This window comes from Streptomyces sp. NBC_00019, from assembly GCF_045041015.1.
Taxonomy (GTDB): domain Bacteria; phylum Actinomycetota; class Actinomycetes; order Streptomycetales; family Streptomycetaceae; genus Streptomyces.
In genome coordinates this window covers 625043-735942 of record NZ_CP108302.1, presented here as the reverse complement: position 1 = coordinate 735942, position 110900 = coordinate 625043, and the positions used below count along the sequence as shown (strand labels likewise).

Genomic DNA, 110900 nt, shown 5'->3' with positions numbered 1-110900 from the left:
CGACCGCATGCCGCAGACATACGTCTTGCCCTCCGCTCGGCAGAACTGGCCGCGCTTGACGACGGACGTTCCGGCGGGAGGTGTGATGATGACCTGGACGGACTGATCCCCTTCCCTGGGCTGAACCCAGGCGGGCCCGGCGTTGGTGAAGGTCGCCTTCATCGTCACCGTCTCACCGACGCTCCCCTTCAACGCGGCACCCGTCACCTGGTAGTCGGCCGTGTTGACCGCGGTGACGGGGACAGTGACAACTCCAGCGGACCCCTCGCCCCCGGCCTGTCCCTCGACCAGTTTCACCGCCGGTGCGGTTCCCGCCACCGGATCAGTGCCGTTGTCGTCGACCCCGGGCTCGACGTCCCCGACACGCACGCGCAGCTCCTCGTTGAGCGCGCGGTCCAGTGTCGTCACACGCAGAAGCTTCTCGGGTGTATAGACGACGCCCGGCTCAACCGCCTGGTCGAACGCGCACGCCGCTGTCCATCTCTCGGGCATCTCGTCGTAGGGCCGGACGTGTTGTACCAGGCAGTTGGACGGAACCTCCGCGAAGTCGAGTCCTCGGGTGACGTAGTAGGTGACCCAGACCTTCTCAGCGGCTGTGGTGCTCTTGTTCGCCACGGTGACCGGCAGATCGAAGCTGTTCCCCGGCTTCACGCCATCGATCGCCTTGATGCCTCCAACGACCAATTCGGGTGCGGGTTCATCGCCGTAGGCAGCGGGAGCCGCGCCCAGCGCGATCAGGCCGGCAGCGCCGAAGGCGGCGACAGCGGCACGGCAGGCGCGACGGTTGTGCGGGGCTATTGGCATGGGGAGATCCTCTGTTGGGGCACAGCTGGACGGACGGTGTCTTCCGGGGGAACAGTCCTTCGGTCGCTAGACTCTTGCCGATCTCGGAGGGTTGCACGTCCGGGGCCTCCTCCGTCAGGCGATCACATCTATCGCACGCCGCGAGCCCTGTCGCATTGTCGACACCGATTGCCGGTGCGAGGCCATCGCAGACGAATCGGCTGCTCACCAGCTGAGGCACAGCGCGGGACGTAACCGGACAACTCCTCTCCCTGTCACGCCCCGGCGTCGCTGCCGTTGTCCTCTGACTGGCGGCGTGGACGCCGACGCGGATTCAGGGGGAGCGATGGCGGTCCTTCTCTACCATCCGACGGTCAACCCGCCCAAGGAGATCCTGCACCAGGCCCTTCTGTACTGGGACGGGATCGCGTCCGTCGTGCCCCGCGCACCGGAGCGCGACGTACGCGGACGACACCGAACAGCAGCGACTCCAGGACCTCTTGAACCCTTTACCGGAAGGCGCCGTGACCCCGCCCGCGCCGCGTGGCCGCCGCCGGTGGGGCAAGACCGGCAGCTGTGTGGGCACCGTGACCACGGTGTGGAGCGGCGGGCGGGTCTGTTGCCCGCCGCACGCACCGCCCTGCGCCCCGGCCCGCCACTGCCCCCGTGGGCGGGCCGCTCCGCCGCGGCAGTGGCCTGGCTCCGGCTGATCCCGTGCATGTGGTTCCTCCCATGAACGACGAGATCATGGGCACGGTCGGCTGCGATATCTACTCGTTCGACGGGCGGATACTGGAGATCTTCGGCATTCTCCCTGCCCGCTTCCGCATACGGCACCTGGACCTCCGCGTCACCGGTCCCGACCGGAAGGGGGAGCGCACTGTGGAGATCGGGCATGGCCAAGTCAAGGGCGGGGGCACGATCCGGGAGTACTCGGCCGCGGAATGGGAGCAGGCCGATGGCCTTGCCGCGCTGCTGGAAGCGGTGCAGGCGGCCATTGACTCCACCTCGGGGCGCAGGCCCGTGTGACCTGAGCTGCCTACCGGAACGCCCCCGAGACCTGGGGACCCGGATGTCGCCGATGAGCTGGAGACGGATCAGTGCGGTGCCTTCGGGAGTGATGAGGGTGTATGGGGTGCGGCCGTGCTTGTCGGTTCGACGTCGGCGGCGCGGACGGTGGCCTGTGTGCGAGGACCGGGCTGTGTGTCATCCCGGCCCGCGCGTCCCGATGCCGGATCGCCCGGGCACGTTCGGTACGCGGGCGATCCTCTGCCGTGGTCCGTCACATCTGGCCCGCCGTGTGCGTACCCGGACCCGGACAGCGTGGCCGGACTGCGGGAGTCGGCCGTCGGACGGACGGCCTGTCACTTGATGGCGGTGTCACCGAGGGCCTCCAGCATCTGCCGGAGGCCCTCGGCGGTCTTGTCGACCAGGTCGCGGTCCACGCCGGCGAGCAGTTGTGCGTAGTTCGCCAGATGGTCGGCGAAGGCGGCCCGGGTGACCTCGTGTCCGTGCGTGGTGAGGCGGATCTTGACGGTGCGTCGGTCGTCGCCTTCGCGTACTCGCTCGACCAGGCCCTTGGCCTCCATCTTGTCGATGCGGTTGGTGATTGCGCCGGAGGTCACCATGGACGCCTTGAGGAAGGCCCCGGCGGTGAGGGCGTAGGGAGGCCCGGAGCGCTGCAGTGTGGTGAGCACGTCGAACTCGCCATGTTCCACTCCGTGTGCGGCGGCTGACGCCTTGGCGGTCTTGTCGATCACTCGGGCCAGCCGCTGGATCCGCGCGAAGAGTTCTACCGGCCAGAGGTCCTCCACCACATCGGGGCGCTCCTTGGCCCACTGGCCGATGATCGCGTCCACGGCATCGCTCATCTCCGCTGCTCCTCCCCATGAAAACTCTTTCAACGTTAAGAGGCTTGACGTTGAAGGAGTCGGGCTGCTTTTATCTCAACGTTGAGATTATCAAGGTTGAACGACAGGAGCACCCCCGATGTCAGAGCTCGTTCTTCGCCCCGCCGCGCAGACCCCGCCCCCCGCTGCCCCGCAGGCGCCGCGCCAAGTCCCTGCCGGATGGCTGGCGTTGCTGGCCACCCCGCTCGCCGCGAGCGCCAATGCCCCGGTGTTGATCCTTCCCGACATGGCCGACTCGCTCGGCATCCACACGGCTTCGGCGACGTGGCTCGTCACGGTGTTCGCCTGGGCCCTGGCCGTCGGCACCCCGTTGATGGCCGGCTTACTGCGCCGCCGCGGGTTGCACAGCGTGCTCCGGCTGAGCGCGGCCCTGATCGTGGCCGGCACCGCGATCGTCGCCGTGGCGCCCTGGCTGCCGCTGGCGATGGCGGGCCGGGCGGCCCAGGCGGTGGGCGGCGCGGGTCTGGTCACCGCGGCGATGAGCCTGGCGGGCTCGGTCCGCCGGATGGGCGTGATCACAGCGGGCTTCGGGGTGCTGGGCGCGGCCGGGCCGCTGCTCGGCTCGACGATCGCGGGCATGGCCTCCTGGCGGGTGTCCCTGGCCGTCGGGGCGGTCGCGCTCCTCGCCCTGCCGGCGATCATGCGCCAAGCCGCACCGCGCCCACCGCGACCGAGCACCCCCTTCGACGGCCGGGGTGCCGCCCTGCTGGTGCTGATGGCGACGGCCCTGGTGCTCGTACCGCGCTACCCGTTCCCGGCGGTGGCCGCCTCCTTGGTGATGGCCGCGCTGCTGGCCCTGCACATCCGGTCCAACCCCGCGGGCTTCGTCCCGGCAGCACTGCTGCGCAGCCGGACGTTCGTCCTCTCCGCGCTGCTCGCCTGCACCCTCGCGACCTCGTACTTCACACTGCTCTTCACCATCCCGCAGCTGCTCGGCGACCGTACCGGCTGGTCGACCTCCACGATCGGCACCGGCCAGATGGCCGCCCTCCTCGCGGGCTCGGCGCTCTCCATCGTGCTGGCCGCGGCCTCCGCCCGGATGAGCCGCCCGCGGGTGCTGACGATCCTGCTCACGATCGGAGCGCTGGCCCCGCTCACCGCGGTACTGACCCCCTGGGCGCCGCTGCTCCTGATCGTCGCGACGCTGGCAGTCTTCGCGACGAGCGCGGGCCAGGCGACGCTCGCGGTGTACGCCATCCAGGCCGCGCCGGCCGCCCAGCGCCCCATGGCGATCGGGCTGTTCAACCTCTGCTACCAGCTGGGCGGCGCCTTCGGCCCGGCGATCGCGACCCTGATCACGCTGGGCGCCTGAAACACCCGGCCCGACCTCTCCCACCCGCATGAAAACCACATCGAGATCCCAGGAGCATGATCATGAACGAGAAGACGCCTGCCATGTCCGCGACCGACACCACGTCTGCGGCAGTGCTGACCCGTCACGCAGATGCTGAGACCTGCTCCGACCCGAGCAGTGTGATGACCCTTCTGGCCGACTCGGACGGCACCGCAGGCGGGTTCACGAGCTACCGGTCCACCTTCGCGAAGGGCGCGGCAGGGGCGCCGGCCCACTTCCACACCCGGGCAACGGAACTGTTCTTCGTGATCAGCGGGTCTCTGCAGGTGCTGGTGGGCGAGGAGATCACCCTCCTGAACGCGGGCGACTTCCTCGCGGTGCCGCCCCACACCCCGCACGCCTTCGCGGCCGCCCCGGGCTGTGAAGCAGACGTCCTGTTCGTCTTCACCCCCGGTATGGGCAGGTTCGACTACCTGCGCCTGCTCAGCCGGGTGATGCGCGGCGAGGCTGACCCGAAGGAGATCGCCGAGTCATCGGAGCGCTTCGACAACCACTACGTCGACAGCCCTGTCTGGCGTGCCGCCCTGGAGGGTTCCGCATGACCGACTCCATGCCCCGGGTCCGGGTGGCCCGGCCCAGGGATGGAGCGGACCACTGAACGGGCGCCCGGCGAACACGACTTGCTCATGGGGTCGGATCGCCGGGCGCCGTCGTGCACTGACGAGGCCCCTGGCGCGGCGTCGTGGGCCCGGACTTTCCCGAACCTGCGTGCGGCAAGCGGAGGAAGGGGCCGCGGAGAGTGGGGTCTCCGCGGCCCTCGTGTGTCTACGTCGGTCAGTGGCTGGCGAGTTCGCCGCTGAGTCTGCGGTGGATCCGGGCGCTGGGTTCGTTGAGGCCGATGATCTCGACGGACTTGCCGCGCTGGGCGTACTTGGTCTCGATGGCGTCGAGGGCGGAGACGGAGGAGGCGTCCCAGATGTGGGCGGCGGAGAGGTCGATGACGACCTTGTCGGGGTCGGTGGCGTAGCCGAACTGGCCGACGAGGTCGTTGGAGGAGGCGAAGAACAGCTCGCCGGTGACCCGGTAGACGACCGTGCCGCCGTCGGGGTCGGTGACGGCGGTGACCTCGGCGAGGTGGGCGACGCGCTTGGCGAAGATGATCATCGCGGTGATCGAGCCGACGACGACGCCGATGGCGAGGTTGTGCGTGGCGACGACGCAGGCGACGGTCACGGCCATGACGGTGATCTCCCCGGCGGGCATCCGCTTGAGGGTCTTCGGGGCGATGGAGTGCCAGTCGAAGGTGGCGACCGACACCATGACCATCACCGCGACGAGCGCGGCCATGGGGATGTCGGAGACGACCGGTCCGAAGACGACGCACAGCACCATCAGGAGCGCGCCCGCCAGGAACGTCGACAACCGGGTGCGGGCTCCGGACACCCGTACGTTGATCATCGTCTGGCCGATCATCGCGCAGCCGCCCATGCCGCCGAAGAAGCCGGTGACGATGTTGGCGATGCCCTGGCCGATGGACTCGCGGGTCTTGGAGGAGTGGGTGTCGGTGATGTCGTCGACCAGCTTGGCGGTCATCAGCGACTCCATGAGTCCGACCAGGGCCATGGCGAGCGCGTAGGGGGCGATGGTGGTGAGGGTGTCGAGGGTGAAGGGCACGTCCGGTAGGCCGGGCACGGGCAGGGAGGACGGCAGGTCGCCCTTGTCGCCCACGGCCGGCACCGCGATGCCGGCGGCGACCGTGACAACCGTGAGGATCACGATCGACACCAGCGGCGCGGGGATCACCTTGGTGACCTTCGGGAAGAACACCATCAGCGCCAGGCCCGCCGCGATCAGCGGATAGACCGGCCAGGGCACGTTCGTCATCTCCGGCACCTGCGCCATGAAGATGAGGATGGCGAGGGAGTTGACGAAGCCGACCATCACGCTGCGCGGCACGAACCGCATCAGCTTGGCCACCCCGAGCGCACCCAGGACGATCTGGAGGACGCCGGCCAGGATGACGGCCGCGACGAGATAGCCGAAGCCGTGCTCGCGGTTCAGCGGGGCGATGACCAGGGCGACGGCGCCGGTGGCCGCGGAGATCATGGCCGGCCGGCCGCCGACGACGGCGATGGTCACGGCCATCGTGAACGAGGCGAACAGGCCGATGGCCGGGTCGACGCCGGCGATGATCGAGAAGGAGATCGCCTCCGGGATCAGCGCCAGGGCGACCACGAGACCGGCCAGCACCTCGGTGCGCAGCACCTTCGGGTCGGACAGCCAGGTCGGGCGCCGGGAGCCGCGCAACCACGCGGCCGCGGACAGTACGGAGGAAGACAAGACGAGAGGAACCTGTCGTGCTCAGGCACACCCGGCATCACAGCGGGCACGCAGAAGGGCGTGGAGCACCGGGGCGGTCCTCCATGAAGTCCGCGAGCGCGCGGACCGAAGTCAGGGGGCAGCAGCCGAGCGACCCACGAGGGCACCGGGTGCCGGCTGGGAGCGAAGAGTCACGGCGGGCAGGCAGCGGCCACGCCGGGCATCACGGACATGCGCACGCTCTCTCCTGCGGACCACGGTCTTCGCCGGGGGCTTCGTCGGCCCCGACACGGCTGACGGTCACGGAGCGGCATCCCGCACCATGGGAACGGACACGGCAGGCAGCCGATCCAACGTCACGGGAACTCTACCCTAACGTTAGGGTAGAGATCGGTGCGGGTCGCCCGCGGCCGCAGTTGAGAGACGAGGAAGGTCCCCGCGTGAGCAGCGAGCACATGCAGATCGGTGAGGTCGCCGCGCGGACCGAGCTGTCGCTGCGCACCATTCGGCATTACGAGGACGCCGGCCTCGTCATCCCCTCCGCGCGCTCGCAGGGCGGTTTCCGCCTGTACACCGAGTCCGACGTCGCCCGCTTGATGGTCATCCGCCGTATGAAGCCGCTCGGCTTCACGCTTGACGAGATGGGCGCCCTCCTCGACGCCACCGACCGCCTCGACTCCGGCGAGGAACTGCCGCCCGGGGAGCGCGAGGAGCTGCTGGAGCGGATCCGCGGCTTCGAGCAGGCTGCCCAGCAGCGCGTCGCCGATCTGCGCACCCAGCTGGCCCGCGCCGAGGATTTCGCGGCCACGCTGGCCGTGCGCCTCCCACGACGGACTCCCACCCCCTGACCCGCAGGTCGTCACGCGCCGCTACCGTTGGCGCGTGACGACCCGGGTGCTGATCTGCGACGAACTGCCCGTGGTGCGCGACGGACTGGCCGGCGCGCTGAGCCGCGAGCCGGACATCGACGTCGTCGCGACCACCGGAGACGGCACGGAGGCACTCGCCCTGACCCGGCAGCACACGCCCGACGTACTGATCACCGACATCCGCCTGGCCAGGCGCTCCGGCCTGGAGGTCGCCGCCGAGGTCACGGGCCCGGCGTGGCCGGCACCGCGCCCCGAGGTCCTCGTGTTCACCACGCAGGTCGACGACGCGACCGTCATGAAAGCGCTGGAGGCGGGCGCGTACGGATATCTGCTCAAGGACACCCCGTCCGAGGAGGTGATCCGCGCGGTGCGCGCCCTCGTCGCGGGCGAGGCCGCGACCAGCGGCCGGGTCACCCGGCGCCTGATCGACTGGCTCTACTGGCGCAACGCCCAGCCCGTCGCCGCGGCCCAGCAGGGCCTGCAGTCACTGACCCCGCGCGAGCGCGAGATTCTGCTGCTGGTGGCGGCCGGTCTGTCGGACGCGGACATCGCCGCCAAACTGACGCTGCAGGAGGCGACCGTACGCTCGCACGTCTACCACCTGCGCGAGAAGCTCGCCCTGCGCGACCGCGCCCAACTCGTCGTCTTCGCCTACCAGTCCGGGTTCACCGTGCCGACGGTCCCGGACGCCTGGTCGCCACCAGGAAGAGAGCCAGACCGCCCAAGGCGACCGCGGTGACCAGCACGGTCGCCGACGCCCAGCCGGACCACGTGACGGCGAAGCCGAAGGCGGGCGGGCCCAGCAGCGTGCCCGCACTGCCCGCCTGATTCAACAGGCCATAACCACGCCCCAGTTCGTGCGGCGAGCGGGCGACGGACGGCACGCTCGCGTGCAGCACGGCGAGGACCAGACCACCCGCGAACTGCATCACGGCCGCACCGACGGCGATGACGGCCCAGGCCGCGACCTGGTACATCACCACCGCGGTGCACGGCATGGCGAGTACGGCCATGGCCAGTGCACGCGGCCCGACACCCCGGCCCAGCAACAGCCCCGCCAGCAGCCCACCGGGCACCGCGGCCAGCGACACCACGGCGGCGGTCACACCGCCGACCGCCGAGGGCACACCCCTGTACGCGGCGAGGTTCGGCAGCAGGGCCACCGCCGTCACCCCGAGCAGCGCGAGGAGAGCGAAGGACAACGAGAGCTGGAGCACGGGCCCGAACCCCGTGCTGTGACCGACGTATTGCTCGTCCGCCCGGCCCCGGACACCGGTCAGCCACCCCAGGGCACCGGCGAGGGCGGCCACAGCGGGTAACAGCGTCAGTGCCCCGGCCACCCGCCATTCCACCGCGCCGCCGAGCGCCCCGATGGCTGAGGCGAATGCCATGCCCACAGGGACGAACGTGCTCCACAGAGCCAGCGCCCCGCGCTGCGTCGCGGGCCCGCACCGTGACGACAGGATCAGCGGCCCCGTGACGACCACCGCCAGATACCCCGCCCCCTCCAGCACCCGGGCGCCGTACAGCACGAACGCCACTGGAGCCGCGACCTCCAGCAGCCCGCCCAGCAGCATGACTCCCAGCCCGGCGGACAGGACCCCACCCAGATCATGCCGCGAGACCCACAACCCGGTCGGGACGGCCAGACACGCCGCGACCACGGTGACACCGGAAACGAGCCAGCCGAACGCTGTCAGCGAGAGCCCGAAGGCGTCCCTGACCTGCGCCTCCAGCGGAATGAACCGCCCCAGCGCGACGGCCGCCGACACGCCCGCCAGGTAGACGAGAGCGATGACACGCCGCTCACCAGCCTCCGCCTGCCCGGGCGGTGCGCTCAGCCGGTTCGTCTCGATCGGGTCGACGCTCATGAGCTCTCTTCCCGACGGCAGCGGATGGACCGGCGGTGACTCTAGCCAGGGGTGTCATGGGTGGGCATGGGCCTGAGCGCGGTACTTCGCCTAAGCGCTGTGTTGAGACACGGCGACCTGTAACGGGTGATCGCGTACCCGAAGTTCGGGTTCGCCGTCGGGCGGGACAAACCAGGGGATGCCTCACCAGTCCGATAACCCGTTGACGGGCGCGCCGCCCAGCTCCGACGATCAGGCGCATGTCTGCCGCCTTGGCGCCTCTCCGCCACCGCCCGTTCCGTCACCTGTTCATCGGGACGACGGCCAACCTGCTGGGCAACGGGGTGGCGCCGATCGCCCTGGCGTTCGCCGTGCTCGACGCCACTGGCTCGGTCGGCTCGCTCGGGTTGGTGGTCGGCGCCCACTCTCTCACCGGCATTCTTTTCCTGCTGTACGGCGGGGTGCTGGCGGACCGGCTGCCGCGCGGCCCCCTGCTGGTCGGCAGCAGCGCGGTCAGCGCCGTGAGTCAGGCGGTGATCGCGACCCTGGTCCTCACCCACAGCGCCGCCGTCCCCCTGCTCATGGTGCTCGCCGCGGTCAACGGGGCGTCAGGTTCCTGCTACCAGCCCGCCGCCCAGGCCCTGCTGCCCCAGACCGTGCCGGCCGAGTCCCGGCGCGCCGCCCTCGCGCTCTCCCGGATCGCGGGCAGCAGCGCGGTGATCGTGGGCGCCTCGCTGGGAGGCCTACTGGTCGCCGCGGTCGGCCCAGGCTGGGGCCTGGCCGTCGACGCGCTCAGCTTCGCGCTCGCCGCCGCGTCCTTCGCGCTGGTCCGCGTCCAGGTCGCGCCGCCCGCGCCCAGCCCCGGCCTGGTGCATGAACTGCGCGTCGGCTGGCAGGAGTTCACTTCCCGCAGCTGGGTGTGGGTGATCGTGGTGGCCTTCTGCTTCCTCAACGCCGGCCTCACCGCCTCGTTCACCGTCCTCGGCCCGGCCGTCGCCGACACCACCGGGATCGGCCGCACCGGCTGGGGTCTGGCCGTCGCCGCGGGCTCGCTCGGCGCCGTCGCCGGCGGCGTACTGTCGCTGAGATGGCAGCCCCGGCGCGCGATCCTGGTCGGCTGCGCGCTCATGGGCCTGACGGCGACGATTCCGCTGCTGCTCGCCCTCGCCCCGTACACCTGGCTGCTGGTCGCGGCCAACTTCGTGGCGGGCGTGGGCGTCGAGCAGGCCGGCGTCGCCTGGTACTCGACCCTCAACGAGCAGATCCCCGAGGACCGCCTTGCCCGTGTCTACGCCTACGACGACCTCGGCTCCTACCTCGCGATCCCGCTCGCCCAGTTCACCGCCGGGCCCGCCGTAGTCCTCCTCGGCCTCCATGCCACCCTCTACGCGGCCGCCGCGCTCATCCTCCTCGCCACCCTTGCCATGGTCGCCACCCCCTCCATCCGCGCGCTGGCCCCGCCGACCGCCAAACCACTGCCCGCCTCTGAAGAACCGGTGCCTCACTGAGATTGGGCTGGGCGATGATCGTGTGGAAGCGTGGCCGCAGGAGACTGGCCTGCTCACGGTTGGTGAGCTGCGAGGGATTCCACGCTTGCACGTCCCGCACGGACAGGCGCCGGTGGGGTCAGGGATACGTGGGGGACATCCCGGATGACCCGGGTGTGGGGCCGTCGGCAGCATGAGCTCCATGGACTCTCAGTCGATCTCCCGACGTTCCCTGGCCCGTGGTGCCGTGGCCGGTGCAGTGCTGGTCGCGGCCGGAAGTGCGGCTTCCCGGGCGGAGGCGGACTCCGCCAGGCCCGGGGAGTTGGACACAGGCGCCTTACAGGCGGCGATCTCCGACCTCTCCCACCCGCCGGCCACCTCTGCGCAACTGCGTGCCGCCCACGGCACGGACCACTGGTACGGCACCGCGGGCCTTGCCGACCTCACCGCCGGGCGTGCCGCACGCCCCGACGACAAGTTCCGCGCAGGCAGCGTCACCAAGGCCTTCGTGGCCACGGTTGTGCTCCAGTTGTGGACAGAGGGCCGCGTGGAGCTGAACGCACCGATCGGGCGTTACCTGCCGGGGCTGCTCCCGTCCGACTTCGCTCGCATCACCGTCACCCAGCTCCTCAACCACACCAGCGGAATCCCCGACCATCAGGGCATCCCCGACACGAGCACGCCGGAGGCCGTCCTTCGGCACCGGTTCGACCGCTGGACACCGCACGAGTGGGTGCGGACCGTGACACACGGCCCGCTGAAGTTCCGTCCGGGCACCAAGCAGGAGTACCGGGGCATCAACTACGTACTCCTCGCCCTTCTCATCGAGAAGCTGACGGGACAGCGCTACGGCGAGGCGATCGGCTCTCGCGTCCTGCGACCCCTCGGCCTCACGCGCACGCTGACACCGGGCGACGACCCCCGGCTGCACGGTCCGCAGGTGCACGGCTACCTGCGGATGACCGACGGCTCCCTGCGCGACGTCACCGTCTACAACCCGTCAAGCACCTGGGGGGAGGGCGAACTGGTCTCCACCGTCGACGATCTCTTCGCTTTCCAACAGGCCTTGTTCTCCGGCGTCTTGCTGCCGCCCCGGGCGCTGGACAAGCTCGTCACCCTGCCTCCGGCCGACGTTCGCATGTGGAAGGACGGCAGCCCCGCTCGCTACAGCATGGGCCTGCAGACGGCCACGGTGAACGGCATGACGTTCTGGGGAAAGACCGGCGAGATGTACGGCTACCGCACCCGCGTGTTCTCCACCCTCGACCTCCGTCTCCGCTTCGTCCTGTCCTACACCCCGACCCCGTTGACCACGAACGAGGACATGGTCAACCGGGTGGTCACCACGCTCACCTCCTGAGCGCTCATGAGTATTTGGGTTGTGATCCCTGCCCGAGAACTGGAGCCGTACAGGATCGATACGTCACCCTGTCGCCCGGGGAGACCCCGCCCGGGTCCGCGAGCGGGCCGCCGGCATCCTGCCCGAGTGCATGCTCCCCGCCACCGTCACCGCGCTGGACGCGCTTCCGTTGACGGCCAACGGCAAACTCGACCCGTCGCGGCTCCCCGCGCCCGCCGCCCTACGCCCATCCGAGCGGGCCGCGGCCCCGGCCGCTGTCACCGACGACGACCTCGTCGCAAGCCTGAAGGAGATCTGGAGCGACGTGCTGGGCTTGCCCGTCGGCCCGGACGACGACTTCTTCGAGCGCGGCGGCAACTCCCTGTCCGCTGTCCGCATCGGTGCCGCTCTGCGGGCCTGCGGCCTGCCGTCCATACGGCTCCGGGAGCTGTACCGCCACCCGACCGTCCGGGGAACGGCGGCGAATCCCAGTGTCCAGGACGAGGCCTCCCGGATGTGACCGGAACGGATCAGAGGCATGGCTGTCTCCGGCTCACGGAAGCGATCTCTCGGGTGTCACCTCACCGCTTCGCCGCGGGGTCCCCAGCGGCGGCAACGAGAGCTTGCGCCTGCTCGCGGGCATGGCTGATGGGGTCGGCGAGGATGTTCAGGCCGTGGGCGACGAGCGCTCCTTCGTGAAGCAGCATGAGCGTCCGGCCCAGATGGTCGGCCCCGTCCGGGGTGATGCCCTCGGCGAGGTCGGTGAACAGGGCGAGCATCCACTGCTTCTGCCCGGTGATGATCGCGTAGGCCGGGTGGGACGGATCGCTGATCTCGGCGTGGGCGTTGACCATGCTGCACCCCTTGGGGCTGTTCTGCTCCGACCACGCGCGTGAGGCATCGAAGACGGCCAGGACGCGCGCTGCCGACACCGGCTGTACGGCGTCGAGGTGCTGGGCGAGGAAGGCCCGCCAGCGTTCATCACGATCCGCGAGGTACTCCACGACGATCTGCTCCTTGGAACCGAACCGGTCGTAGAGGGTCTTCTTCGTCACGCCAGCCTCGTCGGCGATCAGGTCCACCCCGACGGCATGGATGCCGCGCTCGTAGAACAGCCTCGCGGCGGCCTCCAGGACGCGCCGTGCGGCAGGCGTCATCGTGACCCGTCGCGGCCCCTCAATAGTGCCCATGCCTCAATACTATACCGATCTGTATAGTGGGTAGCTGAGTATACCGATCTGTTTAGTGGAGGGTGAGACGTGAACTTCCTGCTCTCGATCGCCTTCGTGATCTGCTGGAGTTCCGGGTTCATCGGAGCCAAGCTCGGCGCGGGCAGTGCGTCTGCGATCACGATCCTGATGTGGCGGTTCCTGCCCTTGGCCGTCATCCTGATCGTCGTTGCCACCGTCTCCAGAACGTCGTGGCGGGACCTCGCGGTGCGGGATGTGGCCCGGCAGGCCATGATCGGCATGCTGTCGCAGAGCGGCTATCTGCTCACCGTCTACTACGCGATCCAACTCGGGGTCTCCAGCGGCACCACAGCGCTGATCGACGGCGTCCAGCCCCTCGTCGCCGGAGCCCTCGCCGGACCGTTGTTGCGTCGATACGTCTCACACAAGCAGTGGCTCGGCCTGTGCCTGGGGGTGAGCGGCGTCGCCATCGTCACCCTGGCCGATGCCGCGGTCGGCACCGGTGTGGCCTGGTGGGCCTATCTCATCCCCTTCCTCGGCATGTTCTCGCTGGTGGCGGCCACGTTCCTCGAAAGCCGCTCCCGTACGCGAGTCGCGCCCGCCGTGTCCCTGACCGTCCACTGCGCTACCAGTGCCGTCATCTTCACGGCACTGGCCGTGAGCATCGGAGCCGCGAAGCCGCCCGCTGAACTCTCCTTCTGGGCCGCGATCATCTGGCTCGTAGCCTTGTCGACCTTCGGCGGATACGGGCTGTACTGGCTCATCCTGAGGCGCTCTGGAGTCACCAAGGTCAACACGCTCATGTTCCTCATGGCCCCGGTCACGGCAGTCTGGGGAGCCCTCATGTTCGGCGAGATGTTCGGTCCGCAGACCGCCCTCGGCCTGGCCGTCGGCCTCGCAGCAGTCGTCATCGTCCATCGCGGTGACACCCCATCCGCCAGGGTGCGCGCGCGGGATGCGGACACGGGCGAGGCCGCGAGGTCGGCCAAGTGCGGTGCCTGATGTCGCAGTTGCGCCTGGCGTAGGCGACCCAGTGGAGTGCTGTGTGGCGTGGGGCGGCTGCGGCTCGCTTTTTTCGCGGGGCTTTCTACTGCTGCGAAGGGATATCCAGGGTCCGGATGAGCTGGGCCAGTTCTTCGGTGAAGAGTTTGTCCGGGTTGAGGGTCTGGGTCTGGAGGTGGCCGTAAGGCCGCGGGGGACTTTGTCGAGGAGGCCAGCGTCGACGTCGGACCAGGTGAAGTCGCTGTCCGTGTAGTGGTGTTCGGCGTGTGGCCAGGCTGCCGGCGCCAGTGCGGTGATGCCGGTGCAGACGCGGTGGGCGGCGTCCGGGGCGGCGCCGCCTTCCGGCGGTCGGTAGCCGGGAACGGGGTCGCCGCCGTAGATGAGAAGGAAGCCCTCGGGGCGGGCCAGGGCCCAGCCGCGGAACGTGCGGGCCCAGGCCTGGATGCGGGCGGCCGGGTGCTGGGGCGGTGCGGCTTCCCAGGCGGATTCCACGGTGTCGGCCAGCGCGGTGTACACGTCGTTGATCAGCGTGGTGACCAGGTTGTCGCGCGTGGCGAAGTATCCGTAGACGGCGTTGGCGGTCATGCCCATCTCGCGGGCGATGGCGCGCAGTGTGATCGCGTCAGGACCGCCCGAAGTCATCAACTCGAGCCCCCACCACGCAAGGAGAGCCGTCCGCTGGAGTGGCCTGACATCACGGGCCGATCCATCGGAACTGCTCGTCCGGTTCCTCCCGGCGTTCCAGCACTCCTGCTGCGACCAACTGCTGGAGCACCTCATGCAGTGCGTTCCCGACCGGATTGTCCGTCCAGAACACCCACTTGACCTGGGTGAACGTTTCGGACCTGCCGAAGATCCCCAGCGAACGGCCCACCATGAAGGCAGCGCCGTCCCAGTCGGTCCAGCCGGCCATGCTCTCGGAAACATCCACGAAGCGATCCTGCCAGCACACGGCCCCTGACATGTGTCAGGGACCGTTGGGGTGGGTGGCCCTCTAGGTTGTGCTGCGCACCGCCTGTCCACACTTCCGCCTCGATACCCGCAGGAGCAACGGAACTGATGCGTCCCCAGCGATCGACGGGTGCGTCCTGCTGTCGCTGGGCTGTTCGTTCACAGATCAGAGCGAGCGTTTCCGCTCGCCTCATTTTCAAGGGGGTACCTGCGATTCTCAGCAAACTCATGAGGTTGGCGGTTTCGGCCGTCGCGGTGGCGGGGTCGGTCGTGGCCGTTGCTGCCGGGCCCGCGTCCGCGAGTTCCAGCGCCAGCTACTACGGATGCCCGTACGGAGCCGTGTGCCTCTACAACGACGCCGACCCGAACTCGGGTATCCAAAGCGGCGGAGTCTACTGGGCCTATGGTCCGCATAACCTCAGCAACCAGTACGGCGACCACTACGTGGTGAACAACCAGTACGGTGGCGCCTGGGTGGAGCTGTGCACCGGCTACAACGGCACCGGCAGAGGCGAAACGATCATCTTCGCCGCGCCGTACGGAAACGTCGAGAATCTGAGCCCGATCAACTCCATCGTGCTGGGCACCGGCAACAACTACCCCTGTAGCCCTCCGTGATTGACTGCGCGTGAGGGTCCGTCAGATAGCTGGCGGACCCTTCCTCCGCTGGCGACCGTGACGGCCCGACCAGCGACACGATGCGATGACTCCGCCAACACTCCGTCCGCGTACCCACCGCGCCGTAACTAGCGTGCGGCCTGAGCGTAGGCGGTCGGTGTGACGCCCACGGTGGCCGTGAAGTCCCGTACGAGGTGGGCCTGGTCGGCGTAGCCGAGGTCGGCGGCGAGGGCGGCCCAGTCGATGTCGTTGCGGGTGCCGGCCACTTCCAGGGCCTCGTGGATGCGGTAGCGCAGAATGACCCATTTGGGGCTGACGCCGACGTGGGCGGAGAAGAGCCGTTGCAGCGCCCGCACGGAGAGGCCCTGGGTGCGGGCGAAATCGCTGACGCGGCGCACCGTGCGGTCCGCGTGGATGCGCTGGACGAGGTCCCGGGCGAGGTCGGCCTGGGGATCGGGGGCCGGGTCGAGGGAGAGCAGGAAGGTGTCGAGGGCGGCGACGCGGGCGTGGTCGTCGGCGGGAGTGACGACCGACCGGGCGGTGTCCTCGGTGATCTGCGGGAACACGTCCTCGGCGGCCAGCACGCGGCCGGTCCAGTGCGAGACCGGTACCTGCGGTGCATAGGGGCGGAAGGCACCGGGCCGGAACTTCACGCCGCACACCCGGCCCCGCCCGGTCAGTTTGCGGGTGTACAGGCCGAGCGCGACGCCCGTGACCTCGCCGCAGGGCGGGCCTTGGTCCTCTTCCCACTGGAAGGTGAGGTGGATGGAGGGGTGTGGAACGACATGGGAGGCGTACGGCGAGGGCAGGTCCCAGTCGATGAGCCAGTACCACTCGACGTAGCGGCGCAGCGGCTCGGCGGGCTCGTGGCGGCGGAACCGCACGCGGGTCAGCAGCCCGGACGGGTCGACGATCCCGCGGGTATCGCGGCGGGGTTCGGCCATGACCGGATCGTATGTCGCGTTTCTTCAAGAGGGCAGCGGTGGATGTACCTAGGGTCGATGCATGGACACGAACCCTGTGGAGACGTACGGCATCGGTGAGCTGCTGGGCATGGCGTGCAAGAGGGCGGTTCCGGTGCTCCGGGGCATCCCGGACGCGGCTCTGTCCGCCCCCACGCCCTGTGCCGAGTACGACGTGAAGGCGCTGGTCAATCACCTCTTTCAGGTCATCGTGCAGTTCCAGCAGCTGGCCGTGAAGGAGGCGTCGGACTTCGGTCAGACGCCCGACCGGATCACCGGGAACCCCGAGTGGCGTGAGCGGCTCACGGACGAGGCGGACCGGCTGGTGGCGGCCTGGTCCACGCCAGGCGCCGAGGAAGGGACGACCGGCGCGATGAACATGCCCGCGCGGCTGGTCGGCTCGATGGCGCTGCTCGATCTGACCGTGCATGTGTGGGACCTGGCGCGGGCGACAGGCCAGGACTACCCGGGTGCCAACGAGGCGGTAGTGACGGAACTGTCCGGCGCGGTGGACGAGCTGGCGCCGACGGCCAGGACGATGGGTGTGTTCGGGGAGCCCGTGCCGGAGGCCGAAGGGGCGTCGGCATTCGAGCGGCTGCTGGCCCGGACCGGCAGGGATCCGCACTGGAAATAGGCTCCAACCGGCCGCCGATCTTTGGGCAGGGCACTGTTCCTCAAGATGCGAGGAAGTCGAGCGCATTTGCCACGAATTGATCGTGGTACTGGAAGATTCCCCCGTGCCCGGCATCCGGGAAAGGAGGGACGAGTTCGCTCCCGGGGGAGGCGTGCGGCCAGGTCGAGTGTGTTCCGGCTGGGCACCACCCGGTCGTCCTCACCGTTTGCCACGAGGACCGGTTGGTGAATCTTCGACAGGTCCGACGGCGCCTGGCGTCCCCGCTGCTTGATGGCCTTCAACTGGGCGCGGATCGACGTCACCGAGATGGCTTTGCCGCGGTTGTGCGTGCGCTCCTTCAGCCGTTCCAGGAAAGCTCGTCCGGCCTGCCTGCCGCCTGCGGTTGCGGTGAAGAAGAGGGAGAGCTTGGGGTCCTGGCGGGTCAGGGCACCCTTGAGCGTGGCCTGGATGGTGAGTGCCGGGACCTTGTCGATGCCGGGGCCTCCGGCGGGCCCCGTGCCGGCGAGGATGACCTTGCGGACGAGGCGCGGTTCCTTCTCCGCGATGACCTGTGCGATGAAGCCGCCCATCGACAGGCCGAACACATCGACCTGGTCGAATCCGAGGGCTCGGATGAACAGCACAGCGTCGCGCGCCATCGCCTCGATGGTGGCCGGCGTGGAGCCACTCGAGCCGCCCACGCCGCGGTTGTCGAAGGTGATGACCCGACGTTGCGCGGCGAGTCCGTCAACGACGCGCGGGTCCCAGTTGTCCAGGACCCCGGCCAGGTGAATCAGGAGGATGAGCGGCACGCCCTCCTGGGGCCCGAGCTCCCGGTAGACGAAGTCCTCGCCGCGAACGGACACGGCACGCGTCGGCGCGTTCTTGTAGGACGACGTCGAGGGGGACGGGGAATTCCGTGGTGTGGTCATGTCCAGGGCCTTCTGTAGCGGGTTCGACGGCGCTTCTCGTCGCGGCGGACGCTGTCGTCCGCGCTCGTGGAAGACCTGATTGATGAGCGGGGGAGTGGTCCGTCACGTCATCCTGACGACGACCTTGCCGGCCTTCGCGCGCCCCGCTTCGGCGTACGCGAGTGCTTCGCGGGTCGACTCGAACGGGAACACGGTGTCGACGACGGGCCGGATCCTGCCGGCCTCGATGAGAGGGGTGAGCTTGCGCAGTTGGTCTCCGCTGGCCCTCATGAAAAGGAATGAGTACGTCACGTTGCGCCGCCGGGCGCGTCGCCGCGTCCGGTAACTCAGCGCGGACATCGCCAGCCGGATGATCGGGTTCGCCCCCAGTTCCCTGGCGAGGGCGGGGTCGGGAGGGCCCGCGACACTGATGACCTTGCCGCCGGGCTTGAGGACGTCAAGGGACTTCTCGAGCGTCTCGCCGCCGAGCGAGTCCAGGACCAGGTCATAGTCGTGCAGCACCGTCTCGAACGACTGCTTCTTGTAGTCGACGACGACGTCCGCGCCCAGACGCTTCACCAGGTCGACGTTGGCCGTGCTCGTGGTGGTCGCCACGTGTGCACCGAGCTGCTTCGCCAGCTGGATGGCGATGGTGCCCAGGCCGCCGGAACCCGCGTGGATGAGAACCCTCTGCCCCGGCTGAATGCGCGCCCGCTCCACCAGCGCCTGCCACGAGGTCAGTGCGACCAGGGGGAGGGACGCCGCCTCTTCCATGGTGAGCGTGGCCGGCAAGGGCGCCACGTCGTCCTGGTGCACGGCGATGAGTTCGGCGAACGTGCCGATCCGGTTCTTGTCGGGGCGTGCAAAGACCTCGTCCCCCACTGCGTACCGGGTAACGGCCGCGCCCACTTCGACCACGACCCCGGCAAGGTCGTTGCCGAGGACGAACGGAACCCGGTACGGCAGAATCGTCTTCATCTCGCCGTCCCGGATCATGCGGTCGAGCGGGTTGATGCTCGCGGCCCGGATCAGGACCAGCACGTCGTCCGCGCCCACCTCCGGACCGGCACCTCGGCGGCACGCACGCCGGCCTTGTCGCCGTAGCGCTCTACCGTGAAGGCCCTCATTGTCGTCTCCACATCTCGTCCCCCAGCGGACAGGGGTGTTGGCTATGCCGAGCTTTCGGGTGGTGTGCGGTGACTCGCGACTGCTTGATGATGCCGATTCGTGGGGCGAGTGCAGGTGATGCGTGCCGGGTGTTGGGCCGACGTTCGCCGTTGGCCGACGGATCTTCTGGGCGACCTTGTCCCGTGCAGCGGGTGTTGACGTCGGTCCGCGTGCGGGTCGAGGGCGAGAGTCATTAGATTACGCTCGTAATGCTAAGTCGTCGGTCGGCGGACCGCAAGGGTGGACGTGGTGCTGATCGGCGGGTTCGGGGCCGCCGCTGCGGCTGTGACTCCCGAGGTCTCACTCGGGGTGCGGTCAGGCGTGTCAGTTCGTGGTCCTGGAGTGCTCTTGTTCGACGCCCAGCAGCGCGAGGGCGTTGTGGATGCCCTGCTCGAGGAGCGCATCGGAGAGTTGCCGGTAGGCGAGGGCTCGGGAGAGCTGCAGCGTCCCGGCCATCATGGCGTAGGCGCTGAGCGTCCTGGTGCGAACCGCGAGCGGTTCGCCAGGTGCCATGCGGGCGGCTATGCCGTCGATGACAAGTAGTACGCCGCCGGTGTAAGCCTGCTTGGTCGGGTCTGTGCAGCGTGCGATTTCGTCGAGCAGGGCGGCGGAGGGGCAGCCGTCGCCGGGGCTGTCGCGGTGCCAGGTGGACAGGTACCACCGCACTATCTGTTCGAGCCCGGCGCGGCCGGGTGCTGCCTGCGTGACAATGCTCGCGTTCTGCGCCTGTAGCTGGTCGGTGACCGTGGTGGCCACCAGGTCGTCCTTCGATGTGAAGTGCGTGTAGAAGGCGCCGTTGGTCAGTCCCGCGTCCTTCATGAGTGTCGAGACGCCCGAGGCGTCGATGCCGTCCTGCTTGAACCGGCGGCCGGCCGTTTCGATGATCCGCTGCCTGGTCGCCTGCTTGTGCTCGTTCCCGTATCGCACGACACGCTCCTTTGCTTACCTGTGGGGCTGTCCACCTCGACATCTGCTCGGGTCCACCTCGAAGCGCGGTGGCTGGCAGTAGCTGGATGCGAGGGCCTCATTGCGCCCGGTGCACCTACTGCATAGTATTATGAGCGTAAGTTAAAAGTTGGAAGACGTGAATGCCGTCAGTTGGGCGGCTGATCTTCCGCCGTTCCGGGCGGATCTCCGACCCGGTCGACAGCGTCGGCTCAGCACGCCGGGCGTCGGCGTGGAGAACCCCGTCCCGCAGTCCCAACACGTCTTCGGGGCGCTGCTCGGGCAGACCCGTGAGATGCCGCACAGACAGACCCGCCAACAAGAGAAGGCCATCATGAGTACGTATCTGGCAGACAAGGTCGAGGACCTCACCGTCGAGGGTCCCTCCGCACGGTTCACCTACCGGCGGATGGGTCCGCAGGGCGGCGTCCCTCTGGTCCTGCTGAACCGCTTCCGCGGCACCATCGACTGGTGGGACCCGGAGTTCCTGGACCTCCTGGCCGCCGACCGCGACGTGATCCTGTTCGACAATGTCGGCGTCGGCTACACCGACGGCGAGCCGCGCGACTCCCTCGAAGGATTCGCCGAGGGTGCCATCGAGTTCATCGACGCACTCGGCCTCGCGCAGGCCGACCTGCTCGGCTGGTCCCTGGGCGGCATCGTCGCCCAGCGCGTGGCCGTACGGCGCCCCGAGCTGGTGCGCAAGCTCGTTGTGGCGGGCAGTGGCCCGGCCGGCTGGGTGCCTGACGCTCCGGCCTTCAGTGAGAAGGTGCTCGGCATCATGGCCAAGCCCGATGCCGACCTGGAGGACATGCTGTACCTGTTCTACCCCGAGACGGAAACGGCCCGTGCTGCTGGGCACGAACACTTCGCTCATGTCTCGACCCGGCTCGCAGGCGGCGGCCCCGCCGTCTCCGAGACGGCGGCCCTGGGCATGCTCACCGCGGCGGCCACCCTCCTGGCGGCCCCCTTCGACCAGATGGTCGCGGAACTGGAGGCCATCAAGCAGCCGGTCCTCTACGCCAACGGCCTCGACGACGTGATGATCCCCGCCCATAACTCCTATGTCGCGGTCCAGCACCTCGCTGACGCAACGCTCGTGCTCTACACCGGCGCCGGCCACGCGTTCCTGTTCCAGTACGCCAAGGCCTTCACCAAGCAGGTGGCCGACTTCCTCGCCGCCTAGGGGACGTGCCGGGTCGGCGAGACTCAGTGCCGTAGCCGCCGACAGGTGAGGACTTCCGCCGCCGGAACCACTCGACGTCTGTGGTCAGCCAGTGCCCCTGTTGGTCGGCCGGGAGGCCGGACCGCTGATGGGGCCGGTGACGGGTCCGCCCGTGGTGTGAGCGCTGGATCCGTTCGGGCGTGCTGCGGAAGTGCCGATCGTGCAGCACGACGATGTCTGACCGCCGCCAGCAAGGTCCTGCTGTGGCGCTCATGCTGGCGTCATGACGATGTCATCCACTACGGAGTCAGCAGCAGTTCTCACCGGCATGTATGCGGCTGAGGCGGAGTACCTGGCGGCGGGAGGCCCTGGCGAGGCTTCGTTCGATCTGCTCGCCCCCTTCTTTGCGCCGGATGTCGAGCTGCATCAAGCAGATGCCCTGCCCTACGGCGGCACTTGGCGTGGGCACAACGGCATGACGCAGTTCTTCCTCATGATGGGAGAGGTGTGGGAGTCGTTCGACATGGTGGAGCAGGAGTTTCTTGCCACCGGTGAGACTGCGGTTGTGCTCACACGGGTCCGCGCTCGCGCTCGCGCGACCGGCCGTGAACTCACCTTCCCCATTTTGCAGGCGATCACGGTCAAGGACGGGCGGATCACCGAGGTCCGTCCGTTCTACTGGGACGCGAAAGCTATCGCCGACGCCTGCGCCGTGCCGGCACCGACAGACTGAGGCCGACGGCGAAACCTACCGTCACAGCCACTTGTTGAGGACCGCCAACAGCACGGTCACCTCGTAGCGAGCGGCAAGCTTGCCGCATCTCGTGGCCACGCCCGGTGACCCTTGAGGCGGTTGATCCAGGTCGATCCAGCAATCGACGGCGTGGGGCTCGCGTGCTGGACGTGATTCGGCGGGCCTGTGTCGGCGTACAAGCTGATCTACAAACGCAGGTACAGGCTCAAGAACAAGCTCTTCGCCGCGGTCAGCCCCCGTCCCGCAACAGCAGCTCGACCCGGTGCCTGTCCAGGTTGATATCGGCGACCTCGACCACCAGCACGTCACCGATGGCCGGAGACTGATCGCCTCCGTCCTGCTCAGGCAGCTCCGAGGCCGGCAGCAACCCTTCGACGCAATCGTGGACACGAACGAAGACTCCGATCGAAGCCACTTTGGTCACCTTGCCCGGAACCACGTGTCCAAGATGCGTCCGAGCGAACTCACGGAACGGATCATCCTGAAGAGACTTCAAGGAGACGGTGAGCCAGTCCCGATCGGCGTCCACGTCCAGGACCGTGACAGTCACGTCCTGTCCCACTCGCAGCACCTGGTCCAATGGCACCTCGCGACGTTGCCATGACACCTCGGGGGCCCGCAGCAGCCCGTCGAACCCGCCAAGATCAACGTGGGCATCGACATCACTGACCGATGAGACGGTTCCTTTGCGGACCTGCCCCTTCTCGAGCGTCCTCAAAAAAGCCTGGCGAGCCGCATTCGCAGGAACGTCCGCCACACCACCACCCCTTCACCGCGGACCAGATTCGCATGTCCGCTCAACACCTGCCTACCTCTGCACATGAGCCGGCACTCCGCTCTGCACATGAGCTGGTACGCCGACAGCCTGGGCCCGTCACTCGTCGGCAATCGCGCGCACGACGGGTTGGCCGGCCGCCGCGGCCTCCTCTTTCACCGTTCTGGATGCCGGTATCCGTCGGGCTCCGGATTCCCCGGAACAGCGATACTCGGGCTGTTCACCGGCGCACTTCGCCCGCCGTCGGCTCCCGCGCCAGGGAGCTGCAGTGGTCGATCGGTCTTGATGAGGGTAGTGAGGGCGCCAAGACCATTGGCGCAGCGGGTTGTTGGCTCATCGGGGGCGGGTGTCCGGCCCGTCTCCCGTGGCATGGGCGTGCGGCTGTGCCTCCGAGCCGTCGGAGATCATCGACGCCGTCCATGCCCGCTCCGCGACCGTCCAGGTGGCGAGTCGAGACGTGCTGGCAGAGCCGATGCGCGGCCCGTATCGACACAGTCCCGAGCAGCGGGCCACCTTGCAGGTTCTTAGAATTACGGTCATACTCTAATCGTTGGCGCAACGCTGAGGGACTCGACCTCCAGCTCCCACGGCCTTCGATCGTCGACCCTGCCGACTGCAGTCGCAATCGGCAGACCCAGGTACCTGCGCCGAGCCTTCCCCTTCCATGGAGGAGGGGCCGGTGCGCTCGCAGGGACCCCACGCCGAAGGGCACGACCGTGAATGACGCACAAGAAGTACGAGGGGACATCGTGACCTCGTACAAGAACGCGCCGACCCGCACCCTCACCGCCGGGGGAGTGACCTTCGCCTATCGCGAGCTCGGTCCCCGGTCCGACGTCCCGGTGGTCTTCCTCACCCACCTCTCCGCGGTTCTCGACAACTGGGATCCCCGGGTCGTCGACGGCATCGCCGCCAAGCGCCGGGTCATCACGTTCGACAACCGGGGTGTGGGCGCTTCTTCTGGTACGACGCCGCGCACCATCGCGGCGATGGCGAAGGACGCCGTCACCTTCATCCGGGCGCTCGGGTTCGAGCAGGTCGATATCCATGGCTTCTCGATGGGCGGCATGATCGCCCAGGTGATCGCGCAGACCGACCCCGACCTCGTCCGCAGGCTGATCCTCACAGGCACCGGGCCCGCGGGAGGCGAGGGCATCAAGAACGTGACCTGGTTGTCCCATCTCGACACCGTGCGAGCGCTGTCCACCCTTCAGGACCCGAAGCAGTTCCTCTTCTTCACCCGCACCGCGGGCGGGCGCCGGGCCGGGAAGGAGTTCCTGGCCCGGCTCAAGGAACGCACCCAGGACCGGGACAAGGCGATCTCCCCCATCTCGTACAGCAACCAGCTCAAGGCCATCCACCGCTGGGGGCTGGAGCGGCTCCAAGATCTCTCCGTCATCCGGCAGCCTGTGCTGGTCGCGAACGGCGAGAGCGACCGAATGGTTCCGTCGCAGAACTCGCACGACCTGGCGCGGCGACTGCCGAACGCCGAGTTGGAGATTTACCCCGACGCCGGGCACGGCGGCATCTTCCAGTTCCATCGGCAGTTCGTGGAGACGGCTCTCGAGTTCCTAGAGCGGCAGTAAGTGCGGTGAGTGGTGCTCGCTTGAGCCGCGGGCGTTGCCTCGGAGCCGTGACACCCTTGGGGGACCGGCTCGAGGCACCTGCTCCGATTGGGCGACCTACTTGCTTTCCGGTCACCCGGCGATGTCGAGACCGGCGTGGTGCACGCCCTCGTCATCGAGGCGGACGAGCCTCGGAGGATCTTCCAGCCCGCAAGCCCGCAAGCCCGCAAGCCCGCAAGCCCGCAAGCCCGCAAGCCCGCAAGCCCGCAAGCCCGCAAGCCCGCCAGCCCGTCCAAGTTCAAGTCGCCCAGGTCGTGCTTGGGGCGCCAACGGGCCTTGCGGTGTCGGCGGTTGTGCTGTCCGCAGGCGCCAGTTCGGCCCGGCTGCGCTCGCGGCCCGGCTAGCTGATCAGGTCGGTATCCGCGATGTTCGAGGGCGGGGCGGAAAAGCCCGTCCAGCCACTCCGCGGGCGGCCGGGCGTCGTCGGACTCGGGGGCGCGCAGGGGCATCGCCGCGCCCGGACTCGACGTCCTCGCAGGGCGCGGCGGAGCCGGTAGACCTCTGGCCGCAGTTTGACCGCCCGCTCAGCGCATGAGCGCCTGGGCGGTGACAATTCCCTGCTCAAGGACCTCGTCGGCGAACTTGCGGTCGGAGAGGGCGCGGGCCAGTTGCAAGGTCCCCACCATCATGGTGTAGAGCCCGATGGCCGTGCCGCGGGCGGACTGCGGGTCCTCGGGTGTCAGGCGGGCGGCGATCTCTTCCACGATGGCCTTCGCGCCGTCGGTGTAGGCCTGCTTGGTCCCGTCCCCACAGCGGCCGATCTCGTCGAGCAAGGCGGCGGAGGGGCATCCGAGGCCGGGGTGGTCCCGGTGCTCGGGCGACAGGTACTGGTGAACGAGGTCCTCAAGTCCCGCGCGGCCGGGCCGCAACGTGCCGAACGCTTCGACCTGTGTGCGCAGTTCGCCTGCGACGACGTTGGCCACGAGGTCGTCCTTGGACTCGAAGTGGGCGTAGAACGCTCCGTTGGTGAGCCCGGCATCCGACATCAGCGTGGAGATGCCCGAGCCGTCGATGCCGTCCTGCTTGAACCGGTGGCCGGCCGTCTCGATGATCCGTTGCCGAGTCACCTGCTTGTGCTCCTTGGCGTAGCGCGCCACAGGGTTCCTCCATTCGCTCCGCGGGGCCATTGCCTCGCACTCCATCCTAATCTATGGTCTGACGTGCGTAATATTATGGTCGACATTCAATTTCGTCGGCCACCGTCAGAGATGAGGCGTGCCGTGAGCGACGTTCCCTTCCAGTCCGCCGTGGAGCAGTCACGCGCGCTGGCCGCGGGTGAGATCTCGAGCCGGGAGCTGGTCGAGCTCTACCTCGAGCGGATCGCCACCCACAACCCCGTGCTGAACGCGGTGGTGACCCTCGATCCCGAGCGCGCCCGTCGCGAGGCCCGGGAAGCGGACGCCGCGCGGGCGGCGGGGCAGGACCTCGGTCCGCTGCACGGCGTGCCGATCACGGTCAAGGACAGCTTCGAGACAGCCGGGATGCGCACCGTCTGCGGGCGCACGGACCTCAAGGACTACGTCCCCGACCAGGACGCCGAGGCGGTCAAGCGGCTCCGCGCGGCCGGTGCCGTGATCATGGGGAAGAGCAACATGCCGCCGGGCAACCAGGACGTCCAGGCCGACAATCCGGTGTTCGGTCCCTCGTCCAACCCGTGGGACACCACCCGCACCTCGGGCGGGTCCGCCGGAGGCGGCGCCGTCGCCACCGCCGCGGGTCTCACGGCCTTCGACTTCGGCTCGGAGATCGGCGGATCGACCAGGATCCCGTCCCACTTCAACGGTCTGTACGGGCACAAGTCGACCTGGCGGTCGACTTCCCTGATCGGACACGTTCCCGGCGGCCCGGGCACAGGACGATGGACGAACCCCGACATGGCCTGCGGCGGCGCACAGGTCCGCGACGCCCGTGACCTCGTCCCGATCCTGCGGGCAACGACCGGAACGTCCGACTACGACGGTGGCTTCAGCTACACGCTCGCGCCGCCACGAGCGACCAAGCTCGCCGACTTCCGGGTCGCCGTCTGGAGCGAGGATCCCGCCTGTCCGGTCGACAGCGACGTCGCGGCCGCCATGGACGACGCGGTCACCGTGCTGCGAGCGGCCGGCGCGAAGGTCACCGTCCAGCCCCCGAGCCTCCCGGTCGACATAGCGGCCAATCACCGCAAGGCATTCCTGCCCCTGCTCTACGGCGCGTTGTCCTACGACCGCACCGGCCTCACACCTGCCCCCAACGCCGCGCTGCTGGCCCGGCTCGTCCAGCACCCGCGCGGCGACGCCGGTCCCGCCCTGCTCGGAACCTTCCAGTCGCACTATCGCTGGCAGCTGGCCCACGCGGTGCGCAACGAGCTCCGGCAGCGATGGTTCGAGTTCTTCCAGGACTTCGACGTCGTCCTCATGCCGGTCACCCCGACGGCCGCCCCCGTCCACCACAACAAGCTGATCGACCGGTTCGGGCGGCCCTTCGAGGTCGACGGCGTGCGCCGCCCCTACTGGGACCAGGTCAAGTGGAACGCCGTCGCCAACGTTTCCGGCGGTCCGGCGACGACCATCCCGGTGTGCAGGAGCAGGAGTGGACTGCCCGTCGGCGTGCAGGCCATGGGGCCGAGCGGCGGCGATCTCACCACCATCGAGTTCGCCGCGCTGCTGGGCCGCGAAGTGGACGGCTTCCTGCCGCCTCCGGCCTTCGTCTAGACCCCCGACCGGCCGCCCCGAGAGTCAAGGAAAACGACGATGCCAAACCCGAGCCGCAACGTGTCACGACTGCTGACGGATTCCGCGTCCCGCTACCCGCAGCGCACCGCGATCGTCTTCGGCGACGACCGCGTCACCTACGCCGCCCTCGACGCCGCGGCCAACCGGGTCGCCAACCTGCTCGTCTCGCGCGGCATCCGGCCAGGTGACAAGGTCGCGCTGTCCTGCCCCAACCTGCCGCACTTCTCCAGCATCTACTTCGGGATCCTCAAGGCCGGAGCCGCGGTCGTGCCGCTGAACGTGCTGCTGAAGGCCCGCGAGGTCGCCTACCACCTCACCGACTCCGACGCGAAGGCGTACTTCGCCTTCGAGGGCACGCTGGAGCTGCCGATCGGACAGGCCGCATGGGAGGGGTTCCAGGCGAGCACGGAGTGCACCGAGTTCTTCCTGATCGAGAACGGCGGTGCGCCAGGGTCCGGGGACGGCACGCCGGAGTCGTACGCCTCGGTCGTAGCCGAGCAGCCGGTGACGTTCCGGACGGTGGACCGCGACGAGGACGACACCGCGGTGGTCCTCTACACCTCCGGCACGACCGGCCACCCCAAGGGCGCGGAGCTGCGGCACCGCAACGTGTACGACAACGCACTCGCCGGCACCGACCTGTTCGCCTCCGACCCGGAGCACCCCGACACCTACCTGTGCGCGTTGCCGCTGATCCACGCCTTCGGCCAGACCGTCATCCAGAACGGCGCCCTCGCCTTCGGCGGCACCATCGTGATGCAGCCGAGGTTCGAGGCACCGGCGACCCTGCGTCTCATGCTCGACCATGACGTGACGTTCTTCGCCGGCGTTCCGACGATGTACTGGGGCCTTCTCGCCGCGCTCGACGACACGGTCGACGTCGCCCGCCTGGCCGCGAACCTTCGCGTGGCGGCGGCCGGTGGCTCAGCCCTGCCCGCCGAGATCCACAAGCAGTTCGAGGACCGCTTCGGCGTGACGATCCTCGAGGGATACGGACTGTCCGAGACCTCCCCGATCGCCTCCTTCTCCCCCTTCGGCGAGGCACCCCGCGTCGGATCGATCGGCGTGCCCATTCCGGGCGTGGAGATGAAGCTCATCCGCGACGACTGGACCGAGGTCACAGGCGGCCCCGACGAGATCGGGGAGATCGCGATCAAGGGGCACAACGTCATGAAGGGCTACTACAAACGCCCCGAGGCGACGGCCGAGGCGATCTCGGAGGGCTGGTTCCGCTCCGGCGACCTTGCCCGCAAGGACGAGGACGGCTTCTACTACATCGTCGACCGGTCCAAGGACATGATCATCCGGGGTGGCTTCAACGTCTATCCGCGCGAGATCGAGGAAGTGCTCATGGAGCATCCCGCGGTCTCGCTCGTCGCCGTCATCGGCGTACCACACGACTCCCACGGCGAGGAGGTCAAGGCCGTCGTGGTGAAGAACGCCGCCAGTGGCACGAGTGAGGAGGAGCTCGGCGCCTGGGCGAAGGAGCGCCTCGCCGCGTACAAGTACCCGCGCATCGTCCAGTTCGTCGACGCGCTGCCCCTGACGTCCACCGGCAAGATCCTCAAGCGTGAACTCGCCTGACCGCGACGCCCCCGCGAACCCCGGGGGCGCGATCGGCATCCCCCGTCACCTCACGCCCGCGCGCCTGCACCGACCGAAGGAAATCCACCCATGACCCACCTGCACGGCCACCTGACCCTGCCCAACGGCCAGGTGCTACCCAACCGGATCATGAAGTCCGCACTCAGCGAAGCGCTCGCCGACAAGCGCAACGCCCCCGACCATCGCCTCGAACAGCTCTACCGGACCTGGAGCCGGGGCGGGTACGGGCTGATCATCACCGGCAACGTCATGGTCGACCGCACCCAACTCGGCGAGCCGGGCAACGTCGCCATCGAGGACGACCGCGACCTCCCCGCGCTCACCCGATGGGCCGCGGCGACCAAGGACGCCGGCATCCCGACCTGGGTACAGCTCAACCATCCCGGCCGCCAGGCCAACATGCTCGCGCTCGGACACACACCGGTCGCGCCCAGCCCGATCACGCTCAACCTGCCCGGCGCCACCAAGCCCCGCGAGCTGACGCCCGCGGAGATCGAGGACATCATCGAGCGGTTCGCGACCGCGGCGCAGGTGTGCGAGACGGCCGGCTTCGCCGGGGTACAGGTCCACGGAGCCCACGGCTACCTGGTCAACCAGTTCCTCTCCCCGCTGTCGAACCGTCGCGACGACGAATGGGGCGGCGACCCCGAGCGCCGGATGCGCTTCGTCCTCGAGATCGTGCGCCGCATACGGTCCCGGGTGTCGCCCGGCTTCGCCGTAGCCGTCAAGCTCAACTCGGCCGACTTCCAGCGCGGTGGATTCACCGAGGAGGAGTCCCGCTCCGTCGTCGCGGCTCTGGCGAAGGAAGGACTCGACCTGATCGAGGTCAGCGGCGGCAATTACGAGTCGCCGGCGATGTCGGGCTCCGCGGCGGCGTCGACACGCGCCCGCGAGGCCTATTTCCTGGAGTACGCGCGCACAGTGCGCGCCCTGGTCGGCGATGTCCCGTTGGCGGTCACGGGCGGCTTCCGCTCCCGCACCGCGATGGAGGACGCCGTCGCCACGGGTGAGTGCGACGTGGTCGGCATGGGCCGGCCCACCGCCACGACGCCCGACGCCGCGGACGTGATCCTGACGGGACGGGCCGACGCGGTCGTCGCGCATCAGCTGCGCTTCGGGATGCGCCGTGTCCTCGGCAAGGTCGCCGACCTCAAGGCGCTTGACGGTGTGCTCGATCTGAGCTGGCACGCCGACCAACTGCATCGACTGGGCGCGGGCCTCGAACCCGACCTGCGCCGCGGGCGTCTCGCCACCACCGTCTCGATGATCCGGCGAAACGGCAGCACGTCCTTCCGCCGCAAGCGCGGAGCCTGAGGCCCCACCCGGCCCCCTGGCCAGGCGGAGCAACAGATCAGGTCGCCAAGGGGGCCGGCTGAACCGCGATATGCCGTCGAGCCGCGTCCGCGAAGACCTCGAAGAGACGACTGACCGCCGCGCTGTCGCCACCTGTCGCGAGGCGGCCGGAGCTGACGGCGGCGGACGGCGTCTCGCTCCCGAGGGACAGCTCGATGAAGGTTCCCGCGTCGCAGACGATTGTCGAGGGAGACGACGCGCGGGACGGTCCGGACCGGACCTGGAGGACTCCGTCGCTGACGGACATGGAGAACCTCTCGCCGGCATCGACGTCGCACTCAAGCGCGAGGTCGGCCAGGCGACCGGGATCCGCCGCCTCGGTCATGCACAGCGCCACCATGTCCGGACGGGCCGTCGAGGAGTCGACACCGCTGCTCATCAGGCCCAGGCCCCACAGTCCGAGCCCGATGATCGGGGTTCGCAGCCCTTCGCCGAACTCGGTCAGGGCGTACTCCGGTGTCGGCTCGGCTTTGGAGACGACGCCGATCGAATGCAGCGTGCGAAGCCGGTCGGTGAGGCGATTCGGACCGATCGACGGCATGCGACCGAGGATCTCGGTGAACCGCTTCGGGCCCAGCAACAGCTCGCGGAGGATGAGTACGGTCCACCGCTCGCCCAGCACATCCATCGCCGTGGCGACTGGGCAGGCCTGCCCGTATCTGCGTACCGCTCCCATGCGTTCCACTCTACTGACGTGTACTGACCGGCCAACGCGAGGGCCAAGGCGTTACCTTCGCCCTGGCCCTCCTACGACGGCTGCTAGCGCACTCCACGTCCTTCGAGCTCGCCGAGCAGTGCGCGTACTTTGCGATCGCCGGCCAGACGCGCGTCGATCGCCGGGTTGATCATCCCTCGCAGGACGGACAGCGGTGTCCAGCGGGCCGGCCGGAGCACGCGGGGTGAACGGTGCTCGATGGCATGCGCGATGGCGTGAGCGGCCTGGTCCGGTGCGAGGCGCTTGAGCAGCGGTCGCGGAGTTGTCCTGGCCAGGAGCTTGCCGATCGTCGGGTCCTCGTCGACGCCGTTTCTGATCATGTCCGTCTGGATCAGCGAGAAGTAGACGGTGGTGGCGGAAGCGCCGTGCGGTGCGAGTTCCACGCGGAGTCCGCGTCCGAGCTGCTCCACCGCAGCCTTGCTCATGGCGTAGGGAATGGCCCCATGCCGTTGACGAAGGCGAACATCGAACTGATCAGCACGACCTGACCCTGGTTGGCGACGATCTGCTTCATCGCCGCGTTCACGGTGTTGATGGCACCGTTGACGTTGACGGCCAGCACCTTGTCGATCGCGGGAGCGGGCATGGTGCGCAGCGTGGAGCCACGCCCCATGATCCCGGCGTTCGCGATCACGACGTCGACCCGCCCGAACCGCTCGCAGATGTGGGCCACGGCAGCGTCGAGCGCGTCCCGGTCGCAGACGTCCGCAGTGAAGCCGGTGACGCCGGACGGTGCGATGCGTGCGGCGATCTCCGGCGTGTCGGGATGCAGATCCACGATGCCGACCCGTGCGCCGCGGGCCAGGAGAGCCCGAGCCGTCGCGGTGCCCAGCCCGCCCGTGCCGCCGGTGATGAGTACGACCTTGTCGGCGAGTTCGTATGCAGTCATGCGGATGCCTCGTCTTCAGTCATGGGGTGTGTCCGCGTCCACGTTCAGTGCGGCGAACCCGAATTCGGGGCCGAGGGGCGGGACTTCGAGATCGTCGTCGGCGCGCCGCTCCCGTGGTGAGCACACGTTGACCGCTCGGCGACGCCTTCGTAATGACGTGGACGCTAGCAAGCGCTATACGAAATGTATAGTCATCGCGTGGGCTCGATTCATGCCCGAACCGGCCCTCGGCAGGTGTGAGTCACTGCGCCATGAACTCCTGGCCGGCTGCGGCGCTCCCGGGGGCGCGTCGGGTGGAACGCGCCACCTCGCCACCGCGGCGTGGCCGTCAGGCGGTGCTCATGGAGTGCGGTCCGTACGACGGAGAACGGGGCGCAAGTCCTCGATGACGGAGGGATCGTCCACCGTGGAGGGGATGGGCTCGTCGTGGCCGTCGGCGATGCCGCGCATCGTCTTGCGCAAGATCTTTCCCGAGCGGGTCTTGGGCAGGGCGGCCACGACCGCGACCTCCTTGAGGGAGGCGACGGCGCCGATGCGCTCGCGTACGAGCTGGACGAGTTCGGCCTCCACCTCGCTCGGTTCGCGTGTGCTGCCGGCTTTGAGGACGACGAACCCGCGCGGCACCTGTCCCTTCAGGGTGTCGGCGACGCCGATGACGGCACATTCGGCGACGTCGGGATGGGCGGCCAGGGCCTCTTCCATGCTGCCGGTGGACAGGCGGTGGCCGGCGACGTTGATGACGTCGTCGGTGCGGCCCATGACGAAGACGTAGCCGTCGTCGTCGATGTGGCCGCTGTCACCGGTGAGGTAGTAGCCGTCGTAGGCGGAGAGATAGGAGGCGATGTAGCGGTCGTCGTCGTTCCAGAGAGTGGGGAGCGCGCCGGGTGGCAGGGGGAGCCTCACGACGATCGCGCCGTCGACACCCGCGGGCACCGGCTCGCCCGAGGCGTCGAGGACACGGACGTCCCAGCCGGGCAGCGGACGCGTGGGGGAGCCGGGTTTGAGGGGAGCGGCCGCGATGCCCACGGGGTTGGCGACGATGGGCCAGCCGGTCTCGGTCTGCCACCAGTGGTCGATCACCGGGACGTCGAGGAGCGCTCCCGCCCAGTGGTAGGTCTCCGGGTCGAGGCGCTCGCCGGCGAGGAAGAGGTAGCGCAGGCCGGAGAGGTCGTAACCGGTGCTGAGGATGCCCCTCGGGTCCTCCTTGCGGATGGCCCGGAAGGCGGTGGGGGCCGTGAACATGGTCTTCACGCCGTAATCGGCGGCGACCCGCCAGAACTGACCCGCGTCCGGAGTGCCGACCGGCTTGCCCTCGTACAGGACCGTCGTCGCGCCGACCAGCAGAGGCGCGTAGACGATGTACGAGTGCCCGACGACCCAGCCGACATCGGAGCCGGTGAACATCGTCTCGCCCGGTCCCACGTCGTAGACGGCTCCCATGGACCAGTGCAGGGCGACCGCGTAGCCGCCGCAGTCACGCACGACTCCCTTGGGTTTCCCGGTCGTTCCGGACGTGTAGAGGATGTAGAGCGGATCGGTCGCGGCGACGGGAACGCAGTCGGCCGGTGGCGCGGTGGCGACCAGGTCGTTCCAGTCGAGATCGTCGGGTCCCAACTCGGCCGGTTCCTGCGGGCGTTGCAGGATCACGCTCTTCTCCGGCTTGTGGGCGGCGAGTTCGATCGCCCGGTCGAGCAGGGGCTTGTAGGCGATGACGCGCTTGCCCTCGATGCCGCAGGAGGCGGAGACGACCACTTTGGGGGCCGCGTCGTCGATGCGCAGGGCGAGTTCGCGCGGTGCGAACCCGCCGAAGACGACCGAGTGGACCGCGCCGATACGCGCGCAGGCCAGCATTGCGACGACGGCCTCGGGAACCATCGGCATGTAGATCACCACGCGGTCGCCGTGTCCCACACCGAGCTGTGCGAGCGCCCCGGCGAAGGCCGCCACCTCGTCCGTCAGCTGCGCGTAGGTGTACGTGCGACGGGTATCGGTCACGGGGGAGTCGTAGACGAGCGCGGGTTGTTCGCCGCGGCCGGCTTCCACGTGCCGGTCGAGCGCGTTGAAACAGACGTTGAGCCGCCCGTCGGGAAACCAGCGGTAGAACGGCGCGCCCGAGGAGTCCAGGGCGCGGCTCGGAGCGACATGCCAGTCGATGCCCTCCGCCGCCTTCAGCCAGAAGCTCTCGGGGTCCTCGGTACTGGCGCGGAAGACATCCTCGTACGTTCCCATCGCGCACTCCTTTGTGGCTTCGGGGTCTGCTGCCTTGAGGTCGGACGACGGCGGCAGCGTACAGAGCGGTGTGGGACACGAATACCGCGTGCCACCGACGGGGTGAAGCGGAACAGCTGAGACCAGTCAACGAGCGGTTCTGCCGGTCAGGCGCCGAGGTGCTTGCGGAGCCACTGCCCCATCACCCTGATCGCCTCGTCCACCTCGGGCACGCGGCCTGCGCCCAGGACGAACGAGTGCTGCCCCTCGGGCACCGAGTGGACCTCGGAGGTGACCTTGAAGTCGGCGAGCCGGCGCCCGAGTTCGGCGCCGTCGTCGGCGAGCGTCTCGTACGCGCCGTAGTAGACGATCGTGGGCGGCAGGCCGGTCAGGTCGGCGTTGGCGATGCTGACCCGGGGGTCGGCGAAGTCGATCGCGGGGTCCTGCAGCCAGGCTCCTCGGAAGAGTTCGAGGGTGGCGCGGCTGAGCATCTTGTCGTTGTCTTCGTTCTCGTCGACCGACGCGTTCTGGATGGTGAGGTCGGTCCACGGCGAGACGCTGACGATCGCGCCCGGCGTCGCCTCGCCCTTCGCGAGCAGACGCAGCGGCAGCAGCACCGCGAGGGTGCCTCCGATCGAGTGGCCGGTGCTGCCGATGTTCCGCGGCTCGTAGCCCTGCGAGAGCAGCCACCGGTAGGCGGTCTCCGCGTCGTCGAGCTGCGCGGGGTGGGGGTGCTCGGGCGCCAGGCGGAAGTCCACGACGAGGGAGCGGGCTCCGGCCGCCTTCGCGATGTGGCCGGCGGCCTTGCGGTCGGAGTGCATCGAGGCGGTGACGGATCCGCCGAAGTGGAAGTGGAGCAGCGCCTTGTCGGGGTCGGCGCCCTCGGGGATGGCCCACAGGGCGGGGACGCCGTCCGCGTCGACCTCGGCGTAGGTGACGCCTTCCGGTTCGGTCGACGCCTTGTGGTTCGAGTCGACGATGTCGCGGATCACGGCCAGGTCGAGGCCGGGCGTCGACGACTTCGCGCTCACGCTCTCGAGGAAGTCCGCGAACTGCTGTGCCTCTGGGCTTGCTCCCATGGTGGTGCTCCTTCACAGGTTGCTGCCACGCCCGCTTTCCGCGTGGAGCCGGGTTGATGTGCTGGTCATGACGCTACGCGCTGAGTATAGAAAAGTAAACTCAGAGGGAGATGGCTCTCCTCCGGACCGCTGCCGAGAACGACGCCCCGGCACGGGCGGCGGGCCGCAGCGAGATCGGCAGGCCCTCACCGCACCGGAAACTCCCCGGCGTTCACTCCGGCATGAGGTCGTCGGACCGCTCGGCGACCTCATGCCGCAGAGCGGTCCAGATGGCACGTACGGCAGGGTGCGTCACGGCCTCGCGGCGCACGGCCAGGGTGATGGGGAGCTGGATGTCGATCTCGTCGGGGAGCAGTCGGCGCAGTTGCGTCCGCTGGGTCAGGAAGGCCGGCAGGACGCCGATGCCGGCCCCCTGCCGGGTGGCTTCGAGCTGGGCGAAGACGTTCGTGGAGGAGAAGGCCGGGCTCATCCCGGGCAGGTGGCGTTCGATGTCGAGGTCGCCGACCTGCAGCATCGACTCGATGTAGAAGATGAGCGGGTGTTCGCGCAGCTCGGCCACCGTCTCCGGCCGGCCGTACCTGGTGAGGTAGTCGTCGGACGCGTAGAGCCCCAGCGTGTAGTCGGTGAGGTGCTCGGTCACCAGGCGGCTGCTGGAGGGAACGCCGATGACGAGGGCCAGATCGAAGCCGGACGGGCGCAGGGCGAGCTGCCGTGTCGCGGTGATGAGTTCGACCTGGAGCTGAGGGTGTTGGCGGCGCACCCGTACGAGGGCGGGTGTGGCGAAGGCGGTGCCGAAGCCGTCGGGCGCGCTGACGCGCACCGTGCCGTGCAGGGACGGCGAGTCCTGGCCCGCCACGGTGACGACGACGCGGTCGACGGCCTCCTCGATCGCCCGCGCGTTCTCCGAGACGGCTCGTCCGATGTCCGTCAGCGTCCATCCCTCCGTGCCGCGCTCGATGAGGCGCACGCCGATGCTCTTCTCCAGCGCGGCGATACGGCGTGACACGGTGGTGTGGTCCACGCCGAGCGCGTCGGCGGCTGTCACCAGGCGTCCGGTGCGGGACAGTGCGAGCAGGTAGCGCAGATCATCCGCGCGGAGTCTGCGCGGATCGACGGAGCGAGGGGAGCCGGCTGGCTGCGGAGCGGGGTTCTCGTCCGGAGAGTGAGGGCGCACGGTCCGACCGTATCTGCGTTTCTGCACACGGGGTGTGCGCCATTGGTGGTTGTTTGCACACGGTGCGAGGCCGCAGAGTCGGGGCAGTGGGCGCGACATGTCCCGCCGTTGCTGCCGAAAGGGCCGTCATGGTTGCCAGCCTTTCCCTCCCGCGGATCCTGCGCGTCGGCGGCGGTGCCGTCGGCGAACTGGGTGACGTCGTCGCCGGGCTGGGTCTGCGCCGCCCGCTGCTGGTGACGGACGCGTTCCTCGCCGGAACCGGTGCGGCGGAACGGCTGATGGCGACGCTGAGGGATGCCGGAGTGCAGCCGCGCCTGTTCGCCGGCACTGTCCCGGATCCGACGACCGACTCGCTCGACGGGGGCCTGGCGGTGCTGCGGGACCACGGGGCGGACTCGGTGATCGGGTTCGGCGGGGGCAGTCCGATGGACACCGCCAAGGCCCTCGGCCTGCTGGGCGTTCAGGGCGGCCGGATGCGGGACTACAAGGCCCCGCGCACCAGCCTCGGCCCGGCGCTTCCGGTGATCGCGGTCCCGACGACCGCGGGCAGCGGTTCGGAGGCCACCCAGTTCACGATCATCACCGACAGCGCCACGGACGAGAAGATGCTCTGTCCGGGGCCGGCGTTCCTGCCGGTCGCCGCCGTCGTCGACTTCGAGCTGACCCTGTCGATGCCGGCCCGGCTGACCGCGGACACCGGCGTCGACGCGCTCACTCATGCCGTCGAGGCGTACGTGAGCCGCAAGGCCAATCCGTTCTCCGACGGCCTAGCCCTGAACGCGATCCGGACCATCGGCCGCCACCTGCGCCGCGTCTACGCCGACGGGGGAGACCTAGAGGCTCGCGAGGCGATGATGCTCGCCGCGACCCAGGCCGGCATCGCCTTCTCCAACTCCAGCGTGGCGCTGGTGCACGGCATGAGCCGCCCGATCGGCGCTCACTTCCACGTCGCCCACGGACTGTCGAACGCGATGCTCTTCCCCGCGGTGACCGCGTTCTCCGTGCCCGCTGCCGAGAGCCGGTACGCCGACTGCGCCCGCGCCCTCGGAGCCGCCACCGTCGGCGACAGCAACGCCTTGGCCGCCGACCGGCTCGTGGAGGCGCTCCGAGCCCTGTGCAAGGATCTTGAGGTGCCCACCCCTCAAGCCCACGGCATCGACAAGGACGAGTGGCTCGGCCTGTTGCCCCTCATGGCCCAGCAGGCGCTCGCGTCCGGATCCCCCGCCAACAACCCCGTCGTACCCACCGTGGACGAGATCCAGGATCTCTACGCGCAGATCTACGCCTGACAGCCGACGAGTGAGGAAAAACCCTGATGGCCACGACAGCCGGTCCGCGCGGACGGCGAGTTGACGACCGATGACTGATACCGCTGCGGCCGACATCCTCGCCGACGTCCACCGGGGCGTCGGCCGGATCCTTCTGAACCGGCCCAAGGCGCTCAACGCCCTGACGACAGACATGGTCGTCGCCATCGACCAAGCGCTCGCCGCGTGGGAGCACACACCGCTGTCCGCTGTCGTGCTCGCAAGCACCAGCACGAAGGCGTTCTGCGCCGGCGGAGACATCCGCACGATCCGCGAGCACAGCCTCGCCGGCGATGCCGAGGCCAGCGAGCGGTTCTTCGCCTCCGAGTACCGGCTCAACGCCCGGATCGCCGAATATCCCGTGCCGGTCGTGTCGCTCATCGACGGTGTGTGCATGGGCGGCGGCCTCGGCTTGTCCATCCACGGCACCTTCCGCGTCGTCACCGAGCGCGCGGTGCTGGCGATGCCCGAGACCGGGATCGGGTTCTTCCCGGACATCGGGGCCAGCTACTTTCTGCCGAGGCTGCCCGGTGCGATCGGCATGTACCTGGGACTGACGGGGCACCGGCTCGACGCGGCCGACGCCCTGTACACGGGGCTGGCCACGCACTTCGTCCCCGCGGAAGGACTCGACGCGGTCGGGGACGCCCTGGCCGACAGCCCCGGCGAACCGGTGGACGTGGTCCTGAACCGCCTCGCCGGCCGTTCCCCGGTGGCGGGCAGCAGGCTGGCGGAGGCACGCGGGGACGTGGACTGGGCGTTCGGTGCGCCCAGCCTCGGCGAGATGGAGAAGCGCCTGCGCCACCTCGACACCCCTTGGGCGGCAGACGCGTTGACCGCTCTGGAGTCCGCCTCGCCGCAGAGCCTGGAGATCACTCACGCCCTGCTGGCGCGGGGCAGGCAGCAGACGTTGCGCGAGTGCCTCGACACCGAATTCGCCCTCGCACGCACGACCATCCGGACGCCGGACTTCCTGGAGGGCGTCCGCGCGGCCCTGGTCGACAAGGACCGCACTCCCCACTGGCAGCGTGCGTCGCTCGGCGGAGGGACGCTGCCGTCCTGAGCAGGTTCGCCGTATGCAGGGCATTGCCGCGTGCAGGGGGCTGATCGTGCAGGAGGGGCGCTTCGACGAGACGTGAGCGCGCCCCCGCCGACCAGGTTGTTCAGGGAAGCGGGAGCGGAAGGCGCTGTCGGTCAGGCGTACGTCCGTCATGAGCGTCGAGCGCTGCGAGCCGCCGATGGGTCTTGCCCGACCCGGGACCCATGTCTCTCTGGCTGGGGGCTCACGCGGGCGCGAGGGACGGATTGTCCGACGTCTCTGGGGCCGGGATGGTCTCAGTCGTTCTCGGGCACCATCGAGACCACGACCTTGCCGGCCTTGGTGCGGCCCTGCTCGACGTGGGCCATCGCCTCGAGCGTCTGGTCGAACGGGAAGGTGCTGTCGATGACCGGGCGGAGCTTTCCGCTGTCGTAGAGGGCGCTGAGTTTGCGCAGCTGGGAGCCGCTGGCCTGCATGAAGAAGAACTCGTAGCGCACGCCCAGTGCCTTCGCCTGCTTACGGATCTTGCGACTGAGGGTGTTCATGACCAGGCCCAGGAAGGAGGGGGCGCCGAGCTGCTTGGCGAAGCCGGCGTCGGGCGGGCCGACGACACTGATGGCCAGGCCGCCGGGCTTCAGCACGGTCAGCGACTTCTCGAGGTTCGCTCCGCCCAGGGCGTCCAGCACCAGGTCGTAGTCGGACAGCACCTTGGAGAAGTCTTCCTTGGTGTAGTCGACGACGACGTCGGCGCCGAGGCTCCTGACCAACTTCTCGGATTCAGTGTTCGCGGTTGTCGCCACTGTGGCGCCGAGGTGTTTGGCGAGCTGGATGACCGTCGAGCCGAGGCCGCCGGCACCGGCGTGGATGAGCACCTTCTGACCCGGCTTCACGTGGCCACGGTCGACGAGAGCCTGCCAGGCGGCCAAGGCCACCAGCGGCACTGCTGCCGCCTCTTGGAGAGTGAGCGAGGCCGGCTTGGGCGCGACGTCGTCCATGTCGATCGCGATGAACTCCGCGAAGCCTCCGATCCGTAGGTCGCGCGGACGGGCGTAGACCTCGTCGCCGACTTTGAGGCCATGTACGGCGGAGCCGACCCGTGTCACGACGCCGGCCACGTCATGGCCGAGCACGAACGGGCGCTTGTACTTCAGGAGTTGCTTGAACTCCCCGTTCCGGACCATTTTGTCCAGCGGGTTGATGCTGGCGGCACTCACCCTGACCAGGACGTCACGGTCCCCGACGGTGGGCTCGGGTACCTCCGCGGCGCGTGCGCCGTCCTTGCCGTACTTCTCGACGATAAATGCCTTCATGGCGGCGGCCCTTGTCTGTGGGTGTTCCGGTGGTCGGGGTGATTCTTCGCGCAGGTCCCCCTGCGCGCCCGTTTTCGCGTGCGGCCGGGTTGATGTGCTGATGGCTACGACGCTACTAGCTGAGTATAGAAAAGTAAACTCAGGAGAGTTAGGGTCGCCCTCATGGATATGAGGACCGAAGCTCTTCAGGACGTCGGCATGGACCCCGTCTCGACCGGGACATGTCGAACTGCTCGATTGCCCGGACCCTCGAAGTCGTGGGTGAGAGGTGGACGATCCTGATCCTGCGCGAGGTCTGGTACGGCTTGTCCCGCTTCAGCGACTTCGAACGCGTCCTCGGCTGCCCTCGCAATCTCCTCGCAGCGCGGCTCCGGACGCTCGTGGAGGAAGGGATCCTGGCCACCGATACGTACAAGGAACCGGGCTCACGGAGCCGCCCGAAGTACGTGATCACGCCCAAGGGTATGGATCTGGTCCCGGCCGTGATGGGGCTCCTGCAGTGGGGCGACCGTTACCGCGCCGACCCGGAGGGCCCGGCCGTACTGACGCGACACCGCGGATGCGGCGCGCACGTCGACGCCCAGATCCGCTGCGAACGGGGCCACGCCGTGCAGACGGAAGACATCGAGAGCGTCCCCGGGCCTGCATTTCGTATGAGGCCCGCCAAGTGAACTGAGTGCGGCTGCGTCGGGAGCTCGTGGTGGCTCAGTCCGCCGGGGTGTGCCCACTCGGTCTGGCACGAGTCCGGGCAGGGGCGGGCCTTGGTGCCGGTTGTCGCAGCGGAGCATGGAGCGCCAGCGGCGGTTGTGGGCGGGGGAGTGGTCCGGGAAGGGCGTGGTGCACATGCCGGCGCCGCAGGCGCGTGCGGGCCGGATTTCGGCGGAGCGGAGCGGATCGACGGCGTCCTGGGCGATCGGCGCCGACGTGACTGTGGCATCGGTGGCGATGCTCGCGGTGCCGGCAGGCTGGCTCCATGAGATCGGTTACGGGCAGTACGTCCTTACCGACGCGCGGGAGCCAACGTCCTTGATGGGCCCAACAAGCCCTTGACCACCCGGTGTTGGACCCCAGCCGTCGCGCCGTCCGTGTTCAGGATGCGGGTCGAGACTCGTGTGGTGCGGTCAGGGCTTTGTGGGTCGACTCCAGGATCTTCTCCGACAGCTCTGTACCTGCCGTGGCCCGGGCCAGCAGGATCGCGCCGACCAGCGTGGCCACCATGGGAAGGCCGTCATTGACCTCGGTGGACATCCATGCGGCGAATTCCTCGACTCCGGCTGCGTACGTTTCGCGCACCTCACCGGCGGTGGGCTCCCGAGCCACGTCCCCGGCGAATCCCGCGGTGGGACAACCGGTACCGGGCTGGTCACGGTGCTCGTCCGACAGGTAGAAGTCGACGAGGGCGCCGCGCGCGGTGTCGTGATCGCCGTGGGCCGCGTCGAACGACGCCAGGAGTGCGTCGAGGTCCCCGAAAGCGGCTTGGGCCGCCTCGGCCACCAGGGCCTCCTTGGAGGGGAACTGCTTGTAGAAGCCGCCCGTGGTCAGCCCGATGGACTTCATCAGATCGGCGACGCTGATGCCGTTCACGCCGCGCTCCCGGAAGAGCTGGGAGGCCGCGGCGACCGCGCGCCTGCGGTTCTCGAGTGCTTGTGCTTGCGAAACGCGACTCATCAGTCACCTGCCCACGTTAGATAGTTAAGTGCATCTATCATATGCGAAGTGCTGGGCGGCCTGTCGCGGCGCTCGCAGCGGCCTCTTGCCGTACGGCTCCTTCCCGTTGTTGCAAGGTGAGGAGCTCTTGGGTGCACATCCGAACCACAAGCGGCATCTCGCCCTTTGACGCATCCGCTCCGGGGTGCGGTTGCGAAGAAGACGCCGACGCAAGATCCCGTCGAGCGCATGCGCAGCGGCCGACGGAGCCTGTTCAGCCCCTTTGGCGACAGGCGGGTCCTGTTCTCCGCAGGCCGCTTGCGTCGTGCTCGACATGCCCGTGCACTCGCCCCGAGGGCATTACGCGAAACCGTCCATGGTGGCCATGCGCCCGAGGAGCCCGCCATCCCAATGTGAGCGGCCGCCGTCCCTGTAGTCCCGTGTGCCCGTCGAGCGGTCTGTGGCCGTGGGCGGTGACCGCCGGTATCGCGGGCTGTTGACTGAACGCCTTTAGATACCTATCGTAATCTAAAGCAGGGTCGACGCTTCGGCCCCTCATCCGTCACCAGAAATGAGATCCACCCCATGACCACGCAGAACAAGACCGCCGTCGTCACCGGCGCGTCCGCCGGCCTGGGTACCGCCTACGCGCACCGGCTTGCCGACCGGGGCTACGACCTGATCCTGGTGGCCCGGAACACTGTGCGGCTGGAGACCCTGGCGGCGGACATCCGCGGCCGCACGGGCCGCGCGGTGGACGTCGTCACCGCCGATCTCACCGATGCGGCGCAGATCTCCGTGGTCGAGGAGCGTCTGCGGACCGATGAGAGCATCGAGGTGCTGATCAACAATGCCGGCGGAGGGCTGTTCACGCCGCTGGCAGTCTCCGACGCGGCGGCCTCCGAGGCGCTGATCAACCTCAACGTGACCTCGCTGACCAGGCTGACCACCGCGGTTCTGCCGGGCCTGACGGGCCGCGGGCGCGGCACCGTGGTGAACGTCTCCTCCGCCTTGGCTCTCAACATCCTGCCCGTCAGCGCCGTCTACAGCGGCACCAAGAGCTACGTGCTGACATTCACCCAGGCCCTGCAGCAGGAACTCGCCGAGAGCCCGATCGTCGTGCAGGCCGTGCTGCCGGGCGCCGTCCGCACGGAGTTCTGGGACGGCTCCGGCGCCGACCTTGAGGCGTTCCCCGACGAGTGGATCATGAGCGCGGACGACGCCGTCGACGCGGCGCTCGCCGGCCTCGACGCCGGGGAGCCCGTCACCATCCCGTCGCTGCCGGAGATCAGTGACTGGGAGGCGTTCGAGAAGGCGCGTCAGGCGCTCGTCCCGAACCTGTCGCAGAAGGTCCCGGCCGCTCGCTACCGCGTCTGACAGCCGCTGTGGCTCTGGTGCGGGCGTCTCCTCTATGGCAACCGCACAACAGATGCCACACACGACCGATGCGCCCTCCGGCACCCGGGGAAGACTGAGCGCTCGGCGCCCTCTCCCTGTGCAAAGAGCCGGGGCCAGCACTGCAATAGCGGCGGCCGTGTGCACGGCAAGCCCGTCCGCACCGTCGATCGCCCCTCCACGCGGTCTGCCTTCCACGTGAAGGCCACCGAGCCCATCAGGCCGGTCACCGCATACGCGCGACCCGCGGGGCAGCCCATGACCCCGCCGCTCATTCACCCCTTTATCTCGCACCCTTTATTTGAGGAAACATCCATGTCGAACGCCCTGTGGAACCCGATCGTCGCCGGCGAGATCCCCCTGCCGCACCGGCTGGCGATGGCCCCGATGACGCGGAACCGGTCCACGCCGGAAGGTGTACCGACCGAGCTGAACGCCGAGTACTACGCCCAGCGGGCCTCCCACGCGCTCATCATCACCGAGGGCACTCAGCCCTCCGCCGACGGTCAGGGCTACCCGGTGACCCCGGGCATCTACACCGAGGAGCACATCGCCGGCTGGCGCAAGGTCACCGACGCCGTGCACAAGGCCGACGGACGCATCGTCATCCAGCTCATGCACGCCGGACGGATGTCCCACCCCGACAACACCCCTCACCACCGGCAGCCGGTCGCTCCCTCGCCGGTCCAGCCGGCGGGCACCATGTTCACCGCCTCGGGGCTCCAGCAGATGCCGGTACCGCGCGAACTGTCCACCGAGGAGGTCGCCGCCACGGTCGACGACTTCCGCCGTGCCGCCGCAGCCGCCATCGCGGCCGGCGCCGACGGAGTCGAGATCCACGGCGCCAACGGCTACCTCCTGCACCAGTTCCTCGCCGACAACACCAACCAGCGCACCGACAGTTACGGCGGCTCCATCGAAAACCGCATCCGCTTCGCCGTCGAGGTCGCGACCGCTGTGGCCGAGGAGGTCGGCGCCGGCCGCACCGGCTTCCGGATCTCTCCCGGCAACCCGTTCAACGACATCGCGGAGAGCGACACCCACGAGCTGTACCCGGCACTCGTGCGCGCCCTCGCGCCGCTCAACCTCGCCTACCTGCACATCGGGCACGGTGGCGACGACGAACTCCTGCACACCCTCCGCAAGTTGTGGCCGGCCGCGCTGGTCCTCAACCGGGCCGGCACCGACATCGCGACCCGCGCCAAGGACATCGAAGACGGCCTGGCCGACGTCGTCACCGTCGGCGTGATGGCACTCGCCAACCCCGACCTGGCCGAGCGCGTGCGCACCGGCGCGCCGCTGAACAACCCTGACCCCGCCACGTTCTACGGCGGCGGCGAGGCCGGCTACACCGACTACGCCACCCTCTCCGCCTGACGAGCCCTACTCCCTGCGCCTGAACGAACCCCTGCCATACCGGTCTTCGCGGGCCGGTATGCCCAAATGGCTCTGCCTCTCTGCCTCTCGGCCTCCGTCACCGGGGCGGAGCCGCTCCCGCCATCCATGTTGGAGAAGCACGTGTCTTCCTCGAACGCTGAGACCCGAACGTCCACCGCCGACCTGCACCAGCTTGCCGATGAGTACGTGAGGCGCGTCAATCTGCGTGACCTCGACGCCCTGTTCGCTCTGTACGCGCCGGATTTCCGCTCCCATGCCGCCGACGGCACCACCACCGGCGTCGAGGAGACCCGCGCGGTGCTGGCGTCGTTCCTCGAAGCGGTCCCCGACTTCGCCGCCACGCCGGTCCGTGTGGTCGCCGAGGACGACTGGTTCTCGATCAGCTTCATCCTCACCGGCACGAACACCGGGCCCTTCAACGGCACTTCCGCCACCGGCCGATCGATCAAGGTGCTGGAGCTGCGCATGTTCAAGGTGGCCGACGGGAAGCTCATCGAGCACTGGGGCCTCATCGACCTGGCGACGCTCTTCGCCCAGTTGCAGTCCTGACAGGGATACGTGAGCTGATGCCTGCTTCACCCCTGCGGAAGGGGCAGGCGGGCCGGCCGCAGCGTCGCCGGGCGGCTACGGCCGCGGCTGGGTGAAGAAGCCCTGCTCGGTCTCGATCTCCATGTCCATCGCCTCGCACACCTTCCGCGCCCGCAGCGGCACGTCGGCTGCGGGTCGGGCAGCTCCAGCAGCGTCGAGCCCGTTGTGGGAGAGCGCGACCGGCCCGTGCGGGTTGAGGCGCCGGGCTCAACCCGCTGGGCGAGAAGGGCCACGCAGATGAGTTCAAAGCAGGCCCTGCCCGACGAGCCGCCGCCTGGTCCTCGGTAACGGCGTCGCGGGCACCGTCATCGGCGACCGCATAGGCCCATTCGCCGAGCGCACCGCCGTCACTGAGGCGACCTGGCCGCTCAAGCCCGCATGGTCGGTTCGATCGCGATCAGTTCGCCAGGCACTTCGGCGGCGCCGCACGCAGCTGAAGGCGATCAAGAATTGGGGACGCTCCACCCCCGACGACCTGTCGAAGATCACCCATCCCACGCTGATCGCCAACGGCGACAACGACCGCATGGTCCCCTCGGTCCTCTCCGAGGATCTGCACCGGCGCATCAAGGACAGCGAGCTGATCATCTACCCCGACTCCGGTCATGGCGGCATCTTCCAGTACTACGAGGAGTTCGCCCCGGTCGCGGTCGAGTTCCTCGCCCGATAACCACCGCCTGAACAGGAAGAAAAGGGCAACACGATGAGCGTGCCACCGGCCGCCGTGCAACTGGACGTGACGAAGCACTTCACCTCCTCGATCCTGTTGTGGGTGCGCACCGACCAGCCCCGCCAGACCGGCATGGACTACTGGAAGGGCCCGCACTCAGGGATCATCTCCGCCACCCCGGGTCTGGAGGAGTACCGCCAGATCCACCTCGCCGAGCACAACCCGGGCCGGTGGCCGGCGACCGACGGAGTGGAGACCTCGATCCCCGCCGACCGGAAGATCGACGGCGTCGCGGAAGTCACCTTCCGATCGGCGCTTGCGCCTTCGCAGGGGCGCAAGCAGACGAAGCTGGCCTACGCGGATGAGATCAACGTGTTCCGCCGCACTCTGCTCTACGCCGGCCCGCCGAACTCATCGCGCTGGTACGACGTCGCAGGCCCGGAAGAGAAGGTCGGTGCCCGCGTCCTGGTCTACCTGCGCCGCAGAGACGAGACCGGCGCGGGTGAGTTCCGGAAGTTCGTCAAGAAGCAGCTCGTCCCCGCACTCGTCGGCACCGGAGTGCTGAAGGAACTGCGCACGCAGACGTTCCTGCCCTGGGTCGAAAAGCTCTGGGACACCCCGAACGTCGCCCACGACAACCCCCACGACCAGCGCTTCCACGCCTCCCTCATCCTCGGTTTCACCGACACCGCAACACGGGACGCCTTCTTCGCCGGCAACGTGATCCAGGACCTGTCCGACCAGCTGGCCCCGCTGGTCTCCGCGATCCACGCCTACGACGTCACCGCCGCCCTCACCTACGTCAAGAACGGCGAGATCCTCCCGCACTACCAGGAGTGAGCGGCAACCTCACGGGGGCAAATCCCTCACGCGCGCCTCAAGGTTCCCCGAGCCGGAACCGCCACCGATTGAGGTGATCCTCCCCGACGAGGAAGCACTCGCCGGGGCGCCGGTGTGCCTGGACGGGGCGCTGGTCGCCGCAGCATCCCATTACCCGGTTCCGCTCCCTGCGCTCCGGGTTGTTCACTTGCGGCATCAGCGTCTGGCCCACGCCCGTGTGTGCGCAGAAGGTCTTTCTCGAATCGCCGGGGGTGACCTCTTGCCATCGGCCAACGAGGAGCATATGGTCGTATGAACGTAAGACATACGAACGTAATTTAAAGTCAAGGGAGATCGTGATGGCGACAACTCGGCCGGTGGTGCTCGTGACAGGTGCCTCATCGGGGATCGGCAAGGAGACGGCCCGCGCCTTCGTCGAGGCGGGTTACGAGGTGATCGGAACCGGCCGCAAGACCTCCGGACTCTTCCCGCCCGCCGGAGTGACGTACCTCGACCTCGACGTCGGCAGTGACGACTCGGCCACCGCCGCGGTCGGAGAGGTGATCGACCGGTTCGGCCGCATCGACGTCCTGGTCAACAACGCCGGCATCGGCTCGGCGGGCGCCGTTGAGGAGAACTCCGTCGCCCAGGCCCAGAACGTCCTGAACATCAACGTCCTCGGTGTCATCCGTATGACGAAGGCCGTCCTGCCGCACATGCGCGTCCAGGGTGGCGGACGCGTCATCAACATCTCGTCGGTCCTCGGGATCGCACCCCAGCCCTACATGGCCCTCTACGTCGCGTCGAAGCACGCCATCGAGGGCTACTCCGAGTCGCTGGACCACGAGGTCCGCGAGCACGGCGTCCGGGTCCTGATCGTCCAGCCCGCCTACACGAAGACCAGCTTCGACACCAACGCCGCGCAGCCTGACACCCCGCTGCCGCTGTACGCCGAGCGACGGCGCATCTTCGACGAGGTCATGGCGGAGGCGATGAAGGACGGCGACGACCCCGCCGTCGTCGCCAAAGTGATCGTCACCGCGGCCACCGACAAGAAGCCGAAGCTGCGCTACAGCGCCGGCCCGCTGGCCTCACGCGTCACCACCGCCCGCCGCCTCGTCCCCGCCGGAACGTTCGACAAGCAGATCCGCAAGAACAACCGCCTGCCCAACTGACCAGCGGCAGCCGGGGCGCGCAAGCTCCGGCTGCGACGGAGGAACTCCTCGTGCGGTACGCGAAAGAACACAAGCAGGAGACCCGGCAGCGGATCATCGCGACGGCCGGCCGCCGGCTCAAGCGGGACGGCATCGACGGCTCCGGGGTCGCCACGCTCATGAAGGACGCGGGCCTGACCGGCGGCACCTTCTACGCCTACTTCGACTCCAAGGACGACCTCATCGCCACCGCGGTCGCCGACCAGATGCGCGCCCAGCACGCGAACATCGTCGCGCAGGCGGCACCCGGCCGGGCCGGCCTCGAACAGATGATCCGCTGGTACTTCTCACCCGAGCAGCGCGACACCGTCGAGGACGGCTGCCCGAACGCCGCCCTCCTCGACGAGATCGCACGCTCCACCGACCCCACCCGGCAGGCATACACCGACGGTGCACTGGTCCTCGTCGACGGCTTCGCCGCCCGCCTGGCCCCCCATGACCCGCCCTCGGCACGACTGAAGTCACTCAGCCTCCTCGGCATGATGGCCGGAACCCTGCAACTCTCCCGCGCCCTCACCGACCGCCACCTCGCCGACCAACTCCTGGAACAGGGCATCCGCAACGCTCTCGCACTCCTGGATGCCGAACAGCCCGACTGAGACGCCATCCGCGTACCGATCAGAAGCTGGTCCGGTCGAACAGGACCGGCGGCTGACTCACCAACCGCATCCACCTCGCCGTCGAGGTCGCCGCCGCCGTGACAGACGAGATCGGCTACGCCGGCTACCCCGCCCACACCGCCTGACGAACCCCACCCATACCGGTCCCTGACGGGCCCATTCCCACGCCTTCTACGACGACATGGTCGGTTGCGAGCCGACGGCGCAGATCTATCGCAAGAACTCCGCCGCAGCCGCGCGCCGGGTCCACGAACTGATCGAGGAGGGCGTACAGACCGGCGTTTCCCGCGCGCTCAACGGGCACTTCGCCGCCCAGGTCGTAGCAGTCACCATCGATGCGGTTCAGTCGGGGATCCTCCTGGAGGGGGCGGGGCTGACCGCCGGTGACGCGTTCCCCGAGCTCGGGGACCTCCTGCTGGACGGGCTCAGCGCGGGACAGGGAACGTCCGAGCCTGGCTCCACAGTCGTCCGTTCACCCCGGGGTCAGATCTCCGCGCCCAGCTGAGGTCCGGCGAAGAGACGGCACCTCGGCGAAGGCTTCGCCCGTACCGGTGAGCTGGTACTTGTAGGTACACGGCACTCGGCTGATGTCTCCCCGCTGTTTGGCCTGCGACCGCGAGGCCGATGGTTCACGACCGGAGGCGGGCGCCCGGTCCCAGCCGGGCGGTGACTTCCCGGGGGGTGAGGGTGGTGTGGTCCGCGGAGCATTCGACGACGACGCGGACCGGGGCGTCGCAATCGGTGTGGCGGACGTCCAGTAGTGGCCCCTCGGGGCCGAGGGTGTGTGCCTCGCCCCACTGGGTCAGTGCCATCAGGACGGGCCACAGGTCCCAGCCCTTGCGGGTCAGGCGGTATTCGTTGCGGGAGCGGCTGCCGGGTTCCTGGTAGGGGACGGTCTTGAGGATGCCGGCCGAGGTCAGCTTGCGGAGGCGGTCGCTGAGTACGGCCTCCGACAGGCCGATGTGGCGGTGGAAGTCGTCGAAGCGGCGGACGCCGTTGACGGCGTCACGCAGGATCAGCAGCGTCCATTTCTCCCCGATCACGTCGAGCGCGCGCTGGACGGGGCAGTTCTCGGTGCTCGCCTCAAGCCACTCCATGCGGCCATCGTAAAGCTCTGGCTTCGGCATTGACAGTCAGGTGCGCAAAAGTCTAGCTTCATTTGAAAAAGTCAGCTGGGGCAGAGGGAAGGGCACTGGACCGTGGGGCGAACGCGTACGTATCAATGGGACGATCCCGCGATCTTGGCGGAGGCCGCCGGGCGCATGGCCGGCATCGACTTCCTGCGTGAGCTGATGGCGGGGCGGCTGCCGGGGCCGCCGGTCAATTACACCATCGACTTCGCCCTGGACGAGGTGGAGCCCGGCAGGGCGGTGTTCTCGCTGACGCCGGGGGAGGAGCACTACAACCCGATCGGCAGCGTGCACGGCGGCATATTCGCCACCCTGCTCGACTCGGCGGCGGGGTGCGCCGTCCAGTCCACTCTCCCGCAGGGCGTGGCGTACACCTCGCTGGACCTGACGGTGAAGTTCCTGCGGCGGATCACCGTGGACACGGGCCCGGTGCGTGCCATCGGCACGGTCATCAACAAGGGCCGCCAAACCGCCCTCGCCCAGGCCCAGTTGGTCGACGCGACGGACCGGCTGCTGGCCCACGCCACCAGTAGCTGCATGCTCTTCCCGGTGCCCGCCCCTCAGGGATGACTCCGCAGGCTGAACCCCCTTGGTGACTTGTGAGGCGCCCGGCGCGCAGATGTCAGAGCGAGGCCCCGGCGCACTGGACGAGTCGCTGCCCGGTGATCGCACCGCCGTCCGGGCCGAGGAGGAACGCCGTCAGGCCGGCGACCTCGTCGGGAGAGACGAACCGACCGAGGGGCGGGTGGGCCGGGGGCGTGCGGGCGCGGCCGGGGTCGGACAGCATCGGCGTATCGGTCGGGCCGGGGGCGATCACGTTGACGGTGATGCCACGTACGGCCAGTTCCGCGGCCCAGGAGCGTGCGAGCGCGGGCAGGGCGGCCTTGGTCGCGGCGTACTGGCTCTTGCCGGGTACGCCGTGCAGACCGTGCCGGAGGCCTCCGCCGACGATAACGCGATGTTCTGACGGCCTCCGGGCCGTAGCGGTCGCGCTACGGCCCTGGGTAGCGCCTGCGACTGATCTTCGCCCTCAGGGAGGACGCGCTGGCTGAGTATCTGAAAGTAAACTTAAATCGGTTAGAATTGCTCCCATGGATGCGTGGACCGAAGTTCTTCAAGACACAGGCATGAACCCCCGACTCGACCGGGACACGTCCAACTGCTCGATCGCCCGGACTCTCGAGATCGTGGGCGAGAAGTGGACGATCCTGATCCTGCGCGAGGTCTGGTACGGCTCGTCCCGCTTCAACGACTTCGAACGTGTCCTCGGCTGTCCTCGCAACCTCCTCGCGACGCGGCTTCGGATGCTGGTGGAGGAAGGGATCCTGGCGACCGAGACGTACAAGGAGCCCGGTTCGCGGAGCCGGCCGAAGTACGTGATCACCCCGAAGGGCATGGATCTGGTGCCGGCCGTGATGGGGCTGCTGCAGTGGGGCGACCGTTACCGCGCCGACCCGGAGGGGCCGGCGGTAGTGGCGCGACACCGCGAGTGCGGCGCGCACGTCGATGTCCAGATCCGCTGCGAACTGGGCCACCCGGTGCAAGCGCAGGACATCGAGAGCGTCCCCGGCCCAGCCTTTCGTATGAGGTCGTCCGAGTGAGCTGAGGACTCCTCCGTCAGCCTCCCGTCGGCCCGCCGCTCTGTCGTGAACGGGCCTGATAGCGGCGGACCTTGGTGCGGTTTCCGCAGCGGGACATGGAGCACCAGCGGCGGTTGCGGGCCGGGGAGCGCAGTGCGCAGCGATCCGCCCCGCAGACGCATACGCGCCGGATCTCGGGGGACAGAAGCAGCTCGACGGCGTCGTGGGCGATGAGGCCGGCGCGGGTGTGGGGTCGGCGCGAGCGTCGTCGTGCCGGCGGCTTCCAAGCCGTCGTCGGTGACGGCGAGTTGCAGGGCGGGTCTGGGAGCCGCCGCTGCCGATCGGTTGAGCGGCGTCACGTCGCCGGATGCGGGCAGTCGGCCGTCGGCGACCGCCAGAACGGCCCGGTCGGCGCTCTCGCGCAGCTGTCGGGCGGAGTGGAGAGCGGCTGCCGTGGCGGGCTCGGTGGCCCCGGGGGCGAGGAGAAGCGCCTCTCGGAGCCAGCCCGTCAAGTCGTCCGTTGCCACGTCTCTGTTCTGCCCGCCAGCCAACCGTCTGAGACGGTTGCTCATGTCATGTCAGGAGGGCCCGGCCATGGGACAGCCGACAGTGAAGACCGGAGTGACGCAGGTGGACGGGGTCCGCCTGCACTACGTCCGAGCCGGGTCCGGACCCCTGCTCGTCCTGCTCCACGGCTGGCCGCAGAGCTCCGAATGCTGGCGGCCGGTACTGGCGGATCTCGCAGCCGACCACACCGTTGTGACGCCGGACCTCCGCGGATACGGTCTCAGCGACAAGCCCACCCATGGTTACGACAAGCGGCGTATGGCCGCCGACATGGCAGGCCTCGTCGAGGCGCTCGGCTTCGAGCGGGCCATGGTCGTGGGCCACGACCGCGGCGCTCGCGTGGGGCACCGCTGGGCGCTGGACCGCCCGGACCAGGTGGAGCGGCTGGCCGTGCTCGACATGGTTCCCACCCGGGAGATGTTCCGGCGCCTGGACGCCTCGCTCGCCGCCGGGTACTGGCACTGGCTGTTCCACATGCAGCCCGATCTGCCCGAGCGCCTGGTGGGGCACGACATCCGCGGGTATCTCGAGTACTTCTTCGAGCGGTGGACCTACAACCGCCACGGCCTGACAGCCGACGCGGTCGACGGCTACGTCCGTGCGTTCTCACGCCCGGGTGCCCTGCGCGCGAGCCTCGACGACTACCGCGCCGTGGAGGAGGACACCGCGCTCGACGACATCGACGCCGCCGAAGGCCGCCGCCTCAGCATGCCGCTGCTGGCGCTGTGGGGTTCCGTGGGACTCCCTGCCCGCCTGCCGACACTGGAGATCTGGCGTGGCTACGCGGACGACGTCACCGGTGCCGAGATCCCGGAGTGCGGCCACTTCATCCCGGAGGAGCAACCGGAGGCGCTGTTGGCGCACCTGCGGCCTTTCCTGGCCGGCAGGACGAACCGGTGATCCCCTCACGGTGACGGAGGCGGTGCCCCTCAGCCGGTCGAGCGCCGACCCGAGGGGCCCGCGACCACGATGTGACGAACCCGCATGGCGCACGAGCCCGGACGGCAGGACAGACCGAGGGGCGGCCCCGCCGTAACCGGCCGGGCCGCCCCTCGGTACGGGCTTCATATGGCCGGGGCGCCGGCCGGAGTGCCACCCGAGAGGGCGGGGGCCGGGCCGTCGGCCTTGCGCTGTCGGGGCATCAGGAGCGCCAGGGCCGCCGCCAGGGCGACTGCACCGGCACCGACCCAGAGCGCCGGGACCAGCCCGTCCACGAACAGCGAGGCGGAACCGTAGCCGCCCTGGGCGGAGAAGACGGCTGCCAGCGATGCGCCGCCGATGGCGCCGCCGACCTCACGGATGGCGTTGTTGGCGCCGGAGGCGATGCCCTGCTCCTCCGGGCGAACCGTGCTCATGACGAGGTTCGCGCTGGGCGCGAAGAACATCCCCATGCCGATTCCGCAGACGATCAGCGCCGGCAGCAGGGCGGTGTACGACACCTGCGGCTCGACCGTCAGTGCCCAGTATGACCCGTGCCGCCACCTCGTTGCGGAAGGGTCGAGTTGGGCGGCTCCCCGCATCGGGGTCCTGTTCACCACGGGCTTCAGAACGCGAGCCCGGTCGGCGCCTCGGGCCACGCGTGCGACGGCGGAGGCACCCCGTCGGCCCACGGTGGGGCTGGCGGCGCCTTCTTCCTGCAGCCACTGGACCGCGGCATGGCTGACGAACCGCTCGGGGTGCGCCCCGGTGAAGACGACGGCCCGGATGCCGGGATCCCGGTCGACCCTGTCCACGAGCTCGTCCAGCTGGTTGGCGATGTCGAGGCCGAACACATGGTGGGGGCCGCCGTCGAGCCGGACGATGAGGACGGCTCCGCGGTCCTCGATCTCCAGATGGCCTTGGTCTTTGTATGGCATGGATTGTGCTCCCGGGCTGAGTTCATGGGGGAGTGGAAAGCGTGCGGGGGAGGGCTGCCGGCGCCAGGAACTGTGCGTGGGCGCAGCGCGTGTGGGCGCGTCGAGGGGTGGGCGCCCATGTCCGATACGGCACGTCACTCGTGATGTGTACTATTGCCGTGACGAGTCAGATAACCAAGTTATTTCAGGTGTGTCAACGGTGGAGGCGCGAGAGATATGGCAGGGCGGGCGAGGCTCGACGACGCACCGGAGCGGCTGGTTCGGGCCGCCATCGGCCTGCTGGCCGAACAGGGTCCGTCAGCCGTCAAGGCGCGTACGGTGGCGTCCGCGAGCGGACTCTCGACGATGGTGGTGTACAGCCACTTCGGCGGCATCCCCGAACTGATGCGAGCCGTCGCCGACCAAGGGTTCAAGGAGCTCGGCGCGGCGTTCGCGCAAGTGCCGGTGACGGAGGACCCGATCGCGGACCTCTTTGCCATGGCCTTGACCTGCCGCCGCGTGGCGCGCGAGAACCCGCACCTCTACGACCTGATGTTCGGGCTGTCCACTCGTGCGACGTACCGGCCGCTGTCGGACGCGGACCTTCGCTTCAGTGGGCATTCGCCGGCCTTCCGCGAAGCCCACGCCGAGATCACCGCGGCGTGCGCCCGGCTCGTGGACTCCGGCAGGGTCGAGCAGCAGGAACCCGAGGTCGTAGCCGCCCAGTTGTGGAGTCTGGTCCACGGATACATCACCCTCGAGTTGGCCGAGCACTTCGTCGAGTTCGAGGACGCCGTGGTCGAGGTCATGCTGCCGATGGGCGTGAACTTCTCGGTCGGGTTGGGGGACGAGCGGGAACGTGCCGAGGCCTCGCACGAGGCCGGCGCGCGCCTTTACGAGTCGATCGCTCACGACCGGTGACAGGCCGCGCAGTCGAGGATTGCCCCGTACGCGGCTAGGACGACCTGCGCTCAACAGCGGGGGATTCGCTGCCCGGCGTGAGCTGGTCATGCCTGCCCAGTGCCGCGACCTCCCGTTCCAGGGATGGAACCGCACGGGCCGCGAAGCGCCTCGCCCAGGGCCAGGCCAGTGGTGAATTCAGCGCGGCCTTCGCCCAGTTGGCCACGGCGACGGCGCGCGGGACGTACACGCGGCTGCGGCGGCGCGCGAGTCCGTCGACGATTGCGGCGGCCGCCCGCTCGGAGCTCGTGGTGACGTTGCCCGGGTAGGGCAGCCGCTTGCGCAGGCTCTGGAACGAAGGGAGGTCCGTCTCGGCGCCCCGGACGAGGTCCGTGTCGATCCAGGAGGGGTGGACCAGGCCCACCGTGACCCCGAGGTGTGCCACCTCCTGGCGGTAGGTCAGCGCGAGCAGCTCGGCCGCGGCCTTGCTCGCCCCGTACGAGGCCATCGCGGCCAGCGGCATGAAGGACAGCGCGGACGCCACGACCAGTACGTGGCCCCGGCTGCGCTCCAGATGGGGTGTCGCGTACTTGAGGGTGCGGAAGGCACCGTTCAGATTGATGTCCAGGACCCGCTCGAACGACGCCTCGTCGGTCTGCCGTACCGTCCCGTACGCCACGACACCGGCGTTGGCGACGACGAGATCGATGTCGCCCATGACCTCCGCGGCCTCGTCGATCGCCGACCGGAGTGCGGTGCCGTCGCGTACATCGGCCTCACGCCAGAAGGCGGTGGGGCCCAGATCGCGGGCGAGGTCACGGAGGCGATCCGGCTCGAGTCCGATCAGGGTCACCTGAGCGCCTCGGGCGGCGGCCAGACGGGCCACCTTCTCGCCGATACCGCGTGCGGCTCCGGTGACAACCAGCCTTCTGCCCAGCAAGTCACGTTTCATGACGGCAACATAACTTCGTTATTTAGAGAGTGCAAGGGGTCGCATGCATGAACTGCTGCCGATCCACCTGCTGGGTCTCATGACTGGACGAACCTATGCTTGGGTCATGAGGCGGACATCCTTTGCGCAGTGGCCCTGCTCGATCGCCCGGACCATGGACCTGCTGGGGGACTGGTGGACGCCCTTGGTGCTGCGTGAGGCGTTCTACGGGATCCGGCGGTTCGACGCGTTCCAGGAATCGCTGGGAATCGCTCGCAATACGCTGACGGACCGGCTGCGCCGGCTCGTGGAGGAGGGGCTGCTGGAGAAGCGGCCGTACCAGACGGAGCCGGTTCGCCACGACTACGTGCTCACCGAGAAGGGCCGCGACTTCTACGACGTCCTGCTGGTGATGAACCGGTGGGGGGACCGCTGGCTGGCCGGTGAAGCGGGCCCGCCGGTGGCCATGCTGCACGAGGTGTGCGGGCAGGAGACCCATGCCGAGGTGGTGTGTGCCTCCTGTGGCGAGCCGATGACCGCGGAGAACACTCGCCCCCGGATGGGGCCCGGTTATCCGCCGCACCTGGCCGATCGGCCGGACGTACGGGAGCGTTTCGCGGACTGACCCGATGGCTGGGTCGGGCCTGTGTGTGCCCTTGACATGTGAGTCTATCTACGCAACTTTACTGGTCAGATCTGGTCATGAGAGTTCTCGGATGAGGCAGGGAGGCCACGGGACCGTGGAGTGGACGGGCGCGCGATATGCGGACAAGCCGACGGTTGAGGTCCACACCTGGATCGCCGCTCCGCCGGGGCGAGTGTGGGCGCTGGCCTCCGACGTCGAGTTGATGCCGCGTATGAGTTCGGAGCTGCAGTCCGTCGAATGGCTGGACGGCAGAACCGGCCCCGCCGTGGGAGCCCGATTCATCGGCCGCAGCAAGCACGAGTCGCTCGGAGAGTGGGCCACCACGTCCCACATCGTGGAGTACGAGCCGTGGAGGAAGTTCGCCTGGGCGGTCGAGGATCCGCTCAACCCGACGGCGATCTGGCGGTTCACGCTGGAGCCGCAGGACGGCGGCACCCTGCTGCGCGAATGGATGCAGATGGGACCGGCCCGCTCGGGCCTCTCCTTCGCCATCGACCGCATGCCGGACAAGGAACAGAAGATCGTCTTCGTACGCATGCGGGAGTTCGAGGCCGGCATGACCGTCACCCTCGAAGCGATCAAGAAGCTGGCCGAGGGCGCCTCGACCGCGAGCGAGGCGAGCCTGTGATGCGTACCTCCACCACGATCGAAGCCTCCGGTGGCGACTGGCGGGAGATCGTCGACTACGTCACCGAGGCGGAGAAGCTCGGTCTGGACATCTGCTGGGTCGCGGAGGCCTGGGGCTCCGAGGCGCCCTCGCCGCTGGGCTACCTCGCCGCGAAGACCGAGCGCATGCTCCTCGGGTCCGGAATCATCCAGCTCGGCACCCGCACACCGATGGCCATCGCCCGCGCCGCGATCACGCTCTCGCAGATCTCCCAGGGGCGCTTCCTCCTCGGACTGGGCCCCTCGGGGCCACAGGTGATCGAAGGACTGCACGGAGTGCCCTTCGACCGGCCGCTGTCACGGATGCGGGAGACCGTCGAAATCGTGCGCCAGGCCGCCTCGGGCGGCAAAGTCTCCTACTCCGGGCGGGAGTTCAGCATTCCGCTGCCGGGCCGGGAGGTGAAACCCATGCGACTGTCGATGCGCGCCGAACATGACATTCCGATCTACCTCGCCACTCTCTCACCGAAGATGCTGCACCTGACCGGTGAGATCGCCGACGGCTGGCTGGGCACCAGTTTCGTGCCCGAGGGCGCCAAGGAGGCGTACTTCGACCACTTGGACCAGGGCCTGGCCGCCGCCGGTCGCGCCCGCGCCGACCTCGACATCTGCCAGGGCGCCGAAGTCGCCTTCGCGGACGACGAGGACGCGCTGCGTCAGATGGTGGCCGGACGCAAGAAGGAACTGGCCTTCAGCCTCGGCGGCATGGGCTCCGCGACCACGAACTTCTACAACAACGCCTACAGCCGCCAGGGTTGGGCTGAAGTGGCGGCCGAGGTCCGCACGCGTTGGCAGGCCGGCGACCGGGACGGCGCGACCGCTCTGGTCACCGACGAGATGGTGCTGGCGACCACTCTGATCGGAACCGAGGACATGGTGCGCGAGCGGCTGCGTGTGTGGCGCGACGCCGGTGTCGACACCGTCCGCTTCTATCCCGCCGGCGAGACCCTCGACGCCCGGCTCGCCACCCTGGGCCGGGCCATCGGTCTGGTCCGTGACATCGAGGACGAGGCCGGACGGTAGCAACACGGCCGGCCCCGGTCGAGGAGGGCGATCGCGAGGCGTCGGCCGACCTCAGCCATGGGTGCTGACACCGTCCGCCGCCAGCCCCGACATCAGCAGACCGAGCGCACGGAACGTCATGGTCGGGGCCTCTTTCCTGTCGGCCTCGGCGCGACGGTGGCGACGGGAACGTCTGGTTGCGGGTCACCGCGTTCGGCCAGCACGGTCGGCAGCTGTTCGATCGGTGGCCGGGCCGCGGCGTCAATGATGTGCCGGTACTGCTCCTCCAGGGCCGAGGGCGTGGCGACCTGGCGGGCTCTCTCCTGGCGTGGGGCGCAGTCCACGCGGCGGCCTTCGGGCTGGACAGCCTCAGGCTCGGTGTCACCGTGGCCGGAGTACGCGAAGTCGACGAGGTGTCGTCCCGCCGTCAATGATTGCTGCGTGGGCATAGATCACGGCATCGGGGTGCTGAAGCGAGCGTCTGGGTGACTGCCGCCGAGCTGGTGACCATGTGGTCGCCGTTCTCTCTCCGGTGGTCTCCTTGCGGCACGCGATGGCACGAGCCGCCGCTGCTGAGTCGGTGAGCAGGAACAGGTTGTTCGATCGGGAGCGCGTCGGTCCCTCGCGGGGTAGTCGGCCGTCCCAGCGGAAAGGAACCGTCCATGGATGAGCAGGGTGAGCGCTTCGACGTCGTGGTACTCGGCGCGGGCCCCGGCGGATACGTTGCCGCCATCCGGGCCGCTCAACTGGGGAAGCGCGTCGCGGTCGTCGAGGAGAAGTACTGGGGCGGCGTCTGTCTGAACGTGGGCTGTATCCCCACCAAGGCCCTGTTGCGCAACGCCGAACTCGCGTACGTCTTCACCCGCGAGGCGAAGACCTTCGGCATCAAGGTCGACGGGCAGGTCTCCTTCGACTACGGGGAGGCGTTCCGCCGTAGCCGCAAGGTCGCGGACGGCCGGGTCAAGGGCGTCCACTATCTGATGAAGAAGAACAAGATCACGGAAGTCAGCGGGCGGGGCACGTTCCTGGACGCCCACACCCTTCAGGTGGCCGACTATGACGGCAACACCCGCACCATCGGCTTCGACCACTGCATCATCGCCGCCGGGGCGACCCCGAAGCTGCTGCCCGGTACCCGCCGTACGTCGCGTGTGGTGACGTTCGAGGAGCAGATCCTCGCCGAGGACCTGCCGCAGTCGATCGTGATCGCGGGCGCCGGTGCCATCGGCATCGAGTTCGCCTATGTCCTGCACAACTACGGCGTGAAGGTGACCGTCGTCGAGTTCCTGGACCGGATCGCGCCGCTGGAGGACACCGAGGTGTCCGCCGAACTCGCCAAGCAGTACCGCAAGTTGGGCATCGACGTACTGACGTCGACCCGCGTCGAGTCGATCGACGAGTCCGGTCCGCAGGTGCGGGTCACGGTCACCGGCAAGGACGGCACCCAGCAGGTCCTGGAGGCCGACAAGGTCCTCCAGGCGATCGGCTTCGCCCCGAACGTCACCGGTTACGGCCTGGAGAACACGGGCGTGGCGGTCACCGAGCGCGGCGCGATCGACGTCGACGGGCGGTGCCGCACCTCCGTCCCGCACATCTACGCCATCGGTGACGTCACCGCGAAGCTGATGCTGGCACACGCCGCCGAGGCGATGGGCGTGGTCGCCGCGGAGACGCTCGCGGGCGCGGAGACGATGGAGTTGGACTACGTGATGATCCCGCGGTCCACCTTCTGCCAGCCCCAGATCGCCAGCTTCGGCTACACCGAGGCGCAGGCGAGAGAGAAGGGGTACGACGTCCAGGTGGCCAAGTTCCCGTTCACCGCGAACGCCAAGGCCCACGGCCTGGGCGATGCGACCGGGTTCGTGAAGCTGATCAGCGACGCCAAGTACGGTGAGCTCCTCGGCGGCCACCTCATCGGCCCCGACGTCACCGAACTTCTGCCCGAGCTGACCCTGGCCCAGCAGTGGGACCTCACGGTCCACGAGGTCGCCCGCAACGTCCATGCCCACCCCACGCTGGGCGAGGCAGTCAAGGAAGCCGTCCACGGCCTCGCCGGCCACATGATCAACATGTAGTGGTGCGGCATGGGCCCCCTGGTGCTCGGGTCGGTTTCGCGTCATCGAGCTGCCAAGGGGGCCTGCCGCCATACGTTCGGGTGCGCGACGGCCCACTTGGTGATGATGGACGCCTCGCGGTCGCGGGGAGGGCTCGGCCTGTCCATTGTCCGGTGCGTCAGTCGAAGTCGAGGCCTTGACGCTTCTGGTGGCCGGTAGCCTTGCCCGGCGTCCCGTCGAGTGGGCGTGACTCAGCCGCGACGACCCGCGCCGTGCAGCAATGTGTCGACGATGCGCGTGGCCAGCGCGTCCGGGTCCTGAGCGTCCGGATCCTGGTCCGCGCCGGGCCCGTGGAGAACCTCGCCGATGAGGGCGTAGTACACCCGCCTCGTCCACTCCAGGTCTGCGGCCGGGTCGAGCAGGCCACAACTCTCTGCGATGGATCGCGCGCAGGCGCCGGTGCGGGTGTCGTTGAGTGCGGTGCCGCGTGCGGCCGCGCCGTCGAAGAGCAGCGAGAGTTGCTCGCCCAGCTTTTCCGGGTCGGCGGCCCCGGCCTGCCGTGCGGGGTGACGGTCCACCAGTGTGAGGAACTCACTCACTTGAAGGATGTCGTAGTGGTTGGTGTCGACAAGACCGTCGACACCGGGCAGGACGTCGCGGAGGAAGGTCCGGGCCGCGTCCATGGACTGGCAGGACACGTAGACCGCGTACGGTTCGCCGATCCGGGGCCTCAGCTGCTCGACCTCCTCCGGCTCGTAGTCCGCCAGGATCCCACCTGAGAGGTCGATGTAGTACGAGTACCCGTGCTGGTGCAGCTTTTCGTCGCCCGTCACGGGATCCGGCACGAGCTCGAGGGAACGGATTCGCCCTTCGAGCGACGGGCGTCGCTCCGCGGGGACAAGAATGATCACGGATGGCCAGGACACGCGCTTACCTCCCCGGCGACCGTAGTCGAGCGGTTCCCTCGGGGCGCCGGATCTTCCGTTCGACGGGGAGGCCACTTCACCAAGGAGACCGGCTCTGGCCGAGCGGCCGACTTCTGGTCGTAGGCGCCGGAGTGCAGCCGATCCAACGCCGCGCGGCAGCGCCGCTCACGTCCCCGACGGCCGCGGCTGCTCCGGCGGAACCGAGCTCTCGGCCATCGCCATCCACTGGTCCAGGTCGGCCTGGGTGAACTCTTCCCACGGTGGGATTCCGGGGAGCTGGCGGAGGAGGTCGTACGCCTCGGGGATCTGGGCTCCGCGGAGGACCGGGCAGTGGCAGCCGGCGATGACCTCGGCGTTCAGATGTTGGAAGCCGGTGACGACCGACCCGAATTTTTGGGGGTCCAGCAGGGCGACCCAGGGGGAGACCAGGCGTCCGCCGAAGAGCTGGCCGTCGCGGAACTCGTCTGGCGACAGCGCCGCCATTTCGGGCACAGGGGTCGGCACGTTCGTGGCGAAGGTGTCGACGGCCCACAGGACGTTGGCCTTCGAATCGAAGAGGGCTCGGGTTGTTGGGTTGTCGTACAGGGGTGGCCGCTTGGCGACCAGTGTGCGATCGCCCACGTCGATCGTGTCGCCGTCCGTCATGAAGCGGCATCGGTTGATGGGAATCTCCCACTCATCGGCCATGCGGCCGATGGAGAACCATGTGGTCAGCAGGGTCGCGTTCGGGCATTCCGCCAGGACCGCCAGGAGGTTGCCGGCGTGGTCGCGGTCGTCGTGGGTGAGGAAGATCCACCGCACGTCCAGGGGATCCACGACGGACCAGGCTGCCTCCAGCCACTGGGAGCGCACTGCGGGCGCCCCGGTGTCCACGAGGACCGGTTCGGTTCCCCGGATCACCATCGAGTTCATCGGGAAGTGGCCGACCGGCGGGGCCTCAAGGGCCCACGGGATGACGAACGTCTCCTCGGCGATCTTGTACGGCTGGAGGAGGTTGAAACTCGCCATGGTTGTCATCGCTGCTCTCCTTAGAACGGAGTCGCCGCAGCGTCTATGAATCCAGTGCAGCCCCGTGTCGGGCTGACGTCAAACGCAGAACCGGTGCCGGTCGGTTTCGGCGGGCGACGAGGGGTGCGCGGTGGGCGCCGGCTGGTCCCAGGCCACGCTTGGACGGGCGGCCGTCAACGCCAGTGGGTGCTGTGCGGGACATTCCGCTTCGCTGCGGCCGGCTCGACGGTAGAAGGGGAGCGGGGCGTCGCCCGGCTCGGCGCGTTGCGGGCGTGGTCGGCGACCGTGTTCGCGCTGCCCGACCCGACGCTGATGACCTACAATTAACCATCCATGGAAGATAATTCTCCGGAAGATGAGTGATGGCTGACCTGAAGCTGCTGTACCGGCAGCTGGTCTCGCTGGAGATCGAGCTGTGGAGCGGTATCGAGGGGCGGTTGCGGGCCGAGTACGACTTGCCGTTGACCTCGTTCGAAGTGCTGCACCTGCTGTTGCGTCGACCCGGGCGGCGGATCCAGGACATCGCGGAGGAGTTCTCGATCACGGTGGGCGGCACGAGCAAGGTGGTCGACCGTCTGGAGACGGCGGGTCTGTGCGAGCGGCGGGCCAATCCGAACGACCGCCGTTCCTCGATCGTCGAGTTGACGCCTGAGGGGCGCAAGCTGGTGGACGGGGCGCTGAAGGTCTTCGAGGATGAACTGGAACTGCGGATCGGGTCGGTGATTCCGGAGGAGTCCGTGTGCGAGGTGACGGCGGTCCTCAGCACGTTGCGGGCAGCCGGACGGGCCCTGGACGCGGAGCGGAAGGCCGCCGGCCAGACGCCGGTACCGGGCATGCGGGCGCCGAAGCAGCCCGGCCGGTCGGCGTTGTGAGCCACGCCGGCTGCGCAGCGCCCGTGAGCTGACAGGCCGCTGTGCCGGAGACCGAGTTCACCCGCCCCGCCCCCGCCCCATCAGCCCACCGTCAGTCGGCGATGCCGTCGAACGCGATGACTTTGTCTATGCGGCCATGGACGAGGAGGTTTCCGGGGCCGCCATTGCGTGCGCCGTACTCCACGGCGCGATCGTCGCCCATGTAACGGGCGCCGAGGAGGCCGCCCCAGCGCAGCATGTCGTCGGGGTCCTCGGAGATATCTGCGCGTCCTTGGAGCAGGACGAACGCGTACGGTGGCCGGTCCTCGTCGACGCAGAGGACGAACCGTCCGTCACGGGCGAGGTTGCGGCCCTTGACCCCGTTCCTCTCGGTGGTGAGCACGATGTCGTCGCCGTCGAGGAGGAACCAGACCGGTGTCACGTGGGGGCTGCCGTCGGCGCGGACGGTGGACAGCTTGCCGGTGCGGGTGCCGTGGGTGACGAACGCACGCCACTGCTGCTCGGTCATCTTCCGCATGCGGGGCCTTTCGTGTGCGTACGGATCGACTCATGGGTGCCCGAGGCCAAGTCGGCCTCGGGCACCGCGCGTTCTAGCCCCAGAAGGCGTCCTCGGCGGCCGGATCGGCGGAGAAGAGCCACATCTCGGTGATCTTGCCGTTCTCGATGCGCAGGAGGTCGACGCCGTCCATGCTCATCGAGGTGTCGCCGTGGCGGCCTGTGAAGTGGATGGTGGCGGTGACCAGGTCGCCGTTGCCCATGAGGGCGTGAACCTTGTCGATGGCGAAGGTGCCCTGGCTGGTCTCCATCATGCTGCCGAGCATCTGGAAGACGGCGGCCTGTCCCTTGTGCTCGCCGGAGAACTGGTTGGCGCCGGGCTGGTGCCAGACGATGTCGGCGTCGAGGAGTCCGCCGAGAGCGCTCATGTCTCCGGTCTGGACGGCCTGGAAGTAGGTGCGGGCGATGTCGATGTTCGCGCTGGTCATGTCGTTTGCTCCTTGGGGCTGTTGTGCGGTGGTAGGTGGCTGGCGGGCGAAGTCGAGGCGGTCGGCGAGGCCGGCTTCGGTGAACAGCGAGGACGCGGACCTGCGGAACCTGTCAGGCGGCAGGTGCGGAGAACACGCCGAAGTGGTTGCCGGCGGTGTCCCGCAGCCGGGCGAAGGTGAAGCCCGCGGAGTCGGTGACCGGCTCCATGAGGACCTTGGCGCCGAGCCTCTGGCTGCGCTTGACGGTCTCGGCGACGTCTTGGACGTGGACGTAGAAGATCGCGTAGTTGGGGAAGGCGCCCTGCGACTCCCACACGCCGCCGGTCGGCTGCGGGGCGCCCGGTGTCATGACGGAGTGGTAGGTCACGCCGGGGGTGTTGGCGTTGAGGACGTATTTCCAGTCGAAGAGCTCGCCGTAGAACTCCTTGACCTCCTCCGGCTGGTCGGTGCCGAACTCGAACCAGGCGACCGAGTTGAAGGCGGGAACGGTCATGACACTCACTCCTCATACCCCATAAAGGGACAAATTTGGCTCTCTGGACCGGCCTGCGTCCAGCAAACCATTTACATTCCATGGAAGCAACTTCCATAGATTATTGTTCCATGGATGTGGGTTCGGTGATCATGAGCCGGCCGCCCCTTGGACAGCAGAAGAACCCGACGTCCCGGACGCGGACGGTCGGGTCAGTAGGAAGGAAGCGCTCGTGGAACCGGTCGAGATCCAGGCGAAAACCCTGATCCAGAAGTCGAAGACCCCGTCGAACGACTACGTCATCAACCCCTACACCGGCTGCGTGCTGGGCTGTGCCTACTGCTTCGCCAGCTTCGCCGGGCGCCAGTTCGGCCGGTCGGTCAAGGAGTGGGGCGACTACCTGTACGTGAAGACGAACGCGGTCGAGCTCGCCCGCAAGGAACTGGCGAAGATGCCGGAGCACAAGCGGCGGGGCACGATGCTCCTCAGCTCGGTCACCGACCCGTACCAGGGTCACGAGACGAAGTACCGGCTCACCCGCGGCATCCTGCGCGAGCTCAAGACGGTCGAGTACCCGGGCCTGGTCCGCATCCTCACCAAGTCACCTGTCGTCACCCGCGACATCGACCTGCTCACCAGCCTGCCCCGCGCCGAGGTCGGCATCACCGTGACCACCACCGACGACAAGGTCAGCCGCTGGCTGGAGGTGCGCGCCCCACTTGCCTCCCGCCGCCTGCGCACCCTGGCCGAGCTCACCGAGGCAGGCATCCCCACCTACGCCTTCGTCGGCCCGCTCCTGCCCCACTTCGCCACCCAGCCCGAGCTCCTGGACGACCTCTTCGGCCGGCTGGTCGACGCGGGCGTCAGCGATGTGTTCATGGAACACATCAACCTCAAGCGGTACATCCGTGAGCGCATGGACCAAGTTCTCGCCGGCGAGCCCGAAGACGTCCGCGAGGCATACGTCCAGGCGCAGACGAAGGAGCATCGTGAACAGCTCGACGCGATAGTGGCGGAGCTGCTGGGCAGGCACGGTCTGCTCCTGCGCTTCGAGGAGGTCGTCCACCACGACGACAACGACGCCCTGCGACGGAGGCTCGCATCCTCGACGTGACCGCGTCCGCGCCAGCGGGCGGGGCCTTACGTCAGGCGGTGACGTCCGCCTTGGGATCCGGCACCGCCATGGCCCAGGTTCCCATGGCCTCCAGGACATCGCGCAGCCCCTCGCCGAGCGGGGTCAGCGCGTACTCGACGCGCGGCGGGATCTCCGCGAAGGTCGTGCGGGTGACGATGCCGTGCCGCTCGAACTGGCGCAGCCGGCCGGTCAGCGTGTGCGGGCTGATGCCGGGCAGGGCCTCGCGCAGCTGGTTGAAGCGGTGGGGGCCGTGCAGCAGTTCGCGCACGATCAGGGTGGCCCACGGGCCGTTGAGCAGAGCGAGGAACCGGGCGACGCCGCACTCGGGGAGACAGGGATCGGTCACATTGTCGACCGTACTCCATTAGTGCAGTTGATGTAACTGGTGCATCGCATGCACTAATGGGTGCCATGACCTACGTGATTCATGGCGCCACCGGCGCCCAGGGTGCCCCCGTCGTTGCCGCTCTCGCCGCCGCGGGCAAGTCCGTGACCGCTCTGACCCGAAACGCCGACGTCGTCGTGGACGGCGCGCAGCGCGTCATAGCCGCCGGCTACGGCTCCACCGCGGAACTGACCGAGGCATACCGCGGCGCTGACGGAGTGTTCGTCCACCTGCCCGTGGTCTCCGAAGAGGACCGCCAGACCTACGCGCGCAACATCGTCGCCGCCGTCCGCGCGGCCCGCCCGGCCCGAGTGGTGTTCTCCACCAGTGGTGCCCCGATCGGCCCCGAAACCGGCGGCGCGGCCGCAGCGCTGGTCAGCGGCCTGACGGACACCGGGGTGTCCCATGCGGTGATCACGCCCACGTTCTACCTGGAGAACCTGCTCATGCCCTACGTCATCGACGCGGTCCGCGAGCGAGGTGTCCTGCCCTACCCGATCCGTTCTGACTTCCCTGCCTCCTGGGCTTCGCACCTGGACATCGCCGACGCCGCCGTCGCCCTGTTCGACCGCCCGGACGTCAGCGGCATGGTCTCCGTCGGCCAGGACCCGGCGATCACCGGACCGGACCTGGCCGAGGCGTTCGGCGCGCACTTCGTCAAGGACGTGGCTTTCGAGCAGATCACCCCCGAGCAGTTCCGCGACTTCGTCTCACCCCTGATCGGCGAGGGCGCCGCCGCCGACGTCGCCGGAGCCTACGCGGCCATGAGCACGCTGCCGGACCGCTCGATCACACCCGAGAACTCCGCCCAGAAACTGCTCGGCATCACCCCCCGCACCACCGGACGGTGGCTGACCGACATCGGCCTCTGACCGCAATCACCAGCGGATTCCGCCGAGTTCGCCAGGCAAGGGCTTGGCAGGCCGCCGTATTCGGTGGGCGGTCTGCCAAGCCCTCAAGTCCCGCCGACCGCCTACGCCAAGACCTGACCCGGCTTCGACACGCTGAAATCGGAGCGGCATCCAGCGTGCGCTATGCCTAGTCGGTGACGGCCACCATGGCAATCGACACCAGGATCCCTGGCCGGTCGACACCCAGCTTGCTCACGCACCGCGGCGGCCTTACGTCGGGGAAGAACTCGTCGAAGACCTCGATGACGCCGTCGGCGTCTTCGGGTCGCATGAGCAGGGTGTGGACCATGACGGCGTCGCTCAGCTCGGCGCTGCCGACGCGCAGGATCGCTTGGCAGTTGAGCAAGGACTGGCGGGTCTGCTCCTGGATCGTGGGTCCTGCGAGCTCACCGGTCGCCACGTCGACTCCGACTGTTCCCGCCACGTAGATCGTGTTGCCGACCTTGACCGCCTGGCTGTAGCCGGGATATTCCGGCGCTTCGGGGGTGGAGATGATTTCTCGGGGCATCGAATGGGCTCCTGCCTGGAAGGCTTCTGCTCGCTGAGTACAGATCGACCTTGGACTTCGGTGGCGCCATCGCACCCTCATCCCGCAGGGCGTCCTCAGGCTCCCACCGTGGGACCCTGGGCGTTGCCAGAACCGAGAGATGACGGCACGTGTCCGCTCTCCGTGGCCGCACCCTTTAGGCCTCTCCCAGCATCGCCATCCGGTGCCGCGCCGTGTCAGGGCCTGTTGCGTGCCTGTTCCAGGGCGGTACGAATCTCCTTGACATCGGCCGGCTTTCCCGGGTCCCGAGGCCAGGGCAGTCGGGGGTCGGACAGGTAGGGGAGGACGTAGGCGGGGCTGCCTTCCTGGATGCGCCAGCTCTGCGTCGTGATGCCGGCGTCGACGGTGTCGTAGCCGAGGCGGTCGAGCAGAGTGGTGACGGACTCCTTGGCCGCGTCGTCGTCGCCGGAGATGGGCAGCGCGCTGCGGTCGGGGGACCCGGCGGGGCGGGCGAGGGAGAGGAGGTGTTCGAAGTAGATGGTGTTGAACGTCTTGACCGTCCGAGCCCCCGGCACGTACCGCTGGAACAGCTCTCCTGCGGTCAGGCCGCCCGTTTCCAGTTCGGCGATGACGCCGTCCCGCAAGCGGTAGTGGTTGTTGGCGTCGATGACGATCTTCCCGGTCCGGGCGTCCGCGGGCAGGTGGGGTACGGCGCTGAAGGGGACGGCGATGACCGTTTAGTCGCCGGCTGCGGCGGCTTCCGCGGGAGTTGCCGCGTGCGCCCGGGGGCCGAGACGGTCGGTGAGCGCGCGCAGGGTCTCGGGATTACGCGAGTTGCTGAGCACCACGTCGATCCCCGCGTCGACGGCCAGGCGGGCGACCACGCTTCCGATGTTGCCGCTGCCGATGATGCCGAGCGTGTCGTTCATTGATCTTCCTTGTGGTGATGGTCTTCGTCTTTGGGCGCACCCCGTCGGCGCCCGCAGACCGTGGCGGGTGTGCAACTGCGGTCTGCGGGCGCGGACATGGACGTGTTCTTGAGCGCGGCTGGGTGTCCGGAGTGTGGGCTGCGCGGGGTCGTCAGCGGCCGGATTCGAGTCGTTCCTTCAGGGCCCTGCCGTAGGTTGCGGAACTCTCCTCCATTTTGGCCCGGTTGGGTTCCACGGTTTCCACGGCGGCCGGGCCGGTGAACACCTCGGATTCCGTGTATCGCGTCCCACCGTCATGGGGGTCGAGGAGGAAGGAATGGTCCCCCGTGACGACGCCGGGGATGCCGCCCTCCCAGGCAAGCCGTCGCGGTGCCTCGTAGTGCAGGACCGTGAAGTCGTACTCCCCGTCGATCTCGGATCCGTTGGACAGACGGGCCCGCAGCACGGTTCCTGGCAGGACTTCGGCGGGAACATCGACGAAGCTCAGGTCGGGGTGCCACTGCGCGTATCCGGCGAAGTCGGTCAGGACCTTCCACACCTCCTCGGGGGAAGCGGTGATGTCGGTGACCGTGGTGATGACGGGATTGGTGTCCATGTTTCTCAGGCCTCCACGCGGTTTTCGAGGATGATCTTGCCCCGGGCGTGGCCGCCGGCCAGCAGCTGCTGGGCCTCCGCGGCCTGGGCGAGGGGGAAGGTCCGGCCGACGTGCACCGTGAGCTTGCCCTCCTCGGCGAGCTCCACCAGCCGGGTCAGGTCGTCGCCGTCGAGGTGGAGGAAGACGTCGATGGTCCCCGGGTATTCGGCGGTGGACCGCGTGATGGAGGCGACCCGCGCCCCGAGGGCGGCGATGGCGTGCGTCGTGGCCAGGGAGCCGCGTCCCGCGGTGTCGAGGATCGCGTCGACCCCGTCCGGGGCGATCTTGCGTACCTGCTCGACGAGTTCGTCGCCGTAGCGCACCGGCGTCGCGCCCAGGGATTCGATGAACGCGTGGCTGGCCTCGGAGCCCGTCCCGATCACCTGTGCGCCGCGCGCCACGGCGATCTGGACGGCGAGGTGTCCGACGCCGCCCGCAGCGCCGTGCACCAGTACGGTGTCGCCGGCACTCACCTCGAGGCTGTGCACGACGGACTGATAGGCGGTCAGCCCGGCGACCGGCAGTCCGGCGGCCTGGGCCCAGCTCAGGTTCCTAGGCTTGCGCACCAGCTGGCGCGGCTCGGCCGAGATCTTCTCGGCGTAGGTGCCGTAGTGCATGGCCTTGTCGCGAACGAAGCCGATCACCTCGTCGCCCGGCCGGAATCCCGCCGCCGCGGCTCCGGTCTGCTCAATGACCCCGGCTAGGTCCCATCCGGGGGTCACCGGGAAGAGAGAGTCCACGAGCGGATCCGCGTGTCCGCCCTGGAATGCCAGATCCGCCGGATTGAGGGCCGATGCCTCGATCCTCACCAGAACGAGATCGGCGAACATCTTCGGATCCGGAACATCGACGACTTCAAGGACCTCGGGTCCGCCGAAGCTCTGGTACTGAACGGCTCTCACAGCTCTGCCTCTCGTGATGCGTGCGGGTCAGCACGGCGCAAGCACCCCATCCGGCCGGGGCCAGGGGCGCACAACCAAGCTGACCAGGGCTTCTACGGCGGAACAATGACTGTCTGAGCATCAGGTAATACCCTGGAAGCATGAATCAGCTCGAGACCCGGGAACTCGCCTACTTCGTGGCCGTGGCCGTGGCCGAGACGCTGCACTTCAGCCAGGCCGCGGAGAGCCTCGGCATCACCCAGCCACCGCTGTCCCGGGCCATCGCCCACCTGGAGAGGCGGGTGGGCGTCCCGCTGCTGGAACGCACCACACGGCAGGTGAGGCTGACCACCGCGGGCGAGGTCTTCCTGGCCGAGTGCCGCACGATCCTGGCGGCCATAGGCACCGCCGTCCGCAAGGCGCGCAAAGCCGCCGGGCAACGGGTCACCATCGCGACACGCCCCGCCTCCGGCCCCGGCATCCTGCCCGCCCTGCTCGCCGCCGGCCCGCAGGGCCCGGACGGCGTGCACGCCGACGTCGTGTTCACCTACGACGAGATCGGCGCCCTTCGCGACGGCACCGCGGACGTCGCCCTCATGTGCCAGACGGTTGCCACCCCCGGCCTCGAGCTGATGGAGCTCGGCCCGGAGGAGCCGGTTGTCCTGCTTCCGGCGGACCACGTCCTGGCCGAGCGCCCGTATCTGACCCTCGCCGAGGTCGAGGCGCTCCCAGGTTATGCGGCGCAACTGCCCAACGAGGCGCTGGACATCATGGTCGACCGCGTCGCACTCGGACAACTCGTGATCGTCATCGGCGAAAGCATCCGCGACCGCCTCGGCAAATCCGTACGGGTAGTGCCTGTCCATGGATACCCGCCCACCCAGCTCGTGTTGGCCTGGCTCCCGGAGGGGCGATCGGCCGCGACCCGCCTCACCGCGACCGCCCACGCCGTGATGGAGCGGCTCACGCCCCGACCGCCGACGTTGGCGAAGCAGTGACCTCAGCAGGACTCGGCCGTATGCAGACGGCAGTTGGCAAGATGCACAGCGGGCGGCAGTGCCAGTCGGCGGCGCGGCGAACCCCGTTGGCCGACCCGCCGCGGTGACCCCACCACGCTGATACGCACCAAGCCGGTCGCGAAGCCCGTGACCGGACCCTGCGTGAGCTCGCCGATGGCCTGGCCCGGATGCGGGCGGGGACGTGTGTGTGCCAGGGGGCGCCGGCGGTCATCGGCGCCGTCTCCTCATACGGTGGGCGGGTGGCGCAACCCGCGCCCCCGGGCCCAGCCCAGGTCATGGGTGGTGCGGTCGGTGAGGCGCAGGTCAGCCGAGCGGGTTGGCGGTGTCGCGCAGGGTGGCCAGCGCCGAGGCGTACATGCGGGCCTTGATGGTGCCGAGGGTGTCGCCGGCCTTGGCCACCTGCGCCTGGGCGATCTCGAGGGCGGTGGAGCGCACGGCGTCCTCGCTGACCGCCTGGTCGACGATGCCGACGGCGGCGGCATCGGAGCCGCCGTAGCGGCGGGCGGTGAGCATGGCCTCGTGGGCGGTCTGCGGCGTCAGCCGTGACTGGATGAGGGCGGCCATGCCGGGGGTGAAGGGGATGTTGATGTCAGCTTCGGGTAGGCACCAGTAGCCGCGGTCGGAGCGCATCACGCGGAAGTCGTGGGCGAGGGAGAACATCGCGCCGGCGGCGAAGGTGTGTCCCTGCAGCGCGGCCACCGTGATGACCGGCAGCGACAGTATGCGCGCGAACAACTCCTGGACGGAGACGACGTAGTCCTGGTGCTGGTCGGCGTGGGCGAACACCCAGTCCAGGTCGAGCCCGTTGGAGTAGAACTTGCCGGTGGCGGCGGTGACCAGGGCGCGGGGCCCATCCGACTTCTCCACCTCGTCGAGCGCTGCGCCGACGGCAGCGAGCCAGTCGGGGTGGAAACGGTTCTCGCCGTCTCCGAGGTCGAGGACGAAGACGTTGTCGTGGCGCTCGAGCGAGGGCATGGTGACTCCTTCGGGCTGAACTGACGGGGTGAGGTGGCTTTGGGCTACGGCCGGGGCTTTGGTTCGGCGGCCCCGGGACGGTCGCGCAGGGTGTAGAGGAGCAGGTCGTGGATCTCGGCGGCGGCTGCCTCGATCGGGGCGGTGCTCTGCTCGGCCCGGCACATGATCACCGCGCCTTCGACCGCGGCGATGATGAAGGCGCCCAGTCGGCGGCTGCGTTCCTCGGTCAGGCCGTGGCGGACGAACAGGGCTGCGAGAGCCTCCTGCCAGCGGGCGAAGACGGCGGCGGCCGAGAGAGCGAGCTGGGGTGCGTCGTCGTTGGTCTCGACGGCCACCGCCACGATCGGACAGCCGGCCCTGAAGTCGCTCTCCACGAGCCGGTCGCGCCACAGCGCGAAGAACGCGTCGACGGCCTCGACGGGGTCGTCCGCCTCCATGGCGGCGTCGATGAGGCCGGCGATGAAGTCTCCCGCCAGTGTCACCGCCTCGTCGATGAGCTGTGTCCGCCCGCCGGGGAAGTGGTGGTACACCGAGCCTCGAGGGGCTCCGCTGTGTGCGAGTACCCGGTCGATGCTGGTCGCGCTCGCCCCGTGTTCACGCAGCAGAGCAGCGGCACTGAGGATCATTCGGTCACGGCTGTCACTCTTGCGCCGACTCACTTGCCCAGCACCCTCCCAACGACGAGATGGCCCGCCGAGCAGGCTACCTGCCGGTAACTTATGGGATATGGCATAGAACATGCAAGGGGAGATCGGGGCGCTCGTTCGATGCCCCATCGTGTTCGGCCGTCGTCAGCGGTTGATCATCTTTGCCATTTCGATCCAGGAGTCAGGTCCGACGGCTCCGTCGGGTGTCAGTCCTCGGCCGCGCTGCCATACGGCCACGGCATGGGCGAAGGCGGCGTCGGACGGGGTCGATCCGGGTGCTGCGATGAGCCGGGTGATGGCGTGGAGGTGCTCGCCCCAGCGCAGAGCTGTGGCGTAGGAGGTGTTGAGGCGGACCGCGCGGGCTGTGCCGTCGGGGTCGAGCAAGGTAGCCAATACGGCCGGTCCCGCCTCCTGTTGGGGCGCGGGGGGCGTGCCGTCGCGGACCTTGAGGATGGCGAAGTACCGGCAGGTCTGCCCTGATTGCTGGGGCACCACGAAACCCTGCGCGTCGATCGCGATCGTCTTGGCCTTCACTGATTGGCTGACGTTGCCGCCGACGGCGGTGAGGGTTCGTCCGGTCCGGTCCACGGCGGTGACGACGTCACAGTGCGTCGACCACGCCGTGCCGTTGTCGATCGTCGCGTAGGTGACACCGCCGCACCCGCCGCCGCTGTCCCGATCGGCGCAGACCAGGTCGCCCACCTCGGGGACGATCTTCTCGACCGCGTAGGTCCAGAAGGGGTTGGCGGTGTTTGCCGTCTCGGCGTTGCGTTTGGCGGCGCTGACGTACTCGCGGTGTGCGGTGCTGTAGGCGAAGTCGCTGCCTGCGCCGGCCTGACGCATCACCCAGCTGATGAAGACCGCGCTCCATGGATGGCCGCCTTGCCACGCACTGCTCTGCAGGTCCGATGCCGCGACAGTGATCCCGACGCCTGTGCGGTAATAGTCCTGCAGTGTCGCCGTCATCGCCGGTTCGGTTTCGACTCGGGTCCCGTTTCCCCATCGGCTCCGCTCTTGTTCGGCGAACTGAGCGATCCTGGCCCGCAACGACCCGGTGGCGGGGGCGCTGCCGACCGGAACGCCGCCAGGGGCGGGGATGTAGGGCGAGCCGGCCGTCGGGGGAGGGGTGGCGCCCAGCCCGCTGCGGTGAGCGTCGATCGCGGCGAGGTCGCGTTTCGCCCCGTCCCCTGAGGCGTAGGACCAGCGGGCCCAGCTGCCACGGACGTCGATGTGGGCGTAGGCGGCGCCGATCCCGACCGCGATGTCCCGGCCGCACGCGTCCAACGCGGCCTTGGCCAGGTCGAGTCCTGACATTCCCGCCACGCTGATGTCGGCGGCCTGACCACTGCAGTGCCGGCTGCGGGTCGGGGTGGCGCCTCGAGCGCGGTACACGGCCACGTTGCGGGCCCAGGACCGGTACCCGGAGCTGATCGTGACGGACTTGCCCAGCCGGTCGCGCAGCGCCTGCAGGCAACGCACCAGCGCGGGAGAGATCCTGGCGACGTCGGCGGCCGTCCCGCCGCTGCTCACGAGTTCGCCGACGGTGAAGTTGGGGGAGAGCTTCTGTGGTCGGACGCTGGGGCCGGTGGCGTAGAGCGGGAGTCCGGTGGCGTTGGGATCCCAGTGTTCCGCTTCCTTGGCGGTGGCGCCCGCGGCCGGTATCAGGACCAGTCCGGACGGGAACGCCTCGTCCTGGACTGGGGTTCCGGCCAGTTCCCACTCGGCCAGTTCCACTTCCCCGGACTCGGTCTCGTCCGAGATCTCCGGAGCGAATGTGTCGTCGCGCGCTTCGGCGGCGAACTCGGCCAGAGACATCTCGGGGCCCGACTCCGACTCCCCATTGCCGGCGCTCTGTTCGGCCGACCGGAACACTTCCTGGGCGACCCAGTTCGGGGGCTGCTGTGCGAAGGACGGTGGATCGGCGGTGCGGGACTCGGTCCAGTCCCAGCTCTGCGGGCGAGTCATCGTCGCCTCCCGGTCTCAAGGGATGTGGGTCGACTCAAAGCCGCACGGGTGCGGACCCGTTCGTGCTGCTCTGCGCGGTGTCGGGTGCCGCGGGCAGATGAGCGCTCGGCAGCCGCACGGGCTGTGCGGAGGACGGGGATGAGCCGTTGACCACCCGGACTCCCGATTCCTTGATCGACACCCCCGTCGCGGACTGCCACAGATCGATGATGCGGTTCATCGTGTCGCGCACCACCGGTTGCGGGGAGCCGCTGCGGAACAGCAACTCGGCATCGCTGGGCGTGTTGAACCGGCCGACCTCGATGAACATCATCACCGGCGAGACCAGGTCGGCGAGCTCGAACAGTTCACGGGCCCGGCGCGGGGGTGTGATGCCCACCCGTTGCGCGATCCGGGCGAGGCGGTCCGCGGCGTTTCCGCCAGTACCTGCACCGGCCTGAAGGTCGCCCACGACGTTGTTCTCGGTCTCCAGCAGGAGGTGGAACCAGCTCATGGTGACGACGTGGCCGAACTCCTCCCGGGCGAGCATCCCGGCCCGTCGGCGCATCCCCATCATTTCCGAGAGCGTCTGGCACAGGTATGCGATGTACGAGGCGTCGGTGGGGTTGGCGCCGACCGCGTTGCTGTCGTTCACGAACGCGAGCCACACCTGGCGCAAGAGCTCGATCCACACCTCGCCGAAGCGAACGTTCGCCGACGCTCCGACATCGGTCTTCCAAGGCTGGCCCGGGATTCCGGGCGGCGCGTGCGGCAGGTCCATCCCGAACATCCGCCAGTAGGCGTTGCGACGGTTGACCAGTGGGTCCGGTCGTAGCGTGCTGGTGGTGCCGGTGATGGAGAACAGCGGGGGGTCGCGGAAGAACAGTTCCTCGGTGGCCCGGACCCAGCTGTAGGTCGTGTCGTTGGCGGCTTCGAGCGTCTCGCCGACCACGTAGCGGCGGACGACTTCCCGCAGGATCTCCGCGACGCCGGTGCTCTCGACCAGGAAGGCGTAGATCAGGTGGTCCCACGGCAGTGCGGCGCCGGTGTCGATGCCTGTGGCAGGCGCCGGAGAGAACTGACCGGGGATCGCGATTCCGGAACGCAGGGCGTCGAGCAGCCCGCCGTTCACTTCTCCGGGCAATTGAAGGCGGGCCACGACTTCCGGGGTGACACCCGCCGGGGAGGTCTCGAAACCCGGCCAGTCGGCCTGGCCGCCCTCGGCCCATGCCTCCTCCAGCCAGCGGCTGAGCTGCAGTGGATGGATCCTGAAGAATTCGTTGGTGTCGAATCCCGAATCGGCCAGCAGGCGCGCGAGCGTGCGGAACATGGTGGTCTCCTCAGGAGGTGGGCCGGGACGGGGTGTCGGCGATCTTCGGGACGCCCGTCAGGATCCGCCGCCCGCTTGCGTCGAACGCACGCAGCCGTACGACGCGGTCGACCACGATGTCTTTGTGGCGCAGGTGGGTCGGGTCGCCGGGGTACTTGGTGGCCTCGGCCACCTTGACGCGCCACACCGGGCCGATCTTGGTGCCGGTGCGATGGAACCCTCCGATGCTGACCGCTTCGTCGGGGAGCGGCGCACCGAGTTCCAGGAGCCCGTTCGACAGCACCGGGCGCACGATCTTGCCGGGCGGATCCGAACTGCCGCGCCCGAGCCCGGCCAGCAGGTCCCGGAAGTCACGCTGGATATTGAGCTGCGCGGGGCTGAACGCCTGCGGGTCCTCTTTCTGGGAGCCGTTGCGCAGGAACGTGGTCAGTGCCGAGATTGCATTGACGACGTCGGATGACGACGCCGCCGGTTGCGGTTGAGGTTGCGGTGCCGCGGCAGCTGGTGCCTTGGGAGTCGCCGGCTTGCGCGCAGCTGCCTTGCGTGGCGGGGCCTCGGCCGTCGTGGGTTGCGGGTCCGGTGGCGGTGTCGGAGGTTGCGTCATGGTTGTTCTCCCTGGTCAGGCCGCGGCGGTCGCATGGTCAGTGCCGAGGCGGCGCAGCCATGTCTCCAGGTCGCGATCGGCGTTGTCATCGGGGCGCTGCGACCGGAGTACGGTCCAAGCCAGGATCCGCATGGGTTCGAGCCGTTGCAGATAGCTCGAGGTGTACAGCGCAGCCCCGGCCCCGTCGGCGAGCCTGCGCAGCTCGGCGGGCGCCACCCGGCGCGGGTCGGCCAGCGCCGAGAGAGGCCGACCACCGAAGGCCCGCATCGGCCGCTCCGTACACACCCGGACGATCTCCGGGAGAAGAGGCAACGTCGCCCGTGCAACGAGCGCGGACTCCGGCGGCGCGGCATGCACGGGATGGCGGTACAACCAGATGCGCGCCAGGTCGTCCCACGCCCCGGCGCCGTACCAGTACCGGCAGAGTGCGGCGTTGAAAGCGACCCGCAGCAGGCCCATCGGGTGCGGATCGCCCGGTGGCATCCGGTACACGGCGGCGGTGGTGCCGTCCACGACGTCGGCCAGCGCCGGCACGGGCGCGTAGCCGGTGAGGACGAACGCGACGACGTCGGCGGCCACTTCGCTCGCCCAGCTGCGCCAGGCCTCCGCGGCGATCGGTGAGGCGGGCACCAGCGCTTCGTGCAGGGCGGTGGCGAGTTCGTCGGTCCAGTTGGTCAGGTGCGTGATCTGATGGCCGGCCTCGTGGATCAGGGACGTGGGCCGCAGCACGTTGTGCCGGGTGATCTTGATGGCGGCGGCGGGGGAGAGCGACGCATCCCACAACCGTATCCCGGCACGCAGGATCGATGCTCCGAGGCCCTTGTCGAGGTAGACCAGCACCGCAGGAACCGGAACGCCGAGTGGCCCGAGGATGCGGTCCATGGCATCGACGGCGAGCAGGTCCAGACCGCGCAGGAGCTGCGCCAGACGGGGATTGGTACGCGTGCCGACAGCGTCACCGAAGAAGTCGATCACCGTCTCGGCGCGGACATAGGACTGACGCAGAGCCAGCACCCGGTCCCTGAGTCGGGCCAGGTCGTCCGGGGCCGTGGCGCCGGGCAACTGCGCCGCGAGCTGGTCCGCGCGGGTGGCCACCGCCTGGGCGGAGCGGGTCAGCCCGGCGCGGACGCTGGTGCCGAGGTAGGACTCGAGAGCGGCCCAGGCCCGTGGCGCGGCGACCAGGTCGAGGTCGGTGAGTTCGTGGGCGGCCCGTTGCCAGTGCCGCAGCTCCGCCGCCAGCTGTGCGGCGAGGACGTCACCTCCCGGCTCAGCCACCGGAGCGCCAGCCGGGAGTCACCGTGACGGTCGGCTCGGGCGGCGTGCCCCGCAGGCTCTCCTTCGTGATGCCGTCGAACACCAGCTTGATCGTGAGGCCCTGGGCCGGATCGCGGACCGCTGCGGTGAGCTGTGCCGTCTGGCCCTGGAGCATCGCGGAGAGCCCGGTGTCGACGGCCGTCGACACCTGCTCCGCGGCCGCCCGCGCGGCGGTGGCGTCCGGCAGCACGGAACGTTTCATCAGTTGGTCGGTCAACCGGGGTACGAGAGAGCGCTGGTGCACCTGCTGGACCTTGCGCAGTGCGCCGGGCAGGTCCGGTCCCTCAGCCCTGGTCAGCAGGTCCAGCATCTCCTGGGCCTGCCGTTCGCTCAGCCGCAGGGCGACCCTGAGCCGCGGCGGAGTGGCGGCGGAGTCCAGATGCACACCGACCCGTGCACGTGGCCCGGCAGCACGGCCTGCCATACGGCCTGCCGCGGGGCCCTTGGGCCGCAGCCGGACGAACCGGCGGCCGGGAGCCGCGCCTGGCCGGGCCGTCGGCCCGCCGTGCCTGGACTCGGGTGCGGACCGGCCCAGGCCTGGCTCGCCGAGCAGCAGTCCTGCGATCTCGGGGGTGAGCGGGGTCACTTCCTCGGCGATGCCTTCCGCTGTCCCGGCACCCTCGCGGAGGGTGTCGTCGTGGCGGAGGTGCCCGAGGTGGCCGCCGGGAAGCATCTCGTAGAGGTGGGCTTCGGCGGTCGTGGGCCAGTGCCGTACACCGCGGTCGAGCAGGTGCGACTCCAGCGTCCCGCCGTCGGACCACGGCACCGCGCGCGCCACCTGCCTGCTGACCTGGATCTCGAACGGCCGTGTGTACTTGAGGAAGCGGTAGCGGGGGGCGGCCGCCCGCGGCATCAGCACCCACACCCCGCTCTCGTGTTCCGACTCCCGCTCGGGCAGGTCGGCGCGCAGCAGCCGGCCGGGGAGGTGGGCGGCGGCGGCTTCGGCGAAGAACTGCTGCACAGCGGCGTCGAGGAGCAGCCGGTCGTCCTGCACCGCGGCGGGCAGTGCGAGTGCTCGGCGTGCCGTCGTCTCCACGGTGGTGGCCAGCGCCTCCCCGGCGACGTCGGTCTCGGCCTCCGGTGGGACTTCGAGGCCGATGAGCTTCATGCCGACGTCGACGATCGGGCGGGCGATCTGCTTGGCGGGGCCGGGTCCGACCATGGTGCGCAGCAGGTCGGCGATGCGCTCGGCGATGAAGTCGACGACCCGCTGCCGACCAATGATCTTGAGGCCGAGCTTGATCAACGGCAGTGCCGCCATCACGACAGGCAGGAACTGCTGGATCTCCGGCTTCGGGTAGGAGCCCGCGGGGAGTTCGGTGAGCCGTCGGCCCAGTTCGCGTCGGGCCGCGTCGAGTTCGCCGATCGGGTCGGGCGCGTCGGCCTCGGCATCGGATGCCGCCTCCGCGAGCACGCTGTCCGCCGCGATCTCGTCGGGCGCCAGCAGCAGACCGACCACATTGCGGTCGAACTCGCCTGCCAACTGGGACGCGGCCGACGGCTCTGCATCACTGGTACCGGTCGCGCCGGCGGGGGCGTTGGCCGCGCCCGCACCACCGGCGACGCCCAGCTTCTTCGCGATCTGTTCCGCGATGGGCCGCACGGAGGCGGGCAAGCGGTTCATCGCCGATTTGATCACCCGCGCGAGCAGCGGCCGGACGAGACCACCGAGCTTCTTGAGCAGAATCCCAATCGGAAGAATCTTCGAGACTACGCTGATCCCCTTCTTCGCGATCTTGACGACGCCCTTCACCAGGCTGCCCGCCTTCTTCAGCAGACCCCCCAGGAACTGCTCGAACACGACCTCGCGCGACCCGACCGGATCCAGGGCCGGGGCCAACGACTCCAGCAGCGCGTCGAGGTCGCGCGCCGGCATGGCGGTGAGGTCCTCGTGCTCCAGGCGGGCGGTGACTCCGTCGAGCAGCCGATCGGACTGCTCAGCCAGCGACTCGGCCCAGCTCTGCAACCCTGCCTGGGAACCCTCCTTGACCGACCACGCGGTCTCACCCTGCAGGTGCGCTGCGGCAGCATCATCCACCAGCTGAGCCACGGCGTCTTCGAACTCGTCGTCGGCAAGCTCGCCGAGGAGTTCGGTGAGCACGTCTTCGCCCGCGTCGGCCTCCTCGGTGTGCAGTCCCGAGCCGAACGGCGAGTCGAGCACCACACCGCTCGCCTGCTGTGGACGTTCCCCCGCATCGGCCGGGTCCGCCGACAAACCGGCGAAGCCCGCGAACGGGGATTGCAGTTCGGGTGCGGTCGGGCTCGTGGCCAACACGTCCATCGCCCTGCCTCCTTGTCCTCCGATGCGGAGGTGGGCAACAGGGTGCGGGACGTCCGTAGCGCATCGCGTCAATCGGTCGTCTCCGCATCCGTGGGATCCGCCGTCAACTCCCCAAGGACGGTGGCGAGGACGGCACAGGCCTCCTCCGCCGAGCCTGCCGCGATGCGCCGCACGGGCCCGGGCGACCCCGGCTCGGCCCCCACCAGCAGCACGGCGACCACCTTGCCGTCGTGCAGCCAAGCCCGTACGACGACGACGCGCCACGGCTGGGATTCCATGGCCGCGAGTATCCGAACGGCCCGTCTCGCTTCCATCAACATGTAGGAGGCGACGACGGATTGACGCTCCCTCACACGGTGCGAGGATAGAGTCCGCGAACTACGCGGAGGAGGTGCACATGCCGCACCCTCCCTGGCCCGATTCCGCAGCCTGCTCCGCTCCCATGCTGGTTCACCTCCTCAACGGCTTCCGGCTCGACATCGGGCACCACGAAGTCGTACTCCCGGCCCACGCCCAGCGGGTGGTGGCGTTCCTGGCACTGTCGCGCCCGTCCGGGATGACGCAGCACCGCACGGCGTTGGCCGAGCAGCTCTGGTGCGACGGTCCGCGCCCACGTGCCCAGGCGAGCCTGCGCACGGCGATCTGGCGGATCCGACAGGCCGACGACCGACTCGTGCACGCCGACCGTGCGCACGTGTACCTCGACGCACTCGTCGAAGTCGACGTCGAACGCAGCCTGTGCCAGGCCGCAAGGCTGCTCAACGAGGACGGCGATCTCGCACCGGACGACACGGCGACCACAGGCCTGGTCGCGGACCTCCTGCCGGACTGGGAGGAGGAATGGCTGATCGTGGAACGAGAGCGCATCCGTCAAGTGCGGATCCACGCTCTCGTCGCACTGTCCCACCGGCTGCGCCGACTCGGTCGGTTCGTCCCGGCCCTCAACGCCGCCTACACGGCCATCACCGCAGAGCCCCTGCAGGAGTCGGCCCGCGTCGCGTTGGTCGAAGTCCACCTGGCAGAAGGCAACATCGTGGAGGCCTGCAGACAAGTCGACCGGTACGCACGGCTCCTGTGGGATGAGATGCAGCTGACCCCCTCCCACGCCCTGACGGGCCGCGTGCCTTGGCCGGCAAGCGGACCCGTCGCCACGAAGCAGCCGGACAACGCGCGGTCGGACCAGGGTTACCTCCGCATGCCCCACGCAGATGAACCGGACGGGCGTAGCGGCAGCGATGTCCACCCGGACCGAGTTCGGCCGTCCCGGGGACCTTAGGAGTTCCACGACGGGGGCTGTCCGGCCCGATTCGTCATCGCAGCAGCTAAGCGATCTTGAGTACTTGGGTTGTGGTTGGTGCCATCGCAGCGGCTCCTCGTGTGAGGGCGCGGTCGACGGCGTCGTGCAGTTGCTCGGTGGTGTAGGCGCGGGCGGGCATGTCCTGTATTGGACTGAACGCCACACGAACTCGATGCGGTTCAACCCCGGTGATCTGGACGGGAGGTGGCACTGATGGATCCCGACGCCGACTAGCTCCCGGCGTCGCCCCCCTTGAAGAGCCGGGCGTGGTGGATGGAGGGCTTGTCCAGCACGATGGCGGCCGCCGCGCTGCCCTGGCCGCACGGCCTGTTCAGTTCCCGCGCAAAATGGGCGGCCGCTTCCCGGTGGGTCTCGTTGCCCTCCCCCAGCCGCGCGTTCTCGCGCCGCAGGCGTTTGAGCTCGTCGTTGTCGTTGGCGGTCATGCTGGCATCATTTCCGCCGTCCGCTGTTTCGCGACGGGCCCTTGTCATCGCGGTCTTTTGTGCGCAGCGTCATTTCCGCGGTCACGCCAGAGCCGATCCGCACCCACGAGAGAGACATCGCGAGTGACTACCAGGTCCCCCGCGGCACACGTACGCGTGCGTGGCAGGATGGGCAACCGGCCTTGTACGTCCAGCAGTTCGGGGCTGCAGCGCACGGGGAAGGGGAAGTCTGGTGAACGGCCTCAACAAGGGGATCGGCAAGGCCGAAGTCGCGCTGAAGTGGGATCCGAGCCCGACGGGGCAGCCGTCCGCCAATCTGGATATCGTCGCCGCCACGTATCTTGCAGGTGATCTGTCCGGTGAGCCCGCGTATGTGGTGCGCTTCGACAGTCGTTCCCCCGACGGCGGCATTTATCTCAACCGGGACAGCAGGGACGGCAAGGGCTTCGGCTGGGACGAGGTCATGACGCTGGAACTCGACCGGCTGGATGGCCGGTATGCGCGCGTAGTGGTCGGTGTCGTCATCCAGCAGCACTCGGAGCGCCGCACTTTTATCAGCGTGCCCAACCCGGGCCTGCGGATCCGGGTGGGTTACACCGTCCTGGCCGAGGACGACTTCGGCGGTGTCCTCGGGGCGACGGCGGCGACCGTCGGGGAGTTCGTACGCGACGAGTCCGGCGGTTGGAACTTCCACCCAGGCGTCCACGGCTTCGAGGACGGCATAGGACAGCACCCCGTCGGACACACGTCTCCCGGACCGGAGAATGATCCGGACGACGACTGGCCGCAGGAGTCCTGATCCGTGGGTGACATCGCCAAGGGTGTCCTCGGGGGCGGGTGGGCATTGGTCGTCGGCTGGGTGCTGCCCACCGCGCTCAATCTCGCGGTCTTCTTCCTTGCTGTCGCCCCAAGCTTGCGGCGGACCGCAGCCATCGAGCGTGTATGGCCCGACACGGCCAGTCAGACTGCTTTGCTGCTCCTGTGTGCCGCCGTTCTCCTCGGCTTCGTACTAAATGCCCTGCAGACCCCCCTCTACCGAATCCTGGAGGGGTATCTGCTGTGGCCGCGCAGAGCATTCGAGCGTGGATGTGGGCGACAGCGGGCCCGCAAAGAAGGGATCGCCGCTCTGATCGCTCACCCGGACGGTCGCACTCCGGTACAGCGCGCGCTCCTCAACGAGCAGTTGGCCCGCTATCCGGCGGACCACGACCAGCTTGCCCCGACGCGGCTCGGCAATGCGATCCGTCGGTTCGAAGAGTACGGCCACAATCGCTTCGGCCTCGATTCTCAGGTGCTTTGGAACGAACTGAGTGCCGTCGCCCCCGTGCAGGCGCGCCGCCAGGTGGAAACGGCACGTACCAGCGTGGACTTCTTCGTGGCGTTGCTATACGGAAACGGGGTTGTGGCGGCCTTTGCTCTTCTGGCTCTGACATCTGCCGAGGCCGAGCGGACCCTGTTGATCGTCACGGGCATCGTGCTGTGTGCACTCATCCCCCTGTGGTACCGCTCTGCGGTCTATGCCACCGATGAGTGGGCCGCCGCAGTGCGGGCCATGGTGAACTTGGGCCGCAAGCCACTGGCCGACGCGCTCGGGCTCGTACTGCCTCAGCGACTGGCCGAGGAACGCGCCATGTGGCAGCTCGTTACCCGGATGTCCCGGCGTCCCTACCGAGATGCTGCAGACGCGGCCTTCGCCCCGTACCGGGCCGCACCACCAGATCTGAACTGTCCACTGCATCCGCCAGTTCCTGGCCCGGAGGCGTGACGCGTGCCGCGCTGGGTCCTCTGGCTGAAGAGTCGCGTTCGTGACCACCGGCAGGTAGTTGCTCCGGCGCCCTTGCTACCCAGCACTCGCCGAGGGGCGGTCGGCTGAAGGCGTCGGTCATGCGGTCCACCCGACAGCCGGTGGCAGTTCTGAGGAAGCCGTCCAGATAGCGAAAGGCACCAGAAGCAGCAGGAACCGGCTCACGATGCGGCACTGTCGGAGAATCAGCGGGGGCGCCTGAAGGAACACGAACGACGCAAACGCGAGCTTACGAGCGCAAGCCGGAACACTGCCTGGCTTTCACCGCCATCGCCGCGACCTTCATACGCCACCGCCTGAACCAACTGACAACGGCTTACAGTTGGTCCCCCACGCTGGCCTGTACTGGAGGATGCATCCCGCCGCCATCCTTGATGTCCTGCTCGCAGGTTCGCCTGTCGTAGGACTGGTCATCGGAATCTTTCGTGGATACCCCTGGCTTCAGCCGGGGGAGGAAACGAAACTCCTGCGGAGCAGGGCATGGAGCTGGGATGCGCCGCCGGGGCGGATCACAGTGCCCTGACCGGCACGTTTGATCGCTACCTTCGGTCTGGCTAGGTTGTGGGTGTGGCCGTGCACCATGCGAAGCGGGCGTTCAGGTACCGCTTCTATCCGAGTGATGTGCAGGCGGCGGAGCTGTTGCGGACGTTCGGTTGCGTCCGCAAGGTCTACAACCTGGCGCTCGCCGCCCGTACCGAGGCGTGGGCACGCAAGGAGCGGGTCAACTACCACGCCACCTCGGCGATGTTGACGGCGTGGAAGAAGACCGGGGAGCTGGCGTTCCTCAACGAGGTGTCGTCGGTGCCGTTGCAGCAGACGCTGCGGCATCTGCAGAGTGCGTTCGCCCACTTCTTCGCGAAGCGGGCGAAGTACCCGCGTTTCAAGTCGCGGAAGAGGTCGCGGAAGTCGGCGGAGTACACCAGCAGCGGGTTCCGTATCCGGGATGGTCGGCTGACTTTGGCGAAGATGGCGGACTCGCTGGATGTCGTGTGGTCCCGGCCGCTGCCCGAAGGAGCAAAGCCGTCCACGGTGACCGTGTCGCAGGACGCGGCCGGGCGCTGGTTCGTCTCGATCCTGTGCGAAGACCCGGCTGTGAAGCCGCTTCCCGCCACGGACGCGGCGGTCGGCATTGACGTCGGTCTGGACCACCTGTTGACCCTGTCCACGGGGGAGAAGGTCGCCAACCCCCGGCATGAGCGCCGTGACCGGGCCCGGCTGGCGAAGGCGCAGCGGGAGTTGTCCCGCAAGGCCAAGGGTTCGGCGAACCGGGACAAGGCCCGTCGTCGCGTCGCCAGGGTCCATGCGCGGATCGCTGACCGGCGCCGGGATCTGCTCCACCAGCTGACGACTCGGCTCGTGCGTGACAATCAAACGCTCGTGATCGAGGACCTGACCGTGACCAACATGGTCAAGAACCGTCCGCTTGCCCGGGCTATTTCGGATGCGGGCTGGCGGGAGTTCCGCTGCCTGCTGGAGTACAAGGCGGCCTGGTACGGGCGGGAAGTGATCGCGGTGGACCGCTTCTTCCCCTCCACCAGGATGTGCTCCGGCTGCGGCACTGTGCGAGAGAGGCTGCCCCTGAGCGTCCGTACCTGGATGTGCGGGGCCTGCGGGGCGGCCCATGACCGGGACGTGAACGCGGCGAACAACCTTCTGGCCGCCGGGCTGGCGGTTTCTGTCTGTGGAGCCGGTGTTAGACCTCAACGGAGCACTCCGGGCGGGCAGTCGGCGGTGAAGCAGAAAACCCCACGGCGCGAGCCGTAGGAATCCTCCTCGTTCACGAGGAGGAGGAAGTCAATGGGAACCAAGAGCACTCCGGCCACCTGTTCAGGATGCTCGACGGCGAGCCAGTCGTCGCCCGTGTGGCTACCGCCCGGCCCGAACGCATCAGAGGAATAGACCGTCTGACAGAGCAACGCCACGCGTTCCTTGTCGACCGCGCAGGCGTCCACCGCAGGGCCGTCCACCTCGTCGGCGCCGTTGAAGCGGTAGTGGAAGTGGACTTGGTCGCCTTGGGAGGGCACCTGCGGGTGGGGCTCAAGGCGCCAGTCGACGACCTCGGCGGTGATGCCGAGAGGCCGCTCCGACGTGTCGACGACCTCTACCCTGACACCGGCCTTACCGCGTTCCGCCGTCGTGTCGGTACAGCCCCAGTGGGAAGAGCAGCCGGACAGGGAGAGAATCACCAGGGCCAACGGAGCAACGGTCAGTGCCCGTGCGGGGAACACTCAGATGACCTCCAGTCAGGGGGATCCGAGCAGCGTATCCCGGAGCCTGGAGCCCACGGATGACAGCTACGAACGCCCGCGGCGGCGAACCCTCCCCGATCGTGAACGCCACCCTCTACGACAACCGCACGGGTGTCACGTGGACACGGACACGCTCGGCCTGATCCTGGCCGTCACCGATGAATCGGGGAGAACAGCCTGAACGTTGATCAGACGCTCTCTTACGGCTGGGGCGCGGGTTGCTCTCCCGAGCCTCGGATGATCAGCCGGGTGGGAACGGAGATGGTGCGAGCGCGGGAGCGGTCGCCGTCGAGGCGGGCCAGGGCGGTGGCCGCGGCGCTGCGGCCGAGTTCTTCGGGGTCCTGGGCGACGACGGTCAGGGCCGGTTCGAGGGCCTCGGCGAGTGATACGTCGTCGAAGGCGACGACTGCCACGTCCTTGCGCTTGCTGCGTGCGAGTTCGGCGACGATGCCGAGCGCCATGATGTTGTTGCCGGCGAACAGGGCGGTAGGGGGATCGGCCAGGTCGAGGAGTTGGGCGGTCGCGGCCTGGGCGCCCGGCTGGTCGTGGGCGTTGGCGACGAGCGAGCGGTCGTAGGGGATGTCGGCTTCCTGCAGGGCGGCGCGGTATCCGGCGAGGCGTTCGCGGCGGGTGTACAGCTTGACGGGCAGGTCGCCGACGAAGCCGATGCGGTGGTGTCCGTGGGCGATGAGGTGGGCGATGCCGTCCTGGGCCCCCGCGCGGTTGGAACTGACGATGCTGTCGGCGGGCAGGCCGACTCCCGGTCGGTCGAGGAAGACGATGGGCAGTCCTGCCGTGCGGTGCGACTTGAGGTGGGAGTGGTCGGCGCCGACGGACGGCACGACGATGAGGATGCTGACGCGCCGGGCGAGGAACTTGTCCGTCAGGGCACGTTCACGTTCGGGGTCGTCCGCGGAGGAGCCCATGAGCAGGGTCAGTCCGCGTTCGCCGACGACATCCTCTATGGCGCGGGCCACGGCTCCGAAGAAGGGGTTGGCGAGGTCGGGGATGACCAGGCCGATGGTGGTGTCCGGACCGCCGACGCGGATGTTGCGGGCCATGAGGTTCGGCTGGAAGCCGAGCTTGGCGACGGCGGCGAGTACCTGTTCCCTGGTCTCGGCGGAGGCGGGTCCGTCCTCGTTGAGGACGCGGGAGACGGTCTTGGCGCTGACGCCCACTTCTCGGGCGACGTCTGCCAGGGTCGGGCGGCGGTTCGCTGCCATGGAGGAAACAGTCTCCTGTGCTCGTCGGTCCGGCCGCGGCCTCGGCCGGAACCTGTGAGTGCTTCAGTTGGCCTGGACTCCCGCGGCCTTCGCGGCCTTGGAATCCGCCACGACAGTACCTCCGGCCTCGTCGACGGTGAGCGCGCCGGTCATGATGGCGACGACCTCCGCCATGGAGTAGTCGGAGGGCTTGATCACGGCCGCGCGCCTGCCCAGGCGGTGGACGTGGATCCGGTCGGCGATCTCGAAGACGTGGGGCATGTTGTGGCTGATCAGGACGACCGGCATGCCCTTGTCGCGAACCCGGCGGATGAGGTCGAGGACCTGGCCGGACTCCTTGACGCCGAGGGCGGCGGTGGGTTCGTCCATGACGACGACGGAGCGGGCCCAGGCGACGGCGCGGGCGACCGCGACGGCCTGCCGCTGTCCGCCGGAGAGCGTCTCGACCGACTGGGTGAGTGAGCGCAGGCCGATCTTCAGGTCGGCCATGTGCTCGGCGGCCTCCTGACGCATGCGCTTCTTGTCGAGCATGCGGAAGGTGCTGCCGAGGATGCCGGGGCGGCGCAGTTCGCGGCCGAGGAACACATTGGAGGCGATGTCCATGGAGGCCGCCACCGCGAGGTCCTGATACACGGTCTCGATGCCGTGGGCGCGGGCGCTCTGCGGGCCGGAGAAGCTGATGGGTTTGCCGTTGAGCCGTATCTCGCCCGCGTCGGGGGTCACCGCGCCGGTGAGGGCCTTGATGAGGCTGGTCTTTCCGGCGCCGTTGTCGCCGATGACGGCGAGGACCTCGCCGGGCAGCAGGTCGAAGTCGGCGCCGTCGATGGCGGTGACGTGGCCGTAGCGCTTGACCAGACCGCGGGCCTGCAGGACAGGGGTGGGGTTGCCGGTGGCGGTCATCGGGCCTTCTTCCGGGAGATCTGGTCGACGGTCACCGCGAGGATCACCAGGACGCCGGTGATCAGGGTCTGGTAGATGGAGGCGACGCCCATCAGCTGCAGGCCGTTGCGGAAGACGCCGACGATGAGGACGCCGATGAACGTGCCCAGCACCGAGCCGCGGCCGCCGAAGAGGCTGGTGCCGCCGAGGACCACGGCGGTGATGCTGTCGAGGTTGTCGGTCTGTCCTGCCTGCGGGTCGCCGACGCCGGTGCGGGAGATGAGCAGCAGGGCGGCGATGCCGTAGAGGATGCCGGCCACGGTGTAGACGCCGATGGTCAGCCGGGAGGTGCGGATGCCGTTCAGCCGGGCCGCTTCCGGGCTGTTGCCCAGGGCGTAGACGTGCCGGCCCCAGCCGGTGTTGCTCAGCGCGTAGGCGAGGAGGAGGAACAGGGCGATGGTGACCAGGGATCCGTAGGTGATGTCGGTGTGGCCGAGCGGGAAGGTCTCACCGAGGGCCGTCAGCGGGCCCGGCAGGTTGGTGACCGTCTGCTCTTCGGAGTAGATGTGCGTCAGCGCGAACGCCACGTTGAGCATGCCGAGGGTGACGATGAACGGCGGCAGCGGGATCTTCTGCACCAGTGTCCCGTTGAGCAGTCCGAAGCCGCCGCAGACGACCAGGCCCAGCGCGATCGCGACCAGCGGGGGCAGGGAGCCCTCTGCCGCCATCTTGGCGATCACGATGCTGCCGAACGCCATCACCGCACCGCAGGACAGGTCGATGCCCGCGGTGAGGATGATCAGGGTCTGGCCGATGGCGAGGGTGCCGACGACCATGACCTGCTGCACGATCAGGGAGAAGTTCCCGCCGGTGAGGAACTGGTCGGTCGAGACCGAGAAGAAGACACAGGCCAGCAGGAGGGCGGCCAGCGGGCCGGTGGTCGGTGCCGTGAGCAGTCGGCGGGCCGTGGTCGGTGCTTTGAGGTCGGCGTACGGCGAGGACGTGTCCGGGGGTGTGGTCGTGGCTGTCATGCGAAGTCCTTGTCGAAAGACAGAAGTCGTTGTCCCCTCCGGCCGCAGGAGATGCGGACAAGCGGGCGGCCGCCCCCCGGTCAGGGAGGAAGGGGCGGCCGCCCCGCTGAGAGGACAGGCGGAGTCGTACGGTCCTCAGGGGCCGGCTCAGCCCCAGCAGTTCTCCAGGCCGTAGGCGGTGTCCTTGGACGTGACGCCGTCCTGTGCCTTGTCGGTGATCAGGGTGACGCCGGTGTCGGTGTAACCGGACGCCTTCTTGCCGTCCTTGGCGTACGTCGCGACCGCCTTGACGCCCTCGGCGGCCATCTTCAGCGGGTACTGCTGCGAGGTCGCGGCGATCTTGCCGTCCTTGACGGCCTGGGTGCCGGTGCAGCCGCCGTCGACGGAGACGATCAGCACGTCCTTCTCCCGGCCCTTGGCCTTGAGCGCGGTGTACGCGCCCAGCGCGGCCGGCTCGTTGATCGTGTATACGACGTTGATGTCCGGCTCCTTCTGGAGGCAGTTCTCCATCGCCGTCTGGCCCTTGGCCTGGTCGCCGCCGGTGTCCTGGGCGCAGGCGACGTCCTTTTCGGTGGCGCCGAAGCCCTTCAGGAAGCCTTCGTGCCGCTGGACGCCGACGGAGACGCCCGGCGCGAGGTCGAGGGCGGCTATCTTCGCGGTCTTGCCCTTCATGGCGGCCTTGGCGTACTCGCCGATCAGCTCGCCCGCCTTGACGTTGTCGGTGGCGAAGAGGGCGTCGACGGCGCTCTCCGGCTCGGTCGGGGTGTCCAGGGCGATGACCAGGACACCCTTGGCCTTGGCCTTCTCGATCGCCGGCACGATCGCCTTGGAGTCGCTCGGCGTGATCAGGATGCCCTTCACTCCGGCGGCGACCATGTTCTCGATGGCGGTGACCTGACCGGCGTTGTCCCCGTCGAACTTGCCTGCGGCGGTGGACAGTTCGACCCCGTTCTCCTTGGCGGCCTTCTCCGCGCCCTCCTTCATCTTCACGAAGAACGGGTTGGTGTCGGTCTTCGTGATCAGACCGACCTTGACGGTGCCCGAACCCGAGCTCGCGGAGTCCGATCCGGATCCGGATCCACAGGCGGTCAGGGTGAGCGCCGCGACACCCGTGCAAGCGGCGACTCTGAGCAAGGAGGACGGCAGACGAGAGATGCGTGACATGAACAACTCCTGCGGGATCGCGGGCGAGCGGCCGGCATCGGGCATGCCGTCCCGAAGTGTCATCGTTGACTTATGTCATCGTTGACACTGCTTGGCCAGGATGATGGACTCCGCTTCCGGGCAACGTCAATGCCTTGTGCCCGTCACAAATCGGCAACGGTCGTGACCGTCGCCGTCCGAAGCGGTTCGGCGAACGCCCGCGACGTGCCCGTTTCTGTCCGCGCGTTCCCAGAGTTCCGAGAGGGAGCAGCCCATGAGCCCGCGCCAGATCACCGTCCTGGGTGAGTGCGTCGCCGACGCGTTCACCGAACCCGCACCCACCCGTGACGAGCTCGCCCTGCGGGTGCTGCCGGGCGGCGGACCCGCCAACACGGCAGTGGCCCTGGCCCGGCTGGGAACCCCGGCCCGCTTCCTCGCACGGCTGTCCGGCGACGTGTTCGGCCGCCTGTTCCGGACCCACCTGGAAGCGTCCGGCGTCGACCTCTCATGCGCCGTGGACGCCGCCGAGCCCAGCACGCTGGCCGTGGCCGAGCTGGACGCCCAGGGGCAGGCCACGTTCTCCTTCCACGCGCAGGCCACCGCGGACTGGCAGTGGACGGATGCGGAACTGGCCGGGGTGGACCTGGCCGACACCGCCTGCGTGCACACCGGATCACTGGCCCTGGTCAAGGACCCCGGAGCGGGGGTGGTGGAGGACTTCCTGGCCGCAGCCGCCTCCCGGGCCACCATCAGCATCGACCCCAACGTCCGACCGCTCCTGGTGCGTCCCGAGGTCTACCGCGCCCGGCTGGCGCACTGGTGCGGCCTCGCGGACGTGCTGCGGCTGAGCGAGGACGACCTGGAGCTCCTGCTGCCCGGAACACCGCCCGAGCAGGCATGCGACACCTGGCACGCGGCAGGGGCGCGGCTCGTCGTGATCACGCGCGGTGCCGACGGCGCCCTGGCCTCACTCGACGGGGAACGGGTGCAGGTGCCCGCGGTGGCCACGCAGGTCGTCGACACGGTCGGTGCCGGGGACTCCTTCACCGCCGGCCTGCTGCACCACCTCGGCGCCCGTGGGCTTCTGGGTGGCCGGCTGACGGACCTGCGTCTCGGCGATGTCGAGGCAGCCTGCCGCTTCGGCACCCGCGTCGCGGCCCTGACCTGCTCGGTCGCCGGCCCCAACCCACCGTGGCAGAGCCAACTGACGCAGACCGCCACGGCCGACCGCGCATGACGGGCGGGCATACCGCTCAACAGGACATCGCAGCCGCACCGTTGACGCACCGGCCGGATTGCCCCCATCATCGGGCCACTCGCTGTCATCGATGACACAAGTCAACGATGACACCCCTTGCCAATGCCGTGGACGACGGCGTCGACAAGGGCGTCACTTTTCGCCGGACCCGCGCCGGGCAGCAGGCGTCATTGCGCGGACGGCCGCACCACAGGAGACACCTTGAGCTCTGGACGTGTATCCCGGCATGCCCGCATACGGATGATCGCGGCGGTGGCGACCGTCTGCGCCCTGTCGGCGGCCCCGCTCGCCCCCCAGGCCGTCGCCGCCGACACCCCGTCGCACTCCGAGACCTACCGCCCCCAGTTCCACTTCACTCCGGACAAGAACTGGATGAACGACCCCAACGGTCTCGTGTACTTCAAGGGCGAGTACCACCTCTTCTACCAGTACAACCCGGGCGGCAACTCGTGGGGCGACATGTCCTGGGGGCACGCGGTGAGCAAGGACCTCGTGCACTGGAAGGAACTGCCGCTCGCCCTGTCGCACGACGACAACGAGATGGTGTTCTCCGGCAGTGCGGTCGTCGACCGGGACAACACCACCGGGTTCGGCACGAAGAAGAACCCGGCCATGGTGGCGATCTACACCAGCTCCAACAAGGCCACGGGCGTCCAGGCGCAGTCGCTCGCCTACAGCACCGACCGCGGCCGTACCTGGACGAAGTACCAGGGCAATCCCGTCATCGACATCGGCTCCAAGGACTTCCGCGACCCCAAGGTCCAGTGGTACGCGCCGACGAAGAGCTGGCTGATGACGGTGTCGATGTCCGCCGAGCACAAGGTGCGCTTCTACTCGTCCAAGAACCTCAAGGACTGGAAGCTGCAGAGCGAGTTCGGGCCGGCGGGTGCGACGGGCGGGGTGTGGGAGTGCCCGGATCTGTTTCCCCTCGCGGTCGACGGTGACAAGAAGAAGATCAAGTGGGTTCTGGTCGTCAACATCAACCCCGGTGGTATCGCGGGCGGTTCGGCTGCTCAGTACTTCGTCGGCGACTTCGACGGCAAGAAGTTCACCGCCGACGACAAGGGCGCGTACACCCCGCCCACCGGCATGGTGATGCAGGACTTCGAGGGCAGCGACTTCGGTACGTGGACGACCACGGGCACCGCGTTCGGCCAGGCGCCGGCGGCCGGGGCCGTGGACGGTCAGGGCACGGTCGACGGCTTCGACGGCAAGGGTCTCGCCAACAGCTTCCACTCGGGTGACGCCACCACCGGCACCCTGACCTCGCCCTCCTTCACCGTCGACGGCAAGTACCTGAACTTCAAGGTCGGCGGCGGTCGGCACCCGCACGTGGACGGCACCGTCATGGAGCAGGGAGATCCGCCCGCGGGCACGGTCCTCGCCGACTTCGAGGGCGGCACCTACGGCGACTGGACGACGACCGGGGACGCCTTCGGTACCGCACCGGCCACCGGCACCCTCAACAACCAGCAGGAAGTCTCCGGATTCCTGGGCGACGGCCTGGTCAACAGCTTCCTGGACGGCGACACCACGACCGGCACCCTCACTTCGCCCGAGTTCACCGTCGACAAGGACTACGTCAACTTCCTGGTGGGCGGCGGCAATCACCCGGCCGGCTCCGACAACCCGACCGCGGTCGAACTGCTCGTCGACGGCAAGGTGGTCCGCAGCGCCACCGGACGCGATGGCGAGGCACTCAACTGGGCCTCCTGGGACGTCAAGGACCTCGCCGGCAAGAAGGCACAGATCAAGATCGTCGACGACAACAGCGGCGGCTGGGGTCACCTCAACGTCGACCACATCATGCTCTCCGACGCCCAGGCCCGGCCTGTCTCCCAGGAGACGTCCGTCAACCTGATCGTCGACGGCAAGGTCGTCCAAAGCGCCACCGGCTCCAACAGCGAGACCCTGGACTGGGCCTCCTTCGACATGCGCTCCTACGCCGGCAAGGAGGCGCAGATCCAGATCGTCGACATGAACACCGCCGGCTGGGGCCATCTCCTCGCCGACCGGTTCACCGCCGCCGACACGGCCGCGAAGTCCGTCGTCCAGCGCGCCGACTGGGCCGACTACGGCAAGGACTACTACGCGGCGGTGTCCTGGGAGGGCGTGCCGGACGGCAAGCGGTACATGATCGGCTGGATGAACAACTGGGACTACAGCGGCGCGGTCCCCACCACGCCCTGGCGCGGTGCGCAGAGCATCCCCCGGGAGATGACCCTGCGTACGGTCGACGGCCGCATCCGGCTGACCAGCCGGCCCGTGGACAGCGTGACGTCCCTGCGGCACAAGCGCCCGGCGACCGCGGCGGGCGTCACCGTGAAGAACACCTCCAAGACCCTGATCGGCCCCGCGGCCCAGGGCAAGGCCCTCGACATCGAGGCGACCTTCTCCCTCAAGGACGCCGCTCGGTTCGGCCTGAAGGTGCGCACCGGTGCCGGGGGAGAGGAGACCGTCATCGGCTACGACGCCACGACACAGGAGCTGTATGTCGACCGCGCCCACTCCGGCGCTGTCGACTTCAACAGCACCTTCCCCGGCGTCCAGACCGCGCCTCTGAAGGCGAAGAACGGCAAGGTGAAGCTGCGGATCCTCGTCGACTGGTCGTCCGTCGAGGTCTTCGGCGGCAGCGGCGAGGCCGTCATCACCGACCAGATCTTCCCCGACCCCGCCAGCCAGGGAGTGCAGATCTTCGCCGAGAACGGCTCGGTGAAGCTGGACCAGGCCGTCGTCTGGCACCTCGACTCCTACCGCGACTGACGCCGGCTGATCCCGGATTTCCCCGACCGACTTCGACCACGGAGGACACCACACCGTGAACAAGACCCTGCTCGCCGAGTTCACCGCCCGCGAGGGAACGCAGGAGGAGGTATCCCGCCTGCTCCTGGAGTACGCCGAGAAGGTGCGCGAGGAAGAAGGCAACATCGCCTTCGACGTCTACACCAGGTCGGCGAACCCACGCGCCTTCTGGATCTTCGAGGTGTACCGCGACGAGGACGCCTTCCAAGCGCACTTGAAGGCGCCGTACGGCGGTCCGTTCAACGCGGTGCTCGTCCCGCTGATCGAGGAAGACGCTTCGGTGTTGACTTTCCTCGATCCGGTGACCTGACCTGACCCGACCTTGCCCGATCCGGTGACCGACGTCGGCCGGGACCGCGCTGCGGGCCCGGCATCGGCGCATTGTCATGCCACTGCCCAATTCGGCGATCGCCCCGGTGGCGAACGGGCCTGGAACGGCTCGGCGGCAAGCGCCAGGCAGGGGTGTCGGCCCGGGTCTTGTGCCGGGTCCCCGCACTCACAGCAGCGCACCGGCACCCCGTGGACTCATTCCTCCAGAAGGAGAAGGATGGGCGACATGACACTGCCTGCCCTGCCCGAGGAGTCCTTCCGGCGCGTGCTCTGCGTCGTCGCGCACCCGGACGACATGGAGTACGGCACGTCCGCGGTCGTCGCCCGCTGGACCGCGCGCGGCATCGAGGTCGGTTATCTCCTGCTCACCCGCGGTGAGGCAGGCATGCCGAATCCTCCCGAGGAGACCGCGCGCCTGCGTGTCGCCGAGCAGCAGGCCGCCTGCGCTGTGGTCGGCGTCAAGCACCTGACCGTCCTCGAACATCCGGACGGCGTGCTCGTCCACGGCCTCGACCTGCGCCGGGACATCTGCCGGGAGATCCGCAGGTTCAAGCCCGACGTCGTACTCGGCAGCGGTTACGACATCGAGACGCCCTTCGGCTTCGACCAGGCCGACCACCGCGCGGCCGGGCTCGCGACGCTCGACGCGGTGCGCGACGCGGGCAACCGGTGGGTCTTCCCGGAGCAGGTCGACGAGGAGGACCTCGAAGCGCACTCCGTGCGCTGGCTCCTCATCCCCGGCCTCGCCGGCTCCGGTGCGACCCACGGCGTCGAGATCACGGGTGAGCCGCTGCGCCGCGGTGTCGCCTCGCTCGAGGCGCACGCTGCGTACCTGGCCGCGCTCCCGGACCACCCCGCTCCCGCGGACTTCATCCCGATGTTCGCCGCGATGAGCGGCAAGGCCATGGGCGTCGAGCACGCCGTCCTGTTCCGCGCCCACGACCTGCAGGCGCCACCGGAGTTCTTTACCGAAGCCATGAAGGACTGACCCGGGGGCGCCCGGTGACGAGGTGCCCGCCCCACCCTTGAGTCAGGGGCAGTCCTGCGGAGTGAGCAGGACGATCGGGATTTCGCGGCTGGTCTTCTGTGCGTACTCGTCGTACAGCGGGAAGATGCGCGCCATCTGGGGCCACAGGACCTCACGTTCGGCCGGGGACGCGACCCGGGCGCGCGCGGTGAACCGGCGGCCGCCGACCTGCACCCCGACGCTCGGGTCCGCCTGGAGGTTCTTGAACCACGCCGGATCCTCGTCGGCACCGCCTTTGGAGGCGACGACGACGAAGTCCTCGTCCGCGGTGCCGTAGATCAGGCATGTGCGGCGCGGGATGCCGGTCCTGCGTCCGGTGGTGGCGAGCAGGAGCGTGTAGACACCGTTCGACTCGTGCCCTTCGGTGCCGCCCGAGGCCAGATACGTACGAGTCTGCTCGGCGACCCAGTCCCATTGCGAGTCGGTGGCGTGGTCAAGGTCATCGGCGACAGCCATGACGACGGTCCTTTCTGGTGGCACGCGGCCCGTCGTGGCCGCTCGTGTCCCTGGGACGGAGCTGGCGCCATGTTCTCGACACACGACGTCTGTGATGGCAGTCACTGCGGCTTGCACCTCATCCGCGACCCAGCATGGTGAGCCACTGGGCCACGACGGCGTCGATGAAGGCGTCGGTGACCTGGCCACGGTCGAGGAAGAGCCGGGCGAGGACGGGTCCGTAGAGCAGGGTGAACTCGTCGTCGCTGATCTGGATGCCCGCGGGTTCCAGCAGTTTGTTGAAGTCGGTGTGGCGGTCCTCGCCGATGCGGACCAGTGCCCTCGCGCTGTCGGGGTCGTGGTCGGCCTGGGCGGCGACGGCCAGAGCCGCGGTGCGCACGGCAGGCACGCTGACCCTGGCGAATGAGCCCGTACCGGGTCGGTGAGCACCCGCGCCAGGGCCTTGCCGCTGGGGGCTATGGCACCCGTGGTGCGCAGATCGCGGGCTGCCTCGATCAGGAACATCCAGCCTTCGGCATTGCGCTGCGCCAGGACACGGTCGTGGGAGGTGGTCCAGTCGTTCATGGAATTGACGCTAGAAAGCCGCGTCCGGCATCGAATCCGCCGTCTTGCGGCGGCGTACCCCTACGAAAGTAGGGGGTAGGCGGCGCCGATCGTCGGATGGAAGGGAGCAGGAGTCTGTCTAGGATCACGAAGGTGAGCGGGAGCAAGGCCTCAAGGCGGCAGCGGCCGCCGGACGTGCAGGACTCGTCGCGGTCTTTGCGCTGGCCGCCGCGCTGAACGGTGCGTCGATCAGCGGCGGTCGCTACCTGGTGCCGGTCATCGCCTCCGCGGTGGTGTGCGCGGTGGCCTTGCTCGTGCCGCGGCTGAGATGGTCTCTCGCGCCCTTCCTGGTCACCGCGGTCACCGCGGTGGTGGGGATGGCTCACGGTGCCGCTGCTGTGTGTCGTCATGTTCGATCTGGCGGTGGCCCGCCGGATGCGGGTGGCGGTGGGCTGCGCCGCCGTCGCGCTGGGCGCCAATCTGCTCGGCTGCCCGGCGACCCGGGTGTGGGCCGAGCAACGGTATGTGTCCGCGCTGTTCGTGCTGCTCCTCGCCGTCGTCCTCGGACTGTGGCTCGGCAACCGGCGGGGGCTGATCCAGGCGCTGGCCGCCGACATGGAGCATCTGCGCGTCGAGTCACAGCTACGGGAGGAAGCGGCTCGCATCGCGGAACGGTCCCGTATCTCCGCCGAGATGCACGACGTCCTGGCCCATCGCCTGAGCCTGATCGCGCTGCACACCGGCGTGCTGGCCACCAAGGGCGACACGCTGCCCGCACCGGTCGTCGAACGACTCGGTCTGCTGCGCACGGCGTCCGTCGAAGCACTCACCGATCTGCGCGACGTTCTCGGAGTGCTGCGCGACCCCGACGCCGCGCCGGCCGACGCGGGGCTCACGCCGGTGATGAGGGACGTAGCGGAACTGGCGGACGAGGCCCGCGCCGCCGGCCAGCACGTCCAGCTGACCACCGACGGTCTTCCCGAACAGGCTCCCACCACCCACCGCCTAGCCGTGCACCGCGTCGTCCAGGAAGCACTGACCAACGCCCGAAAATACGCCGACGGTGCTCCGGTGACCGTACGCATCGACTACCGGCCGCCCGCCACCCTCGTCGAAGTCACCAACCCTCGTGGCACTCCCCGCACGGACACCGTCGGCAGCGGCTACGGACTCGTCGGCCTGCGCGAACGCGTCACCACTCTCGGCGGCCACCTCAACGCCGGACCCGGCCGGCGCGGGCACCTGGCGCGTGGCCGCCCACATCCCCCACCCCGTCGGCATCGAGCAGAACGGCTCCCCCACATGATCCGCGCCATGATCGTCGACGACGATCCCCTGGTCCGCCTCGGCCTGACCGACCTCCTCGACGGCGACCAGGGCATCGAAGTGGTCGCCCAGGCTGCCGACGGCCTGCAGGCCATCGAGCAGGCCACCGCGCACCGCATCGACATCGCCCTCGTCGACGTACGCATGCCCCGCATGGACGGCATCACCGCCACCGCCCGGCTACGGGCCCTCACCCACCCGCCCAGGGTGATCACCCTGATCACTTTCGACCTCGACGAATACGTCTACGACGCGCTTGCCGCCGGAGCCGACGGGTTCCTGCTCAAGGACACCGACCCCGCCGAAATACTGCGCGCCGTCCACCTGGTGGCCGCCGGCTCGGCCATGCTCCACCCAAGCGCGGCCCGCCGCCTCATCGACCGTTACCACGCCACCAACCAGCCCCAAGTCATCGCAGCCCAGGCCCGCTTGGAGCGGCTCACCCCTCGCGAACGCGACGTACTCGCTCTGCTCGCCCAGGGCGACACCAACGCGGACATCGCCACCCGTCTCGCCATGCGCGAGAGCACCGTCAAGGCCCACGTGAGCCGCATCCTGACCGCGCTGGAGGTCACCAACCGCGTCCAAGCCGCCCTCCTGGCCCGCGACGCAGGCCTCACCACCTGACCCGAGCACTTTGCTCGTCAGGTGGTCGGCCTCTTTGTTGAGCTGTCCGACGACGGCCTTGCGGCGCAGGCCTTCGCCGACGCGGTGGTCCCAGGCGCGGAACGCGCGTGCGGTGGGTTCGAGTAGGGCAGCGCCGGACCAGGCGGTCCCACTGAGGGCGCGCGTTGCCGTACGGCGGTCCGTAGCGAGGTCGCTCCGGGACAGGTCTGCGGTGGGGGTCAGGCGCGGTTTCGGCGCTGGTCTTCGCTGCGTCGACGGAGTCGGTCGTTGTGGTGGGTGAGGTCGTCGACGCGTGCGGCGAGGCCGGGGTGGCCTGTCAGGTACGGGTGCGCGTCCGTCAGGGGGGCGACGAGGGCGGCCGGATCGTTGTCGGCTAGGGCTGCGGTGAGTGCGGCCAGCGGGGTCCGGGCGGCGGTGGGGAGGTCGGTGAGTGCGGTGATCTGGCCGGCGAGCTGGCGCAGGGTGGCGGCGTTGGCGCGGGCCCAGGCGGTGACGGTGCGGTCGGCGGCGCGGCGGTCGCGGGTGGCTGTCACTCGCTGCTCGCCTGTTGACCCCGGCGTTCCGGGGCGGACGCGCAGGTAGCGGCGTTCGGCAGCCTGGCGGCTGGAGACGCCGAGAGGGTGGGCGAGGTCGGCCCAGCTGGCGCCCGCCTCCCGTGCGGCTTCGATCAGGCCTGGCTCCCACTCGGCGAGTTGCTCGCGTGCCTCGCGCAGCAGCAGGAGCACGGCGAGTGCCTGCTCGGAACTGCTCTGATCGGGCTCAGGGAGCGTGTCGTCCTGCGTGGCCTGGGCGGTGTGCAGGGCCTCGTGGATCGTGTCCAGCGCTGCCGCGGCGGCGAGAAACGACGCCGGTGAGAGGCCGCGGGAGTGGGGGATGGGCTGATCGTCCCTGGTCATCGGGCCTCCACACTGCTGTCGTCGCCTCGACGACAGAGAACTTGTCATCACTTGGATGACATGTTACAACGATGGCAGGTAAACGCATTGGCACAGTGCCCGACCCGAATGCTGGAGGTGTTTGACGATGTTGATGCGTACCGACCCTTTCCGCGAGCTCGACCGGCTCACCCAGCAGCTCCTGAACACGAACGGCACCTGGTCGCGGCCGTCGGCGATGCCGATGGACGCCTACCGCGAGGGCGAGGAGTACGTGATGGCCTTCGATGTGCCCGGTGTGGCCGCGGACGCGATCGACATCGACGTCGAGCGGAACATGCTGACCGTCAAGGCCGAGCGCCGTCCCGTCACCAAGGCGGACGACGTGCAGATGGAGCTCTCCGAGCGGCCGCTGGGCGTCTTCTCCCGCCAGGTCGTACTCGCCGACAGCCTGGACACCGAGCACATCAAGGCGGATTACGACGCAGGGGTGCTGACCCTGCGTATCCCGATCGCCGAGCGCGCCAAGCCCCGCAAGATCGCCATCGGCGGCGGGTCTTCGCGCAAGGAGATCAGCGGCTGAGTCCCCTTCCGGTCGCACCGGAGGACGGGGACGGCCTCCCCGTGAGCGGCCCCGTCCTCCGCTCGCCGCCGTACAGCAGGCAGGCAAGGGAGCAGCAATGGTGATGCGATGGCAGGCGTTCCTTGACCAGGTCAAGGAACGCGGCGGATACGAGAGCACCGAGGAAGCCGCGCGGGTGGCCCGCACAGTGTTGGCGCTCCTGGGTGCGCACGTGGTGGGCGAGGTGAGGGCGGAACTGGCCGCCCGGCTGCCGGAGGAGCTGGCCCTCGTGCTGGTCAATCCGCTCCAGGCGCGCGAGCCGCTGTCCCCCGAGCGGTTCGTGAGGGCCACCGCTGCATGGATCGAGGGAGCAACCGAACGGACCGCCGCCTGGGACGTGAGCGCCGTGCTCAGCGTGGCCGCCGATGCGGCGGGCGAGGAGCTGACTGGCCGCATACTGCTCCAACTCCCAGCGGGCTGCCGTCCTGCGCATCGTGGCACAGCTCGCCGGCGAGGAACTCCTCAGCCGAATCCTCGCCCAACTCCCCGCCGGCTACGCCCTGCTGTTCGGCCGTGCGGAGCTGACCACCTGCATCCCGTCCCGCAGTGCTGTGGGCCCGTGACAGCAAGACCGTGCAGGATGTCCGTCGAGGTGTGTGGCTATGGAGAGCGGATCTGCTTTTCCGTACGGGGAACGTCGACTCGTCACTGCGGAAGCGGTCGTCCGGGCTCTTCGTGATGGCGATCCGGACTTCCCCCTGCTGCTGAAGCACTTCGTTCTGGCGGCTGACGGCCCCGCCCTGTTGGCCCTGCGGGACGAACTCACGGTGGTCGCTTTGGCGGTGCTGCCGGAGTTCAACTGAGCGGCTGGTGGGGCCCGTTTTGACGGGGCCGGGATTCGGTGGCTGCTGGAGCCGTCCCTATTCGAGTATGCGACCGTCGCCGTCCGCCGCCAGGCTCCCTCGGCCACGGGCGCGGAGCGCGATCTGGCCACCCGCCTGCTGGCGACCTTGTGGACGGCCGGGGTGGTGGCCGGCGTCGACACCGAGGACTGGATCCACAACGCCCCCGAACTCCCTGGGATCTGCCTGCGCATGGCCGCCCAGGTGGTGAACGGGGCGGAGCCCCGACCACCAGGGTGACCAGTACCGCCGCGGTCGCCTCTGCTGTGCAGCCTTCGCGCTGGCCCGATCCCTGAGCGGCACTGGAGCGGGCCGGGGAAGCAGGACCCGGTTTGTCGGCATGGCAGACATGGCGCGGCCGTAGTGGGAGGCTTCCAGCATCCGGCCGCCGCCGCTCATGCGGCGGCGGGCGAAGTGCGAGGACTGTGCTCCCCCTCGCAACGGTCCTCGCGCGGGATGGCCTCCGACGTCGGCGCTGCGGGAGTTGCCCCGGCACCGGAGGGCAGAGGCTGGAGCCGTGTTGTCGGCGATGCGGCTCCAGCCGGGGGTCGGTGTGCACTTGTCCCAGGCCGGGCTGGCCAGGCTTTTGGGCCGAAGGAGCGGGCCGACAACGATCCGGATCGGAGAGCCTGACGGGTCGGCCGGGATCTCTCCACGACTCAACGTCGCGGCAGGGGCGCGTCCCTGGCCAGCTGCCGACTCTGGCAGGCGTGGAGTGTTCCGTCGTTCTCGGCCTGCTGAGACTGCGATCGCGCGCCGTACCGCTCTGCCCGGCGGGCCGTCCTGGACCGTGTGGTGGTTGCGGCCTTGCATGATCACCCCTGTTCGGGTGGTCGAGGTCGATGCTCCGGTGAGTCGCGGCATGCCCTACATGACGGAAGAAGCCGGGACCCGCGAGGAAGAACCCCGCTCGCGGCGTAAGTTCGGAGATGGCGGGTGGGCCGACCCTGGATCGGAATCAGTCCAGGGTCTGGGCGGTGTACAGGGCGCCAAGGCCTGCGGCGAGTGCGCCGAGCAGGAGCCGTAGGGCTCGTTCGGGCAGACGGGGTTGGAGGCGGGCGCCGAGGTAGCCGCCGATCAGTCCGCCGGTGCCGCAGGCGAGTCCGAGCCACCAGTTGGGGGCGACGTCTCCGGAGCTGACGAGGGAGAGCAGCGCGTAGGCGGCGGCGCCGACGAGGGAGGTGGCGAACGTGGCGGCGAGTGCGGCCGGGGCGACGCGGGCGACGGGCAGGCCGCGCCCGGCGAGGATCGGTCCGAGGAGGGAGCCGCCGCCGATGCCGTAGATGCCGCCGACCACTCCGACCGCCAGGGCGAGGCCGGTGAGTGTGCGTGGGCTCAACTCGCCTGCGGGCGGCGGCCGGTGACGAGCGGGGGTGAGGGCGCGCAGGCACAGCCACAGGCCGAGCGGCAGCAGCAGGGCGGCGATCAGGAGCCGGAAGACGCTCGGGCCGGGGAGGGCGAAGACGCGGATGGCGGCACCGAGGACGACGCCGGGCAGGGTGCCCAGGACCAGGCGCCGGGCGAGATCGCCGCGCAGGGCCCCGTCGCGGCGGTAGCGCCACAGAGCTCCTGGTCCGGCGACGACGTTGTACAGCAGGTTGGTCGGGGTGACCGCGGGATTGGGCACGCCGAAGACGCTCAGCTGGATGGGGAGGAGGAACACTGCTCCGGACACACCGACCGGGGCCGTCACGGTCGCGATCAACAGGCCAACGGCCAGCCCTCCCGCCCATGTCCAGTCCACCGTTGCCCCTGCTGGTCGATTGCCTGACCAGTATCAGTGCCCTGGACGGTGCTGAGGGCGGTCTGCAACGAGATGTTCATGAGCAGCAGGCGCAGCCCGGCCCGCAGCCGCACGCGTCCGCGTCGTCGTTAGGCGGGGCGGCCGCGGCCGCGGGTGCCGTTGCCGGGGCGCAGCAGCCTTTGCCCTGCCAGGCGTCGCGGCCTTCCTTGACGGCGAGGGCGGCGATGGCGAGGGCGGCGATGGGGTCGGCCCAGGACCAGCCGAGGGTGGCGTTGAGGACCAGGCCGGCCAGGAGCACGGCCGAGAGGTAGGTGCACAGCAGGGTCTGCTTGGAGTCGGCGACGGCGGAGGCGGAGCCGAGTTCCTGCCCGGTGCGCCGCTGGGCAGCGGACAGGAACGGCATCACCGCCAGGGAGAGGGCGGCGAGCACGATGCCCGGCAGGGAACGCTCTGCCTCGCCGGTGCCGGTCAGCGCGCGGACGGCGTCGATGGCCACGTATGCGGCGAGCACGAAGAAGGAGACCGAGATGATCCGTAGCGTCGTGTGCTCCCGGGCTTCTCGGACCGCGTGGTCGCGGGCGGAGAACTGCCAGGCGACCGCGGCGGCGGAGGAGACCTCGATGACGGAGTCCAGGCCGAAGCCGATCAGCGCGGTGGACGAGGCGATCGTGCCCGCGGTCAGGGCCGCGACGGCCTCGATGACGTTGTAGGCGATCGTCGCGGTGACCAGCAGCCGTATCCGCCGGGCGAGCGTCTCGCGGCGGGCCAGGGAGGGACCGAGGGATATCGCGGTCATCAGCAGCAGCCGTCCGTGTCCGCGTCGGGGCAGGTCTTGTCCGCCTCCACCGCGACCACTGCGGCGCGCAGGTGGTCCAGGGCGTGGCCGAGGCGTTCGTCGGCGAGTTCGTAGCGGGTGCGCCGGCCGTCGGGCACGGTGACGACCAGGCCGCAGTCGCGCAGACAGGCCAGGTGGTTGGAGAGCCGGGTGCGGGAGACGCCGAGCTGGTCGGCGAGGTCGGCCGGGTAGGCCGGGGCCTGGCGCAGCACGAGCAGGATCCGGCAGCGGATGGGATCGGCGAGCGCGCGGCCGAAACGGGCCAGCACGCCGATGTCGGAGGCAACGGTCAGCATGCCGCGAGGATACAGGGAATCCTGAATTCAGAAAAGCATGAATAGTCGTGCCGGGAATCCGTCAGTCCCGCCGTGAAGGGGGCGAGGGGCGTGAGGGGCGACAGTCCCGACATCGCCGAGGTTACGCAAGTGCGGCTCGGCAACGAGCGTGTCCGCGTCGCGCGCCGGATCATGAGTGGTCGTCATGGCCCTGGAACGACAGCGCGGTTGGGGGGCTTTGGCGGAAGGTCTCGGGCGCCGGACGGCAGATTCTGGAAGGCCCCTGGAATCCCCTTGCGCAATGGTCAAGAATCGTTGACCATTGCCCGCATGCCTACCGATGACCTTCCCGAGACGTTTCACGTCACCACTGACGAACAGCTGCGCGCCGTCTCCAATCTCACGCGCCACCGGATCATGGCCGCGCTCCGATTCGAGCCCGCGACGATCACGCAGATCGCCGAGCGGGTGGGCCTTGCGAAGGGGAGCTCCAGCTATCACGTACGGCTGCTGGAGCGGGCCGGCCTGGTGAAGGTGGTACGGACACGGAAGGTGCGGGGGGTCACCGAGCGGTACTACGCGATGGCCGCGCGGTCGATCGAGCTGCCGGATTCGGGCGAGGGCGGGCCGGATCTGCTGATGCGCCATGCGGTGGCCGACCTGGAGGCGTCGCCGGCGGACGGCGAGCGGCACGTACGGATGGCGCATCTGCGGCTCACCGAGGAGCAGTTCGCGCAGCTGGGGGCGCGGCTGCAGGCACTGGCGGACGAGTACCGGGAGCTGTCCGATCCGTCGCTGCCGGACGCGTCACTCGTCTTCGCACTGTTCCACCCAGCACCGCGCCAGCAGGCTGAAGGGGACGCCAAGTGACCTCAGGCTTTGGGAAGTTGCCGACCGGCTTCGGACGGCTGTGGACCGCGCAGACGATCTCCTCGCTCGGTGACGGGGTGTCACATGCCGCGCTGCCGCTGATCGCGTTGACGCTGACGCGGGATCCGATGGCGCTCGCCGTCGTCACGGCCGCCGGGACGCTGCCGTGGCTGCTCTTCGGGGTGCTCGGCGGTGCGCTGGTGGACCGCTGGGACCGCCGACGCACGATGTGGGTCGCGGACGCCGCGCGTGCGGCGCTGCTCGCGATACCGGCGGCGGCAGCCGCACTCGACGTGCTGAGCATTGCGCTGCTCGCGGCCGTCGCCTTCCTGCTCGGCCTCGGCGGGCTCTTCTTCGACACGGCCGCCACGGCCTACCTGCCGGATCTGCTCCGCCGCGACCCCGCGCTCCTCGAGCGCGCCAACTCCCGCCTGCGCGGAGCCCAGACCGCCATGTCCGGTTTCGCGGGGCCGCCTGCGGGCAGTGCCCTGCTCGCGCTCGGCCGGGCGGTTCCGCTGCTCGCCGACGCGGTGTCGTTCCTGTTCTCCGCGCTGCTCGTCCGTACGCTGCCCGCCATGCCCCGGCCCGTGCCGGAGGTCCGCGAGTCGCTGCTTCGGCAAGCGCGGGCTGGGGCCTCGTACGTCTTCCGGGACCGGGTGCTGCTCGGACTCGCGCTCCGCCCGGCGGTCGGCAACGTCTCCTTCCTCGCCGTGGAGACCGTCCTCGCCCTCTTCGCGCACGACCGCCTCGGCATCGACACCTACGGCTTCGGCCTGCTCCTCACGGCGGAGGCCACCGGCGGTCTGCTCGGGGCGGGCATCGCCTCCTACCTCGGCCGACGACTCGGCACCGGCACCGCACTGACCTGCACGGCCGCCGTCGAAGGGCTCGCCATCCTGGGCCTGGCCGCCGCCCCGAACCCGTACGTGGCCGGGCTGGCGCTCGCCGTCTGCGGGGCCGGCATGGGCGCCACGATGGTGCTCGCGCCCTCCCTCCGGCAAGCGATCGTCCCCGCCCACCTCATGGGCCGGGTTGCCTCCACCTCCCGCATGCTGGCCATGTGTGCTGCCCCCATCGGGGCCTTCCTCGGCGGCTGGCTGGCCACCACCTACGACATCCGCACCCCGCTCTACGCCGCCGCCGGCCTCCTCCTGGCGATGACGGCCGTCACGGCATCCATGACCAGCAACCGCCGGGTCGAAGCGGCGCTGCGTGCCGCCGCCCCGGCCGACGCCCCAGCTCACCCGGCATCCAAGGAGCCCGCCCAGGAGACTGCACCCGACTTGTTGTGACGCCTGCCGCGAAGGCGCCACAACAACTCAGGCCGGCCGTCAATCCTCGTCGTCCCATCAGGTGCCGGTGGGTGTCATCGACCGGGTCCTCATCCGTGCGAGGTGGTGTCCCTGACCCAGGGCAGCGCGAACCGTTCCAACAACACCAAGGCAAAGTAGAGAAGGATGCTCATCAACCCGATCAGGATGATCGCGGCCCAGGCGGTGGCGGTGTCGCCCACCCCACCGGCTTGCACGATCAGATAGCCCAGCCCGGCCTCACCGGCCTGGAACTCGCCGATGACCGCACCGATCGCGGCGAGAGGCATGGCCACCTTCAACCCGACGAAGATCTGCGGCAGCGCGGCGGGCAACCGTATCTTCCGGAAGGCCTGCCAGCGAGAGGCATCCAGTGAGCGCGCCAACTCGGCCAGGTCCGCGGGGGTCGAGGTGAGGCCGGTTGCGGTGGACAGCACGATCGGGAAGAAGCAGAGCAGGAAGACCATGGTCAGGACCGGCTTCTGCCCCCAGCCGAGCGCCCCCACCAGCAGGGGCCCGAGCGCGATCTTCGGAACCGCGTTGACGGCGACCAGCAGCGGCGTGAACATTCGCTCCAGTACCCGCGAGGCGGCCAGCGACAGTCCGATCAGAACTCCGCAGGCGCTGGAGAGAGCGAACCCGACAACCGTCTCCACCGTGGTGTCGCCGGTGTGTTCCAGGAACAGGGCCGGGGTTGCGGTGAACGCCGAGAGCACGGCACCTGGCGGAGGCAGTACTGCCGGGTGGATCACCTCCAGGACCGACGTGAGAAGCCACCACACGCCGAGCGCGACCAGCAGCCCGGCCATGGGCAGCAGCACGACGCCGACGCCAGTCCTGCGGAGCGGACCGACTCGTGGCACGGGCACAGGCTCGGGGCCCGCCGTGGGGGACTGCTGCGGCCTCGAGAGTTCGGTCATCCCGTCCTTCTCCACGCGCGGTTCCTCTCCAGCGCGGCGCGGTCAGGCTTTCGGCACCAGGTCGAAGTCGATGATCTGCTCAGGAGTCATTCCTTTCGGCAGCGCGCCCGCGTCCTCCAGAATCTTGATGCTCTTCGCCACCCGCCCGGAGTCCAGCGTTCCGATCGCCGTGCCGGAACCGTCCTTCGGTGCGACGTACGCGGCCATCAACTCCAACTCGGCTGCCGCAGCGGTCGGATTCGTGGCGTCCACGTTCCGCTTCAGGATCTCGGAGGCTTCCTTCGAGTGGGCGAGGCTGTACTCCAAGCCCTTCAGCAGCGCGGCCGTGAACCGCCGCACCATCTCCGGATCCTGCTCGGCGATCTTCGTCGACGTGATCAGCACGTTTCCGTACAGGTCGGGGATCACGTCGCCGTACGGCAGCAGCACGGCCTTCTTCTTCGTCACCGCCTCAACGGTCGGCTTGCCCACCACGAACTGGCCGATGCCGTCCACCGAGCCGCCGGCGAGCGTGCCCATCAGGGTCTGCGCCTCGCCGTTGACCCAGGTCACCTTGTCGGCGTCCACGCCGGCCAGTCGGGCGTACGTCGGGAAGAGGTTGCGCACGACGGAGCCGGGTGTGTCGGCGAGCCGTTTGCCCTCGAGGTCCTTGGGTGTGGCGATGCCGTTGCCCTCGGTGGTGGCGATCGCGGCCATGGTGCGCTGCTGGATGGCGGCCACCGCGACGAAGTCCTTCGCCTGACCGTTGCCCATGTGCAGCAGCCCTCCCGTCAGGTCGATGGGGCCGAACTGCGCCTGGCCACTCACGATGGCCGGAATCACACCGCCGGTCCCCTGGCCAGGCCTGATCCTCACGTCGAAGCCGGCCTCTTTGAAGTACCCCTTGTCCTTCGCGACCCAGGCGTACGAGTCCCGGCCGAAGCTGCCGAAGGAGGTCAGGTAGGTCACCTTCTTCAGTGCCTTGCCGTCCTCACCGGTATCCGCGTCGGAATCCGAGCCGCCGCACCCCGCCACCAGCGCGAGCGCCGTGGTCAGGGCTACCGCGGCGACCGTACGGGCGAACCTGATCATGCGCACAGTGTTGTCCTTTCCGACCGCCGAACGCGCCGGCGGAGGGGCGTCGAGACAGACGAGACGGAACGGCGTCACGGAACTGCCGAGGGCATGACACGTGGTGCGGACAACAGCGTACGAGGGATGGGTAGTTGTGGGCCAGCTGTGTGGCCCTGAGGCATGCATCGGCAGGACAACGGGTACCGTCGATCGGCCTGCTGCGGGTAGCCTGATCGGGCGATAGGACCCGGCCGGCATGACGATTGCCAGGGGATGGGGAGACCGCCGGATGATCGGACTCACCGGTGTGTCCCGGAGCTTCACCAGCCGGTCCGGTTCGACGGTGGCACTCCAGGACATCGGCCTTCACATCGCCGAGGGTGAGTTCGTGGCGGTGGTGGGCCGGTCCGGGTGCGGCAAGTCCACGCTGCTCCGGCTGATCGCGGGTCTCCTGCCGGTCACCGAGGGCGAGATCACCATCGGCGGCGAGCGAGTCACCGGAGCCCGGCGGGATGTCGCCATGCTGTTCCAGCGGCCGGCACTGCTGCCCTGGCGGTCCGTCCTCGACAACGTCCTGCTGCCCGTGGAGATCTTCGGCTGGAACAAGGCGAAGCACCGCGAGCGGGCGTACCGGCTGTTGGAGACGGCCGGACTGAACGGCTTCGAGAAGCACCGGCCGCACGAACTGTCCGGCGGTATGCAGCAGCGTGTCGCGCTGTGCCGATCGCTGATGGGCGAGCCGCGGATGCTGCTCATGGACGAGCCGTTCTCCGCACTCGACGCGCTGACCCGCGCGGACCTCGCCGTGGAGCTGCAGCGCATCCACCTCGAGAACTCGTCCACAGTCGTCTTCGTCACGCACTCGATCGACGAGGCCGTGCTGCTCGCCGACCGCGTCGTGGTGCTCACCCCGCGCCCGGGCCGGATCCGCAAGATCGTCGACATCGCCATACCCCGGCCGAGGACGCTGGGCCGAACCGAGCACCTGGGCGAAGTGGCCCGGTGCAGCGCCGATCTGCACGAGCTGCTGATGGAACGGGACATATCCAGGACGGCCGAAACGGAGCGGCGATGAGCCTGCGGATCTGCGTCTTCACCGAGCCCCACCGCGGCGCCGACTACGAGGACCAGCGGCGCTTCGCGCAACTCGTCGAGGCCGGCGGATTCGAGGGCTTCTTCCGGGCCGATCACTATCAGACGATGGGTGCCGATTCCGGCCTGCCCGGCCCCACCGACGCCTGGCTCACGCTCGGCGCGCTCGCCCGGGAGACCTCCAGGATCCGGCTGGGCACCCTGGTCACCTCAGTCACCTTCCGGCTGCCGGGACCGCTCGCCGTGATGGTGGCGCAGGTCGACCGGATGAGCGGGGGGCGGATCGAGCTGGGCCTCGGCGCGGGATGGTACGAACGGGAACACACCTCGTACGGCATCCCGTTCCCGCCCGCCCCGGAGCGCTTCGATCGGCTGGAGGAGCAGCTGGCGGTGATCACCGGTTTGTGGCGGACACCGGTCGGCGAGAGCTTCAGCTACCACGGCGACCACTACCAGCTCGTCGACGCACCCGCCCTCCCGAAGCCCGTGCAGGTGCCGGGGCCGCCGATCATCGTCGGGGGCCGCGGCCCCAAGCGCACCCCGGAGCTGGCAGCCCGGTACGCCGACGAGTTCAACATGCCCTTCAAGTCGGTGGCGGAGACTGCCCGGGCGTACCGACGAGTCGCCGAGGCGTGCGACCGGACCGGGCGGGCCGGCACCGGTCGGCCACCACTGGTGCTCTCGGCCGGTGTCGTGGCAGCCATCGGCCGTACCGACGCGGACGCGCAACGGCGGGCTGCCCCACTGCACGCCAAGAGCGCGCTGCCGCCGGAGGATGCGGTGATCGGATCCGCGGCCCAACTCGTGGAGCGACTCGGTGAGTTCGCCGCGATCGGTGCGAGCCGTATCCATCTGCGGCTGATCGACTTCGATGACCTGGACCACCTGGAACTCATCGCCGGTGAGGTGCTCCCGCAGATCTAGAGCGTGCAAGCCGCGGCACGCCTTCGGGGCTCAAGGCGTAGAACACGTCGCCTACGTTCGTCGACGTGGCCGACGCGGAGGTCTTCCGCGACGAGGTTGTGGAGTACGCGCGCCGGCTGCGGCCCGTTTTTTGGCCCGATCACGCTCCTGCCTCCTCATTGCGCATTGCCCATTGCGCAATGAGGAGCGAGGCTCCATTATCAGGAATCCTGTTACTTTAACTTTGTAGCGATGGGTGATCAGGTCATGCCGTTCAGCGCCAAACTCCAGGCCAGAGGGATCCAGCTGCTACTGGGTCGTGTGATGGCCCGCGTGCACAAGGACTTGCGCTTCACCGATATTCCGAAGCTCACCGAGGCCCTCCGGGTGGAGACCGGCGCCGGACCGGTGGCCTGTACCGTCTACCGCCCGCCCGCGGGCACCGAAGCGCCCGCTCCCGTGTACATCAACTTCCACGGCGGCGGTTTCGTGGTCGGCCGCCCCGAGCAGGACGACCACATCTGCCGCTACATAGCGGCCACGGCCGGCTGCGTGGTCATCAATGTCGATTACGCCGTGGCCCCGCAGCGGCAGTTCCCTGTTCCCGTCACTCAGGCATACGACGTCGCCGCCTGGGTCGCTGCGAACGGCCCCGCGGGAGGCTGGGACGGTTCCCGCCTCGCCGTAGGCGGACACAGCGCCGGTGCCAACCTGACCGCCGCGGTCTGCCGCCTGGCCCGGGACCGCGGCACCTTCTCGCCCCGGCTCCAGATCATCGACTCGGCACCGCTGGACCAGCTGGCCGACCCCGCCACCAAGCAGTCCCTCATCGCCAAACCACTGCTCAGCCCCCAGCTCATGCGGACCTTCACCGCAGCCTACGTCCAGGACCCCGCCGACCGCGCCCATCCGCTCGTCTCGCCCGGGCTGGCCGATGACCTCGCCGGACTCCCTGCCGCCCTGGTCATCACCGCGGAGAACGACCGCCTGCGCGACGAGGGCGACGCGTACGCCAAGGCCCTGGAGGCTGCAGGCGTTGCAGTCACCCATCGTGTCTTCGAGGGCGTCGACCACTACTTCACCCACACCGGCCCGGTCGAGGCCGGAAGGGAAGCCATCGATCTGATGGCGACCACCCTGCGCACGGCACTCAACGCCTGACGACGCCGACCGGGCATTCGAGCGGTACGCGGCCTGGATGTACCGCAAACAGACCGTCCACGACGTCGCCTTCGCCGGCGGCGTCGGACCCCACCTGCACCACCTCGGCGTCGCCACCCACGAATCCCACCAAGTCCTGCGCGCCGCAGACCTGTTCGGCTCGATCCGCAAGGAGTGGGACCCTGACCACGAGACGTACCGGTGGCATCGACGAGTCCGCCGTGACCGTGGGAGCCGACGGCCTTGGCTGACCCGCCGACGTATTGACGTGCGGGGCGATGCAGCAGCGACGCGAGGAGAAGCTGCGGGCCGCCTTCGAGGTCCGTTCAGGCCGCGGTGATACGGGAGTTGACCCGCCGCATCCAGTCTCCGTCGGTGTGCCACATGGGGTGGTGCGGGGCCGCGTTGGAGGTCAGGACGACGCCGTGGAAACCGGCGGCGAGGCAGCGGTCGACGACGAACTCCGCGATGTCCTTGCCGACGGCGTCCTCCTCGAAGCGGGTCAGGAGCGGGGTGTATCCGACGACGCCTTCACCGAGGACGGCGGGAACACCGCGCCGGCGGGCGAACTCGGTCACCGAGTCGTTATCGTGCTCGATGCGCACGATGTGATCCGAGTCGCATGGCCTGCAAGGCAGT

General features: G+C 69.0%; 114 protein-coding genes and 8 pseudogenes (1 of these 122 cut by a window edge). 60 read left to right on the top strand and 62 right to left on the bottom strand.

Translation table 11 applies throughout. The features are described 5' to 3' along the window. Positions 1-804 carry the 5' portion of a hypothetical protein gene (locus OHU89_RS03615; RefSeq protein ID WP_405639735.1) on the bottom strand. It extends 378 nt beyond the left edge of the window, so 804 of the gene's 1182 nt are visible here — the first part of the coding sequence; its start codon is at positions 802-804; its stop codon lies off the left edge, out of view. 711 nt (positions 805-1515) lie between these two features. Here OHU89_RS03615 and OHU89_RS03610 point away from each other — a divergent pair. Then, positions 1516-1812: a hypothetical protein gene (locus tag OHU89_RS03610; protein ID WP_405639733.1), complete on the top strand. Its 297-nt coding sequence runs from the start codon at positions 1516-1518 to the stop codon at positions 1810-1812. A 335-nt stretch (positions 1813-2147) separates the two neighbouring features. On the opposite strand, the gene OHU89_RS03605 is transcribed toward OHU89_RS03610, so the two are convergent. Further along, positions 2148-2654, bottom strand: a complete 507-nt coding sequence (locus OHU89_RS03605; RefSeq protein WP_405639731.1) for a MarR family winged helix-turn-helix transcriptional regulator — start codon at positions 2652-2654, stop codon at positions 2148-2150. Between the two features lie 118 nt (positions 2655-2772). On the opposite strand from OHU89_RS03605, the gene OHU89_RS03600 reads away from it, so the two are divergent. Both OHU89_RS03600 and OHU89_RS03595 read left to right on the top strand, forming a co-directional pair. Further along, entirely contained in the window at positions 2773-4005 is a 1233-nt protein-coding gene (locus OHU89_RS03600) for an MFS transporter (protein WP_405639729.1), read from the top strand. A gap of 62 nt (positions 4006-4067) precedes the next feature. Next, positions 4068-4589, top strand: a complete 522-nt coding sequence (locus OHU89_RS03595) for a cupin domain-containing protein (protein ID WP_405639727.1) — start codon at positions 4068-4070, stop codon at positions 4587-4589. Between the two features lie 232 nt (positions 4590-4821). On the opposite strand, the gene OHU89_RS03590 is transcribed toward OHU89_RS03595, so the two are convergent. After that, complete coding sequence (locus OHU89_RS03590; protein WP_405639725.1) at positions 4822-6327, bottom strand: SulP family inorganic anion transporter; 1506 nt, start codon at positions 6325-6327, stop codon at positions 4822-4824. Between the two features lie 419 nt (positions 6328-6746). Here OHU89_RS03590 and OHU89_RS03585 point away from each other — a divergent pair, with 419 nt between their 5' ends. Continuing rightward, the gene (locus OHU89_RS03585; RefSeq protein WP_405639723.1) at positions 6747-7154 is read left to right on the top strand and encodes a MerR family transcriptional regulator; all 408 of its coding nucleotides are present in this window, start codon (positions 6747-6749) and stop codon (positions 7152-7154) included. 34 nt (positions 7155-7188) lie between these two features. Next, complete coding sequence (locus OHU89_RS03580) at positions 7189-7914, top strand: response regulator (RefSeq protein WP_405639721.1); 726 nt, start codon at positions 7189-7191, stop codon at positions 7912-7914. On the opposite strand, the gene OHU89_RS03575 is transcribed toward OHU89_RS03580, so the two are convergent. Further along, entirely contained in the window at positions 7841-9046 is a 1206-nt protein-coding gene (locus OHU89_RS03575; protein WP_405639719.1) for an MFS transporter, read from the bottom strand. The genes OHU89_RS03580 and OHU89_RS03575 overlap by 74 nt on opposite strands. 239 nt (positions 9047-9285) lie before the next feature. On the opposite strand from OHU89_RS03575, the gene OHU89_RS03570 reads away from it, so the two are divergent. From OHU89_RS03570 to OHU89_RS03560, 3 genes are all read left to right on the top strand, one after another. Continuing rightward, complete coding sequence (locus tag OHU89_RS03570) at positions 9286-10533, top strand: MFS transporter (protein ID WP_405639717.1); 1248 nt, start codon at positions 9286-9288, stop codon at positions 10531-10533. Between the two features lie 181 nt (positions 10534-10714). Then, complete coding sequence (locus OHU89_RS03565) at positions 10715-11872, top strand: serine hydrolase domain-containing protein (RefSeq protein ID WP_405639715.1); 1158 nt, start codon at positions 10715-10717, stop codon at positions 11870-11872. 130 nt (positions 11873-12002) lie between these two features. Continuing rightward, the gene (locus OHU89_RS03560; protein WP_405639713.1) at positions 12003-12371 is read left to right on the top strand and encodes a phosphopantetheine-binding protein; all 369 of its coding nucleotides are present in this window, start codon (positions 12003-12005) and stop codon (positions 12369-12371) included. Positions 12372-12432: 61 nt separating this feature from the next. On the opposite strand, the gene OHU89_RS03555 is transcribed toward OHU89_RS03560, so the two are convergent. Next, positions 12433-13041 carry a TetR/AcrR family transcriptional regulator gene (locus OHU89_RS03555; RefSeq protein ID WP_405639711.1) on the bottom strand — a complete coding sequence of 203 codons (609 nt, stop codon included), beginning with the start codon at positions 13039-13041 and terminating at the stop codon, positions 12433-12435. A gap of 69 nt (positions 13042-13110) precedes the next feature. On the opposite strand from OHU89_RS03555, the gene OHU89_RS03550 reads away from it, so the two are divergent. Further along, positions 13111-14043 carry a DMT family transporter gene (locus OHU89_RS03550; protein ID WP_405639709.1) on the top strand — a complete coding sequence of 311 codons (933 nt, stop codon included), beginning with the start codon at positions 13111-13113 and terminating at the stop codon, positions 14041-14043. 330 nt (positions 14044-14373) lie between these two features. Here the strand turns inward: OHU89_RS03550 and OHU89_RS03545 are convergent. Further along, a pseudogene (locus OHU89_RS03545) lies at positions 14374-14685 on the bottom strand (TetR/AcrR family transcriptional regulator); the annotation flags it as partial. A 52-nt stretch (positions 14686-14737) separates the two neighbouring features. Then, a complete protein-coding gene (locus OHU89_RS03540; protein WP_405639707.1) occupies positions 14738-14974 on the bottom strand; it encodes a hypothetical protein in 237 nt (78 codons plus the stop codon). A gap of 248 nt (positions 14975-15222) precedes the next feature. Here OHU89_RS03540 and OHU89_RS03535 point away from each other — a divergent pair, with 248 nt between their 5' ends. After that, positions 15223-15612: a hypothetical protein gene (locus OHU89_RS03535; RefSeq protein ID WP_405639705.1), complete on the top strand. Its 390-nt coding sequence runs from the start codon at positions 15223-15225 to the stop codon at positions 15610-15612. A gap of 128 nt (positions 15613-15740) precedes the next feature. Here the strand turns inward: OHU89_RS03535 and OHU89_RS03530 are convergent, their stop codons facing one another. After that, complete coding sequence (locus tag OHU89_RS03530; RefSeq protein ID WP_405639703.1) at positions 15741-16556, bottom strand: DUF6597 domain-containing transcriptional factor; 816 nt, start codon at positions 16554-16556, stop codon at positions 15741-15743. A gap of 61 nt (positions 16557-16617) precedes the next feature. Between OHU89_RS03530 and OHU89_RS03525 the strand changes: the two genes are divergently transcribed. After that, positions 16618-17208: a TIGR03086 family metal-binding protein gene (locus OHU89_RS03525; RefSeq protein WP_405639701.1), complete on the top strand. Its 591-nt coding sequence runs from the start codon at positions 16618-16620 to the stop codon at positions 17206-17208. Positions 17209-17393: 185 nt separating this feature from the next. Here OHU89_RS03525 and OHU89_RS03520 read toward each other — a convergent pair. From OHU89_RS03520 to OHU89_RS03510, 3 genes and pseudogenes are all read right to left on the bottom strand, one after another. Then, positions 17394-18119, bottom strand: a pseudogene (locus OHU89_RS03520) (alpha/beta fold hydrolase); the annotation flags it as partial. Positions 18120-18221: 102 nt separating this feature from the next. After that, positions 18222-19225: pseudogene (locus OHU89_RS03515) on the bottom strand (NADP-dependent oxidoreductase). A gap of 364 nt (positions 19226-19589) precedes the next feature. Beyond that, positions 19590-20192, bottom strand: coding sequence for a TetR/AcrR family transcriptional regulator (locus OHU89_RS03510; protein ID WP_405639699.1), 603 nt, complete (start codon positions 20190-20192; stop codon positions 19590-19592). A gap of 352 nt (positions 20193-20544) precedes the next feature. On the opposite strand from OHU89_RS03510, the gene OHU89_RS03505 reads away from it, so the two are divergent. Together OHU89_RS03505 and OHU89_RS03500 are read left to right on the top strand one after the other, a co-directional pair. Further along, on the top strand, positions 20545-21396 hold the full coding sequence (locus OHU89_RS03505; RefSeq protein ID WP_405639697.1) for an alpha/beta fold hydrolase: 852 nt from the start codon (positions 20545-20547) through the stop codon (positions 21394-21396). A gap of 262 nt (positions 21397-21658) precedes the next feature. Beyond that, on the top strand, positions 21659-22108 hold the full coding sequence (locus OHU89_RS03500) for a nuclear transport factor 2 family protein (protein WP_405639695.1): 450 nt from the start codon (positions 21659-21661) through the stop codon (positions 22106-22108). Positions 22109-22358: 250 nt separating this feature from the next. Here OHU89_RS03500 and OHU89_RS03495 read toward each other — a convergent pair whose 3' ends face one another. Beyond that, on the bottom strand, positions 22359-22886 hold the full coding sequence (locus OHU89_RS03495) for a S1 RNA-binding domain-containing protein (RefSeq protein ID WP_405639693.1): 528 nt from the start codon (positions 22884-22886) through the stop codon (positions 22359-22361). 734 nt (positions 22887-23620) lie between these two features. Between OHU89_RS03495 and OHU89_RS03490 the strand changes: the two genes are divergently transcribed. Beyond that, positions 23621-24490, top strand: coding sequence for an alpha/beta fold hydrolase (locus OHU89_RS03490; protein WP_405639691.1), 870 nt, complete (start codon positions 23621-23623; stop codon positions 24488-24490). Positions 24491-25053: 563 nt separating this feature from the next. On the opposite strand, the gene OHU89_RS03485 is transcribed toward OHU89_RS03490, so the two are convergent. Then, complete coding sequence (locus OHU89_RS03485; RefSeq protein ID WP_267016820.1) at positions 25054-25626, bottom strand: TetR/AcrR family transcriptional regulator; 573 nt, start codon at positions 25624-25626, stop codon at positions 25054-25056. A gap of 123 nt (positions 25627-25749) precedes the next feature. Here OHU89_RS03485 and OHU89_RS03480 point away from each other — a divergent pair, with 123 nt between their 5' ends. From OHU89_RS03480 to OHU89_RS03470, 3 genes are all read left to right on the top strand, one after another. Beyond that, complete coding sequence (locus OHU89_RS03480) at positions 25750-27222, top strand: amidase (RefSeq protein ID WP_405639689.1); 1473 nt, start codon at positions 25750-25752, stop codon at positions 27220-27222. A 39-nt stretch (positions 27223-27261) separates the two neighbouring features. Next, positions 27262-28827, top strand: a complete 1566-nt coding sequence (locus tag OHU89_RS03475; RefSeq protein WP_405639687.1) for a long-chain-fatty-acid--CoA ligase — start codon at positions 27262-27264, stop codon at positions 28825-28827. 90 nt (positions 28828-28917) lie between these two features. Continuing rightward, positions 28918-30162, top strand: a complete 1245-nt coding sequence (locus OHU89_RS03470) for an NADH:flavin oxidoreductase/NADH oxidase family protein (RefSeq protein WP_405639685.1) — start codon at positions 28918-28920, stop codon at positions 30160-30162. Positions 30163-30199: 37 nt separating this feature from the next. Here the strand turns inward: OHU89_RS03470 and OHU89_RS03465 are convergent, their stop codons facing one another. The 6 genes from OHU89_RS03465 to OHU89_RS03440 form a co-directional block, all read right to left on the bottom strand. Then, positions 30200-30877: a winged helix-turn-helix transcriptional regulator gene (locus tag OHU89_RS03465; protein WP_405639683.1), complete on the bottom strand. Its 678-nt coding sequence runs from the start codon at positions 30875-30877 to the stop codon at positions 30200-30202. 83 nt (positions 30878-30960) lie between these two features. Beyond that, a complete protein-coding gene (locus OHU89_RS03460; protein WP_405639681.1) occupies positions 30961-31341 on the bottom strand; it encodes a hypothetical protein in 381 nt (126 codons plus the stop codon). After that, positions 31338-31805: an SDR family NAD(P)-dependent oxidoreductase gene (locus OHU89_RS03455; RefSeq protein WP_405639679.1), complete on the bottom strand. Its 468-nt coding sequence runs from the start codon at positions 31803-31805 to the stop codon at positions 31338-31340. Before OHU89_RS03455 ends, OHU89_RS03460 begins: the two co-directional genes overlap by 4 nt. Positions 31806-32144: 339 nt before the next feature. After that, entirely contained in the window at positions 32145-34034 is a 1890-nt protein-coding gene (locus OHU89_RS03450; protein WP_405639677.1) for a propionyl-CoA synthetase, read from the bottom strand. A 146-nt stretch (positions 34035-34180) separates the two neighbouring features. Then, complete coding sequence (locus OHU89_RS03445; protein WP_405639675.1) at positions 34181-35092, bottom strand: alpha/beta hydrolase fold domain-containing protein; 912 nt, start codon at positions 35090-35092, stop codon at positions 34181-34183. Positions 35093-35303: 211 nt separating this feature from the next. After that, positions 35304-36266: a LysR family transcriptional regulator gene (locus OHU89_RS03440; RefSeq protein ID WP_405639673.1), complete on the bottom strand. Its 963-nt coding sequence runs from the start codon at positions 36264-36266 to the stop codon at positions 35304-35306. A gap of 128 nt (positions 36267-36394) precedes the next feature. Between OHU89_RS03440 and OHU89_RS03435 the strand changes: the two genes are divergently transcribed. Together OHU89_RS03435 and OHU89_RS03430 are read left to right on the top strand one after the other, a co-directional pair. Beyond that, complete coding sequence (locus OHU89_RS03435; RefSeq protein WP_405639671.1) at positions 36395-37555, top strand: iron-containing alcohol dehydrogenase; 1161 nt, start codon at positions 36395-36397, stop codon at positions 37553-37555. Positions 37556-37625: 70 nt separating this feature from the next. Next, positions 37626-38636 (top strand): enoyl-CoA hydratase/isomerase family protein, encoded by a 1011-nt coding sequence (locus OHU89_RS03430; RefSeq protein WP_405639669.1) that lies wholly within the window; start codon positions 37626-37628, stop codon positions 38634-38636. 272 nt (positions 38637-38908) lie between these two features. Here OHU89_RS03430 and OHU89_RS03425 read toward each other — a convergent pair whose 3' ends face one another. Further along, positions 38909-39922 (bottom strand): NADP-dependent oxidoreductase, encoded by a 1014-nt coding sequence (locus tag OHU89_RS03425; RefSeq protein ID WP_405639667.1) that lies wholly within the window; start codon positions 39920-39922, stop codon positions 38909-38911. 257 nt (positions 39923-40179) lie between these two features. Here OHU89_RS03425 and OHU89_RS03420 point away from each other — a divergent pair, with 257 nt between their 5' ends. Then, on the top strand, positions 40180-40593 hold the full coding sequence (locus OHU89_RS03420; RefSeq protein ID WP_405639665.1) for a winged helix-turn-helix transcriptional regulator: 414 nt from the start codon (positions 40180-40182) through the stop codon (positions 40591-40593). A 105-nt stretch (positions 40594-40698) separates the two neighbouring features. Here the strand turns inward: OHU89_RS03420 and OHU89_RS03415 are convergent. Together OHU89_RS03415 and OHU89_RS03410 are read right to left on the bottom strand one after the other, a co-directional pair. Continuing rightward, positions 40699-40797: pseudogene (locus OHU89_RS03415) on the bottom strand (CGNR zinc finger domain-containing protein); the annotation flags it as partial. A gap of 214 nt (positions 40798-41011) precedes the next feature. Then, positions 41012-41590, bottom strand: coding sequence for a TetR/AcrR family transcriptional regulator (locus tag OHU89_RS03410; protein ID WP_405639663.1), 579 nt, complete (start codon positions 41588-41590; stop codon positions 41012-41014). Between the two features lie 564 nt (positions 41591-42154). Between OHU89_RS03410 and OHU89_RS03405 the strand changes: the two genes are divergently transcribed. The 8 genes from OHU89_RS03405 (at position 42155) to OHU89_RS03370 (ending at position 48778) form a co-directional block, all read left to right on the top strand. Then, on the top strand, positions 42155-42946 hold the full coding sequence (locus tag OHU89_RS03405; protein ID WP_405639661.1) for an SDR family NAD(P)-dependent oxidoreductase: 792 nt from the start codon (positions 42155-42157) through the stop codon (positions 42944-42946). A 333-nt stretch (positions 42947-43279) separates the two neighbouring features. Next, positions 43280-44341: an alkene reductase gene (locus OHU89_RS03400; protein WP_405639660.1), complete on the top strand. Its 1062-nt coding sequence runs from the start codon at positions 43280-43282 to the stop codon at positions 44339-44341. A gap of 141 nt (positions 44342-44482) precedes the next feature. Next, positions 44483-44911 (top strand): ester cyclase, encoded by a 429-nt coding sequence (locus tag OHU89_RS03395; protein ID WP_405639658.1) that lies wholly within the window; start codon positions 44483-44485, stop codon positions 44909-44911. 313 nt (positions 44912-45224) lie between these two features. Then, positions 45225-45620, top strand: a complete 396-nt coding sequence (locus tag OHU89_RS03390; RefSeq protein ID WP_405654279.1) for an alpha/beta fold hydrolase — start codon at positions 45225-45227, stop codon at positions 45618-45620. 33 nt (positions 45621-45653) lie between these two features. Beyond that, positions 45654-46460 carry a strictosidine synthase gene (locus OHU89_RS03385; RefSeq protein WP_405639656.1) on the top strand — a complete coding sequence of 269 codons (807 nt, stop codon included), beginning with the start codon at positions 45654-45656 and terminating at the stop codon, positions 46458-46460. A 338-nt stretch (positions 46461-46798) separates the two neighbouring features. Further along, the gene (locus OHU89_RS03380; RefSeq protein ID WP_405639655.1) at positions 46799-47614 is read left to right on the top strand and encodes an oxidoreductase; all 816 of its coding nucleotides are present in this window, start codon (positions 46799-46801) and stop codon (positions 47612-47614) included. 50 nt (positions 47615-47664) lie between these two features. Beyond that, positions 47665-48252, top strand: a complete 588-nt coding sequence (locus tag OHU89_RS03375) for a TetR/AcrR family transcriptional regulator (RefSeq protein ID WP_405639653.1) — start codon at positions 47665-47667, stop codon at positions 48250-48252. Positions 48253-48454: 202 nt separating this feature from the next. Next, positions 48455-48778 carry a hypothetical protein gene (locus OHU89_RS03370; RefSeq protein ID WP_405639651.1) on the top strand — a complete coding sequence of 108 codons (324 nt, stop codon included), beginning with the start codon at positions 48455-48457 and terminating at the stop codon, positions 48776-48778. 124 nt (positions 48779-48902) lie between these two features. Here OHU89_RS03370 and OHU89_RS03365 read toward each other — a convergent pair whose 3' ends face one another. Continuing rightward, entirely contained in the window at positions 48903-49370 is a 468-nt protein-coding gene (locus tag OHU89_RS03365; RefSeq protein ID WP_405639649.1) for a winged helix-turn-helix transcriptional regulator, read from the bottom strand. A gap of 102 nt (positions 49371-49472) precedes the next feature. Here OHU89_RS03365 and OHU89_RS03360 point away from each other — a divergent pair, with 102 nt between their 5' ends. Next, the gene (locus OHU89_RS03360) at positions 49473-49973 is read left to right on the top strand and encodes a PaaI family thioesterase (protein ID WP_405639647.1); all 501 of its coding nucleotides are present in this window, start codon (positions 49473-49475) and stop codon (positions 49971-49973) included. Positions 49974-50025: 52 nt separating this feature from the next. Here the strand turns inward: OHU89_RS03360 and OHU89_RS03355 are convergent, their stop codons facing one another. Beyond that, positions 50026-50355: an SDR family NAD(P)-dependent oxidoreductase gene (locus OHU89_RS03355; RefSeq protein WP_405654278.1), complete on the bottom strand. Its 330-nt coding sequence runs from the start codon at positions 50353-50355 to the stop codon at positions 50026-50028. A gap of 175 nt (positions 50356-50530) precedes the next feature. Between OHU89_RS03355 and OHU89_RS03350 the strand changes: the two genes are divergently transcribed. Continuing rightward, a complete protein-coding gene (locus OHU89_RS03350) occupies positions 50531-51004 on the top strand; it encodes a winged helix-turn-helix transcriptional regulator (RefSeq protein WP_405654276.1) in 474 nt (157 codons plus the stop codon). Between the two features lie 16 nt (positions 51005-51020). On the opposite strand, the gene OHU89_RS03345 is transcribed toward OHU89_RS03350, so the two are convergent. Then, positions 51021-51137 carry a CGNR zinc finger domain-containing protein gene (locus OHU89_RS03345; RefSeq protein ID WP_405654274.1) on the bottom strand — a complete coding sequence of 39 codons (117 nt, stop codon included), beginning with the start codon at positions 51135-51137 and terminating at the stop codon, positions 51021-51023. A 172-nt stretch (positions 51138-51309) separates the two neighbouring features. Next, positions 51310-51555: pseudogene (locus tag OHU89_RS03340) on the bottom strand (ABATE domain-containing protein); the annotation flags it as partial. 22 nt (positions 51556-51577) lie between these two features. Between OHU89_RS03340 and OHU89_RS03335 the strand changes: the two are divergent. Further along, complete coding sequence (locus OHU89_RS03335; protein ID WP_405639645.1) at positions 51578-52450, top strand: alpha/beta fold hydrolase; 873 nt, start codon at positions 51578-51580, stop codon at positions 52448-52450. Positions 52451-52614: 164 nt separating this feature from the next. Here the strand turns inward: OHU89_RS03335 and OHU89_RS03330 are convergent. Beyond that, positions 52615-53013, bottom strand: a pseudogene (locus tag OHU89_RS03330) (MFS transporter); the annotation flags it as partial. Between the two features lie 609 nt (positions 53014-53622). On the opposite strand from OHU89_RS03330, the gene OHU89_RS03325 reads away from it, so the two are divergent. Then, positions 53623-54306 (top strand): TetR/AcrR family transcriptional regulator, encoded by a 684-nt coding sequence (locus tag OHU89_RS03325; RefSeq protein WP_405639643.1) that lies wholly within the window; start codon positions 53623-53625, stop codon positions 54304-54306. 34 nt (positions 54307-54340) lie between these two features. On the opposite strand, the gene OHU89_RS03320 is transcribed toward OHU89_RS03325, so the two are convergent. Beyond that, the gene (locus tag OHU89_RS03320) at positions 54341-55237 is read right to left on the bottom strand and encodes an SDR family oxidoreductase (RefSeq protein WP_405639641.1); all 897 of its coding nucleotides are present in this window, start codon (positions 55235-55237) and stop codon (positions 54341-54343) included. 106 nt (positions 55238-55343) lie between these two features. On the opposite strand from OHU89_RS03320, the gene OHU89_RS03315 reads away from it, so the two are divergent. The 5 genes from OHU89_RS03315 (at position 55344) to lpdA (ending at position 59605) form a co-directional block, all read left to right on the top strand. After that, positions 55344-55841 carry a winged helix-turn-helix transcriptional regulator gene (locus OHU89_RS03315; protein ID WP_405639639.1) on the top strand — a complete coding sequence of 166 codons (498 nt, stop codon included), beginning with the start codon at positions 55344-55346 and terminating at the stop codon, positions 55839-55841. Between the two features lie 115 nt (positions 55842-55956). After that, on the top strand, positions 55957-56490 hold the full coding sequence (locus OHU89_RS03310; protein ID WP_405654272.1) for an SRPBCC family protein: 534 nt from the start codon (positions 55957-55959) through the stop codon (positions 56488-56490). Then, positions 56490-57551: an LLM class flavin-dependent oxidoreductase gene (locus tag OHU89_RS03305; protein ID WP_405639637.1), complete on the top strand. Its 1062-nt coding sequence runs from the start codon at positions 56490-56492 to the stop codon at positions 57549-57551. Before OHU89_RS03310 ends, OHU89_RS03305 begins: the two co-directional genes overlap by 1 nt. Before the next feature lie 176 nt (positions 57552-57727). Continuing rightward, positions 57728-57964, top strand: coding sequence for a hypothetical protein (locus OHU89_RS03300; RefSeq protein ID WP_405639635.1), 237 nt, complete (start codon positions 57728-57730; stop codon positions 57962-57964). A gap of 228 nt (positions 57965-58192) precedes the next feature. Further along, positions 58193-59605: a dihydrolipoyl dehydrogenase gene (gene lpdA / locus OHU89_RS03295; protein ID WP_405639633.1), complete on the top strand. Its 1413-nt coding sequence runs from the start codon at positions 58193-58195 to the stop codon at positions 59603-59605. 230 nt (positions 59606-59835) lie between these two features. Here lpdA and OHU89_RS03290 read toward each other — a convergent pair whose 3' ends face one another. Together OHU89_RS03290 and OHU89_RS03285 are read right to left on the bottom strand one after the other, a co-directional pair. Next, complete coding sequence (locus OHU89_RS03290) at positions 59836-60429, bottom strand: hypothetical protein (RefSeq protein WP_405639631.1); 594 nt, start codon at positions 60427-60429, stop codon at positions 59836-59838. 246 nt (positions 60430-60675) lie between these two features. Further along, positions 60676-61527, bottom strand: coding sequence for an MBL fold metallo-hydrolase (locus OHU89_RS03285; protein ID WP_405639629.1), 852 nt, complete (start codon positions 61525-61527; stop codon positions 60676-60678). Between the two features lie 353 nt (positions 61528-61880). On the opposite strand from OHU89_RS03285, the gene OHU89_RS03280 reads away from it, so the two are divergent. Then, the gene (locus OHU89_RS03280) at positions 61881-62390 is read left to right on the top strand and encodes a MarR family winged helix-turn-helix transcriptional regulator (RefSeq protein ID WP_405639627.1); all 510 of its coding nucleotides are present in this window, start codon (positions 61881-61883) and stop codon (positions 62388-62390) included. 91 nt (positions 62391-62481) lie between these two features. Here OHU89_RS03280 and OHU89_RS03275 read toward each other — a convergent pair whose 3' ends face one another. The 3 genes from OHU89_RS03275 to OHU89_RS03265 all read right to left on the bottom strand — a co-directional run bounded on the left by OHU89_RS03275 (position 62482) and on the right by OHU89_RS03265 (position 63866). Next, positions 62482-62907: a PPOX class F420-dependent oxidoreductase gene (locus tag OHU89_RS03275; protein ID WP_405639625.1), complete on the bottom strand. Its 426-nt coding sequence runs from the start codon at positions 62905-62907 to the stop codon at positions 62482-62484. A gap of 73 nt (positions 62908-62980) precedes the next feature. Then, positions 62981-63373, bottom strand: a complete 393-nt coding sequence (locus OHU89_RS03270; RefSeq protein ID WP_405639623.1) for a nuclear transport factor 2 family protein — start codon at positions 63371-63373, stop codon at positions 62981-62983. Positions 63374-63485: 112 nt separating this feature from the next. After that, on the bottom strand, positions 63486-63866 hold the full coding sequence (locus OHU89_RS03265) for a VOC family protein (protein WP_405639622.1): 381 nt from the start codon (positions 63864-63866) through the stop codon (positions 63486-63488). 211 nt (positions 63867-64077) lie between these two features. Between OHU89_RS03265 and OHU89_RS03260 the strand changes: the two genes are divergently transcribed. Then, the gene (locus OHU89_RS03260) at positions 64078-64959 is read left to right on the top strand and encodes a radical SAM protein (protein WP_405639621.1); all 882 of its coding nucleotides are present in this window, start codon (positions 64078-64080) and stop codon (positions 64957-64959) included. A 31-nt stretch (positions 64960-64990) separates the two neighbouring features. Here OHU89_RS03260 and OHU89_RS03255 read toward each other — a convergent pair whose 3' ends face one another. Then, positions 64991-65326 (bottom strand): winged helix-turn-helix transcriptional regulator, encoded by a 336-nt coding sequence (locus tag OHU89_RS03255; RefSeq protein ID WP_405639619.1) that lies wholly within the window; start codon positions 65324-65326, stop codon positions 64991-64993. A gap of 65 nt (positions 65327-65391) precedes the next feature. Here OHU89_RS03255 and OHU89_RS03250 point away from each other — a divergent pair, with 65 nt between their 5' ends. Continuing rightward, complete coding sequence (locus OHU89_RS03250) at positions 65392-66237, top strand: NmrA family NAD(P)-binding protein (protein ID WP_405639617.1); 846 nt, start codon at positions 65392-65394, stop codon at positions 66235-66237. Between the two features lie 166 nt (positions 66238-66403). Here the strand turns inward: OHU89_RS03250 and OHU89_RS03245 are convergent, their stop codons facing one another. The 5 genes from OHU89_RS03245 to OHU89_RS03225 form a co-directional block, all read right to left on the bottom strand. Further along, positions 66404-66784: a RidA family protein gene (locus tag OHU89_RS03245; RefSeq protein ID WP_405639615.1), complete on the bottom strand. Its 381-nt coding sequence runs from the start codon at positions 66782-66784 to the stop codon at positions 66404-66406. A gap of 215 nt (positions 66785-66999) precedes the next feature. Beyond that, positions 67000-67407 carry an NADPH-dependent F420 reductase gene (locus OHU89_RS03240; RefSeq protein ID WP_405639613.1) on the bottom strand — a complete coding sequence of 136 codons (408 nt, stop codon included), beginning with the start codon at positions 67405-67407 and terminating at the stop codon, positions 67000-67002. 93 nt (positions 67408-67500) lie between these two features. Beyond that, a complete protein-coding gene (locus tag OHU89_RS03235; RefSeq protein ID WP_405639611.1) occupies positions 67501-67692 on the bottom strand; it encodes an NAD(P)-binding domain-containing protein in 192 nt (63 codons plus the stop codon). Positions 67693-67843: 151 nt separating this feature from the next. Beyond that, complete coding sequence (locus OHU89_RS03230; protein ID WP_405639609.1) at positions 67844-68287, bottom strand: SRPBCC domain-containing protein; 444 nt, start codon at positions 68285-68287, stop codon at positions 67844-67846. Between the two features lie 5 nt (positions 68288-68292). Further along, positions 68293-69228, bottom strand: coding sequence for an NADP-dependent oxidoreductase (locus OHU89_RS03225; RefSeq protein WP_405639607.1), 936 nt, complete (start codon positions 69226-69228; stop codon positions 68293-68295). A gap of 140 nt (positions 69229-69368) precedes the next feature. Between OHU89_RS03225 and OHU89_RS03220 the strand changes: the two genes are divergently transcribed. After that, entirely contained in the window at positions 69369-70205 is an 837-nt protein-coding gene (locus OHU89_RS03220; RefSeq protein WP_405639605.1) for a LysR family transcriptional regulator, read from the top strand. A 324-nt stretch (positions 70206-70529) separates the two neighbouring features. Here OHU89_RS03220 and OHU89_RS03215 read toward each other — a convergent pair whose 3' ends face one another. The 8 genes from OHU89_RS03215 to OHU89_RS03180 form a co-directional block, all read right to left on the bottom strand. Continuing rightward, positions 70530-71201, bottom strand: a complete 672-nt coding sequence (locus OHU89_RS03215) for an enoyl-CoA hydratase-related protein (protein WP_405639603.1) — start codon at positions 71199-71201, stop codon at positions 70530-70532. A gap of 44 nt (positions 71202-71245) precedes the next feature. Beyond that, positions 71246-71860 carry a TetR/AcrR family transcriptional regulator gene (locus OHU89_RS03210; RefSeq protein ID WP_405639601.1) on the bottom strand — a complete coding sequence of 205 codons (615 nt, stop codon included), beginning with the start codon at positions 71858-71860 and terminating at the stop codon, positions 71246-71248. Between the two features lie 132 nt (positions 71861-71992). Further along, positions 71993-73813, bottom strand: coding sequence for a DUF2272 domain-containing protein (locus tag OHU89_RS03205; protein ID WP_405639599.1), 1821 nt, complete (start codon positions 73811-73813; stop codon positions 71993-71995). Between the two features lie 34 nt (positions 73814-73847). After that, the gene (locus OHU89_RS03200) at positions 73848-75122 is read right to left on the bottom strand and encodes a hypothetical protein (protein WP_405639597.1); all 1275 of its coding nucleotides are present in this window, start codon (positions 75120-75122) and stop codon (positions 73848-73850) included. A 10-nt stretch (positions 75123-75132) separates the two neighbouring features. Next, positions 75133-75726 carry a hypothetical protein gene (locus OHU89_RS03195; RefSeq protein WP_405639595.1) on the bottom strand — a complete coding sequence of 198 codons (594 nt, stop codon included), beginning with the start codon at positions 75724-75726 and terminating at the stop codon, positions 75133-75135. A gap of 15 nt (positions 75727-75741) precedes the next feature. Beyond that, complete coding sequence (locus tag OHU89_RS03190; protein WP_405639593.1) at positions 75742-77001, bottom strand: hypothetical protein; 1260 nt, start codon at positions 76999-77001, stop codon at positions 75742-75744. Further along, positions 76994-79321: a hypothetical protein gene (locus OHU89_RS03185; RefSeq protein WP_405639591.1), complete on the bottom strand. Its 2328-nt coding sequence runs from the start codon at positions 79319-79321 to the stop codon at positions 76994-76996. Before OHU89_RS03185 ends, OHU89_RS03190 begins: the two co-directional genes overlap by 8 nt. Positions 79322-79389: 68 nt before the next feature. Then, entirely contained in the window at positions 79390-79599 is a 210-nt protein-coding gene (locus tag OHU89_RS03180; RefSeq protein WP_405639589.1) for a hypothetical protein, read from the bottom strand. A 119-nt stretch (positions 79600-79718) separates the two neighbouring features. Between OHU89_RS03180 and OHU89_RS03175 the strand changes: the two genes are divergently transcribed. Beyond that, complete coding sequence (locus OHU89_RS03175; RefSeq protein WP_405639587.1) at positions 79719-80597, top strand: BTAD domain-containing putative transcriptional regulator; 879 nt, start codon at positions 79719-79721, stop codon at positions 80595-80597. Between the two features lie 251 nt (positions 80598-80848). Here the strand turns inward: OHU89_RS03175 and OHU89_RS03170 are convergent, their stop codons facing one another. Then, positions 80849-81061 (bottom strand): hypothetical protein, encoded by a 213-nt coding sequence (locus tag OHU89_RS03170; protein WP_405639586.1) that lies wholly within the window; start codon positions 81059-81061, stop codon positions 80849-80851. A gap of 232 nt (positions 81062-81293) precedes the next feature. On the opposite strand from OHU89_RS03170, the gene OHU89_RS03165 reads away from it, so the two are divergent. The 3 genes from OHU89_RS03165 (at position 81294) to OHU89_RS03155 (ending at position 84629) form a co-directional block, all read left to right on the top strand. Continuing rightward, positions 81294-81860, top strand: coding sequence for a TerD family protein (locus OHU89_RS03165; RefSeq protein WP_405639585.1), 567 nt, complete (start codon positions 81294-81296; stop codon positions 81858-81860). A 3-nt stretch (positions 81861-81863) separates the two neighbouring features. Further along, positions 81864-82826: a hypothetical protein gene (locus tag OHU89_RS03160; RefSeq protein WP_405639583.1), complete on the top strand. Its 963-nt coding sequence runs from the start codon at positions 81864-81866 to the stop codon at positions 82824-82826. Positions 82827-83432: 606 nt separating this feature from the next. Beyond that, positions 83433-84629 carry an RNA-guided endonuclease InsQ/TnpB family protein gene (locus tag OHU89_RS03155; RefSeq protein WP_405639581.1) on the top strand — a complete coding sequence of 399 codons (1197 nt, stop codon included), beginning with the start codon at positions 83433-83435 and terminating at the stop codon, positions 84627-84629. Here OHU89_RS03155 and OHU89_RS03150 read toward each other — a convergent pair. From OHU89_RS03150 to OHU89_RS03130, 5 genes are all read right to left on the bottom strand, one after another. After that, the gene (locus OHU89_RS03150) at positions 84566-85093 is read right to left on the bottom strand and encodes a hypothetical protein (protein ID WP_405639579.1); all 528 of its coding nucleotides are present in this window, start codon (positions 85091-85093) and stop codon (positions 84566-84568) included. The two genes, OHU89_RS03155 and OHU89_RS03150, sit on opposite strands and share 64 nt — an antisense overlap. 221 nt (positions 85094-85314) lie before the next feature. Further along, positions 85315-86337 (bottom strand): LacI family DNA-binding transcriptional regulator, encoded by a 1023-nt coding sequence (locus OHU89_RS03145; protein ID WP_405639577.1) that lies wholly within the window; start codon positions 86335-86337, stop codon positions 85315-85317. Between the two features lie 63 nt (positions 86338-86400). After that, positions 86401-87237 (bottom strand): ATP-binding cassette domain-containing protein, encoded by an 837-nt coding sequence (locus OHU89_RS03140; RefSeq protein ID WP_266897903.1) that lies wholly within the window; start codon positions 87235-87237, stop codon positions 86401-86403. Further along, positions 87234-88247: an ABC transporter permease gene (locus OHU89_RS03135; RefSeq protein WP_266817899.1), complete on the bottom strand. Its 1014-nt coding sequence runs from the start codon at positions 88245-88247 to the stop codon at positions 87234-87236. The genes OHU89_RS03140 and OHU89_RS03135 overlap by 4 nt, the downstream gene beginning before the upstream one ends. Positions 88248-88394: 147 nt before the next feature. After that, complete coding sequence (locus OHU89_RS03130; RefSeq protein WP_266897907.1) at positions 88395-89411, bottom strand: sugar ABC transporter substrate-binding protein; 1017 nt, start codon at positions 89409-89411, stop codon at positions 88395-88397. A 253-nt stretch (positions 89412-89664) separates the two neighbouring features. On the opposite strand from OHU89_RS03130, the gene OHU89_RS03125 reads away from it, so the two are divergent. The 4 genes from OHU89_RS03125 to OHU89_RS03110 all read left to right on the top strand — a co-directional run bounded on the left by OHU89_RS03125 (position 89665) and on the right by OHU89_RS03110 (position 94768). Further along, complete coding sequence (locus OHU89_RS03125) at positions 89665-90627, top strand: carbohydrate kinase (protein WP_405639573.1); 963 nt, start codon at positions 89665-89667, stop codon at positions 90625-90627. 222 nt (positions 90628-90849) lie between these two features. Beyond that, positions 90850-93411, top strand: a complete 2562-nt coding sequence (locus tag OHU89_RS03120) for a GH32 C-terminal domain-containing protein (protein ID WP_405639571.1) — start codon at positions 90850-90852, stop codon at positions 93409-93411. Positions 93412-93466: 55 nt separating this feature from the next. After that, positions 93467-93760 (top strand): putative quinol monooxygenase, encoded by a 294-nt coding sequence (locus tag OHU89_RS03115; protein WP_405639569.1) that lies wholly within the window; start codon positions 93467-93469, stop codon positions 93758-93760. A 246-nt stretch (positions 93761-94006) separates the two neighbouring features. After that, on the top strand, positions 94007-94768 hold the full coding sequence (locus OHU89_RS03110; protein ID WP_405639567.1) for a PIG-L deacetylase family protein: 762 nt from the start codon (positions 94007-94009) through the stop codon (positions 94766-94768). Between the two features lie 42 nt (positions 94769-94810). Here the strand turns inward: OHU89_RS03110 and OHU89_RS03105 are convergent, their stop codons facing one another. Then, on the bottom strand, positions 94811-95263 hold the full coding sequence (locus OHU89_RS03105) for a nitroreductase family deazaflavin-dependent oxidoreductase (RefSeq protein WP_405639565.1): 453 nt from the start codon (positions 95261-95263) through the stop codon (positions 94811-94813). A gap of 118 nt (positions 95264-95381) precedes the next feature. Continuing rightward, entirely contained in the window at positions 95382-95642 is a 261-nt protein-coding gene (locus OHU89_RS03100) for a hypothetical protein (RefSeq protein WP_405639563.1), read from the bottom strand. Between the two features lie 572 nt (positions 95643-96214). On the opposite strand from OHU89_RS03100, the pseudogene OHU89_RS03095 reads away from it, so the two are divergent. Together OHU89_RS03095 and OHU89_RS03090 are read left to right on the top strand one after the other, a co-directional pair. Next, positions 96215-96616 (top strand): annotated as a pseudogene (locus OHU89_RS03095) (histidine kinase); the annotation flags it as partial. A gap of 492 nt (positions 96617-97108) precedes the next feature. After that, positions 97109-97759 carry a response regulator gene (locus OHU89_RS03090; protein ID WP_405654270.1) on the top strand — a complete coding sequence of 217 codons (651 nt, stop codon included), beginning with the start codon at positions 97109-97111 and terminating at the stop codon, positions 97757-97759. Positions 97760-97977: 218 nt separating this feature from the next. Here OHU89_RS03090 and OHU89_RS03085 read toward each other — a convergent pair whose 3' ends face one another. Continuing rightward, positions 97978-98655 (bottom strand): type III effector protein, encoded by a 678-nt coding sequence (locus OHU89_RS03085; RefSeq protein ID WP_405639561.1) that lies wholly within the window; start codon positions 98653-98655, stop codon positions 97978-97980. Between the two features lie 127 nt (positions 98656-98782). Here OHU89_RS03085 and OHU89_RS03080 point away from each other — a divergent pair, with 127 nt between their 5' ends. The 4 genes and pseudogenes from OHU89_RS03080 to OHU89_RS03065 all read left to right on the top strand — a co-directional run bounded on the left by OHU89_RS03080 (position 98783) and on the right by OHU89_RS03065 (position 100059). After that, a complete protein-coding gene (locus OHU89_RS03080) occupies positions 98783-99217 on the top strand; it encodes an Hsp20/alpha crystallin family protein (protein WP_405639559.1) in 435 nt (144 codons plus the stop codon). Between the two features lie 97 nt (positions 99218-99314). Next, positions 99315-99674, top strand: a pseudogene (locus OHU89_RS03075) (DUF2267 domain-containing protein); the annotation flags it as partial. Positions 99675-99690: 16 nt separating this feature from the next. Continuing rightward, entirely contained in the window at positions 99691-99819 is a 129-nt protein-coding gene (locus OHU89_RS03070) for a hypothetical protein (protein ID WP_405655095.1), read from the top strand. A gap of 39 nt (positions 99820-99858) precedes the next feature. Next, the gene (locus tag OHU89_RS03065; protein ID WP_405655093.1) at positions 99859-100059 is read left to right on the top strand and encodes a hypothetical protein; all 201 of its coding nucleotides are present in this window, start codon (positions 99859-99861) and stop codon (positions 100057-100059) included. 997 nt (positions 100060-101056) lie between these two features. Here OHU89_RS03065 and OHU89_RS03060 read toward each other — a convergent pair. The 3 genes from OHU89_RS03060 to OHU89_RS03050 form a co-directional block, all read right to left on the bottom strand. Then, a complete protein-coding gene (locus OHU89_RS03060; protein WP_405639557.1) occupies positions 101057-101842 on the bottom strand; it encodes a sulfite exporter TauE/SafE family protein in 786 nt (261 codons plus the stop codon). Between the two features lie 76 nt (positions 101843-101918). Then, on the bottom strand, positions 101919-102638 hold the full coding sequence (locus tag OHU89_RS03055; RefSeq protein ID WP_405639555.1) for a cation transporter: 720 nt from the start codon (positions 102636-102638) through the stop codon (positions 101919-101921). Further along, positions 102638-102973 carry an ArsR/SmtB family transcription factor gene (locus tag OHU89_RS03050; RefSeq protein WP_405639553.1) on the bottom strand — a complete coding sequence of 112 codons (336 nt, stop codon included), beginning with the start codon at positions 102971-102973 and terminating at the stop codon, positions 102638-102640. Before OHU89_RS03050 ends, OHU89_RS03055 begins: the two co-directional genes overlap by 1 nt. Before the next feature lie 309 nt (positions 102974-103282). Between OHU89_RS03050 and OHU89_RS03045 the strand changes: the two genes are divergently transcribed. Both OHU89_RS03045 and OHU89_RS03040 read left to right on the top strand, forming a co-directional pair. Next, the gene (locus OHU89_RS03045) at positions 103283-103822 is read left to right on the top strand and encodes an ArsR/SmtB family transcription factor (protein WP_405639551.1); all 540 of its coding nucleotides are present in this window, start codon (positions 103283-103285) and stop codon (positions 103820-103822) included. Further along, entirely contained in the window at positions 103819-105114 is a 1296-nt protein-coding gene (locus OHU89_RS03040) for an MFS transporter (RefSeq protein WP_405639549.1), read from the top strand. Before OHU89_RS03045 ends, OHU89_RS03040 begins: the two co-directional genes overlap by 4 nt. A gap of 89 nt (positions 105115-105203) precedes the next feature. Here the strand turns inward: OHU89_RS03040 and OHU89_RS03035 are convergent, their stop codons facing one another. Then, a complete protein-coding gene (locus tag OHU89_RS03035) occupies positions 105204-106052 on the bottom strand; it encodes an ABC transporter permease (protein WP_405639548.1) in 849 nt (282 codons plus the stop codon). Positions 106053-106094: 42 nt separating this feature from the next. After that, the gene (locus tag OHU89_RS03030) at positions 106095-107123 is read right to left on the bottom strand and encodes an ABC transporter substrate-binding protein (RefSeq protein WP_405639546.1); all 1029 of its coding nucleotides are present in this window, start codon (positions 107121-107123) and stop codon (positions 106095-106097) included. Between the two features lie 271 nt (positions 107124-107394). Between OHU89_RS03030 and OHU89_RS03025 the strand changes: the two genes are divergently transcribed. The 3 genes from OHU89_RS03025 (at position 107395) to OHU89_RS03015 (ending at position 110261) form a co-directional block, all read left to right on the top strand. Further along, positions 107395-108180 carry an ABC transporter ATP-binding protein gene (locus tag OHU89_RS03025; protein WP_405639544.1) on the top strand — a complete coding sequence of 262 codons (786 nt, stop codon included), beginning with the start codon at positions 107395-107397 and terminating at the stop codon, positions 108178-108180. Next, positions 108177-109121 carry an LLM class F420-dependent oxidoreductase gene (locus tag OHU89_RS03020; RefSeq protein WP_405639542.1) on the top strand — a complete coding sequence of 315 codons (945 nt, stop codon included), beginning with the start codon at positions 108177-108179 and terminating at the stop codon, positions 109119-109121. Before OHU89_RS03025 ends, OHU89_RS03020 begins: the two co-directional genes overlap by 4 nt. Before the next feature lie 246 nt (positions 109122-109367). Continuing rightward, the gene (locus OHU89_RS03015) at positions 109368-110261 is read left to right on the top strand and encodes an alpha/beta hydrolase (RefSeq protein WP_405654268.1); all 894 of its coding nucleotides are present in this window, start codon (positions 109368-109370) and stop codon (positions 110259-110261) included. 326 nt (positions 110262-110587) lie between these two features. Here the strand turns inward: OHU89_RS03015 and OHU89_RS03010 are convergent, their stop codons facing one another. Continuing rightward, positions 110588-110866 (bottom strand): cellulase-like family protein, encoded by a 279-nt coding sequence (locus OHU89_RS03010; protein ID WP_405639540.1) that lies wholly within the window; start codon positions 110864-110866, stop codon positions 110588-110590. Between the last annotated feature and the right edge of the window lie 34 nt (positions 110867-110900).

Bases quoted from the DNA above. Each gene is read 5' to 3' on its own strand.
- OHU89_RS03610 (WP_405639733.1), top strand. From the start codon at position 1,516: ATGAACGACGAGATCATGGGCACGGTCGGCTGCGATATCTACTCGTTC.
- OHU89_RS03605 (WP_405639731.1), bottom strand. From the start codon at position 2,654: ATGAGCGATGCCGTGGACGCGATCATCGGCCAGTGGGCCAAGGAGCGC.
- OHU89_RS03600 (WP_405639729.1), top strand. From the start codon at position 2,773: ATGTCAGAGCTCGTTCTTCGCCCCGCCGCGCAGACCCCGCCCCCCGCT.
- OHU89_RS03595 (WP_405639727.1), top strand. From the start codon at position 4,068: ATGAACGAGAAGACGCCTGCCATGTCCGCGACCGACACCACGTCTGCG.
- OHU89_RS03575 (WP_405639719.1), bottom strand. From the start codon at position 9,046: ATGAGCGTCGACCCGATCGAGACGAACCGGCTGAGCGCACCGCCCGGG.
- OHU89_RS03570 (WP_405639717.1), top strand. From the start codon at position 9,286: ATGTCTGCCGCCTTGGCGCCTCTCCGCCACCGCCCGTTCCGTCACCTG.
- OHU89_RS03565 (WP_405639715.1), top strand. From the start codon at position 10,715: ATGGACTCTCAGTCGATCTCCCGACGTTCCCTGGCCCGTGGTGCCGTG.
- OHU89_RS03560 (WP_405639713.1), top strand. From the start codon at position 12,003: ATGCTCCCCGCCACCGTCACCGCGCTGGACGCGCTTCCGTTGACGGCC.
- OHU89_RS03555 (WP_405639711.1), bottom strand. From the start codon at position 13,041: ATGGGCACTATTGAGGGGCCGCGACGGGTCACGATGACGCCTGCCGCA.
- OHU89_RS03535 (WP_405639705.1), top strand. From the start codon at position 15,223: ATGAGGTTGGCGGTTTCGGCCGTCGCGGTGGCGGGGTCGGTCGTGGCC.
- OHU89_RS03530 (WP_405639703.1), bottom strand. From the start codon at position 16,556: ATGGCCGAACCCCGCCGCGATACCCGCGGGATCGTCGACCCGTCCGGG.
- OHU89_RS03525 (WP_405639701.1), top strand. From the start codon at position 16,618: ATGGACACGAACCCTGTGGAGACGTACGGCATCGGTGAGCTGCTGGGC.
- OHU89_RS03505 (WP_405639697.1), top strand. From the start codon at position 20,545: ATGAGTACGTATCTGGCAGACAAGGTCGAGGACCTCACCGTCGAGGGT.
- OHU89_RS03500 (WP_405639695.1), top strand. From the start codon at position 21,659: ATGACGATGTCATCCACTACGGAGTCAGCAGCAGTTCTCACCGGCATG.
- OHU89_RS03475 (WP_405639687.1), top strand. From the start codon at position 27,262: ATGCCAAACCCGAGCCGCAACGTGTCACGACTGCTGACGGATTCCGCG.
- OHU89_RS03470 (WP_405639685.1), top strand. From the start codon at position 28,918: ATGACCCACCTGCACGGCCACCTGACCCTGCCCAACGGCCAGGTGCTA.
- OHU89_RS03465 (WP_405639683.1), bottom strand. From the start codon at position 30,877: ATGGGAGCGGTACGCAGATACGGGCAGGCCTGCCCAGTCGCCACGGCG.
- OHU89_RS03460 (WP_405639681.1), bottom strand. From the start codon at position 31,341: ATGAGCAAGGCTGCGGTGGAGCAGCTCGGACGCGGACTCCGCGTGGAA.
- OHU89_RS03455 (WP_405639679.1), bottom strand. From the start codon at position 31,805: ATGACTGCATACGAACTCGCCGACAAGGTCGTACTCATCACCGGCGGC.
- OHU89_RS03450 (WP_405639677.1), bottom strand. From the start codon at position 34,034: ATGGGAACGTACGAGGATGTCTTCCGCGCCAGTACCGAGGACCCCGAG.
- OHU89_RS03445 (WP_405639675.1), bottom strand. From the start codon at position 35,092: ATGGGAGCAAGCCCAGAGGCACAGCAGTTCGCGGACTTCCTCGAGAGC.
- OHU89_RS03435 (WP_405639671.1), top strand. From the start codon at position 36,395: ATGGTTGCCAGCCTTTCCCTCCCGCGGATCCTGCGCGTCGGCGGCGGT.
- OHU89_RS03430 (WP_405639669.1), top strand. From the start codon at position 37,626: ATGACTGATACCGCTGCGGCCGACATCCTCGCCGACGTCCACCGGGGC.
- OHU89_RS03425 (WP_405639667.1), bottom strand. From the start codon at position 39,922: ATGAAGGCATTTATCGTCGAGAAGTACGGCAAGGACGGCGCACGCGCC.
- OHU89_RS03410 (WP_405639663.1), bottom strand. From the start codon at position 41,590: ATGAGTCGCGTTTCGCAAGCACAAGCACTCGAGAACCGCAGGCGCGCG.
- OHU89_RS03405 (WP_405639661.1), top strand. From the start codon at position 42,155: ATGACCACGCAGAACAAGACCGCCGTCGTCACCGGCGCGTCCGCCGGC.
- OHU89_RS03400 (WP_405639660.1), top strand. From the start codon at position 43,280: ATGTCGAACGCCCTGTGGAACCCGATCGTCGCCGGCGAGATCCCCCTG.
- OHU89_RS03385 (WP_405639656.1), top strand. From the start codon at position 45,654: ATGAGCGTGCCACCGGCCGCCGTGCAACTGGACGTGACGAAGCACTTC.
- OHU89_RS03380 (WP_405639655.1), top strand. From the start codon at position 46,799: ATGGCGACAACTCGGCCGGTGGTGCTCGTGACAGGTGCCTCATCGGGG.
- OHU89_RS03370 (WP_405639651.1), top strand. From the start codon at position 48,455: ATGGTCGGTTGCGAGCCGACGGCGCAGATCTATCGCAAGAACTCCGCC.
- OHU89_RS03365 (WP_405639649.1), bottom strand. From the start codon at position 49,370: ATGGAGTGGCTTGAGGCGAGCACCGAGAACTGCCCCGTCCAGCGCGCG.
- OHU89_RS03350 (WP_405654276.1), top strand. From the start codon at position 50,531: ATGAACCCCCGACTCGACCGGGACACGTCCAACTGCTCGATCGCCCGG.
- OHU89_RS03335 (WP_405639645.1), top strand. From the start codon at position 51,578: ATGGGACAGCCGACAGTGAAGACCGGAGTGACGCAGGTGGACGGGGTC.
- OHU89_RS03325 (WP_405639643.1), top strand. From the start codon at position 53,623: ATGGCAGGGCGGGCGAGGCTCGACGACGCACCGGAGCGGCTGGTTCGG.
- OHU89_RS03320 (WP_405639641.1), bottom strand. From the start codon at position 55,237: ATGAAACGTGACTTGCTGGGCAGAAGGCTGGTTGTCACCGGAGCCGCA.
- OHU89_RS03315 (WP_405639639.1), top strand. From the start codon at position 55,344: ATGAGGCGGACATCCTTTGCGCAGTGGCCCTGCTCGATCGCCCGGACC.
- OHU89_RS03305 (WP_405639637.1), top strand. From the start codon at position 56,490: ATGCGTACCTCCACCACGATCGAAGCCTCCGGTGGCGACTGGCGGGAG.
- lpdA (WP_405639633.1), top strand. From the start codon at position 58,193: ATGGATGAGCAGGGTGAGCGCTTCGACGTCGTGGTACTCGGCGCGGGC.
- OHU89_RS03285 (WP_405639629.1), bottom strand. From the start codon at position 61,527: ATGACAACCATGGCGAGTTTCAACCTCCTCCAGCCGTACAAGATCGCC.
- OHU89_RS03280 (WP_405639627.1), top strand. From the start codon at position 61,881: ATGGCTGACCTGAAGCTGCTGTACCGGCAGCTGGTCTCGCTGGAGATC.
- OHU89_RS03275 (WP_405639625.1), bottom strand. From the start codon at position 62,907: ATGCGGAAGATGACCGAGCAGCAGTGGCGTGCGTTCGTCACCCACGGC.
- OHU89_RS03270 (WP_405639623.1), bottom strand. From the start codon at position 63,373: ATGACCAGCGCGAACATCGACATCGCCCGCACCTACTTCCAGGCCGTC.
- OHU89_RS03265 (WP_405639622.1), bottom strand. From the start codon at position 63,866: ATGACCGTTCCCGCCTTCAACTCGGTCGCCTGGTTCGAGTTCGGCACC.
- OHU89_RS03250 (WP_405639617.1), top strand. From the start codon at position 65,392: ATGACCTACGTGATTCATGGCGCCACCGGCGCCCAGGGTGCCCCCGTC.
- OHU89_RS03245 (WP_405639615.1), bottom strand. From the start codon at position 66,784: ATGCCCCGAGAAATCATCTCCACCCCCGAAGCGCCGGAATATCCCGGC.
- OHU89_RS03235 (WP_405639611.1), bottom strand. From the start codon at position 67,692: ATGAACGACACGCTCGGCATCATCGGCAGCGGCAACATCGGAAGCGTG.
- OHU89_RS03230 (WP_405639609.1), bottom strand. From the start codon at position 68,287: ATGGACACCAATCCCGTCATCACCACGGTCACCGACATCACCGCTTCC.
- OHU89_RS03220 (WP_405639605.1), top strand. From the start codon at position 69,369: ATGAATCAGCTCGAGACCCGGGAACTCGCCTACTTCGTGGCCGTGGCC.
- OHU89_RS03215 (WP_405639603.1), bottom strand. From the start codon at position 71,201: ATGCCCTCGCTCGAGCGCCACGACAACGTCTTCGTCCTCGACCTCGGA.
- OHU89_RS03205 (WP_405639599.1), bottom strand. From the start codon at position 73,813: ATGACTCGCCCGCAGAGCTGGGACTGGACCGAGTCCCGCACCGCCGAT.
- OHU89_RS03200 (WP_405639597.1), bottom strand. From the start codon at position 75,122: ATGTTCCGCACGCTCGCGCGCCTGCTGGCCGATTCGGGATTCGACACC.
- OHU89_RS03195 (WP_405639595.1), bottom strand. From the start codon at position 75,726: ATGACGCAACCTCCGACACCGCCACCGGACCCGCAACCCACGACGGCC.
- OHU89_RS03185 (WP_405639591.1), bottom strand. From the start codon at position 79,321: ATGGACGTGTTGGCCACGAGCCCGACCGCACCCGAACTGCAATCCCCG.
- OHU89_RS03180 (WP_405639589.1), bottom strand. From the start codon at position 79,599: ATGGAATCCCAGCCGTGGCGCGTCGTCGTCGTACGGGCTTGGCTGCAC.
- OHU89_RS03175 (WP_405639587.1), top strand. From the start codon at position 79,719: ATGCCGCACCCTCCCTGGCCCGATTCCGCAGCCTGCTCCGCTCCCATG.
- OHU89_RS03170 (WP_405639586.1), bottom strand. From the start codon at position 81,061: ATGACCGCCAACGACAACGACGAGCTCAAACGCCTGCGGCGCGAGAAC.
- OHU89_RS03145 (WP_405639577.1), bottom strand. From the start codon at position 86,337: ATGGCAGCGAACCGCCGCCCGACCCTGGCAGACGTCGCCCGAGAAGTG.
- OHU89_RS03140 (WP_266897903.1), bottom strand. From the start codon at position 87,237: ATGACCGCCACCGGCAACCCCACCCCTGTCCTGCAGGCCCGCGGTCTG.
- OHU89_RS03135 (WP_266817899.1), bottom strand. From the start codon at position 88,247: ATGACAGCCACGACCACACCCCCGGACACGTCCTCGCCGTACGCCGAC.
- OHU89_RS03130 (WP_266897907.1), bottom strand. From the start codon at position 89,411: ATGTCACGCATCTCTCGTCTGCCGTCCTCCTTGCTCAGAGTCGCCGCT.
- OHU89_RS03125 (WP_405639573.1), top strand. From the start codon at position 89,665: ATGAGCCCGCGCCAGATCACCGTCCTGGGTGAGTGCGTCGCCGACGCG.
- OHU89_RS03110 (WP_405639567.1), top strand. From the start codon at position 94,007: ATGACACTGCCTGCCCTGCCCGAGGAGTCCTTCCGGCGCGTGCTCTGC.
- OHU89_RS03105 (WP_405639565.1), bottom strand. From the start codon at position 95,263: ATGGCTGTCGCCGATGACCTTGACCACGCCACCGACTCGCAATGGGAC.
- OHU89_RS03090 (WP_405654270.1), top strand. From the start codon at position 97,109: ATGATCCGCGCCATGATCGTCGACGACGATCCCCTGGTCCGCCTCGGC.
- OHU89_RS03085 (WP_405639561.1), bottom strand. From the start codon at position 98,655: ATGACCAGGGACGATCAGCCCATCCCCCACTCCCGCGGCCTCTCACCG.
- OHU89_RS03080 (WP_405639559.1), top strand. From the start codon at position 98,783: ATGTTGATGCGTACCGACCCTTTCCGCGAGCTCGACCGGCTCACCCAG.
- OHU89_RS03065 (WP_405655093.1), top strand. From the start codon at position 99,859: ATGGAGAGCGGATCTGCTTTTCCGTACGGGGAACGTCGACTCGTCACT.
- OHU89_RS03055 (WP_405639555.1), bottom strand. From the start codon at position 102,638: ATGACCGCGATATCCCTCGGTCCCTCCCTGGCCCGCCGCGAGACGCTC.
- OHU89_RS03050 (WP_405639553.1), bottom strand. From the start codon at position 102,973: ATGCTGACCGTTGCCTCCGACATCGGCGTGCTGGCCCGTTTCGGCCGC.
- OHU89_RS03045 (WP_405639551.1), top strand. From the start codon at position 103,283: ATGCCTACCGATGACCTTCCCGAGACGTTTCACGTCACCACTGACGAA.
- OHU89_RS03035 (WP_405639548.1), bottom strand. From the start codon at position 106,052: ATGACCGAACTCTCGAGGCCGCAGCAGTCCCCCACGGCGGGCCCCGAG.
- OHU89_RS03030 (WP_405639546.1), bottom strand. From the start codon at position 107,123: ATGATCAGGTTCGCCCGTACGGTCGCCGCGGTAGCCCTGACCACGGCG.
- OHU89_RS03025 (WP_405639544.1), top strand. From the start codon at position 107,395: ATGATCGGACTCACCGGTGTGTCCCGGAGCTTCACCAGCCGGTCCGGT.
- OHU89_RS03020 (WP_405639542.1), top strand. From the start codon at position 108,177: ATGAGCCTGCGGATCTGCGTCTTCACCGAGCCCCACCGCGGCGCCGAC.
- OHU89_RS03015 (WP_405654268.1), top strand. From the start codon at position 109,368: ATGCCGTTCAGCGCCAAACTCCAGGCCAGAGGGATCCAGCTGCTACTG.